Consider the following 115,343-nt stretch of genomic DNA (forward strand, 5'->3'; position numbering starts at 1 on the left):
TAAAATCAGAGAAACAGGAATTAATAATATTAATGTCATTCGTGGTTACAAAAAAAACGTTTTCCCAGAGCTTGGAGTTCAATATCTTGATAATGACCTCTTTGATTCAACAGGGGAGCTTTCATCATTGAACGTTGCTCTTGATAAGATCAATGGAGAATGTCTCATTAGTTACGGTGATATTGTTTATAAAAAATATATTCTAAATCTTTTAAAAGATTCTAATGCAGATATTTCAATAATTGTTGATTCCAAGCTCGGTAATCGTTCAAAAGATTATGCCGGTGATTTTGTAGAGTGTTCTGAAGAAGATGGACATGTTTTTTCTCAGGGAACAACAACTTTGTTGCGTACCTCTTTGGCAAAGATGAATGACTGCTCTTTGAAAATAATGGGAGAATGGATAGGTCTTCTTCGTGCAAATGAAGCAGGATCAATGGCCATCCAAAAAGCAATGAAAGATCTTTCACAAAAAGAAAATTTTCATGCAATGAAAATGGGTGATCTTCTCAATCATCTAATTGCTAATGGAATTAAAATTGGCGTCAACTACATTCAAGGACATTGGATGGATATTGATAATTTTAAAGATTTTGAAAAGGTACAGGTATTCTAATGATACAGGCAAATGAGTTTTTAGATGAGTGTAAAAAAATAGGTCTTAACCTTTTCACTGGAACACCTTGTTCTTATTTAAAACCTTTCATCAATTATGTTATCGATGACAAGGATTTGAATTTTGTTCCTATGACAAATGAAGGGGATGCTGTGGCCTTTGCTTCAGGGGCCCATTTGGCCGGTAAAAAGGCCGTTGTCATGTTTCAAAACTCAGGACTTGGCAATGCTGTGAATCCTCTAACATCACTCAATGCCATTTTTAATATTCCTGTGCTTGGAATTGTGACTTTACGTGGAGAACCCGGAGGTCCACATGATGAACCTCAGCATGCCTTAATGGGAAAAATTACGACATCTTTATTAGATGAGATGGAAATTCCTTGGAAATACTTTCCAACACAAAAAGAAGATGTCCTCGGACTTTTGGAGCATGCTAAGGATGTGATGAATACGACTTCGAGACCTTTTTTCTTTGTCATGAAAAAAGACAGTGTCATGGCCCATGAATTGAAAAATCTCCATCCGATAGTTTTTCCCCAGATAAAAGAGGCCTATTTTTCTACTGATATGGCACCAACTCATGAAGTCACGAGAACAGATGCACTTTGTAAAATTAGATCTCTTTTTGGCCCAAAGGCCGCACTTGTGGCCACAACAGGAAAGACAGGAAGAGAGCTTTATGAAATAGAAGATACTGAAAACCAAATTTATATGGTCGGTTCAATGGGATGTGCCGTATCTTTTGGTCTAGGAATTAATTACGTGAGAAAGAATGAGAAAACTGTCGTTATTGATGGCGATGGTGCTCTTATGATGAGAATGGGAAATCTTACAAGTGCTGGCCTTTTGCAAAATGAGAATTTTATCCATATTCTATTAGATAATGGTGTTCACGACTCAACTGGTGGTCAAAAATCTTACTCTGAATCTGTGGATTTTTCGACTCTTGCAAAAGGTTGCGGCTATCGCAATATCTTAAAAACAAATTCTTTGGAGAGTTTGGAGAGCTTTTTAAAAGAGCATTCTGAGGGTCCAGTATTTGTTCACTTTAAGATCAAAAAAGGTTCTCCTTCAGATCTTGGACGTCCAAAAGTTACTCCAGCTGAAGTGGCCATAAGATTTAAAAATTTTTTAAAGGATTAAAATGAAAGAACAGATTATTAGTAAAACAATTACTCGCAATATTCTCCTAAATCCAGGTCCAGCAACTACTTCAACTCGTGTTAAAAGTGCCATGGTTGTTAGTGACATCTGTCCTCGTGAAGAAGAATTTGGGGATTTATTCTTAAATCTCTCTGGCCGTCTTCTCGATGTTGTTAATGCGCGTAATTCACATGAGGCCATTCTTATTGGTTCATCTGGAACTGGGGCCGTTGAAGCTGTTCTTAGTTCATGTAATTCAGGTAATAAGTCTATTCTTATTATTGATAATGGGGCCTATGGGGATAGAATGGCCAAAATTTGTGAAGTTTATGGTGTTGCTTATGAGACGTTAAAATTTCCATGGGGAGATATCGTTGATATTTCACGAGTTGAAGAATTTTTGGTCAGGAATGCGCATAATTTTGAATCAATGGCCTTTGTTCACCATGAAACGACTTCTGGAATTCTTAATCCCATGAATGAGATGTGTGAGCTTGCGAAAAAGTATAATCTCGTCACAATCGTCGATGCCATGTCATCTTATGCTGGTATTGAAATTGACTTGAATAAAACACAAGTAGATTACCTTATCAGTTCCTCAAATAAATGTATTCAGGCAATGGCAGGAATAGGAATTGTAATCGCCAAGAAAGAAGAGCTTCAACGCATTTCCAAATTTAAGGCCAAAACTCACTACTTTGATCTCTATAAAAACTTTGAAAATCAAAAACAGAAGAAGCAATTTCTTTTTACTCCTCCAGTGCAAACCGTTTATGCTCTAAAAGAAGCTGTTGAAGAGTATTTCTCAGAAGGTCAAAATGGTCGCATCAATCGTTACGCTTCTCTTTATGAGTTAATGGTTAAAGGTATGACTGAACTAGGGTTTCGCCTACTTGCTCCAATAGAACAGCATTCTAAGATCCTAACTGCTTTTATAGAGCCTAATCATTTGAATTACTCCTTTGATAGCATGCATTCTTACCTATATGAAAGAGGGATTACGATCTATCCTGGTAAAGGAGCGAAACAAGATTCTTTTAGAATTTCAAATATAGGTGATCTTAATAAAGATGATATGACTTACTTCTTAACTCAAATATCTCAATATCTGAAAGATTCAAAAATAGACCCTCTTTATAGATAAACATGAGAAAGTTTGTTTTTAGTTTTTGTCTTCTATTTTTGGCCATGGCCCAGACGATGGCCCTTGAACTGATGAGTTTCGATCATCCGGTGAAAGGGCGACGTTTCATCGTTGAGAAAAAAGGTGATGAGTGTGCCTTTACTAAAAACTCTAACAATATAGAAATTAAAGTTGTCGACAATAGCGGTGATGTTCGAAATATTGATCTTTTTGAGAAGATCTACTTTAGCGTAAGTAGTAATATTTCTGAGGATAATTTTGCTGAGATTGTCTTTTCAGGCATGAAAGAAGCAAGTTTTTTTATAACCTTTGCTAAGCAAAAAGATGGTCATTGCCTTATTGAGAAACAAGTCTTTATTGATGGCAAGATGATCGATTTTGACAAAATTGATATCAATTATTTTTTCAATCTTTATTTTCCAACTCTTAGAAACATTTCTTTCATTAAAAATAAGAAAGTCGTGAAAACTTTTGAGTCTTTTGAAGTTCAAAGTTATTTTCCTTTCTATGAATTTAGTATTGGTCTTGGTGTAAATGTGCACACTAATATTAGACCAAAAGAAATGCGTCGTTTTAATAAAGCAAAAACTGTAGTGGAACCACTGCCTGTCTTTTTATTTCGTTATGGCCCTCTCTTTCTTAGTAAAGATGGTGCTGGCGTACTCTTGGTGCCATTTGAAAAGTTCGCTGTTTTGGCAACATTTCTCTTGGAGGGGGAGCCTTATAAATCAGATCTTACTTTTGAGAGAAAAAGAAGTATATACTTTGGTCCCCTGATCAAGTCAGGCCCTTTAGAAATTTTGTACTACAGAGATGTTCGTGATGTTTCTTATGGTGAAGTATTCAAAGTCACACTGGCCCCAGAGTTTCATATTCGAGGGGGTTATTCTTTATCTTTTCGCTTGTTTTATCAATATTGGGATCAAAAATATACAGACTATTATTTTGGCGTGCCAAAAGATAATGGTAATGGTCTATCCTTTTATAAACCAAATGAGGCCCATAATTATGGGCTATCTGTACGCACGGCCAAGAAGTTTAGAGACTACGAACTAGGCCTTGAATTGGGGCAAAAGTTCTACTCAAATGAAGTGTATGATTCCCCAATAGTTATCAAAAAGAGTGAATTTCGCTTTATGCTTGGGGTGATGTATCGATTGCTCTAGTGTCTAATTTTTAGACGATTTCACTAATGTAACATATTAAAATTAGGCAATTATTCTGGCCTGAGATTTGCTTTATTTATAGCATGAAGTTATTTTTCTTATGCCTACAAATGACATTAATCTCGATGGCCTATTCATATGAAATGAATTTGGATAAAGTTGATTACAACTTTTATCGTGATTTATCTCGTGCCCAGAGTTCACCACTGTCTGTAGTCATTGAAAAAGATCTCCTTAGTAGAGAGTTGTTGAATGAAAATTCAATAGCAATTGAAGTTTCTAATAATCCACAATTGCAGATATATATTGATGAAGTGTTTTTAGAAATGTTCTCAACTGAAATGGGACAATCGATCTGTTTGGCCATTGGAATTGATGCCACAAGTATAGAAGGATCACTTGGCGTTGGAAGAGAGACATCATTAAAAATAGCTAAAATATGTTCTCAGGCACTCCGTGAAATGAAGAGTGCGGCCCTCGAAAAGGGTGTTTCTAAGATCGCTGGTAAGAAGTATGTCTTTATTTTAAATTCTAATCAAAAACGCCCTTTTGAATCATGGACTTCAATGTTTAATGTGACATATATCTTTGTTGATAAAGTTATGACTCGTTTAAACTTTTTCAAAAGTATTATTCATGAATTTTATGTGAGCTATGATGCGAAATTTCTCTTTGGTAAGGCCACGGCAAATATGTATTTCGATGATACTTTTAAGCTCACGACAACAAGTCTATTCAATGCAGGTCTTGAGGATTCGTTGAACGAGCTTGCAGGAATTTATCCCTTTCCGATTTTAAAGAATTCATTTCTTGTTATACGTGCAACAATTTTTGAAACATGGGTTATTCATGAATTTCAAAAGCATCGCAACGAGCTTAAAGATGCGAAAATCTATGAGTACTTAGAGAAATTTGATACTCAATGTGAAGATATTCTTGAACAGACAATGGAAGAATTACTTGAGTATCAAGTTGATCTTCTACCATTTGAATATTCTATCTTAAGCGAGAAGGAAAAGCTTGAGCTCGCTACATATAACGGAATTATCGTTAATGATAATGGCCCAAAAATCTTTGCAGATTTTTTCAGAAAAACGAAGTTACGCGTAAAAGATAAATTAAAAAAACGTAAATTATCAATGTGCCAATTTTTGATTTTTCCACAAATAGGCAACCTCTCTACTTTTTACACAAGAGGACCACGACCACGTATTAAAACTGGTTGGAGTGGGTCTGGAGATAAAAGAATTGGAGAAATTGATTTGTCTGAAGTTTTTATTGATGAAAAATTTGAAGATACAGACTTAGAATTAGAAAAATTTATTAAGAGAAAAACGAATAATTCTAATATTTTTATTAAAGATAGTAAAAATTTTGAAAATCATATTGAAAGTATTTATAAGATGGATGAGGAGTAAGCATGTCTGCCCAGTTGTTAGAAGAAGGTCACGCACAATTGTTAGAAGTTCAAAATCTTATTCACGAGCTAGAATTAGATCGTGCTCAGGCGATGCTTGATAAGATTAAGAGAATCTCTGTTCCTGACAGAAGATTCAAAGAACACTTACGTTCAAAAATCCTTTTTTATCGTAATGATTACGATAAAACAATTAGTCATATTGAAAAAACAATCCATAAACATGGGCCGCACGTATCTCTACTTGCAGATAGGGCCTGTGCATTTTATTTGAAAAATGATTTTTTTAATTTTGAAGCAGCGGTTTCTAAACTGGAGCTTGAATACCAAGGGTGTCTTGAAGATCTCGATATTGATTCTCTGGTAAACACGGGTGTCTGTTTAGGTAAATTTCTAGAAGAGCTAGGTCATGTTGAAAAGGCCCTTCGTTTATATGAGTCTTTGATGCTTGAATGTGAGTTTTATACTCATAAGACACCTATTGTTCTTTCCCAACTGTTAAGACTTAAATCTCAATGGAAGATTCAAAAAGAAATTGAAATAGATTACAAAAGACTATTTACTCTCAATGCTGAGCTAAAGACGAAGAACTTTAATTTTGAACTCCAACATTCTCTTTTTCTTGCGGAGCTTGAACTTTTTGGTCCTAAAGTTGCTATTGAAAGATTTAATGAGATTAAAGATCAGTTGAGTGGTGAGGATTTAAATTTATTTGTTGGTGATTATATCGAAAGTGCCTTAAGAAATAAGTTCTCGATTGATGAGAATATTAGCTCTCTTTTAAGAGATGGTCTAAGTCCTTATGAAGATCAATTATTAAAAATTTTAAATCAAGAAAATATCATTTTTTCAAAAATGAGCACGACTATGCCTCTTGGTCATGTATTAAGACTCATGGGAATAGTTTTAACGAGCGACAGTTGTCCTGATGGATTAGAAGGACAATACACATTTTTATTGCAAACGGTATCTGGTAAAGATAAAGCGATTTGGCAAAATCTTATTAAAGATGCCCAAAAAACTGAGATGAAAGTAATTGATCTTGATCTTACACAGAAGAAAATGGCCTTTAATGGACATGTTTACGATTTTGCTCGTAAAGGTAATGCGCTTTCAATTTTACAGGCCCTTAGCGAAAATGAAAAACTCTCATTGGATAAGGCCGTCTCTTCAATCTATGGCGCAAGTCTTGATGAATCTTATTTTCATAGATTAAGAATGGCCATTAAGCGCCTCAATAGCGATGTGGCCAAAACGCTACATATTGATGGACTTGTTAAAATCACAAATGATTTCATTGAGATTAATTCGGGAATTGAGTTTAAAAAATAGATTAAAATGAAAAAACATCAGGGGCCTTCATATTGTACTTTTCTAAAAGTGCATTATAGAACGGCCCTTTTTTTATTTCCTTTAGTTTTTCATTTATTTGTTTTTGAATTAATCCTGATGGGACCTTTATTGAAGGTGATATACCAATCCACAATTCATCTCTTTTGATACACTTATCGATGACTAAATCCTGTCTTTTTTTCTGTTTTATATAACTCATAGTACCCAAAAAATGACCTAAAAATACTTGTGCAGAATGTTTTTTTAAAAGGCCGTAGGATCTTTGATAATAGTTTTCATCATATGAAATTTCAAAATGGCGGTCTGTTTTATATTTTTTGAAATATTCATTTAAAAGTTCTCTATAAGAATGATCGCGGTAGATGACAAATCTGATATGGTCGAGACTATTAATATCCTTGAAAGTCCATTTTTCTGTTTTAAGTTTCCAAAAGCATAATGTCTGAAAAGTTAAATAATCATCATGATAAATGAGACCTGGTGCTTCTTCTTTTGATGGGGATAGAAGGATCGCCGAGCGGCCTTGTTGAACATTATAAATGCCGCGACTCCACGGGACGATTTCATACTTCAATTCAAATTGACTATCCTTAAAAATTTCATTGGTGATTTCTACGATAAAACCGGGTTTTTCTTTATCTTTAGGGCAGATAAAAGGGCACCAATCAATGGCCGAAACAAGCAGAGTTTCTTTGGCATAATTGTTAATTGAAAGGAGAGTCAAAAGGGTAAAAATAAAGAGTTTCATTAAGAATTATTCTAATAGAAATCTTAGAAATAATTCTTAAGAAACTCTCAATTTTATTACATTTTTTGAGGGGCCGTAATCCCAAGTAAAGAAAGTCCAACTTTCATTGTCTTGGCCACAGATAATGAAAGCGCCAATCGGGCCTTTTTAAGCTCTTCATCACTTTCTTTGTTAATTGGGCACTCTGCATAGAAACTATTATAAAGTTTTCCTAATTCAAAGAGGTATCCCGTTAAAAGAATCGTTTTATTTTGTTCGTGTGCTCTTAGAACAACTTCATTAAAGGCCTGAAGCTTTAAGAGTAGCGCCTGTTCTTGTTCTTTTTCTAGCTTATTCCATTCAATATTAGCATCAAGCTCAATACCACTTTTAGCAATAAGAGACTGAATTCTTGCATGGACATATTGTAGGTAAGGTCCTGTATCACCATCTAGTTTTAGCCATTCATTCATATCGAAAATAATCTTTCTAATATTGTCGACACGAACCATTCCGTATTTTATAGCACCATTGGCAACAATTTTTGCTGTTTCTTCAATTTCAGCATCAGTCCAATCACCTCGATATTTTTCAAGATAGTTGTTCTTAATTGTTGCTTCCATTTTATGAATGAGCTCCATAAGAGGAACAATATTTCCTTTACGTGAACTCATTGGGCCATCTGGTAGCTCGACGACATCATACGGAAGATGATGGCAGTCTTTGGCCTGTGGAAAACCGATTTTTTCAAGGACTTTAAAAACTTGTTTAAAGTGAAAAGATTGTCTTTCATCGACAATATAAATATTTTTTTCAATTCCAAAATCTTTGAACTTTTTGATCGCAAGCTCTACATCTTTTGTCGCGTAGAGACCATTTCCATCTGATTTAATAAGAATACAAAAGCCAAGTTTGTCATCGGAAAGGTCCATACCGATGGCCCCTTGATCTTCAACAAGTAATCCTTTGTTATATAATTCTTTAACTGTCTTTAATGAAGGACGGTCAACTTCTGATTCAAAAAACCAACGATCAAACTGAACATTTGCCCAGTCATAGGCCTCATTCATAAGATCAATTGACCATTTTCTTGTTTCCACCCAAAGATCGTAGAACTCACCACTCTCGGCCTCAAGTTGACGAAGAATTTCAGTAAGTTCTTTTCTGTTTTGCTCTTCTTTTTCTGTTCCCAATTGATCTTCGAGAAGGAGGTTGGCCGTTGAATAAATACGTCCAAGCCATGCCCCTTTTTCTTCTGTGGGAATAGCATCCTTATTATGATTTTTTAAATACCAAAGACATTTGGCAACGTGAGTTCCACTGTCCCCAGGATAAGTCGTGGCCAGAACATCCTGGTTGCAATAGCGCTTTATGCGAACAAGAGCGTTACCAAGACATAAGTTTCTCATGTGACCAACGTGCATTTCTTTATGCGTATTGGGTTGAGAGTATTCGATCATTGTTTTTGGTTTTACATCTGTAATTTCTTGAGTAAAGAAATTTTCAGAAATAATTTCTTTTAAAATAAATTCACCAAAGGCCTTGCTTGAAATTTTAAAGTTTAAATAAGGTCCAGCAGGGTTTACTTCAGTGATGAATTCATTAGTGGCAATTTTTTCTTTTAATTGTGCACTAATCTGTGGTGGCCCTTTTTTAAGTTCTTTGGCCATCATGAAACATGGAAATGCGAATTGTCCTAGTTTTAAATTCGGAGGAGTCGTAATTTGCCCATAGATTTGTTGTTCACTAATTTCATAATCAGGAAAAGTTTCATTTAGTGCTGATTTGATTTTTGTGGCAACGAGCTTTAAAAGCGGGTTGTGCATAGTCGACATGGGAACCTCAAAAAGTTTCATAGGATAATTTTAAATCTGTTATACTATATAGAAAAAGTTCGCACTAGACTAGAGGGAGCGCAATGTTTACGAGGTTTTGGGTTATTTTTCTCGCACTATTTCACTGGGGCACACTGTCCTTTGCAGACGCCCAAGCCCCTGAGGAATTATCTGCTCAAAGCGCTCCTAAAGTCGAGGCCGCTGTTGATGTTGATGAATTTTTCAAATATATGAACGAACCGCGTATATCCCTTGAATATAACCGAGGCGAATATCTTATTTACGACTGCAAAAAACAAAGTTTCATTTGTGTGAGCAAAGAGAGTTTTGAAGCTTGTGGCGAAAATCGAGCGTTGGCCAAAGAAGAAAAGAAGCACAATCTGGCCTGTGCCCCTTTATTGACATTCAAAACACAAAAAGCTTGTTTTGAGAAACAAATTACAAATATCGAGCGCGCTCGAATTAAGACTTATTGCTACGATGAAATTAAAAAACTGAAATTATAGTTTTTTGAACATTAAAATATGGGGACCAATATCTGGTACATCGAAAACTTCGCCATGAGTTTCAAATCCCACTTTTTCATAAAAACCTTGGGCAGATACACGAGCGTTACACCACACGAGGTTGCAGAAATTTTGCTTAATTACAGGAAAGGCCACTTTCAAAAGCTCACTTGAATAGCCACGGCCTGTTGAGTCGGGAAGAGTTGCCATGCCTCGTAAGTGATATTGATTTTCTTCTTCAAATTTCGTATTGCGTCGATAAAAGAATGAAGCAATACTCACTAACTTACTGTCCACAAAAGCACCAAGGTGAAATGTTTGTTCGTCTGTGTCACCATCAAAATAGCATGTTTCAATGGGACGACCCGGGCGAAGAACTTGATGTCTTATTGGGTATGTATCGCGAGCACTAATTCGTAAAACTTTCAACGACTGTCCTTTTTTGAATTTAATCTAAATAACATATAAGGCATGGGGTGCCGTTTGTCATGACTTTAAATTTTTCTTGAGATTCGGAACAAGACTTCCATGCTTTTTTCGGCCAGAGTGCTGCTAAAGAGTTCAAATATAATATCGGGAATACCTGTATCAGGTCCTTGCCAGTATGCGTCGCTATAAAAGAGGCATCTGTTATTAGGACCATTGATGACATGAATTGTTCCCTTCAGTCCATCGAGAAAACCTTTATCAAATGAGAAAGGATAACTTCCAACCTTAGTGATACGAGGGATCTTAAAGTCTAGTGCCATGCGAAAGGGGAGGATGTCCGCATCCAATAATAAATAGATGCGCTGTGTTTTTTCGTTATAGGCACTGAGCTTCACAAAATCGATAAATTTATAAAATTCTTCATAGCGAGAAAGTTTTTGCAAAGCAATAGGGCAACTGTTTGGATGCAGTCCTGAAATGACAAAATCAAGTTTTTGCTGCTTGATGCCTGATTCATTTTTGACAGTATCTACTTCAGATTTTCGATAGATATCTCCCTTTAAAATCTTGCCTCGCACTGAGTCTTTAAGGGGCACTGGAAAGGGTGATTGAGCCCACGCGCTGTGCGTTAGCATGAGTGCAATAAAAAAGCTTGTGATTCTAGTTAGATAACGCATTGTCTCTTTTCACGTGTTAAAAGGCCTACTACCATGTTTAAAAGGATTTTAGCAAAAACTCGGCAAGAGGGGAATGCACGGATGGCCAAAATTGAATCGGTTAAAAGAAAAGGTAAAGCAAAAGAAGCTGAAATTGAGAGTAAAGATCAGCGTTGGCATTGCCGCAATCGTATTACTTTAGTTTTTGGAAGTAATGACGTTGAAGAACTCGATACATATGTTTACGACGATACAGGCGTAAACTTCAAAACAGTTAAATTTCATCAGGCGAAAAGTAAGGCCGTGGAAGAAATTTTAGATAACTGTATTGATGAATTTTATCGTGGTTACGTTACAGAAATTCACACAGATCTTTCGGAAGATGGGAAGACAATCACTATTGAAGATAATGGTATTGGTTTTCCTGTAGAGAAAGTTCCTCAAGTCTATACTGAGTTTAGAACAGGTTCAAAATTTAAAGATGAAGAAGTAGATGAGAAAGGCTTTTTGCACAGAACGCTTGGCCAAAATGGTCTAGGTGCTGCGGCGACATGTCTAACTTCAGATCTTTTTGAAGCACGCGTTCGCCACTACAATTCAAAGAAAGAACAAACATGGACATTTCTAGATGGTGCTCTTCAGACGAAGAAAACTAAGGCCAAAGAATTCTCTGGTCACTCAGGAGTTCGTGTTCAATTAACTTTATCTAAAGAAGTTTATAAAAATAATGAAGTTGATAAAGACCTTTTAAGAAAGCGTATTATTGACCTTGCCTATAATAATCCTGGTCTTACTTTTTACTTTAATAAAGAAAAGTATCACTTTAAAAAAGGATTACTAGAGCTTGCAGAAAGAGTTGATAAATCAACTGCACAGCACGTTGGTGATCATGAATATATCTATGAAACGACAAATCTTAAAGGGAAGAAAGTTAAAGGTAAAATCGATTTAACTCTTTCACTTTGTATTGATCCAAAAAATGAAGATCGTGAGCGTTTCATTTCATTTGTAAACTCTACACCAACTTATGATGGTGGTTTCCACCATGATCGCGTGAAGAGAATTTTTATCAATGCTATTAAAGCAAAGCTAGAAAGACAGCTAAAAAAAGAAAAAGTTCAAACTGTCGATAACGATATTCTTGCCGGATTAACTTTTGTTCTTGGGATCACAATGCCCAATCCACGCTTTGAATCTCAAACAAAGAGAAAGCTAGTTCGTGATGCCCACCTTGAAAAAGGAATTGAAATCTTCATGGACAAGAACTTAGATAAGTTCTTAAAGAAGAATAAAGATTATCTTGAGCAAGTTATGGAGCGTGCTAAGTCACGTCATAAATTTCAAGCTCTGAAAGAGGCCTCGAAAAAAGGTAAGAAACAGAAAAAGCAAAGAGTTGAAAAACTTCTTGATGCCAATGAGAGAAAAAACCGCGATCTATGTTCTCTATTCATTTGTGAAGGGGACTCAGCGATTGGTGGTCTTCGCTCTGCTCGTAATAAGCTCTACCAAGGGGGAATTGCCCTGAAAGGTAAGCCAATGAACGTGGCACAAGCTGGTATTAACGATATCATCAACAATCAAGAGTTCATGGATATCACGGCAAGTATTGGTCTTGTTATTGGTCAAGAAGCAGATGTGAAAGACATGAGATATTCAAAAATTGTTTTTCTTGCCGACTCTGATGTTGATGGTGGACACATCAATACACTGTTAACAAATTTCTTCTTTCAATTCTGGCCAGAACTTTTCAAAATGGGTGCGATTCAAATTGCAAAAGCCCCACTTTTCGAGGTTATCACAGACAATGGAACTTTATTTGTTGAAACCCCAGGACAACTTGAAGATTTAAAAAATTCAAACAAAGTAAAAATAAAAGAAATTCAAAGAAACAAGGGTCTAGGGGAGATGTCTCCTGAAGCGTGGAAGTACGTAATGGCCCGTGAAGATTATACTAAAATTACTGTAGAAGATATGAGTAAGGCCAAGCGTATGCTTAACGTTTGTTTCGGTAAGGATACAACGTTAAGAAAAGATCTTTTGATTGATAACGATGGTGGGGATGCCATGGTTTCTCGATCTCCAGATAGAGAAGAGGCCTTTAAGCAAAAGAAATCTGATGCTAAAAAGAAAGCTCAAAAAGTTTCTGCAAAAAAGGCCCCTGTAGCTGCTGAAAAAAAATCTAAAACTAAATCTGCAGATAAAACGCCAGGTAAGACGGCAAAGAAGACTGCGAAAAAGGTAGAGAAAAAAGGTTCAAAAAAAGCAGCAGGAAGCGCAGGTAAACGTATCCGTGATATGGTTGACTATATTTAAGAGGGATTCATGGAAGAGAGATATTTACACGCACTGGAGTCAGTGCCTTTAGATGAAATTGTAAAAGAAGAATATAGAACTTATCAAATCTATACATTGATGGATAGGGCAATTCCTTATCTGCAAGATGGTTTAAAGCCTGGTCAGAGAAGAATTCTGTTTACGCTATGGAAAAACCAATCAAAAGGTTTGATGAAAGTTTCATCGGCCACTGGTCTTGTTCTCACGCTACACCCACACGGTCCTGCTTCTGTTGAATCAGCGATTGTTAACATGGCACAAGATTATACTTTTTCGAACAATTATCCATTAATTGATAAGAAGGGATATTTCGGAGAGAGGATGGAAACGGCTCCGGCCGCTTCGAGGTATATTGAATGTAAACTTGGTGAAGTAGCGAAAATTTTATTATTCGATGATATGGGCCAAGTTGAAATGATTCCTAACTACGATGAAAAAGTTATGGAGCCATTAGGTCTACTACCAAAACTTCCTTTGATGCTTTTAAATGGGGCCGAAGGTATTGGAACAGGCTTTTCTTCTGTTATTCCGAGTTTTCACCATAAAGATATCATTAGTTCAATGATTCAAATGGTTGAGACTGGATCTCCTAAGAAACTTAAACCATATGTTGCTAATTATACTTTACCTATCGAAACAGATGGTAAGAATCGCTACCTTTTCAATATGGGATTTGAAAAAGTAGGCGACAGTATTTTTATCACAGAATTACCGAAAGGTTATGATGCTCAAAAAATCTATCGCTATTTAACGAAGTATATGGACGAAGACTACATTAAAGATTTCGTCGATTCTTCAGTAGATAACGACATTCGTATTGAGCTTATTTTCAAGCGTGGTCAAACTCCTTCACTTGAAGAAGTTAAGAAGACTTTGGGAGCATCATCTTCCCTTGTTCCAAACTATACACTTATCTCTGAGCGTGGTGTGAAAATTTTTGATCGCCCTGAAGAGATTATTTCTATTTTTACAAAGCAGCGACTTGAAGTTGTTAAGCGTCGCTATGAGCTTTGGTGCAAAGATCTTAACGATAAGATTACTCAGAATAATGAGATTATCAAATTCATTAAAAATAAAGAGTATGAAGTTGCAACAAAATCAAAAAATAGAAAATCATTCGTTGAGTACTTAGATAAGAAAAAATATGTCTATGCAGAGTACTTGGCCGATATGCCAATCTACCGTATGACAAAAGAAGAAGTTGAAAAGCGTCTACTTATGATTAAGGACGACACTAAGAAACTTTCTGAGTACGAAAAAATCGCGAAGTCACAAAAACTTGTTGAGAAAAAGCTTATTGAGGAGCTACAAGAAGTTGGAGAGAAGCTCTCAGACTGGCAAAAGAAGCGCGAGCGCGAAAGAAAAGAGTTAATGAAAAAAATGGAAAAAGGACAAAAGAAGAAAAAAAAGTCTAAGTCTTAATTCAAAATAGGTAACTAATAGCGGATGCGTTTAGTCCGCTATTGGCGGCAAAATGTTCTTTTTTGAGGGGTAAAAAAGTTTTTTATAGATATCCCTCAATAACTTTGCTAACCTAATGAATATATAGGGTTTTTAGACTATTTAGGATTCATGGAGGAAGATTATGAGTCTAACGAAGGCCGACATCGTTGAAAGAGTTTACAAAGAAGCAGGATTTTCTAAGAAAGAAGCTTCTGATCTTGTAGATTTAGTTTTTAAAATTATTAAGGACACTCTAGCTAGAGGTGAAAAAGTCAAGATTTCAGGCTTTGGTAACTTTTCTATTAGAGACAAGTCAACTCGTGTAGGAAGAAATCCACAGACAGGAAGCTCTATGGAAATTTCAGCGAGAAGAGTTCTTACTTTCAAACCTTCACAGGTTTTAAAAGAAGACGTTACCAACAGATACGCACACCGTATCGATGACAAAGGTAAAGAAAACACTTCGATTCCACCGAAAGATGGAGTACCAAGAGCGCTTAGTTCATTTATGAACAACACTGATGACTCTATCGAAGGTGATGACATCGACTAGCCATAATTTTGGAGGGGCCGTGCAGTCATCAATTGAGATTCCGAATAAGTCGTTATTTAAGATTAACGAGGTCTGTAATATTACAGGAATTAAACCTTATGTACTTCGTTATTGGGAAACTGAATTTGAACAAATAGGCCCTATTTTATCTAGCTCTGGCCAAAAGATGTACGAACAAAAGGACATCGAGGCCATAGCGATGATAAAAAAGCTGCTCTTTGATGATAAGTTATCAATAGAGCGTGCCAAAATGGAAATGGAAAAGATGTTTGGAGGTGTTGTACGCCAAAATTCATCTGAAGATCGTGTTGATGCTATTGATGAAAACTCGTCTGTTCGCAAAAGTGCGACAATGAGAACTCTGAGTGATTCTGATGTTCAGAAATTAGTTATGGCCAAGGCGAAATTAAATTCCCTTGTAATGCTGGCCTCTGAATTGAAGGAGAGACATAATTGGCAACAAGTCTAATTGGACATGTTTGCTTATTGTACCGTGATTTTCCTCCAACATATTTCGCATTTTACTGTAATACATCTCGAGAACAAGGCCAATGTTCTCGAGTTTGTATTCGTTAATGAGCTTGTCTGTTAGTTGAAGTCCTTTCACAAGTTTTTCTAGGCATTCATTTTTACTTTGTTCTTTGATCCATGGGTTCACGTCATTTTCATGCTCACTCAGTGTTTCATCAACAAGTTCTGTAAGATCGTCAAGAAGTTGAAAGTTAACACCAATGGCCTCACCGAGACGTGCTAGGTTTTTAGCATCTTTTAAAGTCGTTTTTTCTTCTTGTGCAAGAATATGCCCACCTAAAATGGCGGCCTGGATAAGTCTTGCTGTCTTTAAAGTATGCGTTTCTATAAGTTTTGAAAAACTTAAATTCATTTCATGGGAAAGATCTAGATATTGTCCATGAATTAGGCCTTTTGGACCTGTGAAATGAGAAAAGAGTGCTAGAATTTCACGCAACTTTGTTGTTTTCATTTTTGATAACAATGAAAAAGAAGCGATCAAAAGTCCATCTCCACCTAAGAGAGCTTGCCACTGGCCATATTGTTTATGAGTTGAAGGTTTTCCTCTTCTAATATCATCATTATCCATACAAGGAAGATCGTCATGAACAAGGGTATAGCTGTGGTGGATTTCAATAGCGCTTGCGTAGAGGGCCAAGTTTTCAGTAAGAAGCTGTGAATGCTCCTTATTCATATCTTTTGCTATGGCCTTAACAAGAAGAGGTCTAAAGGCCTTCCCTGGAGGCATAACAGCGTATTCATAGATTGTGTTAGATGAGTGATGAGGTGAAATCAGATTTAAAAAACGTAGAAGGTCATTTTCAATAATTTTTCTTTCTTGATTTAGATCCATAAGAACACTCATTAGCACCTGTTAAAATTTTTTCAAATCTATCAAAAGGTGCCAATGTCTGTCTACTTGAACTCAGGCTTTTTAGGGTTAGAAATCTGGCCTTGTAGCTTTACTTTATAGTAGCCAGTCTCATCTTGTTTTTCTTTAGGTAAAAATAGGTCAATGATAGACATTTCGGCCAAAAAGCTTGGTCCAAATCTAAATTGCCCATCAAGATCATATGTGCTGGCCTGAAAACTAATTGGGTTTGTACGAATTACACCCTTGAACTGAGCATTGATTGGGGCCTCGGGCGTATCTCTACCAATGATGAAGTTTTCAAGGTTGATGACTTTGTCGTTGATTTTTGCCTTAAGTAAAAAATTTCCAATATTCATTCCAGGGAGTTGAAAATTGGCAACAGTAGCGTTTTTTACGGCCAAATTATTTGATTTTAAAAGAATATTTCCATCAACCAATTTATTTTGCTCCATTTTCACCAGAGCATTACCTTCGAAGAAACCGTTAAGTATTTTTCCTTGTCCGATTATGGCATTGATAAGATCTGAATCGATTTTTGATTTATCTAAACGCACTAAAGTTGATGAGATTCCAGGAACGACATCCATTGATAGATTTGTACCAGCACTTTTAGCATTGATATTAATTGTTGGGCCAAATGGACTAAAGCTTGGAAGACCAAGGCCTGCCGTTAAATTTTTAAAAACGACTCCATCTTTTCCATTAAAACACTTTCCATCAATATTGATATTTGAAATGACGGCCTTAGGGGGGAACATTTTTAAGTTTAGTTCTTGGTACGTCATTGGGCATTTTCTATTTGTTAGTAGTGCCTCATCAACATATGAAGTGATTAATCTTTTGAAGGGGAAATTGAGAAAAAGAGCTGTGAAGAACACAATAAAGGCAAGTGAGTTTAACTTTACGACTTGAGAGAGTTTAAGCTTGTAAATGTTCTCTGGAAATGTCATTAGGTTGTTGTCTTTCATGGCCATATATTTCTCGTGTTTCTTTTTTTTTTAATTTTTCTTTTTCGAATACTGAACAACTTCAATTGTTCCTTCTACAGTTTCGCTTTTTTCATTTCTAGTAAGATTCAATGTTGAGATTTTCATCTTTTCATTTGCCAGTAAAGTTACAAGAAAATCGTTAAGATTAGAAAGTGAGAAGTCTTTTATCTTTAATTCAGCTGTATTTTTGATAATAGTGGCAGAAGCGTCCTCTGAAGTGAATTTTGTAACACTTACGCGCTCTTCTTTAATCACTTTCATTTTCATCACATTATCGATTCTTTTTTCAAAATCGGACTGAGTTGAAACAGTGAAAGGGCTTAATAGGCCTTGTCCGCTTTTATTGAATTCAATACTTGCTCTTTTGTAGCTTGAAATTGATTCAATGATTTTTTCTTTTACTTCGATTGTTGATTTTTGTGAGTAATTGATTGCAAACAAAACAATAATGGCGATAAAAGGGATGATGATTCCAACGATAGTTAGAGAGTAATTAACGGCCTTTTGTCCACTTTCTGATAGGAGTCTCATTTCATCACTGATTTTTTGATAAAGGGGAGAGTTTTTGAAAACTTCAACTTGCTTTATCAGTGCCTCATCAAGTGGTTTAAAAATTTTAGAGTTACTCATAGTAATCCTATTTATCGTAGCTAACTTCTAGTAGCATTGTTTCACGTTTAAGTTCTGTTTTTATATTTAACAATTCACTGCCATCAAGTGTCTTTTTTAAACCTTCGAGTTCTCTAATTTCTTCTGATTTAAAAACGGCCTTAGCGGCATAACTGTCACTGTTAAATTGAATAAGGCTAATTTTGTCATTTTTTGGAACAGATGCCGCAAGTTTTGTAAGGGGAGTCATACCGTCAACTAGACTGGCCGCTGTAATTGACTTCACTTCATTGGCGATATCTTTTTCTTTTCTCTTAAGTTCATTAAGAATTCTTTCCGGTGCCTTTCTGTATTGATTTATTGTCGACTTCTTTAATTCAAGAGAATCATCTTTTAATTCAGTAAGAATTGTCTTATCGAGAACCATCTCTTTTGCGTTTAGAAGAATATGCTTTTCTCCAATAAGTAGAAGAGCAAGAATAAGGCAAAACGTCCATGTTCTCGTTAGCACAAATGTTGAAGCTGTTAAGGGGATACCTGCGCTTGTGTTGCTGGCATAATTTTTAATGAGAAAGTTCACAGGAGTGAATTTTGCCTTTTGCGTTAGAGCAAAAATATATGAAAGACTAAAGCTGTGAGAATCTTTTTCTCCAACTTGTTTCATAAGATTGCGGTGAGGGAGGTGTTCAACTGGAACACCGAGTTCACTCATTAAAAAGTTTTCAATATTAGTAATATTTGTTGTCCCACCAGTAATAAAGACTTTTTCAATTGGCATACTTGTGGCCAATCTATGTCCAAGCATCCATCTGTTAATGTCGTGGATGAGAGGCATGAATGTTGTTCTCATCAGCTTAGCAAATTCGGCCTGATCACTTTCAACTTGAGCAATTTGATCTTCAGTAAGTAAGAAACAGTTCTCATGCTTATATAAAACTGCTTCATCAAGAGGGATTTGATAAGTCATAGAGATAACTTCATCTAAGTTCGCACCAGCAGTGAAACTTACGTGTGATGAATTTAAATCTTGATTCGAGAAAAAGTAGGCCTTAGATGTTTTATGTCCAATATCTAGAATACAGAAGTTTCCTTCAATTTTCTTTTGGTCGATATAACTTTGAATTGCTGAGTGTTCACAAGTTAACAGAGTTGGAATAATGTGATGGTTTTTTAGACCATTATAGAAGCTGTCGAAATATTCAGCTTCTGAAACATATACATTGGCCTTGAAGCCACCCTCGCGCTTTATTAATGTTTTAGCAAAGTGTGCTTTAGAAGTTGGGTAGGGGAGGTTTTCATCAAGTTGAAAAGGAACCATAAGATCCGCTTTTTTCTTACTTGTTACTGGAATATCTAGAAAACGAGTCGTCAACGCAGTTGACGGAAATTGCATTACAAGTCGCCCATCAAAATGAGATTGCTTTAAATATTGTTCCACAATAGTATGTTGAATTTCTTCCAATGTCGCATCTTCAGGAAACTGAGAAAGGACATCAGCTATAACAACTTCATGGTGGTCGAAAATATTTAATTTTTTTTGCTCGAACTTTCCGTGCAAGAATTTAACGGAATATTGTCCTGCATCTATTGTAATGATGTTCATAGAGAAATTGTACCAGAACACGCCGATAATACATAAGAAAAAAAGTTTTCCTACTAATTTACTTTGATCTCTACAACCCTAGGCTGCATAAGGATTGCGGGCTCTTCTTTGTCCTTATCATTGTCGTCTAGATTTGTCTGACTTGTGAAGTCGGGATTCTGATCTGGATCTTGTTCAGAGTTTTGTTTTTGATTATTTTGAGTGTTATTTTGCTGCCCTGAATTTTTCTTTTTGACCGGATTTGGTTTAACTGGCATATCGACTAGGGCCGTAATTGTGTAGGTTGCTTCATTAACTTTTCCAGTTGAAACAATTTCAAATAATTTTCCTGCAATCCCAAGCTTTAGGCCTGCATCGGTAAGTTCTTTTATTCTTTTATCAAAAGTGGACTGGTCAACTATTGCCAATTTATTAACAACGGCATCTTTAAATTCTTCAACGTTATTGAAGGGGCTCGCTTCAACCTCTTTTTCTTTATCTCCATCACGGTACTTGAAAAACTCTTTGACCTGTTCATCTGTGATGCCTGGAAAAATAATTTTTAAATCACCGGAAGTGATATTGTTAAGTTGAATGAAAGTCACTTGATGTACTGATAATCTAGGCTTGAGTAGCTCAATCAGCTCATCATCCCATCCCTGGAGTAAGTAGAGCTCATCTAGGTGGGCCATTGGGGCATGCTTGGCGCTAATGCCTTTACCTGTATACAAGGGCTCAATTTCACCAAGTTCAACATCTTTGAAATCGCTTTGAGCATTCACAAAGTACTTAAGTTCTTTAACGAGAAGATCGGCCTTGACGTTACCAAATTTCGTTGCAAACTTTTCGCTCTTCTCGCTCTCGGTTTCAATAATTTGCTCTATGGTCTCAACAAGCTTTTTCTCAATGAGAACTTGTGGAGATTCCTTTTCATTATTTTTATTTTCTTCAGAATTATTTGCTGATTCGTTTTCTTCATCCTCGCTATCTTTTTTGACTGCCCTCAAAAGATTTGGATTAAGAAAACCAGTAATTGATTTCATTGATACAAGAATAGAGCCATTTGCAGACAATAATGACTCTTTTTGAAATTTCTCAATGGCCTGTTTTTGAATAACATTTGCATCTTTAGGGGCCGGAATTGGATAGGCAAAGGGATAAGTTGCCATTTTCTCTGCTAGACCAGGGCTTACGACTTTTTTTATGTCCGGATTTTTTTCAAGAAGATTCCATGCTTCTTGATAGACGCGTAATCGTGCCAAAGACATATTAAGTCCAGCTTCAGCATTGAGTCTTGCTTGTGTTTTATCGATGATATTAAAACCCCGGTAGCTATTCCATTCATTCAATGTCATGAGCTCCATTGATATGAATGTCAGTGTCACAAGGCTTATAAGAACTATGACTAATGTAAATCCATCTTGATTTTTTCTCATTACTCCAATTCTCCAGATTCCTCTTCTTCATTATTCTGGAAGAAAGGGTTACCATTGTTCTGATCAGGATCATTGTTATTATTTTTTGAATCGAGACTCGCTTTAAGCGCCTTTTGATATTCTTTATAGTCTTTTACCGTATCAAATTTCGGCCAATTTACACGAAAAACACGGTTGAACTCTCTTTCTTCTGAACCAGGGTTTTTCCAAACGACAGTGACTTTGAAGAGTCTTGGCATACTCTTTTCATTGTTGAGAAGTTCAATGTTGTCGAGAAATTTCCCTTTAATACCAATACTACCTTCATCTTTTTTCCAAAAAGAAAATGTTAGTGATTTTACATTGGGTAAGATAGGAACTTCTTTAATATTATTCCAATCAAATTGTGGAGCGTAGATATTTTCTGAAATAACGGCCCTTGTAATGACATTGGGATATTCTTTTAGTCCTTCATCTTCAGGTAAATTGTCATTTGCTTTTATCGAGTATTTTACCCATGCAAAGTTCGCTTGCTTAGAGTTTTTGAGAACTCTTCTGTGATTGTTTACTAGAAAGATAAAAGTATTTTTTTCAGGATTTTGAATTACTGGAATAGGTTCGCTATTGTTTGCAACTTTAGGAAATGTTTCTGACTTATCGTAAACGTTTTCTTGTTCTCTCGAAGACTTGCTATCTTTTGATTTTTGTTCTTCAACAGTAAAGTATAAAGGCGTGTAAAGAGAATTTAAATCTTGCTGAATACGTTGAAAAAATGACTCAACTTGGTAGTAGGGCGGATCTTCACTTGATAAAGTATCTAAGCTTGTGCTGACAGTATCTATAGTTGAAACCATTCCAAGTGAAATGAATGTAATAAGAAATAGACCAACAAGGACTTCTAAGAGTGAGAAACCTTGTTGTGACTTATTACAGGGCCTCAATTTTAACCTCTGCTTTGTCATTATATAAAAGCGTAGAAAGAGTCGCCTTAGACTCGGGACTTTCTGGGTCCCAAACTTCTATTTGCACTTGCCAGATAAGTTCTTTCAGATTTTTTTGGATATTATCCATAATCTTTGCACTAAACTGGTCTTGATTATCTTCGCCTTCTTCTTTTCCTTGAATTTGGTCAAGTCCAGGAAGTTCAAATCTTTTATAGGTTGTCCTCAATTTATACGATTTATTATATTTGGGGTCACCATCATCTTCTTTATACTCTATGGTCTCTTCTTCTGCTGTTAGTGTCAGCCTCTCGCTATATGTTGGAGGATTCTCAATAAGAAGATTCATTCTCTCTTCAGCAATTGAACGAATGAGAAGCTCTTGTCTGAGGGCCGTTGATTTTGTCAGGTTGCTTGATGATGAAAAAATGAAGGTAATGGCAATCGTTGCTCCAAGGAGCAAGGCCATGAGGGATTCAATGATTAGATAACCAGATTGGTTTGGTTTTAGTTCTTTAACCATTCGTTATAAAGTCCTAGAGCAATTTCTCTAATTTCTTCTAGTGTTTTGTCTCTTATATCATAATAGCGTCTATCGGGTTCGCTCGCAAATGCGTTTATTTCAATGGAAACCAGTTCCGAGCTTGTTCCAAGAATGATGATGGCCGTATCTTTTTCACCACTGGGAAAAGTGTATAGGGCGACCTGTCCTTCAGTGATAAATGATTTTAGTAGAGTTGAACCAATACCAAAGAGGCGTACTTGTGAAGGGATTTCAACTTTTCCTTCTTCAATTTCAGGAAGCATTGAAAAGTTTTGTTCATATTTCTTTTTTTCTTTCTGCGCCTCTTCATCATCTTTTTCGATTCCAAATAATTCTGGATCGATTGTGAGATTTGAAGTTGTGCCATATTCTACAGTGAATTCTTGTTTTGAATTCATTGTGATGGGGTCTCCAGGATAAAGAAGTTCAGCATCACTTTTTAAATCAAAGCGAAGACGCGTGAAGGAGTTTCTAAAAATGGCCTCGTTTTCGGCCAAAGAAATGGCGCGTTCGATTGTTTTACTGGCCTTATCCAGTTCCGCTCTTTCTGTGTTGAAAAATCCAATGAGAAGTGTTGCCGCAAGGGCCAAGATGGCGAGGGCCACCAAAATTTCAATTAAGGTAAACCCTCGTGATTGTGAGAAACGCTTGTTATTCATCCGATTCAGCTGCTGATCCTGCGTTATTATCTCTTAAGTAAACATCAGCATCTTCACCTTCTCCGCCTTCAAGACCATCGTTTCCGTAAGAGAAGATATTATATGTTCTACCATCTGAAACGTATTGGTAGTCGTTATCCCAAGGATCTTGTGGAAGTTGACCATCTTCAATAAAGCCTGCAGCAGGGTAGTTCTTACATTCACGACCTGCAGATGGTTTAGAAACAAGAGCGTCTAGACCTTGTTCAGAAGTTGGGTAAATTCCACACTTTCTTTTATAGTCTTTTAGAAGACCAGAAAAATTGTTCATTTGAATTTTTGCAGCTTGAACACGTCCTTCATGAAGTTGTTGGAAAATTTGTCCAGCAACAAATGTACCAGCTAGTCCAAGTAGCGTTAGTGCGATGAGGATTTCAATGAGGGAGAATCCTGCTTGTGATGTCGTTTTAGTTGCGTCTGTAGCGAGCTTTGTTTGAAGCTTCATTATATCTCCTTCTTTTAATGAACTTGAGTTATTTAATCGAGTTAAGTTGCATCATCGGCATAATTACCGCAAAAACTACAATACCAACCCCTAAACCCATAACAATGATCATTATAGGTTCTAGAATAGAGGTTAGTCCAGAAAGTTTAGAATCTACCTGCTCTTGATAATTTTCGGCAACGATTTTAAGCATTGGTTCCAATTCACCAGATTTCTCTCCAAGAGAGATCATGTGAGTAACCATTGGTGGAAAATGCCCTGAAGAAACAAGTGGTCCAGCGAGATTAGATCCTTCTGCAACATTTATTCTTGAGAGCTCCACTGCTTTTTGCATATGAACATTACTGATTAGATTTTTTACAATATTAAGTGAAGTTAAGATGGGTACTCCAGAGGTCAACAATGTGGCCAATGTTGATGTAAAGCGCGCAATGTTAATCATGGCGACTATTTTTCCTGCTGTAGGTATTTTTAATACGATAGCATCCCATTTCGACTTACCTGAAGCAGTACTGATCCATTTTCTAAAAAGTAGAAATAGTACAAAAGGTGAGGCCACAACAATATACCAGTAATTGATAAGAAAATTTGAGATGGCAATACAAACTTCTGTCAAAAATGGCAGGGCCATTTTCTTTTTAGCAAACATTTTTGTAATTTTTGGAATAACGAAAATGAAAATAATCATAAAAAGAGTGAAGGCAATGGTCATCATGATCGTTGGATACATGAGGGCGCCTTTCACTTTTGTTTTGAGCTTAACTTGTGATTCAGTAAAGTCGGCAAGCCTTAAGAGAACAAGTTCAAGTGTCCCCGAACTTTCTCCGGCCTCAACCATGTTAACGTAAATATGATCGAAGATTTTTGGATAATCGGCCATGGCCCTTGCAAGAGAAGTACCTTCATTAACTTTTTGGCGAACTTCAGAAAGAGTGAGTTTTAATTTCTCATTTTCTGTTTGGTCTATAAGCGCCGTAAGCGCCTCAACGATTTGAATTTTTGCTTTCAAAAGTGTGGCAAGCTGACGAGTCATAAGAGCGAGATCGTCTACACTTACCCCTGAACCAAAAGAAAATGAAGCCCCTTTTTTGTTCTCGGCCTTACGCTCTTTGATTTCCATGAGCATAATACCTTGAGCACGAGCTTTTTGCTTAGCAGTGCTAAGAGAGTCACTTGTGATACTCCCTTTGATTTCATTTCCCTTTTTATCTAAACCTTTAAAAGCGTAAATCGCCATTACATATCCTTAATTAATCTTCTGTTGTCTCTTCAGCGTTAATGGCACGAACAATTTCATCGATTGATGTAATACCTGAGAACACTTTTACAAGGGCATCTTGACGCAAAGTTGTCATACCGTGTTTAACGGCAAGTTTCTTAATTGAACCAGCATCGGCCTTTTTAAGAACTAAACTTCTAATATGGTCATCGATCATAAGAAGCTCTGATACAACAGTCATTCCCTCGTAGCCCTTGTAGTCACATTTTGGACAGCCTTTCGCATTAAAAATTGTGGCATCAGGTGGAATGTTATTCACTCTCAAAAGTTCTTTATCAATATCAGTAGGTGAATGCGGCTCTTTACAATGAGAGCACAGGGTTCTAATCAAACGCTGAGCGAGTACGGCGGCCAATGAAGAGGCGATCAAGAAGGGTTGAACGCCCATGTCGATCAAACGTCCTGGTGCCGAAGCTGCATCGTTGGTGTGAATAGTGGAGAGTACAAAGTGACCTGTAAGAGATGCTTGGACCGCCATTTCTGCAGTTTCAAGGTCACGGGTTTCCCCAACCATGATGACATCAGGGTTTTGGCGAAGAATTGAACGTAAGGCGCGAGCAAAACTCAGGTCAATTTTTGAATTTACTTGAATTTGTGAAATACCATGAATTTCATACTCGACAGGATCTTCAACTGTGATGATCATTCTATCGGGTTGGTTGATTCTCTCAAGCATTGCAAATAGGGTGGTTGTCTTACCGTGACCAGTTGGACCAGAGACGTAAACTACACCGTGCTTTCTTTGTGTCAGTTCTTTAAGATCGTTAAGAATTTTTCCATGAAAACCAAGTGACTCAAGATTTAGAATTTTATTATCTTTTTCAAGAATCCTCATTACAATACGCTCTCCGTGCTGTACTGGTACAGTTGAAAGACGTATATCGATATCTTTACCGGCCATTTTGATTGGAATACGACCATCTTGAGGGAGCCTTTTCTCAGCAATATCAAGTTTTGCCATAACTTTAATACGAGAGGCCACTGCTGATTGAGTCTTAAGAGGCTGGCGTAGAATTTCAGTCATAACTCTGTTGATACGAAAGCGATAAACCGATTCCTTTTCATAGGGCTCGATGTGAATATCTGTGGCGCGCTCTTTTACTGCTCTAAAAATAATAGAGTTCACAAAACGAATAACTGGGGCCTCATCAGCTCCAGCATCAAGGATATCAATAGGTCCATCAAGATCGAAGTTTTCTTCAAACTCATCTTCTAAAGAGGCCACAAGGTTTTTATTGGCCTTCTCATAAACGCGGTTGATGGCATCGTTTACCTTCAAAGGAGAAGAAACGATAATTTTGATTTCTTTTTTAAAGATTTCTCTTAAATCATTAATCGCATCAAATTTAAAAGGATCAGTCATAACTACAGAAACACTTGTATTGGTTTCTAGTATAGGAATGATCTCATTTTGTTTTGCATAATTAATGGGGATTTTATTTGTAATCTCTGGATTGATATCATCAATCTTGATATCTGTTACATAGGGAATTTCAACTTGATGACAAATAACTTTGATAATGTCGTGAGGGTGAATGTAATTCTTTTTCAAAAGAATTTCACCCACCATCATGCCCGTTTCTTCTTGAAGTTCTAAGGCCTCATGTAATTGGTCTTCGGTTAGCGAAGTATGCTTAAGGAGAAGCTGTCCAATCTTCTCCTTATGAAATTCAACTTTTTCTAAGATATTTTCATGTATCTTCAATGGAACCTCTTATTACTTTTTAACAGCGGCCTGTTTTCTTGAAATCTCTTGCTCAATTGCCTTATAGTCTGGCACTTGATAACCATTTTCACCTAGATCGTTCATTTCATCAGAGCGGATACCATCGTTATCTTGGTTTTGATTTCTAAATTGTTCACCCTCTGTTTTGTCATATAGAGGACCTTCTTTTTGTTTTTTGGCCTTTTCATAAAGTCCTTTAACAGTTGTTCCAAATGGATCATCCTCACCATAGGCTTCTTTCATGTGGTGGTGACGACGATTAAGCACGTCTTGAACGTTATCAGCAGCACCGTAGTAACTTGAGACAATTCTTGGAGTTAAGAAGAAAGTCATATTAACTTTTTCTACACGCTTATCGTAGTTTCTAAATAGCCAACCAAGAACAGGAACATCACCTAATAGTGGAACTTTACTTTCTGTTTCGGTTTCTTTGTCACGCATTAAACCTGACATAGCAATTGTATCTCTATCTCTAACAACAACGCTTGTGACAGCTTTTCTTGTTGTTGTCGCCACACCTTCAGACTTTAAACCATCTGGTAGAGGACGATTAGAGAAGTCATCAATTTGTTGATCAATTTTCATTGTGATAACACGAGTCGCTTTATTGATCTGTGGCGTGATCTTAAGTGTTAGAGCAACTTTTTGTTGTTTAATTGAAACAGATGTAGATCCATTTGCAGCATTTGTTCTTTCTGGAGTAGGGATCGTTTCACCAACTTCGAAGACACCTTCTGTATTATCAAGAACCATTAGGGCAGGAGTTGCTAAGATATTGGCATTACCATTTGTGGCCACGGCACGAATAAGACCATTAATTGTGTCAATCTTAACATCTTGTCCATTAACTTGAGTCGTTACAGTACTTCCTAAACCACCACCAATAAATAGACCACCAAGGCTTGTGAATTGGTTTCCAATAAGGTTGATTAAGTCTTGTGAACCACCAAGGAATCCCGCTCTATCTGCGCCACCTTTACCGTAAGCTCCGAAGATATTAACTCCGTAACCTTTGTTTTTCGCAATATTTGTTTCCATGATCATCCCTTCAACAAATACCTGTTCACTAGGGATGTCGAGCTTCTTGATAACCTCTTTTATGATTAGGTAATCTGTTGGAGAGGCAGTTACAACAAGAGCGTTGTTATCTTTATCTGAAGTGATTTTAACATCATTAGAAAAGAGTGAAGAACCATCATTTCCAGCATTAGGCAGAGTGAAGCGAGATGTTTTCTTTTGATTAGATTGTACGTTTGATACTAAAGATGAAAGAGTTTTAGAGATGGCCTCTGAGCTCTTGTGGTTCAAGTAATAAACGTGAATTTGACCAGAGTTTGAAGAAATCGTCTTTTGGTCAAGTTTATCAATTAGTACTTTAAGTTGTTTTGCTTCATCTTCTGTCGCCATGGCGATAATTGAGTTCGTTCTTGTTTCAGCAGTTAACTTGATATCTGAAATTGATCTTGTGCCGGTAGAGCTTGATCTGATTCTTGTATTTTTTGCATTTCCACCACCCTTTAGAATAGAGTCGAGTAGTTTTGCAATCTCTTGAGCAGATGAGTTTTTAACTGGGATGATTTGAAGAGATTCATCGTGTCCTGGAACGTCAATAAATCTAATTAGTCTTACGAGACGATTAATATTTGTACCTGAATCTTGAATGATAATTGTGTTTGTTTGCTTGATTTCAATGATACGACCATAACGTGACATAAATGGTCTAAACGATCTTGACACCTCTGAAGCAGAAATATTTTTGATTGGGATGATTTTCATCGCAAAGTTTTCTGTGTCAGGAGTGTACTCACCAGTATAAATATTTGTTGGCGTGTAGCGAATTTCTCTTGTTTGTACGATCTTGTAAAAGGCACCAGATTTTACAAGAGTGTAACCTTTCATATTAAGAGCTGTAAGGTAGGCCTTCCAAGCATCTCCAACAGTAATAGGTTGTGGAGCACTGATTGAAACTTTTCCTTTCAGGTCCTTATCCATAATAAGGTTGATTCCTGTAAGCTTTTGCATGTGCTTTGTAAGATCTTCAAGTGAAGTATCATCAAATTCAAAAGTTGTAATAACTTCTGGACCAAATGCTGTTTCAGGATTGAGGTTAACGTATTTATTATCCTTCGCAGGAAGATTGCCCGTTAATTCAGCTTGATCGCGTCCAAAGGCATCATTCGATTCCTCTAGTTTGCCGGCCGGTTTACTTGCTTCAGCATTGTACTGAGTGGCCGACTTGTATTTGTCAAAATTCTGTCCGTGGGCATACGGTGCAGCAAGCGCCAAGGCCAGAGTTAGGGGAGTCGATAAAGTAATGAATGTCCTTTTCATGCAGTCACGATCCTTCGTATTTTATTATTCAAAATTATAGTTAAACGTTTGCTCTGCTCCATCTCTTTGAATTGAGATTTCGTATGAGTCATTATTTTTAAGTTGGCCAAACAGGGCCATAAGTTCATTGATATTATTGTATTTCTTACCGTTAATACTGTTGATAATATCTCCGTTTTGAACGTTAAACTGCGAAAAGAAGCTACCAGGTTGAACTTCAACCATTTTGAAGGATAGTGTTCCATCTGCATTTTTAATCGGAATCGCACGGGCCTGTGTCAGGATATCGCCAATATTCTGTAACATTTTGTCACGGAAGCTCTTTTTGATCTTAAAGTTATTTCCATCCTGCACAATATCTTTATTTTTCGTTTGTGGCAGAAGGGCCTTGCCTTTATTTTCACTAACCCACTTAATAGGGTTCTTTACAGGAACTTCTTTCTTTCCATCCATGTCAATGAATTCACATTCACCACTTTGTAAATTCTTTACAATGACTTGTCCACTTTTGATGCGGCCAACTTCAGCAAGTCCATTAACTTTTTCACCCTCACGCATATTGACAAGTTTTCCACGTGATTGAACAGCGGCAATTGATTTAACAGAATCTTGCAAAACAATTGTGTTTAGCAGCTTTATAGGAAGTGAACTCTTGTTATTTGATTGGTGACAGACAAGGTTCTTATCAATATTTTTTGGACCTTCACGCTTAGGAAGATTTTCTTCATTAAGCTTGATGTTAAAAGGGTTCGACTTTCTTATACTGGCCACTTCATTGCGCCAGTTTGGAAGGGCACTAGAATTTGCAGCTACTACAGACTTACTTTTTTTAGGAGTAAGTTTTTTCTCTAAGAATTGTGCACTCAAGCTACCACATACATATGAGGCTACAATTATACTAGAAGCAATAAAAGACTTGTGAATCAGTGGGCGAGCTTCACCAGAGAAGATATATCTCATAACATCTTCAGCGCTCATCTCTTTTAAAGAAAAAGTTTTTGTAGAAGTAGGTGCCTTTTCTTCAGAGGAATCTGTTGAATGATCTTTTTTTGCAAAGCGAGAGAAAAAACCACTCTTTTTTGGTTCTTCCTCTTCGACTGATGAGAGGACAAAACTGTCATCGGCTTCATCAGAAGATGTGTCGTCGTTTTCTCCATAGTTCACAGCCTCTTCTTCACGAGCTTTTGCTAAAACATCATTTATAGAGGGAATTTCTTCTTCTTCGTATTCTGGTGAGAACTCAGGAAGTTCTCCGTTGTCACCTTCGCGCAGTTGGGCAAGGGCACGATCAATATCTTCATCCGAGGGAGCATCTGCTAGGAGAGACTCATCAATTTCATCTTCGTCTAATACGTATTCCTCATCCTCATCATCTCTATCTTCTAGAGTGCGCACAGCGATTTCTGCAGTGCTATCTTCACTGGGTTCAAACTCTTCTTCTTGATCTTCAGACTCATCTTCTAATTCGTATTCAACATCTTCATCAGTCTCATCTTCTTCTGAATACTCTTCGAGGTCGTCAGTATATTCATCTGATTGATCTTTTTTTAATTTCTTTTTCAGCTTATCTAAAAACTTCAATCTTGACCCTTTCGTTTTTGAAGAAAAATACTTTGTTTATCTTTAAGACATATATTTTATTTTAAGCCACTTAGTGGCATTGCTTCAAGGGGAAATTGTCGGGGAAAATTTGACACTTTTATTACTGACTGCATTTGTCAGGAAATATTGTTTTTATTTGCAAGTGATAAGAGTGGGTTTATCATAGAATAAATTCAACTTAATTAAACTAAGGATAGATTATGTCTGACAAAAACAATCAAGCACTAGATTCTGTGGTTGGTTCACTTTTTTATGGGGAAGTCGATGAAAAGGCCATCTTCCCATTTCCTCATTTTACAGAGGACCAAGTTGAAATGGCCAAAGAGATGACTAATGCTGTGGCCAAGTTTGGTGAAGATAATATTGATGGCGAAAAATTTGATCACGAGGCCGAAATTCCAAAAGAAGTTATTCAAGGCCTAGCTGAATTGGGACTATGTGGTCTTGCCGTTTCTGAAGAGTACGGTGGTATGGCCCTTGATTACTCTTTATACTCACGCGTTTTTGCGGAAGTTGCGTCAATTGATGGCTCAACAGCAACAATGCTTGGTGCACACCAGTCAATTGGTTATAGAGCACTATTAAACGAAGGTAATGAAGAACAAAAAGCAAAATGGTTGCCTCTTTTAGCAAGCGGTGAAAAAATCGCTGCCTTTTGTTTAACTGAGCCAGGTTCAGGTTCTGATGCCTATTCAATTAAAACTAAGGCCGTAGACAATAAAGATGGGACTTTTACAATCACAGGTCAAAAACTGTGGATTACAAATGCTGGAACAGCAGAGTTCTATTCAGTTTTTTGTAAAACAGACCATGAAGTAAACGGCGAAATCAAAGAAAAGATTTCATGTTTTATCGTAGAAAAGAGTATGGAAGGTGTTTCTTTTGGTGAAAAAGAAAATAAAATGGGGATTCGCGCTTCTGAAACAAGAGCAGTTTACTTCGACAAAGTCGTTGTTCCTGCATCCAATATGCTAGGTGAGCCAGGAAAAGGCTTCAAGATTGCTATGAATGTTCTAAATAGTGGTCGTCTTTCACTCGGAGCTGGTTGTGTTGGTGGGATGAAAACAATTTTAAAATTGGCCACGGAGCACGCTAAAGGGCGTAAGCAATTTGGTAAATCAATTGCTGAGTTTGGTATCATTCAAGATAAGCTCGCTTTCATGGCGGCCCGTTGTTATGCGACTGAGTCAATTGTTTATATGACTACTGGTAATATGTGCAAAGGTCTTAATGACTATTTCTTAGAAACTGCCGTTTGTAAGATTTATGGATCGGAATCTCTATGGAGTGTAGTTGATACTGGGATGCAAATTGCAGCTGGTAACGGTTATATGAAAGAGTATCCTTATGAAAGAATTATGCGAGATTCAAGAATCAATCTTATTTTCGAAGGAACAAATGAGATCCTTAGATGTTTTATCGCACTTTCAGGTATGAAAGGACCTGCAGATGGATTGAAAGAGCTAGGAAAAGTTTCTGATGTATCTAAAGCAATGCAAGATCCAATCAAGTCTCTTGGTGTGTTAACTGACTTTGCTAAAAAAAGAGTTTCTAGAATCATGTCTAAGACTCTTACAAGAGTTCACCCTGAACTTGAATCATATGCATCACATTTCTCAGGAATGTTAGGTGGTTTTGCAAATCAAGTTGAAAACACTCTTATCAAGCACGGTAAGAAAATCGTTGATAGAGAACTTCCACAACAAAGAATTGCTGACATGGCCATCAATCTATATGTGATGATTGCTGTAATGTCTCGTACAACTGCAATTTTAGAAAAATCAGATGTTTCTCAAGATAAAAAAGATTACGTTCTTTCACTTGCTAAGATTTCACTTAATGAGTCTCGCAAGAACTTTGTTAAAAACTTGAAAGCAATGAATAGTAATACAGATAAAGACGTTGAACTTGTAAGCAAAAGTGTTTGTGAGTACGACGGTTATGGATTAGATATCATTGATTTCTAAAAATAAAGCATCCACATTTGTTCTTCTTATGTCTCTAGCGCTTGTGCAAAGTTCTTGCTCAAGTGCTAGAAACTTTTTTCGTAAGAAGAAGGAAAATAAAACAGTTGCGAAGAAGATCGTAAACTACGGTCCAAGTTCAACTAAAGACGCTGTTTTTGTGGATATGGCAAAAGAGCTGGGCCTAGGTTCTGTTAAGGCCTATCATATTTATGCCGTAGATTTTGATAGTGATGGCGCCACAGATCTCGTTGTACTTCCTGACTATTATTCGGTTCCAAGATTTTTTAAATTCGATAAAAAGCTTAAAAAATTCAGTGAAGTGACCTCTCCTTTACCTGAAGGGGTGAGAGCATCTTATTTGGCCTTTTTTGATTATAACAAAGATGGAGTGTACGACATTCTTATCGGCGTTCTTAATCAAAAAACAGAACTCACGCCTAGACCACTTCGTCTCTTTAGAGGCCAGCTAGGGTCTTTGGGAATAACATATTCCGAAGTCGTTAAACCCATTGACCGTTCAAAAGTTAATCCAACGGCATCGATTGCCTTATTGGATTATGATTTAGATGGCACACTTGACTTTTATGAAGGCAATTGGGTCAATTTAAGTGTGGACCCACCTGTTCTTGTCCCAGATCGATTATTCAAAGGTGACCAGAAAATTATTAAAGAGGTGAGTTATCTTTTAAAAGATGAACACGAATACTCACGTGACACTGAGACCTACCCAAAGGCGACACCAACTTTTGGTGTTGGAACTTGTGATATTGATGGCAACGGCTATCCCGATTTGATGGTTTCAAATTCAGGGGGCTATCCTAATAAGTTATGGCTTAATCTTTATGATCAAAAAAATAAAGATCGCATTTTCATCGACTACGCAAAAGAAAGTGGTTTTGCTCAAGATGGTATTGGTGATTTAAAGCTACTTGGCGCAGGGAATAGTTTCTTTGCCACATGCACGGACTATAATAATGACGGCATTATGGATGTGCTCACGGGTGAACTTACTTTAAATATTGATTCGGAAGAGCGTGACCGCTCAAGTATTCTCACGGGATCTACTTTTGATTTTCCTCCAAAATTTATTCGTAGTGAATATTATATGAGTGACGGAACTCTCAATTGGAATCAAGGCGACAAAAGGGCCGTCTGGACTGATTTTAATAACGATGGCCTCATTGATGTTGTTGTTGAAAATTCAGATTTTCCACCCCATTCAAGACTTATTCTTTTTGAACAAGAAAATGATCACGCCTTCACTGATATTGGAAAACGTAAAGGTATAGATATCGCGAACCCTTCTGGTGTTGTGGTGATGGATGTTAATCAAGATGGACTCATGGACATTATTGTTGGCCAATCGAGTATTAGAGCACCAGATCTCGAGCCTAAGCTCTATGTTTTCATAAATCATACAAAGACCACGGGCAAAGGTTTACGCTTTTATTTAAGAGGGAAAAAGGCCAATTTACATGGTCTCGGTGCAACGGTTGAAGTTATTTCACGCGATAAAAATCAAAAAAGATGGGTTGAATATCTCAACGGACCTCTCCCTTCCCAAAATGAAGAGGGGCTTCATTTTGGACTTTCACAAGACGATCAAATCCTCGAAGTGAAAGTGACATGGCCTTTTGCGATTAAAGGTAAACCTCTTGTTAAAACTTATAAGCTTCCAGGTAAACTTGGGAAATTTTCAGAGTTTACCCTTTACGATGATGGCAATGTCGTAAAGGGCAAAAAGATTAAATAGTCACACTCAATTTGTGCTCGATCATTTTATGTATTCTGTCAAAATCAACAGGCTTCTCGAAAAAATCAATGACATTATTCTTTTTCATTTGTTCCTGATAAGAAGATGCGTCATACGCGCTTGAAAGGTAGAGATCAATATAAGGGAAATCTTTACGGATTCTTTTAATCAATTCAATGCCGTTCATATTGGGCATATTGATATCAGAAACTAAAATGAGAATTTTAATTTCATCTTTCTTTTCTTGTAGAAAATCTAACAACTCATAACCTCCGGGGAAGTAATGGAGATGGGCCTTTTTATCTCGGATAAATTTTCTCAGCGCAAAAGCATAGATCGTTTCAGTTTCGGGTTCGTCATCAACCACTGCTATATTAATGGGCAACATCATACCTCCATTAAAATTCGATTGTTATTTCGGTATATTCATTCAATTTCGATTCTATACTTATAATAGCACTATGGGCCTTAATCACGTCGCTAACAAATGATAGACCTAATCCTGTTCCTTCTCCAACAGGTTTGGTGGTAAAAAAAGGTTCCTGAACTTTCATGAGATTTTCTCTACTTATACCTTCTCCATTGTCTCTGATCTTTAAGATGCGTTTAAAATCTTTACGATACAGTTTAACGTGAATGTAAGGAGCGTACTGCTTATTTTTGAGCTTCTGAGCGAGTGAGTAAAAGCTATTGTCAAAGATATTAATAAGGGCGCGTGAAAGATCAGTTCTTAAGCATTCGTAATCACCAACATCATCCATTTCATTGATGAACTCAACTTGTATAGGGCCTGTTGCCCTCATGGCATGAAAGGAGAGTGTATAATTTTCATAAACGATGTTGCGTAAATTATGAAGTTCAAAGTTTTTATCCTTACTGCCTCGTGCAAGTGCCAATATATTTTTTATGATGTCATTGGCACGAATGATATTGTTGTCTATGATCTCTGCTGATTTCATAAGCATGGGAGTCGCATCTTTAAAATATTCGGCCTTCTTAGTCTCATCTTTTTCTTCAGTGCATTCCTTGCAAAGCTCTGTAATGATTTTTGCTGAGTTTGTTATAAGGTTTAGAGGGTTTTTTATCTCATGGGCAATTCCAGCGGCGAGTCCTCCAAGACCGGCCAGTTTTTCTTGGGAAACAAGTTCGTCTTGTAGTCTATTTTTCTCTTCGATCTTGTTGTTTAATTCAATTAAAAGCTCATCTTTGTGAGCGTTATCTTGTTTCATCATATTAAAAATGTAGATTAAAATAATAACGAGAAGAAATCCTGCCACAAGACCAATAATCATGTAATTTACTAAAAAGGACTCTTGTCTCTCCGATATATTTGTTTTCATTTTTTCAATATTTTTGACATAAAAACTCATAAGAGAACTAAGTTGTTCGGCCTCATTACGATAGATCTGAATGAGGAGTTTGTTTTCTTCAATGAGCCTTTTTATTTCTAATAACGTAGAGAGATAAAGATTTACATTTTCTTTCGCCTTCTTTGTTAATGAGTCATCATTTAATAATTTGTGGCCAATTTTTTCGATTTCAAATGTATAGGAGAGATCCCGACGTAAAAAGTAATTCTTTTCAAGGCGTCTCATCAAAAGAATGGCAACAGTAGCACTACGATTATTTTGCACTTCTTTTTCTATGTGATGAGCGTAGTTGCGCATTTTTTCAATGAGTCCAGAGCCTTTGATTCCGACTGTTTTTAGGTTTCTCTGATAATGTTCAAAAATCTCTGTCGTTGTACGAAATCTTCGGTAAATCTCTTCATTTTCTTGTTTTAAATAATTGAGGACATGCTCTTTTAATAGCCAGCGGGCCTTTGAATAGCTTTCTATATCGACTTTTTTTTCAGAAATGATGTACTCATATTCTTTAATTTTTGCCATGTCTAAAAAGATATTGAGCCTCTCAATATCACGAGAGTAAGAAACTTCATTTTTTTTGATATCATTTTTTAGTGAGAGCGAAATATAGTTGTAGGGGACGATGATGGCCGCCGCAAAAATTATAAAAAGCAGAAGCAATAAGACTTTTGACTTTAAGGGAATTCTTGTGGCCATTGGTTATTCCTTGCAGATATAGAACATTATACGGGGCCAAAACTTAAAGTTTTAAATTAATTTAATGTGAATTTTTGAGGTGGATTCACTCTTTGAAATTATTCAATAAATAAGGAACTTTAACAGTCGTGGTTTTAGTTGCCCTGTACAATCTGAGTAAGTTCTTTAAGAGACTTAGGCATAGTCTTGTAGTTTAGAGTCGTCATGAAAATTTCAGACTTTGGCAGTCCTGGCATCGTTTGAACTGTAAGATTGTCACTCTTTTTAAGAACGTGATCAGGAACAACGGCAATACCAACATCATTTTTTACGAGGTTGATTATTGTTGAAATTGAATCAATAACAATGGTTTTTTCACTACGATTCTTACTCAGTCTGTAAAGGTTATCGCCCTCGCTGAAAACGATCCAGCGATAGTCTTCAAGCTTTTTTTTGTTAATTTCATTCTTAGAAATTAGGACAAAATTTTCATCAAAAAGTTTGAGTGAACTTACGAGTTCAGATTGAATATTTTCAGTTGCGAAAATAGCATCAAAGACCCCATCTTCAATTCCTTTAATAAGCTCAGGAGTATCGGCGATATGGATATTCATATTGCGCTCATATTTTTTATAGAACTTTACCAGCAAAGGATTGAACCATGTTTTAAGAAGTCCGTTAAGAATGCCAATTCGAAGGGGTTTTTTGTCTTCTTTTTCGAAAATATGTCCCGTTACTTGATCAAAAGTTTTTGAGGCCAAAAATAGCTCTTTGCCTTTTGCTGTCAGAAGTACTTTTTTTGAAGATCTAATAATGAGCTCTTCCCCAAGTGATTCTTCGAGAAGTTTGATTTGGCGGGATACCGCTGATTGGGCAATCTTTAACTCTTCAGCTGCTTTTGAAAAGCTGGCATGTTCTGCTGTTAGGATAAAGGCCTTTAAGTAGCGGTAATCCATTTTTTAGATTTCCTTTTTAAGAGGAGGGACTTTCGTTTCATCTGCACGCCAAAATTTACCTTTGAATAAATCTTGATTCTTATTTGTGATGACAAAACCTTCTAGGCCTTCTTCAAAATTTTGAACAAAATCCACTTGGGCGTTTGCTAAGTAGAATGCTGCAAATGGATCGATGATGACTTGAAGTTCATCGCTGCCATTCACATCGATGATAAAGTCTTCGTCTTCCATATCTGTGAAGCCGGCAGAGTAAGTGAAGCCTTCGCATTTCTTTCCAGAGATGAGGAGGCGAAAATATTTACCCTTTAGTGTGAAATCATTTTCTACAATAAGCGTTAATTCCTGCAGGGCCCTGTCGGTAAAAGAAACAGTTGGGGGCACTACAAGATCACGTTGAATTTTATTATGGGTTTGGGTCATTTTACACCTTTTAATTAGCGTGATTTTAATGCTTTATGAACGGCGCACAGCTTGTGAGAGTGCGATTTTTCGTCTATAGTTCATTTATTAGATGGGCCGTTGATATCCAATGCCTTGCTATTTTACAAGTAAAAAAACAAAGAAAAATTCACATAAGGAAAACTCTATGAAACTACACTATAAAATTAGTATTCCTAATCCAGATAGTCATTTGCTTCATGTTAATTTGAAAACTGTTAAAGATAAAAATGAAACGAAATTGAAATTCTTCTTGCCAAGCTGGTCGCCAGGTTCATACCTGATGAGAGAGTATGGAAAGAATGTTAAAAACTTCAAAGCACAAGTTGCAAACGGTGAAGAATTATTTTTTCAACAAGTTGATAAAGGTGTTTACGAAGTCGATTGGTCAAAGAGTGATTTAAAAAACTCTAGCGACGAAGTGACAATTTCTTACGATGTTTTTTGTCATGAATTAACTGTTCGTACAAGTCATATCGATCGTACTCATGCCTTCATCCATGGCCCTTCAACACTAATGGGTGTTCTCGATAAACAAATGCTTAATCCTGAAATTGAAATAAGTTTTCCTCCATTGTGGTCGAAAGTCACTACAGGTCTTAAAGATATATCTTCTAAACGCGAAGTTTTTCTCTATACTGCTGCAGATTACGATGAACTTATCGATGCACCAATTGAAATTGGTTGTCATGAAACAGATGGTTTTCAAGTTGCTGGAATTGACCATGAACTTGCTTTCTATGGTAAAACATTTCCTCACGAGTGGGATCTCAAGGCCGATATTAAAAAAATTGTTGAACACGTAACGGCAACAATGAGAGACATTCCCTACGAGAAATATACTTTTATTACTCATTTTGCTCCAGGGCTTTACGGCGGTCTAGAGCATTTGAATTCAACGGCCCTTCACTTTTGCTCACGGGCTATGACAGATCGTAAAAATTACGTGAAATGGTTAGAGCTTGTGGCCCATGAATTTTTTCATACATGGAACGTCAAGAGAATCCGTCCTCTTGAGTTGGGGCCATTTGATTATTTAACAGAGGCCAAAACGAGAATGCACTGGTTAACTGAAGGGTTAACAAGCTATATGGATCAGGCCTTTATTTTAAGAACTGAATATGTTGATTTGGATGGGTATCTTGAAATGATGAAAGAAAATCTAAATAGATATTTCTCGATTCCAGGTCGTAAGTTCCATTCGTTAGAAGATTCTTCTTTCAACTCTTGGATTAAATTATACCGTCCAGATGAAAACTCTGATAATTCATCTGTAAGTTATTACCTGAAGGGCGGACTTGTTTTTTTCGTACTAAACGTTCTTTTGGCCGAAAAGAATAAGTGTGTTATCGATCTTCTTGATCTTCTATGGGATCGCTATAAAGCGAATCCAGAGAAAGGATTAGTAAGAGAAGAAGTGATCTCAATGGTGGAAGCTGTTGGTGGTAAAGAGATTGCGGATCATTTTGATGAAATGCTCTCAACGACTAAAGATATTGATTTTGAAAAATACTTCAACCTTGCAGGTGTTGAAGTTGAGTGGAGTGGTGGCGATAAACCATGGTTTGGTTTTAGACCTAAGTATACTGGGGATCGTATGAGTGTTGCTTATGCAGAACTTGATGGTCCGGCCTTTAAAGGTGGTCTAAACGCAGAGGATGAAATCCTTGCCATTAACGGTATGCGCATGCTTAAAGATGGCTATGCTGATATGGAAAAATATATTCTTGCTGACAAGAAATATACATTCACAATTTCAAGACTTGGTTATATCCAAGAGGTCGAAGTTGTTGCAGGTGTCACACCTAAGAGAATTAAAGGTTTCAAAGTTGTCGATAAAGAAAAGGCCCTAAAAATCTTTAAAGGAAGAATGCCTTAATGATTAGAGATAAGTTTTGGGAAAAATTCAAATTAAATGAACTCAATGAAACAGAGTGGGAAGCTCTATGCGATGGCTGTGGCCGTTGTTGCCTTGTCAAATTACAAGATGAAGATACTAATGAAATCCTCTATACGAGTATTTCATGTAAACTTCTTGATCCTGAAACTTGTCGTTGTACAGATTATAAGAATCGTATGATGAAGGTTCCTAATTGCATGAAGCTCACACCAAATAGCATCACTGAGTTTGGGTATCTTCCAGAAACTTGTGGCTACAGAAAAGTTTATGAAGGAAGGCCACTTGAAGATTGGCACCCTTTAATTAGTGGTGACAAAAACTCTGTTCACAAAAGCGGAGTTTCAGTGGCCTATAAAGTCTATCCTGAACATAAGATTGAATATGATGATATTCAAGATTTCATAATTGAGTTTGATGATTAAATCACATTAATTAACTCATTTTCGTATAATACGAATTTGTTAGTTATTGCTTTCCTTTTTCATTTTATTTCCTCCATGATGTAAGGTCTTGGAGGAATATTATGTCAAATTCAGTTTCAGTTAAAGTTGTGGCCGCAGAGGGCATGCCAATTGAAAGAACATTAAAAAAATTCAAACGCATGTGTGAAAATTATGGAATTACAAAAGAGTATAGAAAAAGGAAGCATTACTCTAAGCCTTCAATCTTAAAGAAAGAAAAGTTGGAAAACGCACAGAAAAGAAGAATTAAGTTGCAGAAAAAAAGCTTCGGCCGCTATTCAAAGATCTAGTAAAAATCATTTCTAAGTTTTTGAAGTTCTCCTGAGTCTTTCATCTCGTGGAGAACTTCATCAATCGCCTTGATAACAGCTGGCGGTGTCTTTTTGCTGTAAATCATCCATTGAGGAACTGTTCTAAATCTAGGAGACATAACCTGTAGTGAGTATTTTGTATCGTGGACGTAATGATTTAGCCCCAAGTCATGATAATAAAAAAAGCGCAATCTTTTAGCATTAACTAAGAAAAGAGCATCTTCAATATTCGTAAAATGATCTTTGGCCAAATCGCCAATTTGTGAGCGCAGATACTTTGCAGAAGTCGTTCCAAAATAAGCGCCTACGGCCACCTTATTTTTTAGAAAGTAATCCATTTCAAATTTAGTGAGCATTTCATCTTTATGGCCAACGACAACATTACTTACTTCGTAAATGGCCGTCGGCGAATAGATATAAAGCTTCTCACGCTCAGGGTTTTTTCCGGCCCCGCAAAAGATATGCCCTTCACCCGTTTCCAGCATGCTTAAAATTCTTTTAATGGGAAGCATCGCGTGGTGATTTTGAAAGTTTAGGTTTTTATGGGAGAGGCGAAAGGCTATTTTCTCGTAAATATGATTGCAAAGGCCTTTTTTTCCAGAGTCCAAAGGAAAGAATTTCGGGGCCGAATTTTGATGCAAGAATACAATTGGCCCTAGGGCCATTGCGGTCATTGAGATTTTAAATAAAATTAATACTACCAGTAATCTTAGCATGTTGAAGATTTTATCAAAGTTGTTTAGTCCAGTGAACAATAATTTTTTTATATCACAGATTAGAAAAGCTTATTTTCATCAGTTAAATCCCTATCTCTTTGTAATGTCGAGTCTTTTGAACAGATTTTTTTTACGCGGCAGTTGTCAAAAACCACAGATTATGAAATAAGTTTGATGTATCAAACATAAATGAGACACTCTATTTCATGATTAGGCCAATGACAGCTGAAGATTATAAATTTTACGAAAAAAAGCTCATGCTTTTTTCGTTATCTTTTGTACTAATCTGCCACGCAGTTTTTCTTTTTTATAAAAAAATCATTGTTGAAAATAGTGAACTCTATGCCGAACTCTTTTCTGCCCATTCGCAAGTTCAAACTGTGGTAAAGATCGTCGTTCCGACTAAGGAACAAGTTGTACCACAGAAAGCCAAGCAAAAATTTGTGGCACCAAAAGTGACTGAGCCTAAAAAAGCTTTAAAAAAAGAAGTTCAAAAAGTCGCAAAAATTGCTAAGACTGAAAATGTGGCCCTCGGCCAACAAAATGAGATGACTCGCTACAAAGAAGATATCAGAGAGCTTGTCATGGCCAATCGCTATTACCCAAGAAGTGCTCAAAGACTTGGTCATACAGGTAGGGTTGTTGTAAGCATTTTAGTGTCTAAAGAGGGGCGTATACTGACAAAGAAAGTAGATCATCTTAGTCCCTATGACAGTCTTAATAGTGCTGCTTTGAAAACGATAGATAAAGTGGGTGTTTTTCCACCTATTCCAGAAATATTGAAAGTTTCACAATTAGATTTAGAAGTTCCCATAGTATTTGCCATTGATTAAAAAAGGTTTGTTCATGCTGAAGTCGTTAACGCTGTTTATGTTGTTCTCAGTGTCTGTTTCTGTTGTCGCTAAAGAGTCCATTGGGACAATTTATGTTCACAGTACAAAATCAAATAATTCTCTTCAAAACACTCCTGCGGCCGTAGGCGTGATTACTTCTGATGAGCTCGAAGAGCAAAGACCAAACTCTGTGGAAGAGCTTGTGCAAACACTGCCTGGTGTTCACGCTTCTTTCGGCCCTCGCGAGGGTGCTCAACAAATCAATATTCGTGGTATCGATAGTACAAAAATCTTCTTCACTATTGATGGTGCTAGACAAAATTTTAGAGGCTCTCACGATGCCGATTTTCTTCTCAATTTAAGTCTTTTAAAAAGTGTTGAAGTGATTAAAGGGCCGGCTTCCACTCTTTATGGATCTGGAGCTGTTGGTGGTGTTGTTTCTTTTGAAACCAAAAAAGCGCGCGATTTTCTTGCTAAAGATCAAACATTCGGGATGTCTTTTGAGACAATTTACGGGAGTGCCAATAATTTTCAAAAAGCAATCGTTACAACGTATGGTTTATTTGGAAATTGGGAAGGTCTTTTATCTTTAAGTGTGGATGAGAAAAATTCGCTACGTCTTGGAGATGATACGAAGCTTGCGTATTCAGAAAGTGAGGGCCGTGATTTTTTCATAAAGCTTAACTCTAATAAGGAGCAAAAGCATCAAGTTGAGGTCATTGCGCAGAAGATGATCACGAAGGCCCAAGAGCCTCAAAATGGTAGAACATCAGTGAGTTCTAGAAATCCATTAACGGATAGGGATTCTCAAAAGGATGCACTAACTCTTCGCTATAATCTTAAAAGTGACAATGGTTTAATTGATCCTTACGCAAATTTACAATACACGAAAACAAATATTGAAAAGTATGATTACTCCGTAAAAAAATTAGCTCGTACAACTGTTGAGACGAAGGGGCTTGATCTCTACAATATCTCTACTTTCTCTAAAGAATTAAATGTTACATATGGGCTTGAATATATTCGTGATGACAACGAAGGCAGAAATGGCAGCGATAAGTACGCACCTTTTCCAGATGGAAAAAGTGAATTCTATGGAACTTATCTTCAAGCTTCTTGGCACGCCTTTTCTAAGTTGCAAATTGTCTCGGGATTGCGCTTTGATAAATTTGAACTCAGTTCGAAAGATCAAAACCTAAAGAAAGAGGGAGACAAACTTACAAAGAAATTTGCGATTAACAGTGAATTAACATCAAATCTCTCGGCCTATGCAAATTATGGTGAGGGCTACAATGCTCCTCGCTTACAGGATCTTTTTGTTAATGGTCTGCACTTTCCTGGCAGTGGTGGTATTCCAAATAATTACTTTGTGGCCAACTCTAATCTTGTTCCTGAGCAAACGAAATCTTATGAGGTTGGTTTTAAGCTCGCTAAGGATGAGTTTGCTTTAAGTGAAGACAGTGCATTTATGGAAGTGACTTATTTCCAGACTGAGGCGAAAAACTTCATTGAACAAGTGGTAAATATTAGTGGGGGAACGACGACCTTTGAGAATAGGGCCAACGTTGATTTCGAAGGGATTGAACTCAAAGCTCAATATGATTTTTTCACCAGTTCTATGTCTTTGACATATGCTCAAACGCGTTCAAAGAACAAGAGCACGAAGGCCCCCTTAGATACGACTGCCGCAGATGAATGGAATTTCGTATTTTCTCATCTTTTTGAAGGTCTAGACCTAAAGTTGCGCTACCATGCTCTTTTGGCCGAAAAGCAAAAGAGAGTGGCCACGGCCTCTAAAGCAAGTGATGGCTATAATGTTCATAACTTAGGCGTCTCATGGCTTCCTTCACAAGCAATGTTGAAAAATTTCGAGGCCTCATTTACGGCCAACAATATTTTCGATAGAGATTACAGACCTCACACAGCACTTTTAAAGAGCAGTGGACGTGACTTTATTTTAGATTTGAGCTATCGATTCTAAAAAATTATTGGAGAGTTTATGAAAGTTGAATCTGTAGAAGAGTTTTTAAAAAGAGGCGGAAAAATTTCTAAATCTCGTGCCAAGGCGATTTCCATCGACCAACTTCTTTTCAATGAGGGTGTCTTTGATCGTGAAGATGCTAATAAAGTGAAAGAGGCCATGAATTCAATCCTTGAAAAAGGTCTTGAAGATATGGCCGTTGCAGATGCTGAAGAAAAAAAGAACTAATTAGATTTAAGGGTTTTGAACCACTCAAGGCCCTTGTCGCATTTTTTGATTTCGACTTTTTGATCCCCATCCCATTTAATTTCACAAGTAATCATACGAGATGCATAGCCAGCGTCAATGGCAAGGTCCACACTGTAGTTTTCATTTTCTAGTGTTTCTACCGATAGCACAGCTACGACAGATTCAAAGCGCAACATATCTTCGAGCTTGAATTCAAGTTTAGAGTGGTCAAGAGCAAAGGCACTTGAGCCAATAAGTGCTAGGGTCAAAATTAATTTTTTCATAACGCCTCATGAATAACTTTATTTTATGGCGTTATAGTAATCTTGAGGTTTTTAGTCAATTGATTTGCAAAGAAGTAAGGCAAAGCTGATGAGCAATAAATCATCATTTCTAAGCTCCATGGAATAATCGACAACACCTAGGTTGTGATTTCCATAGGATACTAGACCAAACTGGCCCTCATTAATCCAAATGTCTTTTAAGACGAGGACTTTTTCTTGAAAATTGTGGGCAAAAGGTGAGAGCGCTTTAAAGGCCGCCTCTTTTAAAGACCACAATAAAAGGGGATCGTTTTGTAATTCAAGAGCATCATGATCATTGTAATAAAATTTTTCGACGCCCTCTGTAAGCTTACGTTCTCTAAGCTCTAGGTCTACTCCAACACTGCAAACTCCGTCTTCTTGGCGCGTTGCAAGACCAATGGCATGTTCTTTTGTGTGGCTTAGTGAAACCAAAATTTCAGGGTGATTCTTGATATGAAGGTGTCCTTCAATCTCCACACTCTCTGGTGGCATCATGATTTCTAGGGTTTCCAGTGCTCCACACAGGGCCTTACGAGATAAGTAGTAATGCCAATCGTGACCTTCAGTGGCCTTTTTACCAATGAAGATTGTGGGTAGAACTGGGTTAAATTTTTTAGACTCTATACAATAAGCAATATCCATAATTTTATATTGCTAAAGTCTTTGTTCTTTGTCATAACAAATGTGAAAATTATTTAAATTTTTGGAGTTCTCATTATGATGCCCCACGAAGCACAAGCGCTTATTGCTAAAATCGCGTTCTTTCTTTTTGCAACAACGATGATTTGTATGGCAAAGGCCAATGCCTTTTTTGCCCTTCTTTAATTACCGAACGGTCAATTAAAACTCTTTAAGATTCTTCTAAAGATACCGAATTTCCCGTGGACGGCCATGGGCCTTTTCCCTTATCATTTATTTAGTTTGTCACGTTCTGTGATCTAATGTTTTAAGGAGAAAACATGTCTAGGGAGAGCATCCGTACAGTTTCAAAATTACAAGCTGCCAACCGCGAAGAGCGTATTTTCGAACGTCCCACTGACGGGCGCGGAAATTATCTTCCAGTAACTGAATATTTTGGAGAAAATATTTTTCATTTCTCTGAAAGTTCAAGCATTCCTACACAAATTAAAAATGAATTAGAAAGTGTTATTCAATCAGGTAAGGGCCTTAAAAAAGAGCACGCAGAAATCGTGGCCAAGGCCGTGACTGAATGGGCCATTGAAAAAGGGGCGACACATTTTTGTCATTGGTTTCAACCCTTAACTGGGGCGACTGCTGAGAAGCACGATGCCTTTCTAGATTTTGATAGAGCGGGTAAGCCTATTGAAAAATTATCGGCCTCACAGCTTGTTCAAGGTGAGCCCGATGCTTCATCTTTTCCTAACGGTGGCTCTAGAGCTACTTTTGAGGCCCGAGGTTATACGGCCTGGGACTTAACTTCTCCTATGTTTCTTATCGAAGGTGCTAGTGGCAAGACTCTTTGTATTCCTACTGCATTTGTTTCTTACCATGGTGAGGCCCTCGATGTTAAAACGCCACTTCTTAGATCAGTATCTAAGCTAAGCGAGCAGGCCACTAAATTTTTAAACCTATCAGGTTTTCCAAACACAAAATCTGTAAACGTCACTTGTGGTGCAGAACAAGAATATTTTCTTGTTGATAAGGCATTCTACTTCGCAAGACCTGATCTTGTGATGGCCGGAAGAGCTTTATTTGGTGCTCCAGCAGTTAAGAATCAACAATTGGAAGATCACTATTTTGGGGCGATTCCTGAGCGCGTTCTTTGTTTTATGGAAGAGCTTGATTATGAATTGCACAGGCTGGGCATCCCGGCCAAAACGCGACACAATGAAGTTGCTCCTGGCCAATTTGAAATTGCACAGATTTTTAGAGATGCCAATGTGGCCGCTGACCAAAACCAATTGGTGATGGCAACAATCAAGAACGTGGCCAATAGACATAATTTCGTTGCACTCTTGCACGAAAAACCATTCGCAGGTGTAAATGGCTCTGGGAAGCACTTGAATTGGTCAATGGCCAGTGATGAAGGTTTGAACCTACTTGAGCCAGGTGATGAGATTCACTCAAATATGCGCTTTCTTGCAGTGACTTCAATTATTGTTGAGGCCGTAAAAAGACATGCTAAAGTTTTAAGGGCCTCTATTGCCTCTGCTGGTAATGATCATAGACTTGGGGCAAATGAAGCTCCTCCAAGTATCATCTCTGTTTATCTTGGAGATGCTATTGGGAAAATTTTTGATGCCATTAAAGATGGCAAGGCCACAAGCTCAGAGAGCAAAGTGATGCTTGATCTTGGAGCACGCCAGCTTGCAATGTTGCCAAAAGACAATACTGATAGAAACAGAACTTCTCCCTTTGCCTTCACTGGAAATAAGTTTGAGTTTAGAGCGGTTGGTTCTGCTATGGCCATTGGTTTACCAATGAGTATTTTAAATGGTGCTGTATCTGATATTTTTGAAGAATCGAATAAGATTTTAGAGACTGAACTTGCTGCAGGAAAAACAATTGATGCTGCTCTAATGGAAATTTGTAAGAAATGGATTAGTTCAAGCCATCAAGTTATTTTCAATGGTGATGGTTATAGTGATGAATGGGTACAAGAAGCTAATAGAAGAGGATTGCCAAATCTAAAAACAACGGCCGACTGTCTTCATATCATCAACGATACTAAGGAAACGAATTTCTTAACACGTCAGGAAATTTTTAGAGCGTCTGAACTTGAAACTCGTTACCACGTTCTAACAGAACGCTACAATACAATTCGTCTGATTGAGCTTCATACATTCATCGATATGATTCATAAGTTCATAATTCCAAGTTGCTTGGAGTATAAAAAAGAATTGGGATCAGTGATTAAAGAACAAAAAAATCTTGGTTTCCAATCTAATGTAGAGACTGATCTTTACAAAGAAATCAATCTTTCACTAGAGTCTCTTTATGAAAATGCGCGCAATTTAAAAAATATGATCAATGAACTCCCTGAGGATATTGATGAGCGTGCTAAAAAAATAGCGCACGAATTAATGCCAGTTTGTTTTGCAATGGCCGAGTATTGTAATCAAATTGAATGTCTAATGCCTGAGGGGCTTTGGGAACTTCCAAGTTTCTTTGATATGTTATACCTACGCTAATTAGATTTTATAGAAGGTGGAGCAAAAAACTCCACCTTCAATTCCAGTCTCAAATTAATTCTATATTTTCCGATAACTTAGATGATGTTTACAAAACACTAGGATGTTTTATGAAAAAAGTTCTTCTAAGTACTCTGGCCCTTTTTACAATTGTTCAATCAAATGCAGAAGAGCTCTATGATAAGAAGTTCAGAGAAGTCGATAATAGATATTATTCCGTCGCCATGGATATGATGTCACAAGAATATGCCAACAGTTATGGAAGATATGCAAAAAATTATTATAAGCTTCACGAGATTTTGAAAACTATTCCAGATGAAAAAGAGCGCCAACATATCAAAGAGGTCTTTGATAAATATGGCCTAAAAAAATTACCAAGGCCTATCATATCAAAAGAGGGTGTATCTTTTGAAATTAATGGCCATAAACTTTTAGTGACGCCAGACGGTTTTCTCAAAGGCCATTTTAAACTTGATAATACTAAGGTTGCTCTTTATGACGAGAGTTTTAATCTTGAAAATTCTGTCAAAGTGATGGATCACTATTTAATTAAAAGAGATTTTACTTACAAAGATATTCTTAAAATTTTAGTTCCAAATGCCAATGCTGAAACTAAAATTGATGAACATAAAGTTGTTACGGCCCTTATTGTTGAGATTTTTTTGAAAGAATCTTTTGGCGATGTCTACAATAATGGAAAATTCATTGATGCTCTTAGAGTTGAAGGGGCAGACAAGGGTGAAGTTCAAAGAGAGATCGTTGATAAGTACCTGCGAATGGATGCTCACTGGCGACCAAGACTTGTTCACAATATCAATCAAGTTTATATGCAAGCAAAGTCAGCACTCGATTCATGTCGTGCTTTTCAAGATATGATTGAAAATGGTGTAAATGGCGCGAACTTTGATCAGTATGTTAAATCATTAAGTAAAGATGAAGTTCATGCGAGTGTGCATGCAACGAGTTTTTTAAATAAGACCCGTAAAACGGATCGCTTTCTCAATTTGTGGCTTTACACTTTTGATTGGGAAAAACGTGAACAAGATGATCCAAAAAACCAGCAAAATAAGGCCTTCGTTGATTCACTTATGAGAAAATATTTATTGCAAAATTTCGAGGGTGATAAAGAAAATCTGACATGTCGTGGAACATTGGCCAAGCATTCAAATCAAATTGTTCACGCTAATCTTGAAGTTCTTGCTACGGCCAATTCGGTTATTAATAAGCGTTATAAACTTCAAAAAGGTGACGAGGACAATGCTTGTCGCTATGTTGAAGAATTAACAAAGTGTCTGGTTGATGTAGATCAAAAAGATAAGAGAAAAGTGTTAGAAGAAATTTCGAGACGTGCAGGTAAGGATTTATATTTTTATCAAAATCTAGAAGAAAAAGATAAAACTCTTCCGGGTTGGAGTGAAACAAGAGACTAAGGCAATCTCTTGTTTGCATAGATACCAATATTTCTTGGAGAGATATCATCGCTGAAAAATTCTTTCATAACGACGTCGTGATCATTTTCTTCTAAGTAAAGACAGCGATCTAGAAGAATATAGAGCTCACAAATCCTACCTAATTGCCATCTGATGACGTTGGCCACAAAGATTTGATCGAGCTCTTTTTGCCTTTCACTATCACTGTAAAATGAATCGAGCTCTTCATCACTAAAAGCACTACTGTCAATTCCAAGATGATCCATTCTGCCTTTGGCATATTGTGAAAATGGATATCTATATTCCTTTGTAAGTACTTCTCCTACACTGAGAAACGTTTTCTCTGGAAAATATTTTTTCAAAAAGAAGTGAAGAGTGTAGCGATAGTTTTTTACTTGGCGCTTCAGTTTAAAATCTTGCATTGTCATGGAATTGTGTCCACGGCTTGCGAGGGCCAGAGTGTATTCGTTAAATTCAAGAGGATTCTCTTTGGCAAAATGAGATACATTTACATCGCGCGAAGCGCTCATTCTTGAGTAGCAGCAACCAAAGTTAATCAGTGATTTTGTTTGATATTTAAAGTTAGTACGAAAATGGGCCAGGGCCAATGGACCACAAGTATGAAGCCCTAGGCTTAGGGTCTTGTCGTCAAATAAAGGTCTAAGTTGGTTGTCATCTCCCTCAGGTCCAAAAAGAAGGTTGATGTACGATAGTGTCTTTGCCCCTTTAGGGGCAGGATATTTTTTTAGGCGTTCACGACCAATTTGTTGAAACTCTTCATTACAGTCAATAGAAGTCGTTTCAAGATTATAGTAGTGGGCCATAATTCTTGCGAGGTGACCAACACCTCCTCCTATATCGATAAGTTTTTGTGGGCGTCTTTGTTCGTCGAGGGCCTCAATGAAATCACCAATAATTTTGATTTCGTATTGTTTTTTTGCCTTCACTTTATGAAAAGCATAGGGCGGTAGTGCTTCTTTAGGAGAATGCGAACTTAGTTCAATGCGCTCAATTTGACATAGGGCCTTAATTTGGTTGAGCCACTGCCCCAATTCTGTCTTTGTGATGGATTCAAAATTGTCCTTGATATCCACTTGATAGAGCTCGTCTTCATTAAGGGCACAAAGAGTATCAATCCAGCTCTGTGGGTAATGTTGCAAAGAGTCTGGATAGGTATTAAGAATCTCGTCTTGCCACAGGGGGGCAAGCGGGCGCAGAAAATTGCTAATCTTAATAAACCTGTCTCTATAATTCATGTCGTGGCCTCTTTTTTATGGCCATGATATATCAGTAATAGGGAAAAATTTGAACTAAACAAGGTAAAAAATATGAATAAAGTGGCCGTTTTTGGTCTTGGTCGCTCAGGGATGTCGGCCATTAAATTTTTAAACCACCTAGGTGTTCAAACCTATGTTGTAAATATGGGGGAGCTCAGTTCATGGCCAGCTGGTGAAGAGCTCTTTAAGCTTGTGCCCAAAGACCAGTGCTTTTCTCAAGACGACTCTAAGACTAGCGATCTATTGGCCCAAATGGATGCCATTATTTTAAGTCCAGGAATAGCCAGAGAACATTCTATATTAGTAAAGGCCCTTGCTAACGGGGTTGAAGTTATCAATGAGATTGAACTGGCGCTAAGACATATTCAAATTCCCATCATTGGAATCACGGGGACTAATGGAAAAACCACAACAACGACCATTTGCGAAGAGATCTTCAAGGCCTCTGGTGTTAGCGCCTTTGTCGGGGGTAATATTGGTATTCCTTTTTGTGATTATGCTTTGACTCATCTTAGAGATGGGCAAAAATGTGAAGTGGCCGTTCTTGAACTTTCAAGTTTTCAGCTTGAGAGTACTCCTTCTCTCAAACCAAAGAAAGCGGCCATCTTAAATATCTATCCTAACCATGGTGAGCGCTATGAGAATGTTCGCGATTACGCTCGCGCTAAGGTGAATATTGCCAATAAGATGGACTCTTCTGATACGCTCTTTATTTGCGAAAATGAAGAGGGGCTGCACGGCCTTTTAAATCATATTCACTGTGAGCTTAAAGTACTTAAGGCCGAAACAGAACAGGCCATTCGAAGTGCCTTGTCCGATTATTCATTGTCTGAATTTAAACTTCTTGGAGTTCATAATTTATCAAATCTTCTTTTTGCGATTGAGCTCACTAAAGATATGGGCGCTACGAAAGAGGGGATTCAAAAGACTATCAATAGCTTTTGTGGAGTGGCGTTTAGGCTTCAATATGTGCCCACAAAATATAAGTTTGAGGCCTTTAATGATGCCAAAAGTACGAATTGGGATGCCACTTTAACGGCCCTTAATTCCTTCCTAGGTCGGAAGTCTCCCTTGTGGCTCATTATCGGTGGTCAGGAGCGCGGACGCGGGGACTCTATATTGCCCTACTTGAACGAGATACGTGAAAAGGCCGCAAAGATTATTTTTATAGGGCACGTTGGTCCACAACTTCTAAATGAAGTGGGCGACAAAGTTGACTCTCTTTATTTAGAATCTTTGGATAAGGTTAAAGACTATGTGGTTTCACAGGATTTTACAGGGGACCTTTTATTTTCTCCTGCATTTCCGTCTTTTGATCAATTTAAGGATTATACTCATAGAGGCAGAGTGTTCAATGAACTCTTTGGCAAATAGGGGTTTAGAAAGAAGTCTGAACCTGGATATTTTGTGAACTAGGATTTCTTTTAAAGTCTTTAGTTCTAATTGAGTCGGCAATCGCGATTTTAAAAGCGAAGACGGCAAGTATGATAAAAACAATTTTAGCGTATGCAACTTTCATTTTTCCCTCTCTTTACGGGGTCTTATCGGAAGAGTGAAAAAAAACTATAGTGTGGTAATTTATGACAGCAAAATTTTTCCTTAATCGCGATGAAGTGAAGAGCAATGTGTCTCAGTTTTTAAACTTCATGAATAGCAACGGCCTAAGTGCTTTCTATGTTTCAAGCTTTGACCAATACATTAATGAGTATGTGCCAAGACCTGAGTGTTGGCGCTATTACGTCACAGGCTTTACTGGTTCAATGGCCGAAGTTTTAGTTATGCCTGACGGTAAGATTCACCTTTTTGTTGATGGTCGCTACCATGAGCAGGCCGACAACGAAGTTGATGCCAGTACATGTGTGGTTCACAAATGTGCATTCTATCCAGACATTTTACCGGCCATGCGTGCTCTTATTGAAGAGCATAAAGTCCAAAAAATTGGGGTGGCCAGCAAAAGAACACCAAACTCACTAGGACAATCTCTTTTTAATGGCCTTGATGTTGTGTCTTTTTCTGATGAAGACTTAAAGAAATTTGTTTCTTTCAATGAATATACATTTGCGAGTTCAGCATTTTTATTACCTGAAACTCTAAATTTTGAGAGCTTCTCTACAAAAGCGTCAAAGATTTTAAAAGAGGGGGAGGCCTTTTTTATTAGTGCCATGGATAGCGTTTCTTGGATTTCAAATATCAGGGCCTATCAATTTCCTTACCAGAGCTCTATCGCGGCCAAAGCTTTTTTTACAAATAAAGAGCTTCACCTCTTTGTTCCAAATACAGAACTCGTAAATGAAGACATTAAAAAAATCTATAGGGTTTACGACGATAGTTTGACAACGATGGCAAAGGTCTTCTCAACTCTCAAGGCCAATAAAGTTTACTTTGATAGCGATAAAACTTCTTATGCAGATAAAGCTCTTTTAGATACAGCTTTTGGTCATACATTAACTCATGCTCCTCTAGGGCTTGTTCGTTACCACTCTTTTAAAACTGAAAATGAGCTTAACGAATTTAGAAAATCATTCAATAGTGGGGATCAGGCCATTTTTAATACGCTTAAGGAAGTTAAAGAAAAGGCCAGTGCAGGAGAGTTTTTAAGTGAAACTGAAATGAGAGATCTTCTTGAGAGCAATTACAAAAATCAAGGGGCCTATGCTCAAAGTTTTAGCACGATCTCTGGCGTTGGCGCCAACGGTTCTATTATTCACTACTCAACGCCAAGTTCTAAGAAGGCCACTAAAGGAGATTTATATCTTCTCGATTCTGGTGGCTACTTTGAAAGTGGATTTGCTACAGATACAACGAGAACTGTGGCCATCGCTGATGAGCCTAATGAAGAGCAAAAAAGAATGTATACTTTAGTGCTTAAAGGTCTTTTACAAGTTCAAAATGCCATTTTCCCCGAAGGAACTTGGGGAGCACAATTGGATTCTCTCGCACGCTTTCAGATGAGAAGTTTAGGTTATGACTATGCCCATGGCACAGGTCATGGTGTGGGAATTAATGTACACGAAGGTAATTTCAGATTATCACCGACGTCTAATATTCCTCTAAAAGCAGGTCAAGTGGGATCAATCGAGCCAGGAATTTATATTCCTGGTCTCGGGGGTGTTCGTTTAGAGAATATTGCCATTGTCCAAAAGCACCCAACTCTTAAAGGCATGTTGTGTTTTGAAAATCTTGTCTATATTGGATTTGATCACTCATTGATTGAACAAGAGCTTCTAACCAAACAAGAAAAAGTTTGGCTAGAAGAATATGAAAGTGAATGTCACAAGCGTGGAAGAAGCTTTCTATAAGTAAAGAAAACCACGGCCCCTAACATAATCATAAGAACATAAGGGGCCTTGTTTTCATCACTGTGATCGTGGGCCGAATGGTCGTGATTGTGGTGGACATCTGTGTCGATATAATCGGGCCTAATCGTCGAGCAAAAGCCCCCAAAAGGCTGCTCTTTCGGATATAAAAAGCTTAGTCCCTCGATATCATCCCAACCTAATTTTGTTCTCGATTCCAAACTCTCTGCATACATGAGGGCCTCACGAAAACGTGAGTGACCTAGACCAAGGGCATGACCAATTTCATGTGCGACAACGCTGATTTTTTCATCGATAGACATGCTTTGAAATCTATTTGTTGCAGTGTCGTTAATAAGAACAATGGCCCCATTGATGGTTTTACCATTGGTATTATTTGGCAGGGCCTTGGCTAGAATGCGATCATCTGGAAAATTGATTGTCGCTTCTTCATTACAGCTAATAAGAATATTATCACTTACAACCAGATCGGGATTGATATCACAATCAGAAGAAGAGTTTGTGCAAAGGGAGTCTGTATAAAATGCCGTAGAAACAGATCTTGTGCCGGCCTCTGATAGAGTAAGGCGACTTGTTGGGGCCGTGTTCCAAAAGCGCAATGCAGTTTGTGAAATCAGGTAGAGCCACTCACTTGTGTCTATTCCTGAATTTACGCAATTGTCTGCAAAGTAGAGTTTTACCTCATCTTCTGTGAATGCGGCCCCAGCAGTGTTGTTAAGTGTGAATCCCCAAGACGAAGTCTGGAAAAATAATATAAGGGCAATTAAACTTGTTTTCATAAATCAAACTCTACTTTTCCGAAGTGATAGTTCACGCTAATGATATAGCTCCAAGCACGAGATTCACTGTCTTCAATGTTAAAGATATGGAAATCAGCACTTGCTCCCCAGTTGGGATCAAATTTTCCACTGGCACCCAACGTCAGGATAAGATTTTGAGAAACCGAACTTCCTTCCGGCATAGGAAATTCATCAACGCTATTTCCGTTTTGAAGTGTTTGTGTTCCGCCATCTAGACTTAGGCGAACCCACGAAAGTCCAAGACCTGCATTAAGGGCGAAACTCTCGTTAAACTCATAAGCAAATTTAGACACGAGATGAAAATTCCAACGGCCTGTATTTTCATCAGCGCCTTTATGGGGCAAGCTCATTCCAAATTCTGGAAGCCAGCTTAGGCTCTTGTCATAGAGATATGTTTTTAGACCTACGGTGAGATAGGGGGTGAAGCTGAAAGATTCAGTACCACCATTTTCGTCGACTTGAACATGACCGACAAATTCAGTTAAGCTTCCAACTCCAAAATAAAGATCATCAATATAAGGTTTTTTATGGTGATTAGTGCGTACAGCTTTTTTTACACTTCTTTTTGGTCGTGTTTTTTGACGTGAATTCGTCTGTGCTAATGTCCCAACGCTCAGTAAAATTACGAGGAGCGCCAAAAGTCCTTTTTTCATAAACATCCTTGTTCGTGCACTAGAATTGAAACAGTAAGGCCTTCATTTGACAACTTTTTTATTTCATAAGCTCGCACTTCGATTTAAAATTTACCAAAAAACAAAGGATTGTTATGTTCGAAAATTTCAATATTCCCGCTGAGCTAATACCAAGTGACCCACGATTTGGATGTGGTCCTTCTCTTATCCCGATGAGCTATGTCGAATCTTTACTTGCCACTGGCCCTCATTTACTTGGGACAAGTCATAGACAAGATGCCTTTAAAAAGATGTTTAAGGAAATCCAAGACGGATTGAAAAAGTATTTTGAAGTTCCTGCTGATTACGAAGTTGTTATTGGTAATGGGGGCGCAACATTCTTATTCGATATGATTGGTCTTGGTATAGTAAAAGAAAAAGCTGTTCACTATACATGTGGCGAGTTTTCAAATAAGTGGTTTAAATCATCTGACTCAATTCCGTGGATTTCTGCAGAGGAGAGGGCCTTTGATTATGGCCAAGGCGTGAGCTATTCAAATCATAAAGAGTTTGACCTCGTTGCAGTAACTTTAAATGAAACTTCAACTGGTGTTCAAATTGATGAACTACCTTCTGTAAATGATGATCAAATTCTTGCCATCGATGCGACTTCAGGAGCCGGACAAGTTCCATGTGATGTATCTAAAACAGATATCTTTTTCTTTTCTCCGCAAAAAGTTTTTGCAAGTGAAGGTGGTATATTTGTTGCCATCATGTCACCAAAAGCGATTAAAAGATCTGAAGAAGTGGCCAAGCTAGGACGCTACATTCCTGAGATTATGAGCTGGAAGCAGGCCATCGAAAATTGTCGTAAGAATTCAACTTATAACACTCCTTCAATTACATCATTGTTCTTTTTAAATGAACAAGTGAAGGAAATGAATAAACTTGGATACAAGAAGTGCCAAGAACTCGCTCAGAAAAAAGCTGATCTTCTCTATGGTTGGGCAAAAGAAAAGTCGTACTTAAGTGCTTACGTGACTGAAGATAAATTCAAATCAACGGCCGTGGCAACTATTGATATCGATGATAAATATTCGGCAGATGACCTTTGCAAAGTTTTACTTGATAAGAGAATTGCCTACGGGATTGATGCCTATAGAAAGCTTGGGCGTAATCAATTTAGAATTTCAATGTTCCACAATATTAAAATTGAAGACCTTGAGAAGCTGACGAAAATTATTTCTAAGGCCATTGAAGGGTAAAAAAAAAGACCAGCATTGCTGGTCTTTTTTATTTTTTATTCTCTGTCGTCTTTTTTGTAATTGGCCAAGAACTCTTCTTTAAATTCTTTGTAACGATCTTGTAGGATCGCTTCACGAGCACGCTCAGCTAGGCCTTTATAGAAGGCAATATTGTGAGTTGTCGTAAGAGTTGCACCAAGAATCTCATTGGAATCAAAAAGGTGCTTCACATAACTTCTTGTGAAGTTTTGGCAAGTATAACAAGTACAGTTAGGTTCAACTGGAAAAAAGTCACGTCGATAATTTCTGTGACGAATTCTGATCTTACCTCTGTTTGTAAATAGAGTTCCACCACGAGCGAATTTTGTAGGGATGATACAATCACTCATATCAATTCCGTGTTCCCAAATCATTAGAAGGTCTTCGGGATTACCTACACCCATAACGTAGCGTGGTTTATCAACTGGCATAAGTGGAGCAGTGAACTTAACAATCTTCTCCATCAACTCTGGGCCCTCTCCAACTGATACACCACCAATGGCGTATCCAGGAAGGTCTCTTTTTACAAGTTCATCAACACATTCTTTTCTGTATTCATCATAAGTAGAGCCTTGAATGATTCCAAAAAGGGCCTGCTTAGGATTTTTCCAAGCAGCAATACAGCGATCCAACCAACGGTGAGTTCTGTCGATTGAGTTCTTTGTATATTCTTTTGTTGCAGGATAAGGAATACACTCATCAAAGGCCATCATGATATCTGAACCTAGATTTTGTTGAATATCGATTGAAGTCTCAGGAGAGAGCATGATCTTCTTTCCGTCCTGATCTTTAAATTCGGCCCCTTCTTCTTTCAAACTCTTTTTTTGAAGTGAGAATACTTGGAATCCACCTGAGTCTGTTAGAATTGGTCTTGGCCATGCCATCCATTTATGAAGTCCACCGGCCTTTTTAATCAGGTCTGAACCTGGAGAAAGATGAAGGTGGTATGTATTAGATAGAATAATTTTTGTATCCATATCTTCTAGCACTTGTGGCTGAAGAGCTTTCATTGCTCCGTGAGTACCAACAGGCATGAAAACTGGAGTTGGAATATCTCCGTGTGGTGTTCTGATGATTCCCGCTCTGGCACCAGTGTGCTTATCAACGTGAACCACTTCAAATGTAAAATGTTCTTTAACTTGATCTTGGATTCTAGTCATTTGTTTCTCTTATAATTTCAATTGATTAGGATTGGGGCACCATAGCATGGACTGACCCCAGGGGCCAGACAAATGTCTGGAGTGGGGTCAAAATTGCTAGTTTTTCATTGAGGCGAGATCATTAAATTCTGGGAATGCTTGCCAATTACCTGTATTTGGTAGTCCTTGGAGGAGGTTGAGCATTTCTCCTAAATGACCTTTAATGATTTTCTCCTTTCTTTGTGCGTCCTCAGAAAGTGAGAGTTCAGAGAGTTTTTCTTTGTAGAATGTGACAAATTTTTGCAAATCACTGGCCGTCGGTAGGGCCCCATTAAATTTATAGTGGTGAAGGATATTGGCCAATTCAAAGGCCAAAAGTTTGGTATCAGAGAGCTTTAGTTTTTGAGGAAACTCTGCTTCCGGAAAGACTTTGGCCACAAGTTCAGTGAGTTGTTCTTGCGAGCGTGAGTAGTCTCCTTCAAAAACAATGAATTTAAGATCGTGAATGATAACTAAACTATAGAGTGAATCATCTGGGTGGAAAAATGAGAAAATATTAAAATTTTTCGCTTTAATAATTTCAAGTTGTGCATTTTCTTTAATACCAACAGCTGATTTAAAATTTTCTTTAAACTCATAGAGCTTTTTAAGCTCAGGCCCCTGTGAGATAAGGACAGCGGGTAGTGTTTCTGGTGTGATGTTAAATGATCTAATAAGAATTTCTTCCAGTTCTTTATCTGAACCTTGAATGGCCGTCTCATTTTCCAATGAATCATTGAGAGTAGGATTACATAATGAGAAAAAGAAGTTTCCTTGCTCAAATGTTTTGAGTATTTCAAGGGCATTGATTTCTTTTTCTTTTCTAATTCCGGCCCTTAACAATGAATTTTTCTTATAAAAATCTAGGCCAATAGGTGTTTGTTTTGAACGTCCAATACGTGGAAAGATTTCATATTCATCTAACTCGGCCAAAACCTGAAGTCCAAGAAAGGGAAGAGTGTAAACCTTAGCAATATCACCAGTCATTGAAATTGTTTTTTCAGGGTTTTTCTTGGCATTGATTCCATCATGTTGAATAAAAGGAATTTCTAACGGCAAGAGGATGATAAGCGTTACTGGAATGATCCCAATAAATTTAAGGGGCTTGAAAGAAAATTGAAGAGCATTTCCTGTTAGCATCTCTTTCAATGTTTTCTTTTTTATTAGTGCAGGGATGTCAAAAATTATAAATGGAAAAGTGATCATTCCAATTAGTACGCGTATAATCCCTTTGATTCTTTTGGCCACAGGTTTTCCTGTAGAACTAATTCCAAAGATTGCTTGAGGAATTGTCACTCCAAAAATAAGAGTAGAGATGAGTTCAATAGCAAAGTAGAGAATAAAAAATTGAATCGTACTCTCTCTTAAAATTGCCTTATTCACTACGCTTGCCATTTGAGCAGGCAAAAGATCGTTCATTGGAATTAAGGCAAGTGCTTCTCCAAGGATTGTCTTTAATGATGTTATTGTTTGTGCATCAACAGTGAATCCAAGTTCATTGATTAATAAATGAACCAAACTAAAACCGGCCAAAATAGAAAAGAGGCGAGGAAAAGTACCAACAATATCAATATCGATTTGTGGTCTTTTATCTTTTGGTATCGTTTTACCTTTAGCACTCTTGGCCGAGATTTTTGGAACGGCCTTACTTGTCTTTTTTAGAGAAGACTTGTCGACCGTACCTTTTCCTTTTAGCTTGAGCTTTTTATTCTTACTCGTTTCTTCTTTTGGAGATTCACTTTTCTTTTTCTTTTTTTCTTCTTTTTTAGCTTTAGAAATAATTCTAGTGATGGAATCAAAAAAAGAACTTGATTGAGAGACGCTACCATCATCTTCGGCCTCATCTCTTTTTGCATGTTCGATCACAAGGCTCTTTGTCGCAGTTTTTTCTCGAACTTTTCTCTCTGGAGACGTCTTTGAACGTGTCGTTTTAATGGCCCTAGGTGATGTCGCTTCATTTTGAACTTTAGGTTCATTTTCGTCTTCGTTATCTAAATTCTCGTCTTCAATATTAAAACTAGATTCTGTAACATCTTTTTCTGTAATTGAGGGTTGTGCGACATTTGTTTTCATATCGACATTAAAAGAAATACTATCTTCAATTTTTTCTGCACTACCTTCATTTGAATCAATTGATTTTAAAAGATCTGCAATACTTCCATGCTTTCCAGTTTCGGGATCAACTTCACCACTAGGAGAAAAGAGATTTCTTACCAGCGTACTATCGGGAAGTTCTTCTTCTTCATGAACGCGCACGATGAGATCGATATCTCCAATTTCTACTTTGTCTCCAATATCCAAAATATAATTCTTACTGTGTTCTAAAGGTTTACCGTCGAGGATAGTAGGGCGATCTCCTCCAGTATTTTGGAGGGCCAGAACACCATCTTTCACAGTGAAGATACAGTGAACAGGGGCAAGATCATAATCTGGGATATGAATTTTACAGCGAGGATCACTACCCATGGCCACTTTGCCATTGACGTCAAAGCGCTTAGGAGGTTGATCGGGAAATCTAATATCTAAAACAAATTGTGCATTACTCATGAGAGGAAAAAACCTTGGCCAAATTTATTATCTACTATAGATCAATTTTCTAAATTTTTAGCATAAAAATCAAGTAATCTGGCCAAGTTAAACTATTTTTCCCCGTAGTATTTATTGTTAACCATCGCAATAATAAACAAAAGTTTCAAAAATCTATAAGGGAGAGATTCATGGTAACGTGGAAGAATCTTGCGCTGACGGGATTAATTGGTCTAACGACACTTAATGCTGGCGCATATGACATTGTAAAAAGAGCTAAGCTTATTGATGACCGTTTCAAAACTCAAGAAATGTTAAGACCATTTGGTCACGATTTCATCATCGACATCAATGCGGCGATGACAACTGATGTTATGGATCTAAAAGATGATGCCGATAAAATTGGTGATATTGACTCTGGTAACGTCGATAATGATATTGAGCAAGTGAATCAAATTCTTGAAAAATATTATAATAAAGAACAAGTTCTTAGAGCGAAATTCGATTTTGGAATTCCTCTTTTTTCTTTCACGGCCTTTGATGTAAATTTCAAACCAAATTTCCGTTTTGGTGGTGGTGTTACTGCTGTACTAACACCAAAAAAGGTTCAAACTTCACTAACAACTATTATCGCAAATCTTGATCAGATTCCATCTCAGATTAGAGATAGTCTACTTGATTGTATTCAAGCACCATACAACACAGGTGCTCCAACAGACGGACAAGACTTACTTGTTTATTGTGTGTCTGAAGGATCTATTACTCAAGCGCAAGCTAATCAAATCAAAGATACTTACAACGTAGATAAGATTCCTTATTCAACGACTCTTGCTACTACAACTAAAGACACACCTGAGATTGATATTTACGCAAAAGTTGAAGCGAAAGCTGGTTTTTGGCTAGATTATACAAAAGGTGAGCACTTTTTTGGAACGTTTGGCCTTTATGGTCTAGGTCGTCTAGATATTAAAAAGTCTGCTGATGCACTTCTACTTTTAGGGGGCGGTGGTAACTTAGACGTTGCTGAGAATACACTTATTAATGCTGCAATTGATTATAGATTTGGATACAGAAACTCAAATTACCAAGCGTTTTTCGCTGTAGAAGAAATGAAAATTGCTGAAGTTTCTTCTGAAGACGATGGAAAGCCTGCTTTTGGTACAGATCCTCTTATTAGACTTCATGGACAAGCTGATTACCGTTTAAGTATTTTCAAACTGAGCCCATTTGCTGGTTTCCACGCAAGAAGTGGTTACGGAGTTGGTGATGGCCTTTATGTTGGTGCTGATTGGGGTATGTTTGTTTGGGGAGACAGAATTGGTCTAAACTTCAGAACTCAGGCCGATAAGGAGCATTTGACTCTAGGTGCCAGATCTAAACTATGGCTAATCCATCTTGATCTTGAAGGTAAGTTTGCTCTTACTGACAAGGTTGATGATATCGAAGTTTCAAACTATTACTCAGCAAACTTCAGATTTTTCTTCTAAGATAAATTTATTGATATCGGAAAAGGCCTCACATTGTGGGGCCTTTTTTTCGTACGGCCTTGACATTGCACAACATTTTTTGCTAGAAGTGCTAGAATTTTCAAAAACTTAAATGGGTACTATATGAAATCTTTCATGGATATTTTGCACGTAGATGAACTTTATAACTTCCTTGTGGAGCACGGTTTTGAAAAACCAACAGAAGTTCAAGAAAAAGTGATCCCACTTTTTTGTGAAGGTAAGTCAGTTACTGTGCTTGCACAAACAGGAACGGGGAAAACTCTTTCATACGCTCTACCACTAGTGCAAAGATTAAAACTTACAGAAAAAGACGTGCCAAGCAAAAGAGGTTGTCCTCGCGCCATCGTGCTTGTGCCAACAAAAGAGCTTGTGACTCAAGTTCATGAGATTTTCAAACAAATCTCTCACCACGCAAAACTAAGAGTGAGAACTCTAGTGGGAATGGATAAGTCTAAAAAAGCAACAAGTCTTAAGGAACAATTCGTTGACGTTATTATTGGTGGTCCCGGTAAAGTGGCCAAGGCCCTTAAAAGCGGCGAGATCAATGCGAGTCAGTGTCACTTTCTTGTTCTTGATGAGGCCGATCAATTATTAGAAATGGGTTTCAATAAAGATATCGAGAGTATTTATTCTCACTTTGAGTGGTCTGATACTCAAGTGGCGCTAGTGAGTGCGACAAGACCAAACGACTTTGAAGAATTTGTTTCTAAAACTTTTAAGAAAGTTGATTTCCTAGATGTATCTTTACAAGGTGCCGCTGGAATTAAGAAGACGATTAACAACTTCAATATCTATTTGAACTATAAAGAAAAAGAGGCCATGACAACGACCTTCCTTACTAAGGAGGCCAAGGGCAGTGGGATTATCTTTTTAAATAAGAAAGAAGAGGCTCAAGTCATCTATAAGAAACTTGTAGATGAGCTTCCAAAACTAACTTTTCACCTTCTGCATGGTGAGATGACGGCAAAAGAAAGAGAGGACTCACTTTCTAAATTTAGAAAGGTTGGGGGCGTTCTTGTTGCTACTGATATCGTCGCTCGCGGTGTTGATATTAAAGACCTTAATTGGGTACTAAACTACGATCTTCCTTTTGAGGCCGTGTACTATGTGCACAGAGCTGGTCGTGTCGGTAGAAGTGGGCGCATGGGTCACGTTTACAACTTTGTAACTTCAAAAGACTTTGAACTTATCAAAAGAATTAACGATGCCATTCGTGGACAGTCGTCACTTCCTTTATCTCCAATTAAAGAAGTAAAACAAAACCAGACAGCAAAAGGCCAAAAAGACGCGAAGAAAAAAGTTGTTAAGAAGGCCACTGCTACAGCTGCTGGCAAGAAGAAGACAATGAAGAAAAAAGACAACCGCTTTGAAGACAAAAAAGTCTCAAGGGTTAAAAAGTCTCCTCGCTACAAAAGAAAATAATTATGCTAAAATAAAAGGGATGAAGACTTTATTTTTTATCCCTTTTATTCTCTTACTCTCTCTATCTTGCTCCAAAGAAGAACCCCGCTATACACCCTTAGAACTCTACGATGTGGCCATAAAGTGCGACAAGAGTATCGAACAGCTTCGTCTCAACGATCTCAATAGACCTCTTTGCAAAAACTACCCTGAGGGCTGTGTGCAAGAGTACGTCTTTCGCTACAAGATCCGCTTAGTCGAGATGGCCGTTATCATGTATCAAACTCCAGAACTTGCCAAAAAGGCCGCCAAAGAATTGAATCAATACTACGTTCGCAACTGGGTCTTTGATGAAATCAAAGGGGAGCCTGTTCTTGAAGATTATGTGACGAAATGTTTTGGGGCGGTTAACCCTCAATAAGACTTAACCTTGATTACTTCGAACAATTTTCGAACGAAGAAAAATATCATTAAAGACATCTATACGTGACAACCACTCATCAAAAAGCTCATCAAAATCTGGCCGGTCTTTTCTTACTTGTGCAATGGTTTCTTTAAACAGAGTGACCCATCTTCCCACTTCTCCAACGCGAATATGCAAATACTCATGGGCCATAATGAGATTAAAAGGTTTCTCTAGGGGAGTGTCTGGTTTTCCTAGAAGTTGCATTTCCCAGAACTGATTAATACGTGGCAGATGGTGAGAAAAGGCCGCCATGGGTGGGGCAAGGACATTGTCACCTGTGAACTCTTGGATCTTTCTAAAGTGATGGCCTATGAGAAAATCGGCCGTGGCCTTCTCATAAAACTTGTAAACTGTTAATTTTATTAATTCTTTCTCATTCATAAATTAGTTTCGCATCTTAACATTAATGGACAAAATTTATTTTTGTCCACAGATTTTGTGAACGATGGGACTTTGTCCTAGAAAATTAGTTTGTTTTTTGCCTTTTCTTTTCACTTTGATTTGCGCCCTCTATAACCTGAGACATCAAAAACACTTTATTAAACAACCACCTTTTAATAGGAGAATTCAAATGAAAAAAATGATCGCTACTCTTGCTTCACTAGTTTCTGTTGCTTCTTTTGCTTACGGATACTCTTACACTGAAACTTCATCACCAACAGTTATTTTCCCACAAGGTGTTATCACTTATATGGAAAACGTATGTCTTAACGACGCTGGTGATCTTCAAACTAAGTTTGCTATTCAACTTTACAGAACAGTTTACGGTAAAGAAAGAAATACTAAAATCCCAACTGTTAAGAAAGTTCTTACAACTTCAGTTGATTACTCTATGAATGAGTGTGTTAAGTACAACAAAAATGGTTGTGTTAAAACTGTAGAAGTTAACAAGTCTTACCCACTAACTTTCAAACTTGAGACTTACAAAGTTACTCAAAAGAAAAATGGTGATGTTAAGAAACTTATCAAGTCTGAACTAGTAGACGTTCCAGCTTGTAAGTAATCAAAATTACTTTTAAAAAGAGAAGGGATCCTCAAGGGTCCCTTTTTTTTTGTTTATATTAATCCCGACTATTAAGCTTTGAAATCTATATCCGATAAATAAAGTACAGATAATTTTTGTCGGAGATTAGACCAGTGAAAAAGCTCTACATTGCCCTTGTGCTTTTTTCACTAAATACACTTGCTCTCGAAGTAACTTCTGTTGCTGGTGGTGCATGCTGGATTAGTGAAGAATCCCAATTAATTAAAATAGCTTCATTTAATGATCAAAAATCATTCATTATAGATGGCGGTGATCTTTCTCGTTTTCAAGAAAATTTAGACCGAAGTGGTGTTCAACTCATTCACGATGAAAGCAACTCTTATTATGTTCATTGTGGTAGCTTTGGCGCCCAATTTGTGGCCAATATTAAAACTCAAAATGGTCGCGCTTGTGTGTGGTCGCGATTTGCTGAAGGAAAATTTTCAAAATTCGAAGTTGGAGAGTTGCAAGAAGTGGAACTTGGAATTTGTGATGGCTATAGAGAAGGGCAATTACTAATTGGCCTTACTCCTGATGAGGCCCTAAGGGCCGAGGCCATTGATCAAATGCGAGAATATTTAGCTGGTAAAGGAGAGCTTATTAAAGTGAATGATAAACTCTACCAAGTTAAGTTCGAAGACACATCTGCATTTCAAGAAGCATTCTCTAAAAAAGAGGGTGTAAAGTATATTGAACGAATTATGATCAACCATCCTGTTGGAGTTTTTCACCAACTGGAATCTTTAAATAAGTAGAGGGGTATTGCATGAAAAAGCTCGTGCTATGTTTAGTTCTCTTGTCATCAGTTTCATTTGCAGATGACCACGACGAAAAAGATGGAAAGAAAAGTTTTGCAGAGAAAAAGGCCATGGCCTTATCGAAAATTGACGCTCGCATGGGCAAGCTTGGAGAGTTGAAGTCTTGTATTCAAAGTGCTGCTGATATGGAGGCCACGAAAGTTTGCCGCCAAAAGCATAAGGCCAGTATGGATGAGATGATGCCGAAAAGGCGTGGCAAAAAGAATAAAGATAAGTAGTAGATAATACTATGTAATTATAGGGCCGTGACTTAAGTTCACGGCCTTTTTTTGGCCATTTTTTGTGGGCCGATATAAGAGTTTTGGCATCGCCTTTGCTTTATTATCCCTAGGAGAGATGAAAACTAGGGATTTTGTATGAAAAACTGTTCTAAGTTTATACAGGTGTTTATTTTATCGGCCCTTGCCTTTGCAACGGGGTGCAAGAGCGTTCGAACGATTAAAAATGAACTTCTGCAAGATAGAGCTTTTTTATGTTCAGTTTTAAATCTTGATTCAAATGTTGTTCACTCTAAAAAAATCTCAGATAAGGAATTCTCATTTGAGCTCATTAAGCCCATCAAAATCGAAGGACATGATTTAAAAATTGCAGGCATCATTAATTACGAAAATTACACGGTAAGTCTCACAAGACCTTCAATAAATGTTTTTAATACCGCCAATTTCTCAAAACTTGAGCATCAATATTGTTACCGTATGTATCCCTATGCCGATGATGATCTTCTTAAAGAAGATTTTGGCTTTCCGGCCTTCGAACTTCCAAGTAAAGAGGTGATACTTGTTAATTCCGAGGATAAGAATTTACTAAAGGCCATGGATTGGGATGAACTTCTTTTATTGAATGAAAATGCAAAAGCTTTGTGGGATGAAAGTGTCTCTCACAAAGGAGCGGCCCAAACAAGAGCGATGTATTTTAAAAATAAACTTGATGGGGTAGATGATTTGAAAGAACAAATCAAAATCTTTATTTCATCAACTGATTTTAATAACACTCATGGAAATCTTCTCATTAAAAACATACACCCACTTTTTGTGCAAATTCTCTTAGAAATGCTCGGAGAAAATTTTATTACAATTGATTTGATACAGATTCAAGAGCTGGCAGAGAGAATGGAATCTATTCAAGTTGAGGGCTATCGTGCCATTGATCTCATTTATATGAATGGCCTTTATAATGACAAAAAAACAGCTAAAGGTTTGATGAATGCACCTGAATTTTATTATAAGAAAGCTGTATTGGTTTTAAATATCATAAATATCTTGCAAGGCCTTTCTGAGAATGAATGTGGACAATGGGGGCTAAGACCAGAACTTACGAGAATATACCTGCAGTCTACATTTAATAGTAGAGCACATGTTGGTCCGCTAAAGATGAAACTATTTAATTTTGATAATTTGCTAGTAGATAAAAATGCCAAGGCCTGTGGAGATCTTCGCAATATTCAATTTGTTGAACGGACAGATCTGAAGGCCTATGGGGATCTCTTTTCAACTCAATATCTTATTTTAAACCCCGAAACAGTAAAAGTTATTCGTAAGATCTTTAAGGTTTCGCAATTATAAAACCTCGGGACAGAAGTTTACTTCTTTTAGTTCATCAAATTGTTTTTGCTCTGTTTTAAGTAAGTTTTTTGGAAAGAGCATTTTTAAAATAATGGTCTTCGTCTTGGAACATTCACGCATTCTCGTAATTTCAATAAAATCATTATTTTGAAAATTAAACTCGGCCTCAATAAGTATTTCTCTATGTTGATCTATCTCGTCGGCCTTGACTGCTTTATTGCTTTTTGCACCAACTTCTTCAATCCATTTAATTTTCTCTTTAATGAACTCATCTTTAAATGTCGATACGTCTTGTGTGGGATACAAAACTTTTGCGAAATAAAGTGATGTGATCGGTCTTGGATTTTTTTCTTTAGGATTAAAAAAGACAAGAGAGCCTTTATTATCACTTTGCTTTGCAAGCCAAGATTTTTCTATAGGTAAATTAATAACATCACTTCCTAAAGTGAACTTTTCCGCAAGAGCGGGTTGAAATTGTATGATAAAAGAAAGTGCAATTAGAATTTTTTTCATTTTAATTTTCTCCACATTGATGATCTTACCACCTGAGATAAGTGCAAATCCACAGGCAAGTGTTATCACATATGATGTTAAAAGCACTGGGGACTTAGAGAATGTCCTTTATCAAAACTCGAGCTTTTATCAATGCTCGGTTCAAAAGTATTGTCAAAATGATGAGCAAAAGAGAATTGCGATCTTTTTAAAAGAGAAAAAATCAGGTCAAAAAGAAAGGCTAATTCCTACTTTTTTAGAATGTCATAATAAAGGACAGGGGATCGTTACTTTACCAGAAGGACTTGTTTCAAAACTTAATGAAAAGAGCGATGAGGCCGATTTGTGTGCCCCAATGAAAGAGGCCATGGCGCTGACCATGCCAAATAAAGACCAGGCCCCCTTTGTGGCCGATGCCATGAATGTTCTTTCAAAGTATGATGGGAAATGCCCTAAAAATGATAATAGTTGTTTCGATCAAATCATTGATTTAGTGGTTGAAGATTTAAAAAGTGCCGTGAACTTGCTCCCTTTTACCAGTAAAAAGGCAACCAACAAAATGGGGTGTATGGAAAATATGATTACAAATGTCGTGCATTCTTTGAAATCAACCATACTACTTTTTGTAAGAGATATCCCCAAGGCCGCTGCTCGCGCGGGTAGAAATCTTTGGAATTATTTTTTTAATGATGAAAAAGAAACATCGCGGGCCATGCTTTTAAGCTCTGTCATGCCTGAGAATATGGCAACGGCCCTGAGTGAATTGGATTTTTCAACTTTTTATGATCTTCTTAGAAAGAATTTTTTCAATTTTCTTGGAAATATTAGAACTTTTTATTCTGAACTTTTGGGTTGTATGGAATGGAGTGGTGCTGCGTATGAATCTGAGTGCTTGAAAAAGACTGATTGGTCGTGCCCAAGTTGCGGCACAGTAATGAATTTTACATGCGGCCTAGTGGGTCAGCTTGGAACAGGTTATTTGTTGGGTGGAATGCTTGGGAGCGCCAAGAGCTTACTGACAATGAATCAATTTAGAAAGGCCATCTCAAAAGATCCGAGAGCGTTTAAGTTTAATTTTTTTGAAAAAGAGCAATTAGAACTTAAAAAATTTGTCGGAGATACACTTAAAGAAAGTAAGCAAACTTATCGCATGGGCTCTCATCAATTTGCAATGAAGGCGCGCCCAGTTTCAAACTTCTTAACTGCGGTTGGTGACGAATTAAAGCTTCTCTCAGGGATGGGAAGTTCTTTCTTGGGACTTGTGCAAAAAAACCCTTTAACTCTTCCTTATCATTATTTTTATCAAAGAGGTAAGCAAGGGGTTTTCAAAAAACTAAATGATTCAAAGCTTGAAAAAGGTTTTAGTACAGGATCGGGCAGTAGCGTGAAGCTTGCCCGTCTCTATGCGGCCCCTTTACAAAATATAGATGATGCTCTCACAAATAATCTATCTTCATTTAAAAAAATTACGGGAAAGAAATTTCATCAAGGAATTTATGATGATTTGATGAAAAGACATTTTGATTCGGTATCAAAAGAGCTTAGTAAGGTTGGAGTTAAAGTCGAAAAGCTTCCAGATAATAAAGGCCTAAAACTATCAAAGGGTGGGGAGAATTATAATTATACGCCAAAATTTGACGATAAATTAAAGCTTGCTGATGGTCTCGATAATGATTCTCTTAAAAATTTATTAGTCATGGATGATGCGACTCTTGGAGGTATTAATGCGCTTAATTCCAAGGCGAGCCCTAACTTTTTAAAGGATATGCATACAAAGAGCAAACCAGCTAGAAATTTATATGCCATTAAGGCCGATTCTCTTGATGGATTTGTTTATTTAGGACATTTTGTTTCGCAGATTGATGATGTTCCAAAGACAAAGAGTTGCGTTCAGTACTTAACTGATTACGAACACTATATTACAGAAGAGATTACAGATGATAAAAAAGAACGAGCGACCCCATAGAGACCGCTCGTTCTTTTTTAGCGCTTACCAATTTCTTGAAGTGTTTTACCAAGCGACTTAGACTTTTTAAGGAAAAAGTTGCTTTTCTCCATTTGCTCAGACTCTTCTTTACATGAAATACAGAGCTCTGCTGTAGGTCGTGCCATTAGTCTTTCAAATGATATTTCGGCATCACATTCTTCGCAAAGGCCATACGTCCCTTTGTCGAGCTTGATAAGTGATTTATTGATTTTCTTTAAGTAGAAGTTTTCTCTGTTCTTGAAACGAATTTCATGGGCCGTTTGCACGTTGATACTCGCTTCATCCACTGGGTCAGAGAGTTCGTTTTTGTCCAGTTGATAAGTTTCCTTAACTGAGTTCATGTTGTTAAGGATTCTTTCCTTGTCACCTAGAAGCTTGTCCTTGAGTGTTGTTACCTGTTGTTCACTCAGATACTCATTTTCTCTAGTCATGAGCCTACTCCTGTCGTTGTTGTCGTGTGTGTGTAAGTTAAATTTATTCTCGATTATTCAATGCTAGTTCGTCCTAAACTATTTTTTTTGCATTAATCTAATCTAATTGATCGAATAAATGTTTTTAATAAAATACTGAATTTCACAGGTGTTAGTAAAAGGTATTAATCTTACAAAGATTTACATTTCATGTGATTTCAAGGGGCTTGGCAAAGGTGAGGGAAAGTGTGCTTCGCAGTATGGACAGAAAATCCAAAACTGTACATCTAGCGCTGTGTTGCATTTTTCGCAATGAATCCAATACTCTAAATCTTCAAAAACTTCTTCACCAGCAGCAAAGATATCTTTTCTCATAGCGCGAATTGTAGTGGGGTGTGCAATATAGCCGCCAGGAATTAGGGGGTCGTGTTTAAATTTGCCAAGGCCAACGTCCTTATTGGGACGAATTTTTACGTGATGAACTTCTTGGGCGTGATTATGAAAATGTTTTTGATCAACAGCATTTGTGGCCTGTTGCAGTTTTTGATAAAGATTTTCAGGGTTAAAATTTTTATTTTTCATCTTTAAAAACAATCCTTAAAAGTTCCATCTCTTTTCTAGCATCTCAATAATTTGCTTAGAAGCTTTCTTGTGCTTATTGAAGACGGCCAGCATATTGGGCTTAACTTCTTTCATTGTGGCCTTAAAATATATCCCCTGTGAACCCATTGCTTCCACTGTTCTAAGAGTCCATTCTAAAACTTCTGCATCTTCATGCCTTAGACCACGTTCTAGTATGTTTAAAAAGTCCATGGTCAATCTATTACCACGCATGGCCTTGTATTCAATGATATGTCTTTGCATACATCCAAGTAGGAGTACAAGAGTTTGGGCATCTTGAAATTTTTCAAAAGCACATAGAAACGCTTGATCTAAATCGGCAATAAAGGTTTGAGTATTATCTAGAATGCACAAAAGGGGGTAGAGCTCATCTTTGTTTTGATTATTGGCCGCACTTAGGAATTTTTCTCTCAGTTCATCACATTCTGAAGGGGAGAGTTTAACCAGAGGTCTTTTACCGGCCTTTAATTTTTCGATAATGTCATTGTAAATTTCTTGAGTTGTCATGAAGAAATTTTAACAACTAATCTTCAATTTCCCAAGTGTGGTCGTGTAAAAGTTTAACTTTTCCTACAAATTCTTTATAAGGCCCTTTGGGTCCCCATTCTTCGGGAGAAATCATTGACATGAAGGCCTTGCCCTCTTCTTTGCGATAAACGTAGTAGCAATGCCCAATGAGAGGCTCAAACGGTATATCGGCCTCATAGATAATCTCAGAGATATGAATGCGCTTTTTTAACTTATTAGCTTGGTCAATTAAAGGCTTCATCTGATTGATCAATTGTTCAAGCTCTCTATTTGTTTGCTCTTTCATGGCCGCCATGGCGCGACCTTTGATCTTTCCCTTGTCTTCTGGAGTGATAGTGACTCCACCTGAGTGGTGGGGATAGGGGATGAGACCAGGAATTTCGGTTGTGCGAGTTTTAAGTACATCGAGATCAATATGATCGATTTCTATTTCTCTTCCTGTTTTTTTCTTCTCATCCATATTTTCACCTAATTTAAAACTATAGGGTCGCCTTTTACATTCCATAAGTCGTAGTAGGCCCCTTTTCTTTCCATAAGATCACTGTGCGCACCAGATTCGATAATGATACCCTCTTTTAAAACGAAGATACGATCGGCGCCAAGTACAGTCGATAGTCTGTGGGCAATCATTATCGTTGTACGATTTTTAGTAATATCGGCCAGTGAACGTGCAATGGCCGCTTCGGTTTCATTATCAATGGCACTAGTGGCCTCATCAAAAATAAATATCGGCGCATCTTTTAATATTGCTCTTGCTAAGCTTATTCTCTGACGCTGACCACCTGAGAGCTTTTGTCCGCGCTCGCCCACCAGAGTGTCGTATCCTTTTGGCAAAGACACGATAAAATCGTGGATATAAGCATGCTTTGCGGCCTCGATCATCTCTTCTTCACTGGCACTTGGTTTACCGTAAAGAATATTTTCTCTTACTGTACCGTGAAAAAGATATGTGTCTTGACCAACATAGCTAAAGAGGTTTCTAAGAGAGCCAAGCTCCAGTGTCTTAATCTCCTCTCCACCTATAGTTATACTGCCTTTTTCTGGGTCGTAAAAGCGCAGTAGAAGTTTTGTCAAAGTACTTTTTCCTGAACCTGTTGCACCAACAAACGCCACTGTTTCTTTAGGATTGATTGTGAGGTCAAGGTTTTTGATGATTCTTGGACCTTCATTGTATGAAAAGCTCAGATCCTTTAATTCAATGATTGTTTCATCACTTCTTAGTGAAATGGATTTTTTTCCACTAACGACTCTAAGTGGCGTATCAATAAGCGAAAAAATCCTTCTAGTCGATGCCATTGATCTTTGAAATAGGTCGAATGTTTCGGCAAGACTTGTTAATGGCCACAAAAGTCTTTGAGTCATAAAGATAAGAACAGAATATGAACCAACTTCAAGAGTTCCTTTTTCAACAAGCCATCCTCCAAGTAATGTTGTGGCAATGAATCCGCAAAGGACAACCATACGAATAAGTGGAGAGTAGCTTGAAGACACTGTGATCGCTTTTGCATTTGCAACTGCATAGTTGTGACTTTGATCTCTTAGTCTTTCTATTTCAAATTTTTCGGCCACGTAACTTTTTACTGTCGCGATTCCCGATAAGTTATTTGTAAGAATACTTGAAAGGATTCCAACTTCTTTTCTTACGTCGCCATAAAGTGGTTCAATTTTCTTTTGAAAATAAAATGATCCCCACAAAATGAGTGGAATAGGAAGGAATGAAAATGTTGCTACCAGAGGTGAAATTGAAAAGAAAATTGCGCCAATAACAATAACTGTTGTCATAACTTGCAAAAGTGAATTTGCACCATTATTTAAAAAACGCTCTAGTTGATTGACGTCATCATTAATAATTGAAATTAAATTTCCCGTACTTTTATCTTCGAAGTATGCAAGCTCCAAGTTTTGCACATGAGAGAAGGCCTCCATGCGCAATAAGTGTTGAACTTTTTGTGCAAGATTTCTCCATCTGACTTTGAGTAGAAATTCAAAAAACGATTCCAAAACCCAAATGACAAGAGTGAGAATACTCACAAGCCAAAGTTGTTCCATAACCGTTTGGACAGGGAAATATTTCGTGAGGATTGAACTCTCTTTTTTGACGACAATATCGACCGAAAGACCGATGAGCAAAGGGGGAGCAAGATCGAAGATTTTATTTAAAATCGAGTAGGCCGTGGCCATGACGATGTCTTTGCGCTCACTTTTGAGGTGGACCCAAAGGCGCCCCAACCCGACTTTCTTTATATTTTGCACAGTTACACCTATAAAGTATTGATTATTCTGTTATCACCCTGTAAAAAGGACCACTTCTATGTATCACACAATTTTAAAATGTGTTATACATGGGTCGCTAATACTTATGAAAGATTATCTAATAAACTCTATTTATCGGGCCACAGAAGGAGAGGGAATCCACCTTGGAACACCTCAGGTATTCGTGCGCTTTCAAGGTTGTGCCATTGGCTGTATCAACTGTGATTCAGTGGATACATGGGACTTTGAAGGAAGTCGTTTTTCTCTCGATGAAATTCTCTTAGAAGTTTATAACGAATCATTTCAGGGTAAGATTAAACGTGTTTCAATCACAGGGGGAGATCCGCTTCATCCTAAGCACGTTCCTTATGTAATCGAGCTTTCAAAAAAATTGAAAGAGGCCGGATACTTCATCAATATTGAAGCTGCGGGAACGCGTATTGTTCCTGACATTTTTCAGATGGTGGATTTTATCAGCTTTGACTACAAAACTCCTTCAACAGGTGTTAGAACTAATCCTGAGCTTATCGCAAAACTTTGCAATGAGTATGAAGGGAAGTTTCAAATAAAGTCTGTTATTGAATCAAGAGCTGATTTTGATAGTACTCTTGAAGCGTATAATAAAGTTATTTCTCTTACGAATAAAATGAACTTCTCTTGGTGTATGACACCATCATATAATCTTTTAGAAAACTTTCCTGCCGAAAGATTCATTGACGTGATTGCATGGAATGAACAAATTGGTGGGATGTTTAGAGTTATAGGCCAACAACACAAATGGATATTTGGCCCTGATAAAAAACAGTGTTAAGCGGCCTCGGTCAATCTTGCTTTAGCATCGATCATTTCTAGACCATATTTTTCAAGCGTATTGTAATCAATAAGAGAGTAGCCCATAGTATCGGCCTCCATCTTTTCAGTCGCACCATATCGTGAACAGACAACGACAAGACGTGATCCTTTAGGAATTTTCTTAAGTGCGATTTTTACAATACCTTTAGTCTTAGCATATTGTGGGGCACAGTAGATCATATATTTCTTTTCGCTTTTTCGAGCGCTGAAGTGCCAAAGAGTCGTTCTGTTTTTTGAGAGATTCACATCGTATTGATAGGTTTTAAAGACAAGGCTGCACGAGTCGATAAAGTCTTTGATCGTCAGTTTTTTCTTTTGCATGCCGTCTCCCGATTTTCTATGAAAGAATATTAACATTTTATTATCGGAACAATTCTCGGTGCAATTTAAAAAAAGATTTACTCGTTATTTGGGCCAACTAACTAAAATTACTTAAGCCAAGATAAAAGGCCAGTGCCAGATTTTTGTTTTTTATCGATTCCTTGACGAAAACTTAGGTCACGACCCATATTTTTGCCAATTTTACGGCCCTCACTGCCTTTTGAAGAGCCTTTGGAGCTAGTGTAGCGTAGTGAGGAATAAACCACTTCTGATTTCTTTTCGAGGTCTTTTTTGAGTAAAACGAGGGCCTTTGAATCAATCTGTGTTTTTTGTTCACGCATCTTTTCTTTATACCCTTGGGCCATCCCTTCAAAGAAAGAATTTTTATTGGCAAGGCCTTTTAGGCCTTCGTTTTCTTTTTGGGCCATTTTCCAAAGATGCTCTAATTCTAAGTCTAAATAATTCGCGATATAGTCTGCGATTTCCACATTGACGCGATCGCCGAGAATTTCTAGATAAAAATGACCTCTACCATGATTGAAAACTGGCTGCACATGAAATGTTGTGAGGATTTCATAGATGGCCTGATGTTTAGATGTTTTACGAGATCCTTCTAATACTCTTTTAACAACAACATCTTCTTCTTCATTTTGAGAATTGATATGCTCAAGATTATGCTTCAAAAGCAATTGGTTGGCCTTTATTGTTGCAAGTTCGGCCTCATGCTTATTTTCTGAACTTGCAAGATTTAAGAGTTTTTTAATTCTCTCAATAATTTTCTCACTCTTAAGATCACCCTCAATTTTATCATTCTCATTTTCGACGTTCATATAGGCGCGATAGACAGACTCATCCCAACCGAAATTGCGACAAATCTCTCTAAACTCTACACCGTGATCATCAACTGTTCGTCCGTGGGTAAGAAAGCAAAAGAGGTGGGCCAGCTCGTGGCGAATAATATCTTTTAAGACTTTATCTTTGGCCGTGTACATGAGTTTTTTATTAAGGCCAATTTGATAAATATGAGAATTGAAATGTCCCAAGAAAGTCGGGTGTTCGAAAATGACAAAGCTCAGGGGAATAGAGAAATTTTTCCACTTAAATCTATTTCGTCCAAAAGAAATCCCCATTTCCTTGGCCATGATAAGGCGAGCGAAATTGAGACATCGATTCCTAAAGGCCAATGTGGTTTGATTATAGATAAGCATGAATGGGACAATACCACTTCGATCAGAATGCGTTAACAAAAAAAAGGGCCTGATTTCTCAGGCCCTCATTGGACATTATTTATTGGGATGATTTTTGTGTTGTGGCAATTTATCTAATTGAGAAGCGTAGTGGTTTACTAGTTCATCAGTGATAAGGCCTTGCACATACATCTGAAGAAGTTCAAGTGGCACGCTGTAAAGGGCAACAACTTCTTTTGAGGCATCTGCCGGTGGTGTGTTTGCTAGAGTTTCTTTAATAACTAGAATTTCTTGCATTCTCGCAGCACCAGTTTGGTATACAGCAAATAGTTTAGCTCCTAGCTCTTGACCAAATGTTCCCACAAACGCTTGAAGAGTTAGTGGAGCATTGTTTTGAGCGTAGTTGATTAAACTTTCTTGCCATTGAACATCAAGTTCAAAGTAAGCCACTTCTTCTGCTGATAGTTCAGCTGGAGCTTGTGGGTTTGATCTCGCTTCAATTACGGCCGAAACAACCATTGCACCAGCTGAATCAAGAAGATCTTTTGTGTTGATCGTCGAGATCATTGTGTAAGCTAGAGCGTTGTTTGTTCTTGCAGCGTAAATCATATCATCAGCATCAAAGTACACATAGTTCTTGCTTAGAAGATCAGTATCAGAAATTGAAGAGATTCTTGTCTTCGTCACAAAGTTTACTGTGTTGTATGCACTATCAGCATAGTCTTGACCGTAGTCTGTTCCAATTCTCGCAATTTGTTTTAATTGCGTAGTTAATAGATCTGAACGACCTTGAGCTGGTAGGCCAAGGAAATCAGTTACCCATGATAGAGCAGATTCCACTGGTTCAACTTTATAGTCACTTCCAATTACATAGGGAACCTGGAACTTACGTCCATCTTTCATTGTGAATGGTTGTGGCTCTGTAAGTGGTTGTCCAAGCACTAAGTGAGCAAGAACGTCCTGAGTTTTAGCTAAAATATTAGCATTATCAACTAGGGCCATGTTTTCTTCGTCAGTGCTGCCGTTTTTCCAAGTTCTTTGGTAAAGGTATTTCATCGCCATAACTTTATCCATCCAGATACCGCGAGTTGCTCTATCTGATGAATATTTGAAGTTAGGGTCATTGTCTTTGAAACCATTTAGAAATTTACCAACTTCACCAACAACAACTTTTCCTTCTTCAGCAAGTTTTGCTTCTACTGCTGGATCGAAACATGATGTTGTCACGTGAGAGATGTCGTATTTAACTTCGTCGTAAATTTCAGCAAGCTTCTTAAATTCAACAATCACAGTTGGCTCCTGAGCTGTTGTTACAGCACAGATATGATCTGGTGTTTTAAGAACATCAATGAAGAAGTTTCCAACGATATCTACGGCTTCTTTTCTTTCGTTAATCATCTTACATACTGGGTATTTCGCAGTATCTTCTGGTGAACAACCTTGTGACATAAGATCAGCACCAAAGATTGTTTGGAAGAATTCATACTCTTCAACGATGTCACGGATAGAAGCGAATTCCCAGTATCTTGCGATAAGGTATCCACCTAGATCGTAACTAGAGTAGTCAAGACGTCCATCTCTAAAGTTTCTGTACTTATAAAGATCGTAGTATCTTTTAATCTTGTGGTTAGCAACTTCTGGAAGAGTTGTCCCTTCGTCAAATCTATTACAGATTGAAGATAAACCAGCATTTTCATCTGTACAGAAAGCATAGGCCTTTCTGTCTTTGGCATTAAGAATCTTGTCAGTGTCATTGATTTGATTAACAAGGTTCTTAATATCAGCAGTAGATGAAGTTACATCGTTTTGTAGAAGTTCAAGTTTTGCTGTTAATTCATCTTTTTTGGCCTGAGCAGCTTTTTTAGCGTCTTCAAGGGCCTTTTTAAATTCTGAAACAGAACCTTTGATTTTTAATACAACACCAGTATCAGTTTCAACTTCTTGCGCATAAGCAAAACGAAGTGCAGCTAGGTCGTACTTTCCAAGGGCCATTAGTTCGTTAAAGTTACTGAAAGCATAATCCATGATCGATGAGTATGCTGGTGCAGCATCAAGACCAAGAGCTCTCGCTTCTTCATCACTATAGAAATTGTCTTTATCCCATGAACCCATGAAGTTGTGGCGTAGACCTAGGTTGTGTCCAAGCTCATGGATAAGAGTTGATGTATAAGAGTTCACTAGAATGATATTTTGACCTTGGGCCTTTTGCTCATCATTTAGTTCCGACCATCTCTTTAGAGTTCCATCTGCATTTAAAACGCCAGGGATATTCATAAGGTCAGGGTAAATAACTTTCACTGTACCTGCGATTGGGAACGCTTCTTCTGCAAAGGCGTTGTTTTCTGCCCAACGAGCGATACGAGCTTCTTCCTTAAGAGCATGTTTTTCAAATTCACTTAAGTTTTCACCTTTGATCTTAAGAACTTGCTCAAGTTTCATATCTCTTTTTTGGTGAATTCTTTTTTCAATTTTCTTTTCAACACTGTTTAGGCTCACTCTTTCAAGAGCGTGAGTTTTTTCAGTATGTACATGACCTGGTTTCTTGTCGTGAGCTCTTTCCATTAGATTTACAATTTTCTTAATCTTTTGAGATTGAGCATCGTCGCCAGCTGTTGCAGCAGGATCAAAACCTGAAGTTACAGCAGTCATTGTTGCAAGTGTATTTGGAAGATTTGTGTAGGCCGCTGGGTTAACAGTAATAACTCCTGCTAGCGTTTCTTCTTGTGCTTTTTCTTTTTTCTTATCAATTGTTAAATCAACAGCAGCTTCCCAAACATGGCGAGACATTGTTTTTAGAACACCACCGTACATATTTACGTGACCTTGAACAATTTCTCCCGTTTGTGGGTTAGAAACAGTCGGTCCATAACCAAGAAGACCGTTCGCTAGAGGATCGTCAATAAGAACGATCATATTGTTTCTAAGATCTCCTGGATTTTTTCCTTTTCCTTCTGCTTCAACTAGTTTGATTTTGAAAGGAATATTCACATCTTTCATACTGTTGTTCATTACTTCAATGGCCTTGAAAGTAGCATCTTTAAGAAGCTTATTTTCAGGTTTGTTGTATGAAGCACTTAGGTGGTAAACAAGTTCATTATTTTCACGAACTGGATTCCAACGATTAAGTAGAACTTTTCTGATTTTTCTTTCAGGATCAAAGTCATCTTTTAAAACAAGTTCTTCGTTTTTAAAGAAACCAAAATCATCATGGTCAGGAATAGGGTAGTGAATTGGCTCATATTTCTTACTCGCTACTTGGTCTAGACGAACAAGAGAGTAGAAAAATCTAACTTTGAATGAGTTGTATGAGAATTTATCGTTAACATAGTTAGACCAGATACATCCCCATGAGCTTGAAAGCTTATATGTCTTCTCTAGTTCTACGTTAATTACACCTGGAGATACTTCATAATCTACAAGCTTAGTTCCAGCGTGTTGTACACAGCTATCTGCTTCAACTGTAGAGACATCAAGCATATTAATCTCACGAACTTGTAGACCTTCAAAGTTCGGTGTGAACTTATCTTTTTGGAACCACTCAAGTTCATTATTCTCTTCTTCAGCGTTTGTACATTTTCCGTAGTTGTCTTCACGACATCTATAAGATGCATATGACCCTGGAATTGTAAGTACAGGAGTGTCGTTCAAATCATTTTCTGCGAAACGACGATCTTTTTCTATTTCTAGAACTTCTAGACCTTCCTCTGACCACTCTAGACGAACGATTTTTTCGTCACCTTGGTAGAATGGGTCAGCTTGAGTTACTTCTCTTGGTGTTCCAAGAGTCATTGGAACATAAAGGTACTTAACTGGTTGCCCATTTTCCTCAGTGATAAATTCATTTTTACTTGCTTCTTTTACTTCCTTGTACACTTCATCGTACGGAGTATCTTTAGCACAACCAACCATAATGATCGGTGCTAAAGCAAGTACTGTGAGAGTCTTTAAATTTTTCATTCCCTTTCTCCTGCTCTAATCCTACAGCGTGTAGATCAAGCTTGTATAAACACTAGATTTGCTTTTATCAAATAATGAGACATCAAATTGTCTTCCCGTATACCCATAAGTTTTCCCACCAAGTTCGTGTCCAACACTGATGGCGAAATTCTTGTCAAATGACCAATCAAAACTTTGCCCAAGAGCAAACGAGTCGGAACCGCGCTCATTTTCATAGTCCCATTTCGTTGTATTGCTAAAGTAGGCAGTAAGCCCACCCTTAGCGAATGGAGCATATGTCAGGGCCACAAGGTTAGTTATGTAATAGTTTGTGTTAGCACCGTTTGATGCAGTTCTTTTAAATTCGTGGAAGTTCTTAGCAAAAGCAGTACTGAGGCTTAAGCTTACATATTTAAGTCCAACTTTTCTAAGATCGATATTTGCGCTCAGTTTTCCAAGAGCGCGACCGTTGTAAGATGTATTTCTTCTTTGGTCGGCATTTACTGGAAAGTAGTAACCACCACTTGCAGCTGTCGAGATTGTAGTTCCAAAATCTTTAAGGGGTGCAGATACGCCTAGGTAGGCACTTGAAAATGATTGATCTCTTTCGCCTTTGAAGTTCTTATCAACAGAACCATTGGCCTTAAGTGAAATCTTATCTGTTAGTTTATAGCTAACTGCTAGTTGAGCAGATGACGTAACATAACTATCGTATGAATCTGTTTCAAGTACACTTGTTGAAGTTGTTAAACTTAAGCTTGCACCAAATTTTTTACCAAGATTCATTGTTGAAGAATCAAGATCTGTTGTAATGGAGTTGGCCGCTATTTCGCTTGTTGCTGCCGCTTGAGTTGATACTGTATCGACAACAGTGGCAGGTTTTGTTTCGGGTGTATTTTTAGTAACGGGCCTTGTTGCCTTAGTTACCTTAGTTGCCTTAACTACTTTTGCAGATTTTTTAGCTTTAGTTACGTTTTCTTTTTTTACTGGAACTACAGGGGCCTCAATGATGAGCTTTGGCGCTTCGACTTCAACGACTGCAGGTGCCGTCTGTTGAGTAGCGCTCTGTGGTTCAACATTATTGTCACTTACAGCAGCTTGCTCTGTCTCGATGACTTCTTTTACCTTCGCCACTTCTTTGTCGCTTACGAACATACAAGAAGACGTTACGATGGCCAAACTTGCGATAATGAATTTATTCCCCATAATTTTCCCCCGAAAATTTGTGGCATCTTAGAATAAAGAGGTAAGGGGGTCATTAAAGACTTTTAATATGATGAACTTTTAGCCCCAAATGTAAGAAAAAGTAAGAAGATGATGGCTAAATAGGGAGAAATAGTGACAAAGGTGGTGTGTTTTTGTCAAGAATTGGCGGTAAGTTTATATGCATAGGGCCAGATTGCACTGGCCCTATTCTGTAAAATTTATTGTTTTCTTTCAAATAGGGCCCTAACAACTGGACCTTCGCAGTATTCATTTTCTTCGCCGTCAATGATGTTGATGGCAAGGTAGCGGTGACCTCTTGGTGTAGCATCATAGCCTGGATTTTTAAGCTCTTCATCAAGCCATGTTTTTGTGGCCTCGCATAGTTCTGGCAGATTAACTTCTGTGTGTGCGAGCTCTAGCTTTTGTGTCGCTCTATTTCGCACATAAAGATTAGTCTGTTCACATGTAACTTCGTGCGCACCTTTGTAGCTAAGTTCAAGCATGAAGTTATTAAGTGGTTTATCTGCAGATAGCTTTTTGAATTTTACTTCTTTTTGAGTGTAAATTTCAGGTGCTGGTACAGGTAGGTCTTCGAAGCTTCCGCAGTCATAGCCTACACCTTGTGCCCAATAGGCCGTGTTGAATTCAGTGCTGTGGGAAGAGCTAGCAAAAGCAAGAGTCGTTAGAACAGTAATTAAATAGTATTTCATATAATCTCCTTAACTTGATTCGTTAGGGAGAATTTATATTGAAAAGTTTGATAGGTCAAACAAAAATATTAAAAATAAAACAAATCAAAAAATCCAAAAAAAAGGCCCCAAAAAGGGGCCTTCTATGGATTAAGCTTTTGGTTCAGCTTTACTTTTTACAGCAGCAGATAGGTAATCTCTGTTCATACGAGCGATGTTTGAAATAGAAATCCCTTTCGGACAAGAGGCCTCACATTCAGCTTCGTTAGTACAGTTACCAAATCCAAGTTCATCCATTTTCGCAACCATGTTTTGAACACGTTGATCAGCTTCTACTTGACCTTGTGGTAGTAGAGCAAGTTGAGAAACTTTTGCAGATACGAAAAGCATTGCAGAAGCATTTTTACAACTAGCTACACAAGCACCACAACCAATACAAGCAGCTGCATCCATTGCAAGTTCAGCATCTGATTGAGGAATAAGGATAGAGTTTGCATCAGGAGCGTTACCAGTGTTTACATTAGTGAAACCACCAGCAGCAATGATTTCATCAAAAGCGCCACGATCAACCATCAGGTCTTTCAGAACAGGAAATGCTCTCGCTCTAAAAGGCTCGATGACAACAGTATCGCCATCATTGAACTTTCTCATGTGAAGCTGACATGTTGTCGTTTCTCTTTCTGGACCGTGAGCTTGACCATTGATCATTAGTGAACACATACCGCAAATACCTTCGCGACAGTCGTGGTCAAAAGAAACTGGGTCAATACCTTCAGCGATTAGTTTTTCATTCAATTGATCAAGCATCTCTAGGAAAGATGAGTCTGGTGAAACACCTTCTAGTACGTAGTCTTGAATTTTTCCTGAGTCTTTAGAGTTTTGTTGTCTCCAAATTTTCAGGTTAAGTGTCATTAAGTTATCTGAACTCATTTATTGCTCCTATTACTTGTAAGATCTTTGAGTAAGTTTAACGTTGTCATACTTCAGCTCTTCAATGTTACGAGCGGGAGTTTGTTCGTCACCCTTATATTCCCAAGCCGCTACGTGAGTGTAGTTTTCATCGTCACGTTTCGCTTCGTTTTCTTCTGTCTGATATTCTTCTCTTAAGTGTCCACCGCAAGACTCATTTCTTGTTAGAGCGTCTCTTGCCATTAGTTCACCTAGTTCTAAGAAGTCAGCAACTCTGTTTGCTTTTTCAAGCTCAAGGTTGATACCTTCTGCAGTACCTGTAACCTTAACATCTTGCCAGAATTCTTTTCTTAGTTTTTGAATTTCAGAAATAGCAGTTTCTAGACCTTCCTTAGTTCTTGCCATACCAACGTGTTCCCACATGATATTTCCAAGTTCTCTGTGGAATGTATCTACAGATCTCTTACCGTTGATACTTAGAAGCTTTGAGAATCTGTCTTTAGATTCTTTCATTGCTTTATCAAATTCTGGGTGATCTGCACTTACTTTCTTATTGATTAGACCTTCACCAGCTAGGTAATTTCCTAGAGTGTATGGAATAACAAAGTAACCATCAGCTAGACCTTGCATTAGAGCAGAAGCTCCAAGGCGGTTGGCACCGTGGTCAGAGAAGTTTGCTTCACCAAGAGCGAAACAACCAGGAATAGTTGTTTGTAGGTTGTAATCTACCCATAGACCACCCATTGTATAGTGAACAGCTGGGTAAATTCTCATTGGAACTTCGTATGGGTTCTCGTCAGTAATTCTCTCGTACATATCGAAAAGGTTACCGTACTTAGCTTTGATTGTTTCTAGACCGTCACGCTTAATAGCATCAGCAAAGTCTAGATATACAGCTACACCAGTTGATCCAACACCTTGACCAGCATCAACAGCTAGTTTTGCGTTTCTTGCAGCAACGTCTCTTGGAACAAGGTTACCAAAAGAAGGGTATTTTCTCTCTAGGTAGTAATCTCTCTCGCTTTCAGGAATTTCATTTGGCTTACGCTTGTCACCTGGAGCTTTTGGAACCCAAACACGGCCATCGTTTCTTAGTGACTCTGACATAAGAGTAAGTTTCGACTGGTTTGTTCCGTGAACAGGGATACATGTTGGGTGAATTTGCGTGAAACAAGGGTTCGCAAACATTGCCCCTTTCTTATAAGCTTTCCAAGCCGCTGAACCGTTAGAGGCCATTGCGTTTGAAGAAAGGAAGTAAGCGTTACCGTAACCACCAGTACAAAGAAGAACAGCATCAGCAGCGAATTTTTCGAATTCACCAGTGATAAGGTTTCTTGTAATAATACCGCGGGCCATACCGTCAACGATAACAAGTTCAACCATTTCTCTTCTTGTATAAACTTGAACTTTACCTTTACCAACTTCTTTCATCATTGATTGGTAAGCTCCAAGAAGAAGCTGTTGACCTGTTTGTCCTCTCGCATAGAAAGTACGTGAAACTTGCGCTCCACCGAATGATCTGTTTGAAAGAGTTCCACCGTACTCACGAGCAAAAGGAACACCTTGAGCAGCACACTGATCGATGATGCTATTTGCAACTTCAGCAAGACGGTAAACGTTTGCTTCTCTTGCACGGTAGTCTCCACCTTTTACTGTATCGTAGAAAAGTCTCCATACTGAGTCACCATCGTTTGGATAGTTTTTCGCAGCATTGATACCACCTTGGGCAGCAATTGAGTGAGCTCTTCTTCCTGAATCTTGAATACAGAAAGTTTTAACATTGTAACCAAGCTCTGCAAGAGTTGCAGAAGCAGAAGCTCCAGCAAGACCTGTACCGACTACGATAACGTTGTACTTACGCTTGTTCGCAGGGTTTACAAGTTTCATATTGAATTTATGGTTCGTCCATTTTTCTCTTAGTGGACCTTCAGGAACTTTACCATCAAGTTTCTTAATATCAGTCATTATTTACCCCCTAGAAGGTAGCAGTAGATTGGAAGAGCAATGTATCCAAGAGCGATCACTACTGCGAATAGTTTTGAAATAAGTTTTAAACCACAGTTGTATTTTGGATGGCTGAAACCAAGTGATTGGAATGCTGACCAGAAACCATGACTTACGTGAATACCTAGGGCAATCATCGCAATTACGTACCAAAGAACGTTAAGCGGTGATTGGAAATAAAGAACTACAGTTTTGTGTAGATCTCTTACTTCGATACCGTCAATTTGAGTCATGTAAACAGGACCAAATTTAAAGTTGATTAAGTGGATGATAAGGAAAACTAGGATTAGCATCCCTGTATAAGGCATTGTTGAAGAAGCGAAAGTTGCTCCTCTGCCTGTCTTTTGCTTCATGTAGTACTGAACTGGACGAGCTTTCTTATTTTCTACCGTCAACTTGATCGCAAGACCAATATGCGTGAAGAAAATCGCAGCAAGAATTGCCTCAGCAACATAAATAAGTTTGTTACTCGTTAGCGCATGAGCGTAAGTGTTAAACGCGTCTGAACCAACATAAATTAGACAGTTCCCAATTAAGTGAGAGACGAGAAACCCACAAAGCAGGAGTCCTGTCACGGCCATCACCTGTTTTTTTACAACAGATGCTTTTAAATACGTGCACAGTTTTGATGCCATAGGAAATTTACCCCTTTTAGACAGTATGTAGTTTAAAAAAATGTGATTTGAAATCACCTGTAGTTTAACTCATTGAAAAGGAATAGTTAACCGTTTTTCTTTGAGACATAAAAAACTTTTTTGAAGTGGTGCGCAATGTTTACGATCAAGAAAATTCATTGCTGCGTTAGATGATTTCTATCATGGGAATTCGTGGCCTAAACGCGTTAATCTTGATAAGAGCTGTTAGTCATTTCACGAGAATTAAACATGAGTTCATTTTACGAGTTAAGCTATAACGAGCTTAAAGACATTATTACTGCCAATGGCCTATCCGCTCGCGGGGCCAATGTTCTTTATAATTGGCATTATAAAAAGAAAAACTTTGAACCTTGTGTTGAAGATTTGTCTAAAGGGACAAAAGAGCTTGTTTATGGCGCAATGTCATTTGGCCTACCTCGAATTTCGCATATTCAAAAGGCATCAGATTTAACAGTAAAGTTTTTATTTGAACTGGAAGATGGCAGTAAAGTCGAGACTGTTCTTATTCCTTTTAACCGAAAATACAGCGTGTGCCTTTCCACTCAAGTGGGATGTGCTATGAAGTGTTCGTTTTGTTTCACTGGCATGCAAGGCCTTAAGAGAAATTTAAAAGTTCACGAAATTATTGGTCAGCTGATGATGGTCCATAAGTGGTTAGGTGAGAATAGACCTGGACCCGATGCCCGAATTCTAAATGTTGTTTTTATGGGACAAGGTGAACCACTTCATAATTTTGATGCTGTTAAAAAGGCCTGTGATATTCTCATCGCTCAAGAGGGCGCCTCAATGGCCGCGCAAAGAATAACTGTATCAACTTCAGGCTATTTGCCAGGACTTATGCGCTGGAAAGATGAGATGCCAGGTGTGAATCTTGCTCTATCGCTTCATTCGCCATTTGATGAAATTAGAAATGAACTCATTCCTATTAATCAGCGCTATCCTCTAAAAGAAGTACTCAAATTTATCGATGATATTCCTCTTCATCGCAAACAATTTGTTACTTACGAGTATTTATTAATTAAAAATTTAAATGACTCCGAAGAAGACGCCAAAGCTCTTGCAGAGCTTTTAAAAGATAAAAGGGCCATTATCAATTTGATTCCTTTTAATCCCGTTCCAGGGAGCCATTATCAAAGACCTGAACTCTCTACTGTTAGGGCCTTTGAAGAAGTTTTAGTGAGTTATAAGATTCCTACGATGGTTCGCGTGACAAAGGGTGATGATATCTTGGCCGCCTGTGGCCAGCTGAACACAAATAGCTAGACCCTCACACTTTCATATAAAAATTGTATAGATAGTATTGTTTTTCTAAGCTTTACCGCATAGATCTATTTACATATAAAGCCCACACGAACTGATTAAAAAAGGGATCTAATATGAAATCAATTATTCTACTTATGGCACTGACTTTAAATACTTCAATCTTTGCTGCCGATTTTTTAACTCGCGCTCAAAATAATAAAATCCTGCTAGAAATCGATAATATCTGTGGTGATACATGGTGCGAAGGGGATTTTAACTTTAACTTCCCTGAACTTACTTGTGATGATGTCACGGCAACTTGTACTCTTTCAGTTTATTTGTTTGACGGTTATAATGACACTGATGGTGATCCAGAATACTTTATGGGTAAATGTGAGTTCACTGGAATAACAAGTTATGAGCAGATGATTGAACAAGGGCCGAGATGGTCTCACTTGAATCAAGAATTTTATGAAAATATCACAGACTGTATTACTGAACTTGAAGATGAAGCACGACCTGTGATTTTTCCAAACGAATAAATAGGATAAATATGGCAAAGACGATAATCGTATATTTCGATGGAGATTGCGCTCTTTGCCACTTCTTTGTAGGCTTTGTTCTAAAGCGTGATCGTAAAAGATTGTTCAGATATACTTCTTTGCAGGGCAATTATGCTAAAGATCATTTAGTAAGTGCCCTGAGAGAAAGTTTTGATAGTGTCGTTGTAACTGTTGATGACACTTTCTATATAAAGTCCAAGGCCGTTTTCTTTATTTTCTCTCTTCTTTCTTTTCCATGGCCTGTTCTTTCACTGTGCCGTTTTCTTCCACGCTTTATTACAGATTGGTGTTACGATCTTGTGGCAGTGAATAGAAAGAAATTCTTTCCTGGTAAGAGTGTTTGTCCCATGCCAAAACCTTCTGAACGTCAGCTTTTCTTGGATTGAATTCACTTACAAGTTTGTCTTTATTTTTGTAGAGGATGAAAAATCCCATAATAATAAGAAAGACAGCGAAAACTTTTTTCAATTTAGCACTTGATATGTAAGAGCTTAAATGGCCGCCAATTAGCGATCCTATAACGGTAACTGTTGTGAAGATAGACAGGAACATCCATGGAATTTCAATGGTGCCAATATAGCCAACAAAGCCGCTAAATGAGTTAAAGGCAATAATGAGTAGACTCGTTCCCACGGCCACTTTCATGGAGACTCCCGTTAGTAGTACCAGGGCAGGAACAATGAGAAAACCTCCACCAACGCCAACTATACCAGTGATAATTCCTACGATAAAGGCCTGGATAAGAATGAGGGTTTTTTTAATTTCTTTTGTTTCATTTTCATCTTCTTTCTCATTTGTCTTTTGACCTTTAAACATAAAAATTGCGGCCAATAGCATAATGATGGCAAAGAGAATAAGCTGAGTGCTGCCATCCATTAGTTTTGAGAGTCTTGCCCCTAAAAAGGCCCCGAGCATGGCCATGGGAGCAAAGATAAAAGCTATTTTGAAATTTACATTTTTTTTACGAGCATGTCCAAGGGCCGAGATTAGTGCAGTCACCCCAACTATAACTAAGCTTAGAGCAATTGAGGATTTTGCTGGCATCTCTAGAACATAGACGAGGATAGGCACTGTGAGGATTGAGCCTCCGCCACCTAGAAGTCCAAGACTGATACCGATAAATAATGCTAAAAAATATCCAATAGTCATAATAATCTCCCCGTCATTCTAACTATAATGACATAGAGAAAGTTGTGAGTGTTATGATCTTAATCAAACTTAATCGTTAAAGGCCTCAGATTCCAATAAGGCAACGGGGTCTTTAATATGGATGGCCCTACCTTCTTTATAGATATGGCCCTCTTGTTCGAGCTGGCCAAGCACACGCGAAACTGTCTCGGTCTTAGCTCCAGAGAACTCACCAATTTCTCTGCGCGTCCATTGATAGTCTGGGTAGCGATTCTTTAGAAAAATAAGGGCCTCTATAATGCGGCCATAGACTTTTTTTCCACTCATATCTTTTAGACGTAGCTCTGATCGTCTAAGTTCTTTTGCTAAAATTTTTGCAATTAACACTGCGGCCTTGGGGTGAGTGTTGATTGTAAGATAGAAAATTTCTTTGGGCACCATCAGCACTTTTGTTTTACAAAGAGTGTGGGCGCTGGCGTGATAATGCTCTTCACTGATGAGAGATCTATGACCAAAGATAAAGCCTTTACCAAAGACCCTAAGGAGGGCCTCTTGGCCGTTAATACTTAGACTTGTCAAAGAAACGAGTCCTTCATCTATAAAAAAAAGATGGTGGGGAGTATCTCCCTCATCGTAAATTTTCTCTGCGCTATTAAATTCCTTGTGAGAAATTTCTTGCGGGTACTCTTTTTTAATAATAGAGATCAGGTCTTCGCCATAATTATGTAATTTCATACTATTATTGTGCCCTTTTCGATTCTTTAATTCAACAAGAATGAAAGGCAACTTTGACGAAGATCATTTTACGTTTTGATTTTTTTTGTCATAATCAATCTCAACTATGGAGGATTGTATGAAAATTGAAGCCCTGTTTGATGAAAGTACATATACGATGACATATATCGTTTTTGATGAGGCCACAAAAGATGCTGTGGTTATTGATCCTGTTCTTGATTACGATTCTTTTTCGGGAAAATTAAATCATAACAGTTACCACAAGGTGCTAGAGTATATTAACGCTCATAAGTTAAATGTTCACTTCGTTCTTGAAACTCATGCGCACGCTGACCACTTGAGTTCTTCACAATTATTTAAGAAGGACTTTCCTGGTGTAAAAATTGGAATCGGGAAGAATATTACTCAAGTTCAAGAAACCTTTAAAGAGATTTTTAACCTTGAAGATTTAAAGGTTGATGGTTCTCAATTTGACTCTCTATTTGCCGATGGTGAAGAGTTTAATGCTGGAGTCTTGAAATTTAAGGTTTTCAATACACCTGGTCACACTCCTGCATGCGTGAGCTATTACATCAATGATTCTCTTTTTGTTGGTGACGCTATTTTCATGCCTGATTATGGAACAGGTCGTTGTGACTTTCCAAAAGGTGATGCAAAAGCTCTCTATAACTCTGTTCATAATATTATTTATTCTCTTCCTAAAGAGACTAAGATTTATGTTGGTCATGATTATATGCCAGGTGGCCGTCCTCTTGAATATAAGACAACGGTACAAGCTTCAATGGATGCCAATATTCAATTAAAGGGTGGTACTTCAGAGGCAGACTTTATTAAGTTCAGAACAACTCGTGATGCGACATTACAAGCTCCTCGATTGTTGTTGCCTAGTATTCAAGTCAATATCAATGCAGGTGAGTTACCTGAAAAAGAGAATAATGGTATTCGCTATCTCAAGTTACCAATAGTTGAGTAAATATTCTAAAAAGAGCGTTGGCCAACTTTAGGGTCAACGCTATTACCTATATCTTAAAGTTCCTTTGAATTTCAAATTCTAAATACCTGATTGTTTCGTGTCGTTTGGCCTAAGTATTTCTTATTTTGTTTTTTATCCATGAAGTGAGTAAATTTAAAGGATAACATTATGATGAGAAATATTATTCACTTTCTATCCATTGTCCTTTTTTATTTTACCCTAGGAAGACTTGGGCACGTTTTTATTTTGAGTGAATATAAGCTCTCTTTGTTACTACCAGCGATGGCCTTTGCTATTGTCATTGGTAAAGAAAGAAGGGTTTCTGACTTTGTCGCTATTTTCACCGGTGGGGTGGCGTTAGAAATTTATAACTTTCATGACTTTGGTCGTGGCCTTGCCAATCCTTTGATCATTCTTGTCTGTGCTTTGGCGCGCATGCTACCACCACTAGCGATCAGCTATATTTTCGACAATAGAAATAAGGCGTATTTTTATAATTCCTGGGAGAAGTTTTGCTCATTTTTTTGTGTCTCTCTTATCTCCAGTGCTGTGACATCTTTTCTTATCTTCTTTAGTTATGATCATTTCATAGGGGGTGGGGAGTTTTATATTGGAACTTCTCTTAGCTTTTTTTGTGCGACATTTTTGAGTGTTGTTCATTTGGCCCCCTTATTTCTTTATATTTGGCATAAGAAAAATCACTTTTATTCAAAACAACACTTTGGACCACTTGAATTGGTATTTATATCAATGCTATTCATCCTCTCCTTTATATTTACGGGAGGTCATAGTATTTTTGCCATTCATGGCGATCTATTCTTTCTCGTTTGTATACAGGCCTTCTTTTTTCTTTTTACATTTGTTTCAAGTTATTTCTTTTTCCGCTTTCTTTTATCTTTTGATCTTAAAAGTAAGGACTATCGTCACTTGGCCATAAATATTCTCTCTCAAATGTTACTCACTTCCTTCTATGTGAGTTTCTATTTGTTTGACTTCAAGACGGGGACCACGGTTCACAACGAAAAGATCTCATTGATTTCAATTTTTCTTCTTTTTATGGGGCTGAGTGCCGCAACATGTGTAAGCTTTTTATTTTATATTTATGAAAACGCCAGATTATCATTATTAGATTTTGATAAGATTAAAAAGAATACCAATGATCTTCTTATTTCAAAGAGTGTATTCCTCTCAAATATGGGTTTAGAAATACGAAATCCTATGAATGGAATTCTTGGTATGATTGAAGTTTTGGAAGAGGGAAGTTTAAATAATGATCAAAAAAGTATCGTCTCTGCCATTAAAACATCATCTCTATCTTTACTGTCTACAGTAAATGATATCTTAGATTTTTCTCGTGTTGAGACTGATAGTTTTAAAATTGAACACAAAAATTTTATCATGAAAAATATTTTAGGAGCGCTCCTTACATATTTTAATGATCACACTCAAGATAAGAATCTCACGCTTAAAATCGAACTGGATGAAAGATTACCGCGTGTTCTTAAAGGTGACGGAGATAAAATTAGACAAATCTTGAAGAACCTTCTCGATAATTCAATAAAGTTTTCCAACTTTGGCGATGTTTTCATGGGGATTACACTGAAGGATGTCGATCTTTCAAATAATGCTTATCTTTTAGAATTTAAAATTTCTGATCAAGGTATAGGAATTCCTAAAAGTAGGCTGCAAAATATTTTTAAACCTTTCAATGCCCAACAATTTGATAATATGAAATCCCATCACAATCATGGTGCTGGACTTGGCCTTGTTGTCTGTCAGAAAATTGTTAAATATATGGGAGGGGATATTTCTGTTGAGAGTGAAATTGGTCGAGGTACAACATTTAAAGTTACTCTTGAATTAGAAAAAGGAGATTTGGATTTAGAGCAAACCCATAATCAAGATTTTGATATTAGTGAGTTTTCAGAAAATTACCCGGCCGACATTCTAGTCGTTGAGGATAATCCTATAAATAGGGATGTGATTGTTCGCTTCCTTGAGCGCCTAGGTTATGAACCTGAGGTTGCACAAAATGGTAAAGAGGCCTGTGAGGCCTTTCGCTACAAAAGCTATGATCTAGTATTAATGGATCTTCAAATGCCCATTTTGGACGGTATGGAGGCCTCGAAAATCATATTAAAAGAGAGTAAAGGTAGTAAAAAACCTATAATAATTGCTCTCACTGCAAACGTTTATCAAAAAGATAAAGAGAGTTGCTTTGCTATTGGAATGTCTGATTTTCTTCTAAAGCCAGTTGATCGAATAAGTCTACAAAAGACATTGGAAAAGCATTTGATAATCAGGCAAATGGAAAAAGGTAATTTTAAATGAGATTGTTATTTGTTGATGAACTGAAAGTTTTGTCTGATGTGGATGTCCTTCTTATTGAAGGGGTAATGGATGCTGATATTTCCTATGAGAATTTAAATCAACTCGTAGATAATTTCAATCCAAGCAAAGATGAATTGGCCGTTATTGTTAGTTCTTCGGATCCAGAGCCAAATAAAATTATCAAACAAATTGAAAATGAAAAAATTCCCTTTGTGAATTTGAATCTCATTAAGAATATAGATGTGGATAGTGTTTCCGTGGCCATACAGGAAAGATTGGGGCTCAATGCGATTAATCATCCCTATCCAAAACTAAATTATGAGTCCACTCTTCTCACAAACGGACGTTTTGATATCTACCTTAGACTCTCAGAAAGTAAGTATGTCAAAATTTATGAGGCCAACAGTATTGGCCTTGAGCAAATTATTGAACAATACACAATTAAAGGTGTGCGTAATTTCTATCTAAATGAGGATGATTTCTTTTTCTACCTTGATTCGTTAAAAGTACGTTTTTTAAATAAGTCAGAAGACCCCCATGAAAACCAATCGCTTCAAATTTCTTTAGTCGAGGCCATTCAAGAAAAAGTAAAGGCCCTTGGTGTTAGTCAAGATATCGTGTCCGAAGTTAATTTGGTAACGAATAGGCTTTTTGATGAAATAGAAAATAGTGGTCGCATCGTTTATGAAAAGATCCAACATCTAAAGGAATCTCGACATTTCTATGAACACTGTCTTTTGATTACTTATCTTGCTCCAGCAATTGCCAGAGAGCTTGGCTTTTTCTCTCGTGGCATTGTTGAAAAAATTGTTTATGCTGCAATTTTTCATGATATTGCTTTTAATGAGGATGATCATCATCTTGCTAAGTATTTCGATGAAAAAGAGATTACTACTTTACGTTGGCAAGACATAAAAAAAATAAAGAATCATCCTTTCGAAGCACAGGGGATTGTATCTAGTCTAAAGTTTACTCCTCCTGATGTTGAAATGATTATTCTTGGCCACCACGAAAGACCAGATGGCACAGGTTTTCCTAAAGGACTTAGAGGAGATCAAGTTCCGCTTATTGCTTGTTTATTTATCGTAGTAGAGGATTTTGTTTCAAAGTATTACACATCAAATAAAGGTGAATTTGCACTTGAACAATGTCTAGAAATGATTAGACCAGTTTATAATGTCGGAAATTTTAAAAAGATATTCTCTGGATTAGAGTCTTTGTTGAAATAAAAAGGGTCATTTCTGACCCTCTTTTTTTAGTTACATTTTACGCTTTCAGTATTTGCAACAAGCTGAATGTTTACATCATTCCATGTTTTACCTTCATGTAGTGCAAAACAAGCTTTGTTAAGTTTTTTCAATTGATCGTTAAGAGCAAAATCGAATACATCGATAGTTCCGTTAGCAACAATCTTGTTGTCTTCAAGAGCGTATTTCATTGGAACTTCAATTGTTTTACCATTTAAAGTAATAGCAACATTAACTTTCTTGTCAGTTACCTTTAAAACCTTTCCTGTGATTTTTCCTGGGTTTTTGAAAAGTGAGAAAAAGTTTTTATTGATATTTGCATCTCTAGCAGCATCTTTTGTTGAAGAAGTATTTGTATCAATAGTGAAAGTTGCAGTGCTCATCAGGTCTTGAGCATTTTTTGCTGTTGTGGCCACGATCGAAGTATTTGTAAATGTACCATTTACTCCTGCCTTAGCTGGTGTTTTAAAAGCTGTCCAAGTTACTTGGGGAACATCTTTAGTTAGAGCAACACAGTCTGCCGCCATCGAAGATAGAGATAGTGTTGTTAGGGCAATAGCTGCCATCATTTTTTTCATAAATTCTCCTATTTTTTTACTATTGGTAATAAGTGACGAATTGTTCCATCATTTTGTTCTTTTACTTCTATATCTAAGATTTGTGCCATAAAATTGTAAATGCTAGTATTGTCAATTGTTGGTAAAGTCTTAGGCACTATATTTGGACCTTTTGCGTAAAAAATGCCGTGCATATCTTTTTTATTATTGTCGTAACCATGATTTCCTTCACTTATACTATTAGACTTTTGACCAATAAATTTTCCAAGTTCTGTCATAATTAAAACATCACCAATGCGTGGATTCTTGTTTAATTTGAATTGTGACGGAATATCTTCTCTTGAAAAGGCCCTGGCCTTAATTCGTTTACTGTTAAGAATGTGAACTAGTTTTGAGATAAGTTTTTTCTTATTTTTTTCATCGCCTTTGAAATAGCTGTGGATAATTGGTCCCATGCCAATAAAAGTAAAATTCTCTTTAAGTTCAGGATAGTCTTCAGCGTATATGTCTTCAAGGTAATAGGGAGAATGTTTGTCTACCGCTGTCATTCCATGATCAGAGACGATGATAATATTTAATGGCAGATCCATTTTCTCAAGTTCGGTAAAAAGCTTGCCCAAACTATTATCGACTTTTTGAACGGCCTGTCGTGTTTCGGGTGATACTGGGCCATACTTATGTCCTGCAGAATCTACATCGTGAAAGTAGAGAGTGAGAAAATGGGGGCGTTTGTTTTCTGGTAATTTAAGCCAATTGATAATTCCTTCAATCTTTTCTGTATGAGTGGTCTCCATACTAAAAGTTTTCCAAAAAGTTGGGTACATATCATTAATTTTTGCTTCCGAGCCAGGCCAAAAAAAGCTCGCACTATTCATACCGTTTTGCTGTGTTAAATTCCAAAAAGGAGTACCACCATAGAATTTGGGATTTTTAACCATTTCTCTATTTGAGAGTTTGTATTCCATTTTCATTTCTGGTTCATAGAAATGATTTGCCACGATTCCGTGGTTGTCTGGCACAAGACCAGTGACAATCGAGTAGTGATTAGGAAATGTTTTTGAAGGAAAACTCGGTTTAAGAGACTTGGCCTTTGCGGCACCAATAAGAAATTTTTTTAAATTTTCAGCATCGTACATATCTGTGTAATCGTGGCGGTATCCATCGATGGAGATAAGAAGAATATAGGGTGATTTTAGTCTGGTTTGATCATTTTCCCTGTTCGATTCTTGTTCGTTTTGAGTGTGAGAACATGACAATAAAAAGATAAGGCCAATAAGCAGTATTGATTTCATTAAAACATCCTTGTCGCAATACGAACATTATAGGTCAAAAGTGTCGCATTTCAACTTATGAATTTATAAGGCCTAGCACTCTAAGTTATTTCGATATGATGCTTTTTTCTAACATTAGAAAAATTGCGTATAATTTGAGTTTGTCTTCATATTCTCTCTATTAAAATACTGTAAAAGGATATGTATGTTCAAATCTTCTACGATCTCAGGTCGACTCTTTCTTCTTAGTGCGCTCCCGGCCTTAGGGGGCATTTTAATTGTTATGATGGTGCTTATACTTAGTGAGGGATGGTCTTTGCGAGAAGGAGCTGTTGTCGCGCAATCACGTTCCTTAGAGGAGGCCTTCCAGCGCACTCGCATCGCTTTTTCCCGACTAGCTAATGGTCTTAATAGTGATATGGGATTATTTCTTGGTCAAAAGTCTTTGAACTATGAAAATTATTCTAAAAGTCGAACAGACTTTTCTTTGCAATTGAATAGTTTCAATAAAGAGAGGAATAAGGAGTACTTCGAAAGAATAAATGATCATAACAAAAAGTATGAGCAACATATTGATGATTTTATACTTATTCAAATGAGTTTAGGTCGTATGGATCGAGGCCTTTCTGGCAGAGTTAATAATTTGATCAATGGGATGGAAGAAAATCAAAATATCGTGCAGTATCGATTCGATTTGGTGATGTTACGTGATCATTTTGACATGCTGATTCAAGGGGATCGTAAAGGAAGTTTACTCATTAATAATTATCTAAAAAAAATAGAGGGAACAAAAAGTATCTACTTGGACGAGGTGATAAGTAAAATTGAAACACTTCAAAATGAAATTCTCTCCCAAGTCGATAAACTCGAATTAATAAAAAAAGAAATTAGTCAGAATGAAATAAACCTTCAAATTACTATTGAGCAGTTGTATGACTTTATTGAAGGCAATTATACTAAAAATATTTTTTTCATGAAGCTATTGATAGGCAGCAGTTTACTGCTCGCGTTTTTTGTCTCTGTTGTATTTGGTCAGTTCATAGCACGCTCAATTTTAAAACCAATTGATATTGTTGTAGATCATCTTGAATCGCCAGAAAGGGTTTCAATTAAAGATCATGACTTCTCGGCCTATGAAGAAATTGAGAAGTTGGCCCTAGGAATTAATCGTTATGAAGAAAAAATAGCATATCAACAAAGAAAGATTGAAATGGAGTCTCGTTTTTTAACCCTTGGACAAATTTCATCTGGTCTATCGCATGAACTTAAAAACCCTCTTGCGATTATTAGAGGAAGAGCACAATATTTAGAAAAATATAAACTTCAATTAGACAGTAAAGCTGTCGGTGAATCAATTACCTCCATTTATGAACAAGTTGATCGCATCAACTCAACTCTTATGGGTATTAAGAATATTATCCTAGGCCATAAGATAGAGCAGTATCAGGATTTTAACTTTAATAGTATTTTTACCCATATCCGTTTACTCTTAACTAAAAAACTTGAAGAAGATGGAATTGAGCTTAATGTTTCAACTGATTCACATCAAATAGACTTTTATGGCCATGAGATCCTCCTTTCTGAGGCCATTTACAGTCTCATTAATCAATCGCGCAAAGAAACACGTGGTCTAGAACATTCAAAGATTATTGATGTGAAAATTAAAACCAATTATAAAAAAATCTATGTTGTTATTGATGATTCGGCCAATAATGCGAATAGAAATCCTGTGAGTACATTTCAAAAAGGTGGTTTGCCATTAGAGGTTTGTAAGAAAGTTATTCGAGAGCATGGGGGATTGTTGTGGATGAAGCAGGATAAAAAATATGGTCGATTTACGTTACAATTTCCAAAAAAAATTCCCGCTGCCCTTTAGGCCCGCGGGAATTTCATCATTACTTAGATAATTCTAAAGTATAGGCGATAGCAAGTTTTGCAAATTTCTCTGCGTGTGCTGCTGTTCCACCCATAGTTTCAAGAGTGTCTTTATTTGTATGAATTCTGTGGTTCATATCATTTTTCTTAGCTTCAAATGGGATTGAAGCAGGGAAGCCTTGAAGGTGCCATGAAGCGTGATCTGAACACCCGTATCCACACTTATCGTATCCCCATTTAAGGCCTGGAAGGTAAGTATCAATTAACGAGCCAACGAAAGCATTTTGCTCATTATTTGTATAATCTTGCATTAGTGCGATATCCCAGTCACTTCCTTTGAAGTTTGTCATATCAAGTTGCAGAACTCCGGCCACGGTGATGCCGTCATCTTTATACTTTTTAGCAATTTCTTTAGAACCAAGAAGACCAACTTCTTCTGCTGCATAGGCCATAAATGCTAACGTTTTCTTAGGTCTGTAGTTAGATTCCATAAGAACACGGATTACTTCAGTGATTGTAGCAATACCAGAGGCATTATCGTCAGCACCTGGAGCATGGGCCCCGCCACGATTCCAAAAACCCGCGATACTATCAGCGTGTCCACCGATAATAATTGTTTCAGGTGATTCGCCTTCAATTTTTAGGATAACAGATGGTTGAGGCCAGCTCGTGTGATTAAAAAGAGAAACCTTGGCATCACTTCTGTGCGCCACTAATTTCTTCCACTCATCTGCAATCCAGTTACTTGATTCAACACCAGTTGTACTTTTGTAGTAACGATTGTGGTAAGAAGAAAGTTTAATAATTGTTGAGCGGATATTGATTTCACTCGTTTGGGCCATGGCCTTCTTTACAGAATCTTCCTCAGTAAGGGAGTAGTCTTGAAAAGAGAGCATACTTTTTTCATTATCGTTGTGAAGATCGAAATCTCCGAGGGCCTCTGTTAAAGTTTCATAGCTAAAGAAACCACCACAACGGTGAAATTTCTCATGGGCCATGACTGAGGCCTGAATTTTATCTGACTTTTCAACTTCTAGTAATGAGAAGTTCTTTGATTCTTTAATGATTTTTGCTTCAGGGTTTGCCTTGATAAGTTCACTTGCGAGGTCGTTTCCTACAGTGATGTAATGAGGCGCTGCATTTGCGATAGCTAACGTTAGCGGTGCAAGAGCAAGAGATAGACTGACGTTTTTTAAAATGTTCATACAAACCTTCCATGGTTGTTTTTAGAGCGCTTAAGATATTCTCTATTGTGGCATGCACGATTGTGAACTGAAATCTAAAAAAACAAAAATGTTCTTACTTTTCAAATGTTAGAAATAGGAAATTTCAAGACTGTGACAAATGTATTTGCTAAAGTGCTTTCCAGCGTTTGAAACGCGAAGAGTCCCATCATTACTGATTAGGCCTTCTGCGACAAAGCTCGAAAGGGCCTGTGAGAAGGTCTTGTCGAGGGTGTCAGTATTAAAAAAAATCTGTAATAAAGACTCAAATTGCTGCTCTCTTTCGCTTTGACGATGAGTGGCAATTAGGGCGTTATTTCCCATTTCCATTTTGGCCTGGAAGCGCTCGAATAGGGGATCGTTTTGAAAGAGGACGCCATTTACTTTCGAAATTGACGATGGGCCAAGCCCTAGAAGGGCAGAGGCCTTGTAAGGCATTGTTCCCATCATTGTTCTTGAAAGCTCACCTTCATTTCTTTTTGCCATGTAATAAGAATTGTCTCTTGTGAAAAGGCCAAAGTGAATATTGGTGAAGTTGTGTTCTTCTAAATATTGACTGGCATGGGCCAAAACATCGTTAAGCTCTTTAGGGCCAAGAGGCTCATAGGGACCAAATGATTTTTGCACACTTTCATTCCATGGCACGGGGGCCAATGGGTAGAGTTGAACACTTGATAAAAGATCGCTGGTATAAATTTCAAGTGCGTGTTTCAACGATTCAACACTCTGAAAAGGCAAACCATAGATAAACTCACCCGTAATATCTTTGGGATTAAGTTCTTTTAAGGCCTTTATATTTGTTATAATTCTCTTCTTATCGCCTGTACGATTTACCACACTTAATACTTTCTCATCAATTTCTTGAATTCCAATGATGAAGCGCTCGCATTGGTAGTTCTTTAAAAATTGAATTAAAGACTCCGTAATTGATCTTGGGTCTAGTTCAATAGAAAGGGGGTTGTTTTGTCTTATATGAAGCTCTGAAAATATTTTTTCCAGTTCGCTGACAGGTAGGTAGTTTGGCGTACCACCACCGAGGTAAACTCTATTTACCTTTAGTTCTGGATTGATATTTTTGTAATACTTCCATTGGGAGACAATGGCCTTTGTGTAATTTTCAAAGTCGTTGGGGTTTGTTGTGATTTTTATATTACAACCACAAAATGTGCACAGTTCTTTGCAAAAAGGCATATGGAGATAAATATCAACAGAGCTTAGTCGTTTTATTTCCTTTTCAATATCATCTATGCTGGCATTATTAAGCCAAGAGCTGCGGCGCGGGTAGTATGTGTACCTTCCGCCCGGAGCATGAAATTGTAAAAGTTTGTCACTAAGCTCTTGTGGTGTCATATTTACTAATAAACAAAATTATTATGAATATAGGCCACTGATTGTTGAACATTTTCCTTCGGAGTGTGTTGAAGAACACCGTGCCCAAGTCCTGCGATCCATTTATTAGGTCTATTAGAAGCTTCAATCTTTTGCCATAGCTCTTGCCACTTTGTTTCAAGAAGATTCCATGGCAAGTGAAGGTGACTTGGGTCTAAATTTCCTTGAATATAGTAATCATTTCCAAGAACTTCTAATGCTTTTGTAATATCCATTCTCCAGTCAACGCCAAGAACATCGATATTATCGTCTTCAATATCTGTTAGATATTCAATATGAGTTAGTTTTGAGTAGTACACAACCTTTTTATCTGGGTGCATTTTTTTAAATTCAGCAGTAACTTGTTTAAGAACAGGGATCAAATATTTTTTAAAATCATCTCGAGTTAGTTCTCCTGCGGCCGTGTCGAAAAGACAAATTGCATCGGCCCCACCTTGCGCTTGAACAGACATTTCTGTTAAAAGTTCAGGAAGTAGAATTTCTAAGAAGCCTTGGAATCTACCATCGTAAATACCATTTTTTGAATTCGTTAAACTTCCCGCATGTGAACCTTCTACTGCATAAGTATAAAGAGTCCATGGAGCACCAACAAAACCTAGCAGTGTTTTAGTTTGGGGCATACTTGCTCTGAGAAGAGCACAGGCCTCTTTTTGAAAGTTATAAAATTCAGCTGCAGGCGCAACTGGTTTTAGTGTTTTAAGAACTTCCATTGATTCTAGTTTTGTCCCTAGGATTGGACCTGGGTTGTAAACAAGGTTCATCCCCATATGTTCAAGGGGAAAAAGAAGATCACTAAAAAGAATAGCAGCATCGAAATCAAATTCATCAAGTGGACCATGAGTTACTTCCCAAGCAAGCTTTGGGTTTTTACACATTGTCATAAAATCGCTGTTCTTCTTAATATTTTGATAGTGGTCATGATAGCGACCTGCTTGTCTCATAAACCAAACTGGAACTTGTGTCTTTCCACTCGCATTAACAATTCTATCTGCAAATAAACCCATTTTTATATCCTTTTTAGCGTTTAGTTATTTTTAATTAATTTGTAGCCGATACCGCGCACTGATTGAATATCAACGCTCTTTTGCGGGTCTGTTTCCATCCACTTTCTCAAGCGTACAATGTAGTTATCCACTGTGCGATTGCTCGGAAATTTATCGAGCCCCCAAATTTGATCGATGATTTCATTTCTATCAATGGCCTCACCCATTCTTGTGTAGAGCAGCTCTAATATGGCACATTCTTTTTGCGGCAAAGAAATAATGTGACCATCACCATCGCTTACTTCAAATCTTCTGAACCAGACTTTTAAACCACCCAATTGAACTTCTTCTGGAAGAGTTTGTTTGAGGGCCTGTGAGCTTTGAATTCTTTTCAGACGCAGGACAAGCTCTTTTAGGGCGAAGGGTTTTGTAATATAGTCTTCTGCACCTATTTCTAGTCCTTCAACTCTAGTGTTGGGATCATTTTGCGCGCTTAAAAAAAGCAGAACAAAGTCTTTTCTTTTTTGTCTAAACTCGCGAGCAAGATCTAATCCACTGGCATCGGGAAGGCCAATGTCCATCAGAATAATGTCGGGACTATGCTTTTCAAAGAGTTCTCTGGCCGTTTTTCCATTCTCAGCTCTGAGACAGTGGTGACCAAGACCATTGAGGTATTCACTTAGAGTAATTCCTAAATTATCTTCATCTTCAACAATGAGAATCATGGACTTTGCATCATTCATACAACCTCCAAGGATTTCTTAAAGCATAGGACAAATTTTAAATTCTCTTCACCTTCTATAATAAAACGGCCACCCATCCTATCCATGAGCTTTTGCACAAGGTACAGACCAATTCCAGAGCCTTTGGCAGAGTTGTGTTTATAGAAAAGTTTTCCAAGTTTTTGTCTCTCTCCATGAAATATTCCACCATCGTCATAGATAAGACGTATATGGTGTTCTTTTTCATCAATCGTGAGCGTAGCACTTAGGTTTTCCGTATGAGATTTTGTATTTTCAAAAAGATTTTTTAAAATAAGCTCAAGGGCAAAGAGGTCGGCCTCAATAATTGGGTCAATGACTTGTGATTGTAGGTTCATCGCAAGATTCTTCGCTCTTTTTGCGTGAGTTGTTTTAATAACAGAAATTAAATCAACAGGGGCCGGGTTTAAGTTTCCTCCGCGCTCAATTCTTGAGAGTTGAAGAATCTTATCCATTTGTGTTTCAAGATTTCCTGTATCTTCAATAAGGCGCTCAGTTAATTTCTCTAGAAGAGTGTCGCTCTTGTAATTTTCTTCAATTGTGTCATGAATAACTTCTGATTGCAGACGAATGCTTGCTAAGGGTGTTTTCAGTTCGTGGGTAAGGCCTGCAAAGAATGCTTGCAAGGCCTTCGTTTTCTTTTGATCTTTATAGTAAAGAATGAAAAGAGAGATCGATAAAAAACAAATCAGAAGAATAAGAGTGGATCCTTCCCACTTGAGCATACGAATTACATTAGGTTTAATTCCAAGCTCAGGAAGAGATAATCCCATATGCGTTACTTTATCCTCAAAAACTAGGATAAGATAAAGCCACCAGCCTCCAAGGGCCAGTGATGTTGTCACCCACAAGGTGGCGAGAATGGGAAATACCTTACGACCAGTCAACACTTAGCTCCAAAGTCTTTTCTTTAGATCTTCTAGAACAAAGTCATTGTGCGCTTGACTTAGGAAACCAACTTCATACGCATTTGGCGATAGGTAGATTCCTTTTTCTAAAAGAAGAGGGAATAGTTTGTTAAAACGCCCCGCTAGATTCAGAGGTATTTCTCCAACTCTATGAATATCTTTTCCGCCTGGAAGAATCCAAAAAAGTGACCCATATCTAGTCATGTGATAATCTTTAAATTCACCATCGTTGTAGCCAACAAACCACTCATTAAAAATTTCTTCTAATTTTTGTCCGGCCTTTTCAAGATTATGATAAGTTTCTTCGTTAAGTTTTTTCAATGTCGAAAGTCCACCAACCATGGCCAGTGGGTTAGCACTTAGAGTTCCCGCTTGGTAGACATTACCGAGTGGCGCCAAGTTTTTCATGATATCATTTGTTGAAGCGATGGCCCCTACAGGTAGACCGCCACCAATGATTTTTCCGTAAGTTGTGATATCAGGTACAATTCCTGTGACTTCACACATTCCACCGAAGGCCACTCTAAATCCAGAGATAACTTCGTCAAAAATAAGAAGTGATCCATGCTCAGCAGTGATCTCTCTTAGGAAAGTTAAAAATTCGATTGTTTGAACAAGAAGACCATTATTGGCCGGAAGCGGTTCAATAATGATGGCCGCAATTTCACCCGGATGATCCTTAAAGCATTGGATAACACCCTCTTTATCTCCAAGATCAAGGATAAGCGTATCTTTGGCAACACCTTCCGGAACACCGGCAGAAGAGGCCTCTGCTTCACCAGCAAGTCCAGAGCCTGCTTTGATGAGCATACTGTCTACGTGTCCGTGGTAGCAACCATCAAATTTAATGATTTTATTTCTTCCCGTAGCACCACGAGCAAGCCTTAAGGCCGTCATGACCGCTTCAGTTCCAGAGTTCACGAAACGAAGTTGTTCAACATGAGATAGGTTTTCAATAAGAAACTCTGCAAGCTCTAGAGAATAAGGTTCACAAGCTCCATAGCTCCAACCACGACCTAGCGCTTCAATCAAATCTTTTTCAACTTCTGTATTTTTATGACCTAGAATAAGGGGGCCAAAACTCATACAGAAATCGATATAATCTTTACCCTCTACATCTTGAAAGTATGCTCCACTGGCCTCTTTAACAAAGCGCGGAGTGATAGGAAGTCCTTTAAAACTTCTAACTGGGGAGTGAACTCCTCCTGGAACCAGTTGTTTTGAACGCTCAAATAGTTCAGTTTGCTTACTCATATTTTTTCCTTTTAATTAATTTTTTTGTGTCATCCAAGAATTGAATTCATCAAGTCCACTAAAGGCCCTAACTTGTACACCCATTTCTTTTAGTTTAAGTTGAGTCTTACCTAGACCGCAGCAATGGAAGGCCTCTTTGATTTCAGGACAAAAAGATGTGTATGTTTTGTACTGATGGGCGCTCATCCAATAGAAGACTTTTGTATTTTTTAGTTTTTCTAAATACTCTTCGCTAGGAGATTCAATGAATCTTTCATAGACTTGAAGAACTTCACCTTCGTTGATTGTTCCATCATCATTCGATAGAGCAAGAAGTTTTCTGTTATCTCCAAGAAACATTCCAAGAAGTTTAGAACCTCTGAGCTCTTGCAGGTACTCTTCGCTTAGACCATCTGAAGAAGCATGTACCCAATGTCCTTTTTTCGCAAGGAATTGATGCGTTTTCGCTCCAGCTGCGAAGAGAGCTTTATATGAGGTCTTTTCCATCACGCTGTAGCAGTGTGATGACGTAAAATATAAATCGTCAGTTGTGAATGTCTCATTAAACTCTAGGGGTCTTTTTTCAATAATTTTATCACTAAGATAATTTGTCCCTAAAAGTTTTTGTTCAGAAAGACCTACAAAAGCACTGGATTTATCATGGCAAGTAGGGAAGGCCCCTTCAGTTTGAACAACATCGATTACCTTATCATCAACTGTTCCTCTATGAGTGTGCACGTAGTAGTCACCAACTTTTTTAACGTGAATACCTACGGCCAAGTGACAGCCACCGCCGTAAGAAGCAAAGGCCTGTCTCTCTCTTTGAACTTCGCTTATTGTTTGCTTGTCTTTCATAAGACTAAGCTTTTCTAATAGAGCGCCGTTATCATCTCTGTCTTTAAAGCACTCAATGGCCAGGGCCCCTTGAGAAGCGGCACTTGGTAAAATTGATTGCGGAAGAACCATAAAGTCTAAATCTTTGATAAGAATTTCTAGCTCTTTTTTTGATTCTGGACTTAGGGCCAGTCTTTCGATTCCAGCAAAGGCCAAAACGATAGCGTCGTAGTCGCCATTATTTAATTTACTAATGCGGGTATTTACATTACCTCTAAGCATTTTTGTTTTTACACTCAACCCCTCTTTTGCAGGGAGAAGGCTTGCTAGAGTTTTTTCAATATTTACGATTCTTCTAGGAGAACTTGTTCCAACAATGAGAGTATTAAGATCGTGCAATTTCTTTTGCACGTCTTTTCTAATGAGAAGAATATCTTCTGAGTATTGTCTTTTGGTAATGGCCGCAAGTTCAATCCCTTCAGGTCTTTCGCTTCCTAAATCTTTATATGAGTGCACCACTAAATCAACGGCACCTGTTAAAAGAGCGTGATCAAGTTCTTTGGTGAAAAAGTCTTTCCCTTCAAGTTGCCACAGTGGTTTGTCAGTAATTAAATCACCCTGAGTTTTGATAACTTCTAGAACGAATTTATCACCTGTGAGTTTTTCTAATTGATCTTTGACTTGTGTACATTGAGTAAGGGCGAGGAGACTTCCTCTTGTTCCTATCTTATAGACTACCTTATTTGAATCAGACAAACTGTAAATCCTCCCAGCCAAATGGGACATTGAGACTAAACGTCGTCTTTCGCTTTTCAACTAAATAAGCGATATGATCCCTGGCCTTTTCAACTTTTTGTTCTTTTTCTTCTTCTAATACTTTTGCTTCTCTAAAGACTTGCTCCAAACGATAAATACCGTGCTTATCACTTAGATCTGTTCTTAAAACAGAGGGAGTTCCCAGGTCCACAAAGATTTCCCCTTGGGCCTGCTTCCAGTTCTTAAAAAAGTTTTGGTTAAAGAGAACGACGTCCTCGGCACCAATTGTATTTACGATGAGCTCAAAAGTCTCATAAGATGAGTAATCTTTCCAGCCCACTGTCTTAATATTTTTTTGCGGGTATTCTTTAAGAAGATCTTTGATCTTCTCTTCATTTCTCGCTGTGATAAAAATTTCGTAGTGCTTATCGAGAAGCTTTATTAAGTCACGCGTTAAGGCCCCCGAGCCAACGAGTAAAACTTTTCCGCACTTCTTTTTTTGTTGAAGAAAACGACGCGACATTCCAGCGTAGGATTGTTGGCCGACATTATGAAGATAGAGAGTTCTCACTTCTTTTGCGTCCTTAAAAAGTTTTTCAAGAACGTTCATAATGAGCGGTCCCTTAAAACTATGTTTAAGGTATTCAAGATAGGCGTCTTTGAATTGACCTGTGATTTCATTTTCGGCCACAAGCTTACTTTTTAGTCCACAAATTGTTTCGAGTAGAAAAAGGTAGGCCGACTCATCTTCGTAAAGGTCAAAATCATGGGCCTTATTGACGTATTCCAGTGGCGCGAGATTGTGGCCCACAAGAATCGTTCTTTGACACGTTTTTAGAATAAAAACATCACCACTGGTTTCTTTAACCAAGGGGCTGCCAGAAGGAAGGTTAATGAGCTTAAGTCCTTGAATCATGAAAAATTCACGCCTTTCTTTAATTAATAGGGGATGGCCAGAATATAAAGCACAACATGCATCTATTTGTCACAGAAATGTAACCTATTGAATGATTTAGATCATCTTTTACTTAACCCGAGTTTTGTTTACTTTTCAAAGATGGGGCCTTCTGCTAGTATCGGCCCATGGAACAAATGAATGATACAGCGCGCACTAAAGATAATGAATTGAACCCTGAAAATGACAGGCCATTTTGGCAGCGTTGGGGCGAGGTTTTCGCGCGTCTATTTCTCAAATATTGCCCACAAATCATCATCAATCAATTTATCAAATTTGATAAGAAGGTCGATGGGGCCATCTCTTTTTTCTTTCGCCATTACGGTAAAACACCTTTTATGATCTCGATGTCTAAGAAGGTTCAATACCTTGGTATTGAGAAATTATTCCTAAAAGGGCCCAAGGCCTTCGTTTACTTCTTTCTTTTCTACCTCGTTAGGGACACGATTTTGTACATCATAATCCCAATTTACTTTGCTAAGCTAACCACTGGTAATTAAAAATTTATCTTTCTTTATATTGTCCATTAGGTGCAAGCTGTGGATAATAGTCCCAATACATTAGTGCATCAAACTTTGGGAATAATATGAGCGCATTTACTATGGCCTACACTGTCTTAGGTGGACTTGGCCTTTTTTTCTATGGCATGAAATCCATGTCAGAGTCCTTGCAGTCTCTTGCTGGAGACACTATCAGACAAATTATTAGCGTACTTACATCAAATCGTTTCTTGGCCGTCATTGTCGGTTGTGCGGTTACGATGTTAGTGCAAAGCTCTTCCGTTTCTACGGTTATGGTAATAGGTCTTGTCAATGCGGGGCTTATGTCCCTTGTTCAGGCCATCGGAGTGATTTTTGGGGCCAATATTGGAACCACGATCACGGGTTGGATTATCTCAATTAAAGTTGGAAAGTATGGCCTTCTTCTTATAGGACTGGGGATCTTTCCGGCCCTGTTTGGACGCACGAATCGCCATAAAGAAATTGGTCGTATCTTCCTTGGTATGGGGATGATTTTCTTTGGCCTAGAAATTATGAGCAATGCCTTTAAACCTTTAAAAGATATGCCAGAATTTCTGGAAGTTTTGGGCTATTTTTCTGGGGCAGGTATCGGCTCTTTACTTGCGAGCGTTGTTGTCGGCTGTCTTCTTACTATTGTTATTCAATCTTCATCGGCCATGCTCGGAATCACAATGGCACTTGCGCAATCAGGAGTCATCGAACTCAACACGGCCATGGCCTTGGTGCTAGGTGAAAATGTGGGAACGACAATCACGGCCCAGTTGGCCACGGTTGGCGGCTCAGTTAATGCTAAAAGAGTCGCCCACGCACACTCTCTCTTTAATATACTCGGTGTTCTCGCTCTCATTTCTATTTTTCCTTATTACGCAAATTTTATTGAATGGCTTATTCCCGGCGAGGCCAATTTTGTGGATATGAGTGGGGCGCGCCCAAATATTTCAGTTCATATTGCGAGCTCACACACTATTTTTAATGTTGTGGCGACGCTACTTTTTATTCCCTTTATCAATCAGCTTGCGGCCTTTGTTTCTAAGCTTGTTCCAGATGAAAAAGTTAAAGAACAAACAAAGCTCCAAGTGCTTGGCGATCCCAGCGACATGATCGCGGCCACGGCCCTTGTTGTTGCCGATAAAGAGTTACAAAAATTTAAAGATATCGTTGATCGTATGTTTAATAGAGTTGATGAGTATCTCAACAACGGAGCGACTGATCCGCGTACTTTGGCCAAAATTAAAGATTATGAGCGCATCACTGATAATATTCAAAAAGAAATTACTTTTTTCATTTTAAAGCTCATGGAAAATCGTCTCAATGAAAGAGAGTCCCTGCGCGCTCAGGCGCTGGTTCGCAGTGCAGATGAGCTTGAAAGTATTGCTGATTATCTAGATAAATTGGCCACAAGTAAGACTCGTTTTTGTGAAAAGGGTGCTTTTGATGGTGATATCCGTGAAGAATTTATAGCTTTTTACAATTCAGTTAGAGCCTTCTACGATAAAATCGCTCAAGGGCTTATTACAGGGAATTTTCTCGATGAACTTCTTGTTAAAGAAGAGATGTTACAGCTTAAGCATACTTCTGATGAATTGCGTGAAAAATTTCTCAATAAATTAACTAGTGATGGCCTTTCTCCGTACTTGGCCCTGGCCTATTCGGATATGGTCACGGCCGCAAAAAAGGTGCGCAGTCACTCGATGACTCTGTTGCAAGTTAATTTACGCGTCTAGTGATTAAAAAAACGTAATTAATGCAAAGGGTCGTTGACCCTTTCCTTTTATTTCCGTGCTAAAAAAGTTATTCTTTCCCTACATTACAGACACAATTTCGGGAGGACGAACGCATGGATTTAATGTTTGGTGCAAATGGTATTTTGCAAAGAGGTCGCGGTTTAACATTTGATGATGTTTTACTCGTGCCAAGACATAGTGAGATTTCTTCGCGTCGCCATCCAGATCTAGGGACAAAGGCCACTAAAAACTATTCAATCGACATTCCGATCATTACGGCCAATATGGATACAGTGACAGGTAAAGAAATGGCCTGTGCCATTGCTAAACTTGGTGGACTCGGTATTCTACACCGTTTTATGTCTCCAGAAGAACAAGTTGAAGACGTAAAATTTATTCAAAAATTCTTAAAAGATAATAACCTAACAACTCCTATTGCTGCATCTATTGGTGTTAAAGAAGAAGGTCTTCACAGAGCTGAACTTCTGGTAAATGTCGGTGTCCAAATTTTAACTATTGATATTGCCCACGGTGATTCAGTGATGATGCACGATGTACTTAAAGAAGTTAAAAAGCGTTACCCACATATTGATGTCATTGCTGGTAACGTTGCAACAACTGATGGTGTGAAGCGCATGATTGAATCAGGTGCAGATGCTGTTAAAGTTGGTATTGGTCCAGGATCAATGTGTACGACAAGAATTATTACAGGTCACGGAGTTCCTCAACTTTCGGCCATTGCTATGAGTGTTCTAGAAGCGCAAAAGCATGGTGTTCCTGTTATTGCTGATGGTGGTTTGAAAAACTCAGGTGATATGGTTAAGGCCCTTTGTGCAGGAGCTGATTCATGTATGGTTGGGTCTCTTGTATCAGGAGCGCTTGAAACTCCAGGTGAAGTTGTGAGTGGTATGAAGCAATACCGTGGTATGGCCTCAAAATCTGCACAAGTTTCTTGGAGAGGAGAGTTGCCTAAAGGAATGGCCGCCGAAGGTGAGCATACAATGATTCCTTGTAAAGGCCCTGTTGAAAATATTATTGATGAACTTACAGGTGGTATCCGTTCAGGGATGACTTACCTTGGTGTTGAAAAAATTGTTGCGATGAGAGAGGCCGGGCTATTTATTGAAATGAGCTCATCTGGGATGGCCGAAAGTAAACCCCATGGAGTAAGAGGATAGGATCCATGTTAAATAGTCTACAGAAGAAATTTCTAAGCTATCCAAAGCTTAAAGAAAGAATCGAGTCGCGTGAAAATTCTCAAGCTGAAAGAGAAAAGGCCCTTAAAAATCTCGAAGAGATTAGGGCCGATTACTCAAAAACTTATATTAAGACTTTTGAGAAAATGCTCGATGCCACTCTTCCAAATCTTTATGACGGGATCAATTTCAATGAAAATGGTCTCGACTTCAAAGAATTGGTTAAAAATAATTGTGTGGTCTTAGTTCCTAATCACCAGTCTCATGCTGATTACCTGGCCATTAACTATATTGTATATAAAACGTTTGGATTCCCTCTCTATGTAGCAGGGGGGATTAACTTAAATATTTTTCCTATTGGAAAACTTTTTAGAAAATCGGGATGCTTCTTTATCAGAAGATCGTTTAACAATGATGTTCTTTATAAGCTCTCTTTGGAAGCATACTTATACTGTCTTCTTCTTGATAAAAAACCTATTGAGTTTTTCTTTGAAGGGGGAAGATCGCGTACTGGAAAATTACTACCTCCAAAATTTGGTCTTTATCAAATGCTTCTTGAGGCCCATTCTTACCTTCCACAAGAAAGCAAGGCCGATCTACTTTTTTGCCCAGTGAGTATAAATCACGAATATGTGCCTGAAACAAAGTCACTGGCCCGCGAATTAAAGGGTGGTAAAAAAGTTAAAGAAAGTACGGGGCAACTTTTTGGTCTCTTTAAATTTTTGTCTTATCAGTTTGGAAATGTTCATATCAATTTAGGAAGACCTGTAAAGGCCCATACTGATGGTGAGGATATTGATATTAGAGCTCATGCTTATGAGCTTGCCTTTGAATGTTTTAGAAATGTTGGTAAGAATATGGTGGTGACTCCGACATCACTACTCGCACTTATTTTGCTTGATGAGGTTCAAGGAGCGCTCCAGTGGAACGATATTTTTGCCAGAGCAAAATATATCGTGGAATTTTGTGCGAACTTCAATATTCCTTGTACGCCTTCATTAACAAGTGACAAACTTGAGAGCACACTTGGTCGTGCTCTAGATATTTTGATTGGAAACTCAAAGCTTGACCTTATTGGAAAAAATAATAGAGGTCATACTTTTTACGCCATTAAAGAAGAAGCTCGCCAAGAGATGCTTTATTTTAAAAATACAATCTTACACCACTTTCTTGTTCCATGGACAATCAACTTGGCCTGGATCAATATTTTCAGTGGTCGTATTAATAACGTAGATGATTTGAAAAAGTTTTTCTTAGAGCTTCGTAATCAGATGAAGCATGAGTTTTATCTTCCTACGATTAAAGAATTTTTTGTGCAAACTCTGACGATCGTTTCTAAATCAATCGGTCGCGAAGTTTCAACTTTAGATGATTTAATGAATCTTTCACACAAAGAACTTTACGCCATTGCAAGTTCATTAAGTGTTTTTTCTCGCTCTCTAAGCTATATCAACGAGGCCTATTATATTAGTGCTCTTACTGCTAAAGAGTTGGGTGAGAAGAAGCCTTCTGGCTTTAAGTGGGATGAGTTCTTTAATTTATTTAAAGCAAATTTTAACAATGAAAAAGACCTTGGAAAGCTTATTCGTTTTCAAGAAAGTTTTTCTCTGCCACTTATGAGAAATGCGATGAAGTATTTCACTCAAGAAAAGATTGTATCTCTTTCAGCTGGGGAATACGTTGTTGATAATCCTGAGGTACTTGCTGGTTTAGTAGAGAAGTTTGAAAATGATCTAAAAGAACAAATGAAATTTAATCTACGCGTGGAGAGTGTGTGACTTTAAGTGAAAGACGCAAAGGCATAAGCCGCGTTCTGTGGATTACTTTTTATCTTAATATTGCAGTGGCCCTCATCAAAATTGTGGTGGGCCATATGTTTGCCTATCTTTCTTTGACTTCTTCGGGTTTAGAGTCAATGGTTGATAGTTCCACAAATATTCTTGCGCTCATTACAATCTACTATGCTTCAAAGCCAGCAGATAGTGATCATAATTATGGACATCATAAGGCCGAAACTCTTGGGAGTATGGTTGTGGCGTTCTTGCTTCTATTCTCTGCTTATCAAGTGGCCGGAGAGATAAATATTAAATCTATTCTCGAAGGGGATTTTTCTTCTCGTGCTCAGTTTGGCCCATGGCCTGTGATCAGTATTATCGTTTCAATGATGATCTCTCTCTTTGTTTCTACGTATGAAAGAAAGTGGGGAGAGCGTTATAATTCTTCACTTTTAATTGCAGATGCTTCACATACTTTTGGTGATTTCATTATTAGTGGGGCAGTTCTCATTTCAATTATTGCCAGCTACTTCGGTCACTTTTGGCTTGATACGGTTGTTGGACTTGTTGTTATTTGTTACCTCGTTTATTTGGCCTTAAAGATTGTTCGCATAAATTTAAATGATCTGCTTGATGGAGCTCCTCCGTTGGATGAAGGCTTTTTAAAGGAAATTGAGAAATTTGATCACGTCAAAGATATTCATAATTTTCGTATCCGAGGTAATGAGCATTGGCTGCACGCCGATTTTCACGTCCATCTAGATCCAAACCTTACATTAGTTGAGGCCCATGCTGTCGGCCAGCAAGTTGAAAATGCTGTTGTGGTGGAATTAAAGAAAATTGCAGGCCATGTGGATGTTCTCATTCATATTGAGCCTTGGGAGGAAAAAGACGGTGAGTAATCATTGGAATGAAGTTACTCTGACTAATAGTCGCCTTTTATATATTGAGGATGATTACTTATCAGGACATTGGCAAAAGTGTGATGAAAAGCTTTTTCACTTCATAGAGACAAATCCAAAACTCAGACTTTATGGAGATCGTACAATCCTTTACTTCTTCGCTGATACCAGCACTATTTGGGTTGGCCGTGAGGTTATTGGTCACGTGGGCAATCTTCCTTCAGGTCTTGAGTTTTATGATGTAAGCAAGGGCATGGCCCTTGAAGTGCCTCTACAAAAAATGTGGTTTGATCTAAATTTGGGTGAAGTGCATCATGAAGGTCTTAAGAACCTACAAGAGATTTCTAAACAGACCCAAAAATTAGCAACCACTTGGCGTTTGGTCTTTGATTGGAGTAGCGATGTACCAAAAATTGCCTTTAACTACTTTTTTTTGATATAATTATTTAAAATATACTTTGAATATTTTTTAACCTCATGATAATTCATAGAGGCTTTTTATTAACATTCCTGGAGGTGACTTATTAAGGAAAAAAACAGTGGTGGACAGGGTAAATTCCAAAGAAAGGATACTGGCCCTAGAGTAAACGAACAAATCAGAATTCCCGAGTGTAGACTAATTGGCGACGATGGTACGGCCTATGGTGTAGTGTCTATGGATGAGGCGCGTCGTATTGCTGATGAGAGTGGAGTTGATTTGATTGAAGTTTCACCAACTGCGAAGCCTCCTGTAGTAAAGGTCATGGATTTCGGAAAGTATAAGTACGAAATTCAAAAGAAGGCCCAAGAGGCGAAGAAAAAGCAGACTCAAGCTCAACTAAAAGAAATCCAGTTCAAGCCAAATATTGAGGCACATGATCTTATGACTAAACTTAAACATTGTGAGCGCTTCCTTGCTCAAGGTGATAAAGTTAAAATGGTTATGCAATTTCGTGGGCGTGAAATGGCCTATAAAGATGCTGGGATGGAAAAGTTTAAGTCTATTCTTGAAACAGTTACGGCCATGGGCTCAACTGTTGAGGCCGAGCCAAAGTTCATGGGAAATAGAATCATCACGATCGTTTCACCAGACAAGGCCCTTCCTAAAAAGAAATAGTATTTATTCGTAAATATCTGAAATAAGGAGACTTGCCGTCTCCTTTTTTTATTGAGTAGGATGAAAAGTTAGAACTTCGCGTAAATAATATGCAAAGGCCTTACTTTTCCTTTTACATTTCGCCCACTTATTGGTATTTAAATGTGCTTCATACATTATTTTTTGGTCTTAAATATAGAATGGTAGGAGTTAACAATGCCTAAAATGAAGACGAGAAGAGCTGTTGCAAAGAGATTTACAGCAGTTGGAAATGGTAAGCTTAAAAGAGCAAAAGCGAACCTAAGACACATTCTTGAAAAAAGAAGTCAAAAGCGTAAGAACAAAGCTGGTAAAACTGCTTACGTTCACGAAGCTGACTACAATAAAGTAAAGAGATGTCTCCCATACGTTTAATCGATTGATTAACGTATTTTTTAGTAACTGACTGAGGCTTGGGAAAAATTTTATTAAAAGAGCCATTGGCCCCCAAAGCATCGTTTTAAAGGAGAGTTAAAATGTCTAGAGTTAGAAGAGGTTTTAAAGCTAGAAGAAGAAGAAACAAAGTTCTTAAACTTGCCAAAGGTTTTCACTTTGACAGAAGAACTAAGTACAAGCACACTGCTGAAACTGTTAAGCGTGCGCTTCACTATACATACATCGGTAGAAGACTACTTAAGAGAGATATGCGTAAACTTTGGATTACAAGAATCTCTGCAGCGTCAAAGCTTGTAGGTACTTCTTACTCGAAGTTCATGGGTACTCTTAAGAACAAAGGTTGTACTCTTAACAGAAAAATGCTTTCTGAGATTGCTGCTAGAGACTTCGACGGTTTCAAGGCAATTTTCGAAGCAACTAAGTAATCGTCAATTAATAATTTCAAGACCAAAAATAGTGATTTATTGATGATATAAAGGAAGGCCCAAGCAATTGGGCCTTTTTTTTGTCTATTTTTTAGACGACATTGTAATTGCTTCTCTTCATATGGAGAGAGCTCATAGTTCTCGTTAAAATATCACCATCTTCCATCGGTGGTATTTATGAAATTATCTCTATCATTTCTTTTGCTCATTTCATCTCTTGCAAACGCAGAGCTTTTAAATTCCGGCTATGCCGTCGAGAAAAGTTCAACATGTGCAGGTTTTCCACGCGTTTCAATTTCTTCTCCACAAGGGAGCTGTGTCGGCCTCGTTGTTGATAAAGGAGAAGGGTTAAAGATGCCTAGAAGGATTGTAGAGTATCGTGAAAACGAGTTTTACATTACAGATATGGGAAGTTGGGCAAAAAATAATGGAACTCTTTGGAAGCTTGTTATCGAAGAAAATGGTTATAAGAATTTAACAAAAGTTCTAACAAAACTTGATCGCCCGCATGGCCTGCAGATTGGACCCGATGGCAGAATTTATATTGGAGAAGCTGGTCGCATTAGTTCTATCGATCCTACTGCCAATGAAAATATTGAAAGAAAAGATTTTATCGTGAATCTTCCTGTTGAGGGATCTCATCCATTAACTCATTTTATTTTTACTTCACAAAATAGTGTGCTCGTTAATATTGGCGCCCCAACTGATCAGTGTCTAACTGAATCTGGAAAACCGATTTATCCTTGTGAGCAATATAAAAATGAGGCCCAAGTTCGCGAGTATCTTCTCGATGATAAGGGAAATGTTACGGGTGAATTTGTTGTACAAGGAAGAGGACTTAGAAATTCAATGGCCCTTGCTGAAAATCTTTTTGGAGATTTTTTTCAAGGTGAAAATAGTATGGACTTCAAAGAACTTCATGAACCAAAAGAAGAAATTAATCTTCTTGGAAATGGAAAACATTTTGGTTGGCCATATTGTTATGAAAAAGATTCTTTAAATCCTAAATTTAAAAAATCACTTTTTAATCGCAAAATGCCAAAAATAGATTGTTCTGATTACGAAGCACCTGTTGCTTTTTTACCTTCGCACAGTGCACCCCTTGATATGTTTTTTTATCGTGGAGAGGCGCTCTCTTTTTTCAAAAATAAACTTGTCGTAT

General features: G+C 37.6%; 106 protein-coding genes and 1 pseudogene (1 of these 107 running past the window's edge). 50 read left to right on the plus strand and 57 right to left on the minus strand.

Features of this window, described 5'->3' with window-relative positions; genetic code table 11:
• The 6 genes and pseudogenes from M899_RS18560 to M899_RS09605 all read left to right on the plus strand — a co-directional run.
• Positions 1-616 (plus strand): annotated as a pseudogene (locus tag M899_RS18560) (hypothetical protein); the annotation flags it as partial.
• Entirely contained in the window at positions 616-1,761 is a 1,146-nt protein-coding gene (aepY, locus tag M899_RS09585) for a phosphonopyruvate decarboxylase (RefSeq protein ID WP_021271292.1), read from the plus strand. The pseudogene M899_RS18560 and the gene aepY, both read left to right, overlap by 1 nt.
• A gap of 1 nt (position 1,762) precedes the next feature.
• Positions 1,763-2,905 (plus strand): 2-aminoethylphosphonate aminotransferase, encoded by a 1,143-nt coding sequence (locus M899_RS09590; RefSeq protein ID WP_021271265.1) that lies wholly within the window; start codon positions 1,763-1,765, stop codon positions 2,903-2,905.
• A 2-nt stretch (positions 2,906-2,907) separates the two neighbouring features.
• On the plus strand, positions 2,908-4,071 hold the full coding sequence (locus tag M899_RS09595; protein WP_021271313.1) for a MipA/OmpV family protein: 1,164 nt from the start codon (positions 2,908-2,910) through the stop codon (positions 4,069-4,071).
• Positions 4,072-4,154: 83 nt separating this feature from the next.
• A complete protein-coding gene (locus M899_RS09600) occupies positions 4,155-5,489 on the plus strand; it encodes a hypothetical protein (RefSeq protein ID WP_155897175.1) in 1,335 nt (444 codons plus the stop codon).
• Between the two features lie 2 nt (positions 5,490-5,491).
• Positions 5,492-6,820, plus strand: coding sequence for a hypothetical protein (locus M899_RS09605; RefSeq protein ID WP_021271297.1), 1,329 nt, complete (start codon positions 5,492-5,494; stop codon positions 6,818-6,820).
• A gap of 1 nt (position 6,821) precedes the next feature.
• On the opposite strand, the gene M899_RS09610 is transcribed toward M899_RS09605, so the two are convergent.
• Positions 6,822-7,589, minus strand: coding sequence for a substrate-binding periplasmic protein (locus tag M899_RS09610; protein WP_021271280.1), 768 nt, complete (start codon positions 7,587-7,589; stop codon positions 6,822-6,824).
• A 56-nt stretch (positions 7,590-7,645) separates the two neighbouring features.
• Entirely contained in the window at positions 7,646-9,424 is a 1,779-nt protein-coding gene (argS, locus tag M899_RS09615; RefSeq protein WP_231370268.1) for an arginine--tRNA ligase, read from the minus strand.
• Between the two features lie 62 nt (positions 9,425-9,486).
• On the opposite strand from argS, the gene M899_RS09620 reads away from it, so the two are divergent.
• A complete protein-coding gene (locus M899_RS09620) occupies positions 9,487-9,909 on the plus strand; it encodes a hypothetical protein (RefSeq protein WP_021271316.1) in 423 nt (140 codons plus the stop codon).
• Here the strand turns inward: M899_RS09620 and M899_RS09625 are convergent.
• Together M899_RS09625 and M899_RS09630 are read right to left on the minus strand one after the other, a co-directional pair.
• On the minus strand, positions 9,904-10,338 hold the full coding sequence (locus M899_RS09625) for a GNAT family N-acetyltransferase (protein WP_021271242.1): 435 nt from the start codon (positions 10,336-10,338) through the stop codon (positions 9,904-9,906). The two genes, M899_RS09620 and M899_RS09625, sit on opposite strands and share 6 nt — an antisense overlap.
• Before the next feature lie 65 nt (positions 10,339-10,403).
• The gene (locus M899_RS09630) at positions 10,404-11,015 is read right to left on the minus strand and encodes a hypothetical protein (protein ID WP_021271318.1); all 612 of its coding nucleotides are present in this window, start codon (positions 11,013-11,015) and stop codon (positions 10,404-10,406) included.
• Between the two features lie 81 nt (positions 11,016-11,096).
• On the opposite strand from M899_RS09630, the gene M899_RS09635 reads away from it, so the two are divergent.
• From M899_RS09635 to M899_RS17735, 4 genes are all read left to right on the plus strand, one after another.
• Positions 11,097-13,307, plus strand: coding sequence for a toprim domain-containing protein (locus M899_RS09635; protein ID WP_021271273.1), 2,211 nt, complete (start codon positions 11,097-11,099; stop codon positions 13,305-13,307).
• Between the two features lie 9 nt (positions 13,308-13,316).
• Positions 13,317-14,750, plus strand: a complete 1,434-nt coding sequence (locus tag M899_RS09640; RefSeq protein ID WP_021271269.1) for a DNA gyrase subunit A — start codon at positions 13,317-13,319, stop codon at positions 14,748-14,750.
• Positions 14,751-14,913: 163 nt separating this feature from the next.
• Positions 14,914-15,324: an integration host factor subunit alpha gene (locus M899_RS18730; protein ID WP_021271260.1), complete on the plus strand. Its 411-nt coding sequence runs from the start codon at positions 14,914-14,916 to the stop codon at positions 15,322-15,324.
• Positions 15,325-15,343: 19 nt separating this feature from the next.
• Entirely contained in the window at positions 15,344-15,793 is a 450-nt protein-coding gene (locus M899_RS17735) for a MerR family transcriptional regulator (protein WP_196801753.1), read from the plus strand.
• Here M899_RS17735 and M899_RS09655 read toward each other — a convergent pair.
• The 13 genes from M899_RS09655 to M899_RS09715 form a co-directional block, all read right to left on the minus strand.
• Positions 15,731-16,687 carry a polyprenyl synthetase family protein gene (locus M899_RS09655; protein WP_034728741.1) on the minus strand — a complete coding sequence of 319 codons (957 nt, stop codon included), beginning with the start codon at positions 16,685-16,687 and terminating at the stop codon, positions 15,731-15,733. The two genes, M899_RS17735 and M899_RS09655, sit on opposite strands and share 63 nt — an antisense overlap.
• Positions 16,688-16,749: 62 nt before the next feature.
• Positions 16,750-17,682: a type II secretion system protein GspN gene (gene gspN / locus M899_RS09660; RefSeq protein ID WP_021271330.1), complete on the minus strand. Its 933-nt coding sequence runs from the start codon at positions 17,680-17,682 to the stop codon at positions 16,750-16,752.
• A 24-nt stretch (positions 17,683-17,706) separates the two neighbouring features.
• On the minus strand, positions 17,707-18,327 hold the full coding sequence (locus M899_RS09665) for a hypothetical protein (RefSeq protein ID WP_021271310.1): 621 nt from the start codon (positions 18,325-18,327) through the stop codon (positions 17,707-17,709).
• 7 nt (positions 18,328-18,334) lie between these two features.
• Positions 18,335-19,909, minus strand: coding sequence for a hypothetical protein (locus M899_RS09670; protein WP_021271296.1), 1,575 nt, complete (start codon positions 19,907-19,909; stop codon positions 18,335-18,337).
• A 53-nt stretch (positions 19,910-19,962) separates the two neighbouring features.
• Complete coding sequence (locus tag M899_RS09675; RefSeq protein ID WP_021271334.1) at positions 19,963-21,324, minus strand: type II secretion system protein GspK; 1,362 nt, start codon at positions 21,322-21,324, stop codon at positions 19,963-19,965.
• A complete protein-coding gene (locus M899_RS09680; RefSeq protein ID WP_021271344.1) occupies positions 21,324-22,244 on the minus strand; it encodes a PulJ/GspJ family protein in 921 nt (306 codons plus the stop codon). The genes M899_RS09675 and M899_RS09680 overlap by 1 nt, the downstream gene beginning before the upstream one ends.
• Positions 22,231-22,767, minus strand: coding sequence for a hypothetical protein (locus tag M899_RS09685; protein WP_021271343.1), 537 nt, complete (start codon positions 22,765-22,767; stop codon positions 22,231-22,233). The genes M899_RS09680 and M899_RS09685 overlap by 14 nt, the downstream gene beginning before the upstream one ends.
• Entirely contained in the window at positions 22,752-23,447 is a 696-nt protein-coding gene (locus M899_RS09690; RefSeq protein ID WP_021271340.1) for a prepilin-type N-terminal cleavage/methylation domain-containing protein, read from the minus strand. Before M899_RS09690 ends, M899_RS09685 begins: the two co-directional genes overlap by 16 nt.
• On the minus strand, positions 23,440-23,931 hold the full coding sequence (gene gspG / locus M899_RS09695) for a type II secretion system major pseudopilin GspG (protein WP_021271304.1): 492 nt from the start codon (positions 23,929-23,931) through the stop codon (positions 23,440-23,442). The genes M899_RS09690 and gspG overlap by 8 nt, the downstream gene beginning before the upstream one ends.
• Positions 23,932-23,959: 28 nt before the next feature.
• Complete coding sequence (gene gspF / locus M899_RS09700; RefSeq protein ID WP_021271244.1) at positions 23,960-25,168, minus strand: type II secretion system inner membrane protein GspF; 1,209 nt, start codon at positions 25,166-25,168, stop codon at positions 23,960-23,962.
• Between the two features lie 13 nt (positions 25,169-25,181).
• Positions 25,182-26,915, minus strand: coding sequence for a type II secretion system ATPase GspE (gspE, locus tag M899_RS09705; protein ID WP_021271285.1), 1,734 nt, complete (start codon positions 26,913-26,915; stop codon positions 25,182-25,184).
• 12 nt (positions 26,916-26,927) lie between these two features.
• Complete coding sequence (gspD, locus tag M899_RS09710) at positions 26,928-29,267, minus strand: type II secretion system secretin GspD (RefSeq protein ID WP_021271274.1); 2,340 nt, start codon at positions 29,265-29,267, stop codon at positions 26,928-26,930.
• 24 nt (positions 29,268-29,291) lie between these two features.
• Positions 29,292-30,848: a PDZ domain-containing protein gene (locus M899_RS09715; RefSeq protein WP_021271263.1), complete on the minus strand. Its 1,557-nt coding sequence runs from the start codon at positions 30,846-30,848 to the stop codon at positions 29,292-29,294.
• Between the two features lie 221 nt (positions 30,849-31,069).
• Here M899_RS09715 and M899_RS09720 point away from each other — a divergent pair, with 221 nt between their 5' ends.
• Both M899_RS09720 and M899_RS09725 read left to right on the plus strand, forming a co-directional pair.
• Entirely contained in the window at positions 31,070-32,836 is a 1,767-nt protein-coding gene (locus M899_RS09720; protein WP_021271281.1) for an acyl-CoA dehydrogenase family protein, read from the plus strand.
• The gene (locus M899_RS09725; RefSeq protein ID WP_021271286.1) at positions 32,826-34,589 is read left to right on the plus strand and encodes a CRTAC1 family protein; all 1,764 of its coding nucleotides are present in this window, start codon (positions 32,826-32,828) and stop codon (positions 34,587-34,589) included. The genes M899_RS09720 and M899_RS09725 overlap by 11 nt, the downstream gene beginning before the upstream one ends.
• Here M899_RS09725 and M899_RS09730 read toward each other — a convergent pair.
• From M899_RS09730 to M899_RS09745, 4 genes are all read right to left on the minus strand, one after another.
• Positions 34,582-34,977, minus strand: a complete 396-nt coding sequence (locus tag M899_RS09730) for a response regulator (RefSeq protein WP_021271309.1) — start codon at positions 34,975-34,977, stop codon at positions 34,582-34,584. The genes M899_RS09725 and M899_RS09730 overlap by 8 nt on opposite strands.
• 10 nt (positions 34,978-34,987) lie before the next feature.
• Entirely contained in the window at positions 34,988-36,652 is a 1,665-nt protein-coding gene (locus M899_RS09735) for a sensor histidine kinase (RefSeq protein WP_021271305.1), read from the minus strand.
• 134 nt (positions 36,653-36,786) lie between these two features.
• Entirely contained in the window at positions 36,787-37,587 is an 801-nt protein-coding gene (locus tag M899_RS09740) for a LysR family transcriptional regulator (RefSeq protein ID WP_021271325.1), read from the minus strand.
• Between the two features lie 3 nt (positions 37,588-37,590).
• Positions 37,591-38,007 (minus strand): HesB/IscA family protein, encoded by a 417-nt coding sequence (locus M899_RS09745; RefSeq protein WP_021271257.1) that lies wholly within the window; start codon positions 38,005-38,007, stop codon positions 37,591-37,593.
• 166 nt (positions 38,008-38,173) lie between these two features.
• On the opposite strand from M899_RS09745, the gene M899_RS09750 reads away from it, so the two are divergent.
• The 3 genes from M899_RS09750 (at position 38,174) to rpsU (ending at position 40,676) form a co-directional block, all read left to right on the plus strand.
• The gene (locus tag M899_RS09750) at positions 38,174-39,904 is read left to right on the plus strand and encodes a M61 family metallopeptidase (RefSeq protein WP_021271320.1); all 1,731 of its coding nucleotides are present in this window, start codon (positions 38,174-38,176) and stop codon (positions 39,902-39,904) included.
• Positions 39,904-40,347 (plus strand): YcgN family cysteine cluster protein, encoded by a 444-nt coding sequence (locus tag M899_RS09755; protein ID WP_021271317.1) that lies wholly within the window; start codon positions 39,904-39,906, stop codon positions 40,345-40,347. The genes M899_RS09750 and M899_RS09755 overlap by 1 nt, the downstream gene beginning before the upstream one ends.
• Positions 40,348-40,448: 101 nt before the next feature.
• Positions 40,449-40,676 (plus strand): 30S ribosomal protein S21, encoded by a 228-nt coding sequence (rpsU, locus tag M899_RS09760; protein WP_021271293.1) that lies wholly within the window; start codon positions 40,449-40,451, stop codon positions 40,674-40,676.
• Here rpsU and M899_RS09765 read toward each other — a convergent pair.
• Positions 40,673-41,413, minus strand: a complete 741-nt coding sequence (locus M899_RS09765) for a substrate-binding periplasmic protein (protein WP_081653788.1) — start codon at positions 41,411-41,413, stop codon at positions 40,673-40,675. The genes rpsU and M899_RS09765 overlap by 4 nt on opposite strands.
• A 206-nt stretch (positions 41,414-41,619) precedes the next feature.
• On the opposite strand from M899_RS09765, the gene M899_RS09770 reads away from it, so the two are divergent.
• The 3 genes from M899_RS09770 to M899_RS09780 are packed head-to-tail and all read left to right on the plus strand — an operon-like array spanning position 41,620 to position 44,455.
• Positions 41,620-42,246 carry an energy transducer TonB family protein gene (locus M899_RS09770; RefSeq protein WP_021271252.1) on the plus strand — a complete coding sequence of 209 codons (627 nt, stop codon included), beginning with the start codon at positions 41,620-41,622 and terminating at the stop codon, positions 42,244-42,246.
• A gap of 13 nt (positions 42,247-42,259) precedes the next feature.
• Complete coding sequence (locus tag M899_RS09775; protein ID WP_021271345.1) at positions 42,260-44,227, plus strand: TonB-dependent hemoglobin/transferrin/lactoferrin family receptor; 1,968 nt, start codon at positions 42,260-42,262, stop codon at positions 44,225-44,227.
• 18 nt (positions 44,228-44,245) lie between these two features.
• Positions 44,246-44,455: a hypothetical protein gene (locus M899_RS09780; RefSeq protein ID WP_021271352.1), complete on the plus strand. Its 210-nt coding sequence runs from the start codon at positions 44,246-44,248 to the stop codon at positions 44,453-44,455.
• Here the strand turns inward: M899_RS09780 and M899_RS09785 are convergent.
• Positions 44,452-44,739 (minus strand): hypothetical protein, encoded by a 288-nt coding sequence (locus M899_RS09785; RefSeq protein WP_021271327.1) that lies wholly within the window; start codon positions 44,737-44,739, stop codon positions 44,452-44,454. The genes M899_RS09780 and M899_RS09785 overlap by 4 nt on opposite strands.
• A gap of 51 nt (positions 44,740-44,790) precedes the next feature.
• Positions 44,791-45,402, minus strand: coding sequence for a 4'-phosphopantetheinyl transferase superfamily protein (locus M899_RS09790; protein WP_021271245.1), 612 nt, complete (start codon positions 45,400-45,402; stop codon positions 44,791-44,793).
• Between the two features lie 317 nt (positions 45,403-45,719).
• Here M899_RS09790 and M899_RS09795 point away from each other — a divergent pair, with 317 nt between their 5' ends.
• Together M899_RS09795 and M899_RS09800 are read left to right on the plus strand one after the other, a co-directional pair.
• Positions 45,720-47,912: a glutamine synthetase III family protein gene (locus M899_RS09795; protein ID WP_021271298.1), complete on the plus strand. Its 2,193-nt coding sequence runs from the start codon at positions 45,720-45,722 to the stop codon at positions 47,910-47,912.
• Positions 47,913-48,022: 110 nt separating this feature from the next.
• Positions 48,023-49,342, plus strand: a complete 1,320-nt coding sequence (locus M899_RS09800) for a hypothetical protein (protein WP_021271247.1) — start codon at positions 48,023-48,025, stop codon at positions 49,340-49,342.
• Here M899_RS09800 and M899_RS09805 read toward each other — a convergent pair.
• Positions 49,339-50,598, minus strand: coding sequence for a methyltransferase (locus M899_RS09805; RefSeq protein WP_021271341.1), 1,260 nt, complete (start codon positions 50,596-50,598; stop codon positions 49,339-49,341). The two genes, M899_RS09800 and M899_RS09805, sit on opposite strands and share 4 nt — an antisense overlap.
• Before the next feature lie 72 nt (positions 50,599-50,670).
• Here M899_RS09805 and murD point away from each other — a divergent pair, with 72 nt between their 5' ends.
• Positions 50,671-51,993, plus strand: coding sequence for a UDP-N-acetylmuramoyl-L-alanine--D-glutamate ligase (murD, locus tag M899_RS09810; protein WP_021271271.1), 1,323 nt, complete (start codon positions 50,671-50,673; stop codon positions 51,991-51,993).
• Between the two features lie 4 nt (positions 51,994-51,997).
• Here the strand turns inward: murD and M899_RS18395 are convergent, their stop codons facing one another.
• On the minus strand, positions 51,998-52,138 hold the full coding sequence (locus M899_RS18395; RefSeq protein WP_021271276.1) for a hypothetical protein: 141 nt from the start codon (positions 52,136-52,138) through the stop codon (positions 51,998-52,000).
• 61 nt (positions 52,139-52,199) lie between these two features.
• Between M899_RS18395 and M899_RS09815 the strand changes: the two genes are divergently transcribed.
• Positions 52,200-53,918: a M24 family metallopeptidase gene (locus tag M899_RS09815; protein WP_021271270.1), complete on the plus strand. Its 1,719-nt coding sequence runs from the start codon at positions 52,200-52,202 to the stop codon at positions 53,916-53,918.
• Here the strand turns inward: M899_RS09815 and M899_RS17740 are convergent.
• Entirely contained in the window at positions 53,891-54,715 is an 825-nt protein-coding gene (locus M899_RS17740) for a matrixin family metalloprotease (protein ID WP_021271333.1), read from the minus strand. The genes M899_RS09815 and M899_RS17740 overlap by 28 nt on opposite strands.
• Positions 54,712-55,389 carry a hypothetical protein gene (locus tag M899_RS09825; protein WP_021271268.1) on the minus strand — a complete coding sequence of 226 codons (678 nt, stop codon included), beginning with the start codon at positions 55,387-55,389 and terminating at the stop codon, positions 54,712-54,714. The genes M899_RS17740 and M899_RS09825 overlap by 4 nt, the downstream gene beginning before the upstream one ends.
• A gap of 113 nt (positions 55,390-55,502) precedes the next feature.
• Here M899_RS09825 and M899_RS09830 point away from each other — a divergent pair, with 113 nt between their 5' ends.
• Positions 55,503-56,612 (plus strand): aminotransferase class V-fold PLP-dependent enzyme, encoded by a 1,110-nt coding sequence (locus M899_RS09830; protein WP_021271249.1) that lies wholly within the window; start codon positions 55,503-55,505, stop codon positions 56,610-56,612.
• Positions 56,613-56,647: 35 nt separating this feature from the next.
• Here M899_RS09830 and tgt read toward each other — a convergent pair whose 3' ends face one another.
• On the minus strand, positions 56,648-57,790 hold the full coding sequence (gene tgt, locus M899_RS09835) for a tRNA guanosine(34) transglycosylase Tgt (protein ID WP_021271283.1): 1,143 nt from the start codon (positions 57,788-57,790) through the stop codon (positions 56,648-56,650).
• A 96-nt stretch (positions 57,791-57,886) separates the two neighbouring features.
• Positions 57,887-60,355, minus strand: coding sequence for an FHA domain-containing protein (locus tag M899_RS09840; RefSeq protein ID WP_021271314.1), 2,469 nt, complete (start codon positions 60,353-60,355; stop codon positions 57,887-57,889).
• A 170-nt stretch (positions 60,356-60,525) separates the two neighbouring features.
• Here M899_RS09840 and M899_RS09845 point away from each other — a divergent pair, with 170 nt between their 5' ends.
• The 3 genes from M899_RS09845 (at position 60,526) to M899_RS09855 (ending at position 63,664) form a co-directional block, all read left to right on the plus strand.
• Positions 60,526-61,821 carry a hypothetical protein gene (locus tag M899_RS09845; protein ID WP_021271299.1) on the plus strand — a complete coding sequence of 432 codons (1,296 nt, stop codon included), beginning with the start codon at positions 60,526-60,528 and terminating at the stop codon, positions 61,819-61,821.
• 123 nt (positions 61,822-61,944) lie between these two features.
• Positions 61,945-63,264 carry a DEAD/DEAH box helicase gene (locus tag M899_RS09850; protein WP_021271258.1) on the plus strand — a complete coding sequence of 440 codons (1,320 nt, stop codon included), beginning with the start codon at positions 61,945-61,947 and terminating at the stop codon, positions 63,262-63,264.
• 19 nt (positions 63,265-63,283) lie between these two features.
• Positions 63,284-63,664, plus strand: coding sequence for a hypothetical protein (locus M899_RS09855; RefSeq protein ID WP_021271331.1), 381 nt, complete (start codon positions 63,284-63,286; stop codon positions 63,662-63,664).
• Positions 63,665-63,667: 3 nt separating this feature from the next.
• Here the strand turns inward: M899_RS09855 and M899_RS09860 are convergent, their stop codons facing one another.
• Complete coding sequence (locus M899_RS09860) at positions 63,668-64,090, minus strand: hypothetical protein (RefSeq protein ID WP_021271288.1); 423 nt, start codon at positions 64,088-64,090, stop codon at positions 63,668-63,670.
• Positions 64,091-64,280: 190 nt separating this feature from the next.
• Between M899_RS09860 and M899_RS09865 the strand changes: the two genes are divergently transcribed.
• From M899_RS09865 to M899_RS09880, 4 genes are all read left to right on the plus strand, one after another.
• Positions 64,281-64,712 (plus strand): hypothetical protein, encoded by a 432-nt coding sequence (locus M899_RS09865; protein ID WP_021271272.1) that lies wholly within the window; start codon positions 64,281-64,283, stop codon positions 64,710-64,712.
• Between the two features lie 134 nt (positions 64,713-64,846).
• Positions 64,847-65,488, plus strand: a complete 642-nt coding sequence (locus tag M899_RS09870; RefSeq protein ID WP_021271315.1) for a hypothetical protein — start codon at positions 64,847-64,849, stop codon at positions 65,486-65,488.
• Positions 65,489-65,499: 11 nt separating this feature from the next.
• Entirely contained in the window at positions 65,500-65,769 is a 270-nt protein-coding gene (locus tag M899_RS09875) for a hypothetical protein (protein ID WP_021271351.1), read from the plus strand.
• A 138-nt stretch (positions 65,770-65,907) separates the two neighbouring features.
• Complete coding sequence (locus M899_RS09880) at positions 65,908-67,113, plus strand: hypothetical protein (protein ID WP_021271250.1); 1,206 nt, start codon at positions 65,908-65,910, stop codon at positions 67,111-67,113.
• Here the strand turns inward: M899_RS09880 and M899_RS09885 are convergent.
• On the minus strand, positions 67,108-67,626 hold the full coding sequence (locus tag M899_RS09885) for a hypothetical protein (RefSeq protein ID WP_021271323.1): 519 nt from the start codon (positions 67,624-67,626) through the stop codon (positions 67,108-67,110). The genes M899_RS09880 and M899_RS09885 overlap by 6 nt on opposite strands.
• 16 nt (positions 67,627-67,642) lie before the next feature.
• Here M899_RS09885 and M899_RS09890 point away from each other — a divergent pair, with 16 nt between their 5' ends.
• Positions 67,643-69,571, plus strand: coding sequence for a hypothetical protein (locus tag M899_RS09890; protein ID WP_155897176.1), 1,929 nt, complete (start codon positions 67,643-67,645; stop codon positions 69,569-69,571).
• A gap of 17 nt (positions 69,572-69,588) precedes the next feature.
• Here M899_RS09890 and M899_RS09895 read toward each other — a convergent pair whose 3' ends face one another.
• The 5 genes from M899_RS09895 to M899_RS09915 form a co-directional block, all read right to left on the minus strand.
• Entirely contained in the window at positions 69,589-70,023 is a 435-nt protein-coding gene (locus M899_RS09895; RefSeq protein WP_021271261.1) for a TraR/DksA family transcriptional regulator, read from the minus strand.
• A 180-nt stretch (positions 70,024-70,203) separates the two neighbouring features.
• Complete coding sequence (locus M899_RS09900; protein WP_021271303.1) at positions 70,204-70,584, minus strand: hypothetical protein; 381 nt, start codon at positions 70,582-70,584, stop codon at positions 70,204-70,206.
• 15 nt (positions 70,585-70,599) lie between these two features.
• Positions 70,600-71,130 carry a hypothetical protein gene (locus tag M899_RS09905; RefSeq protein WP_021271253.1) on the minus strand — a complete coding sequence of 177 codons (531 nt, stop codon included), beginning with the start codon at positions 71,128-71,130 and terminating at the stop codon, positions 70,600-70,602.
• A 16-nt stretch (positions 71,131-71,146) separates the two neighbouring features.
• Positions 71,147-71,611 (minus strand): DUF2452 domain-containing protein, encoded by a 465-nt coding sequence (locus tag M899_RS09910; protein ID WP_021271300.1) that lies wholly within the window; start codon positions 71,609-71,611, stop codon positions 71,147-71,149.
• An 8-nt stretch (positions 71,612-71,619) separates the two neighbouring features.
• Complete coding sequence (locus M899_RS09915; RefSeq protein ID WP_021271266.1) at positions 71,620-73,404, minus strand: ABC transporter ATP-binding protein; 1,785 nt, start codon at positions 73,402-73,404, stop codon at positions 71,620-71,622.
• Between the two features lie 106 nt (positions 73,405-73,510).
• Here M899_RS09915 and M899_RS09920 point away from each other — a divergent pair, with 106 nt between their 5' ends.
• Positions 73,511-74,215 (plus strand): 7-carboxy-7-deazaguanine synthase QueE, encoded by a 705-nt coding sequence (locus M899_RS09920; RefSeq protein WP_021271279.1) that lies wholly within the window; start codon positions 73,511-73,513, stop codon positions 74,213-74,215.
• Here the strand turns inward: M899_RS09920 and M899_RS09925 are convergent.
• The 8 genes from M899_RS09925 to M899_RS09960 form a co-directional block, all read right to left on the minus strand.
• Positions 74,212-74,577: a hypothetical protein gene (locus M899_RS09925; RefSeq protein ID WP_021271337.1), complete on the minus strand. Its 366-nt coding sequence runs from the start codon at positions 74,575-74,577 to the stop codon at positions 74,212-74,214. The genes M899_RS09920 and M899_RS09925 overlap by 4 nt on opposite strands.
• A 107-nt stretch (positions 74,578-74,684) precedes the next feature.
• Positions 74,685-75,785: a DUF2786 domain-containing protein gene (locus M899_RS09930; protein ID WP_155897177.1), complete on the minus strand. Its 1,101-nt coding sequence runs from the start codon at positions 75,783-75,785 to the stop codon at positions 74,685-74,687.
• Between the two features lie 75 nt (positions 75,786-75,860).
• Positions 75,861-79,721: a zinc-dependent metalloprotease gene (locus M899_RS09935; protein ID WP_021271248.1), complete on the minus strand. Its 3,861-nt coding sequence runs from the start codon at positions 79,719-79,721 to the stop codon at positions 75,861-75,863.
• Positions 79,722-79,742: 21 nt separating this feature from the next.
• Positions 79,743-80,906: a hypothetical protein gene (locus M899_RS09940; protein WP_021271326.1), complete on the minus strand. Its 1,164-nt coding sequence runs from the start codon at positions 80,904-80,906 to the stop codon at positions 79,743-79,745.
• A 218-nt stretch (positions 80,907-81,124) separates the two neighbouring features.
• On the minus strand, positions 81,125-81,616 hold the full coding sequence (locus M899_RS09945) for a hypothetical protein (RefSeq protein ID WP_021271289.1): 492 nt from the start codon (positions 81,614-81,616) through the stop codon (positions 81,125-81,127).
• A gap of 129 nt (positions 81,617-81,745) precedes the next feature.
• Complete coding sequence (locus M899_RS09950; RefSeq protein WP_081653796.1) at positions 81,746-82,507, minus strand: succinate dehydrogenase/fumarate reductase iron-sulfur subunit; 762 nt, start codon at positions 82,505-82,507, stop codon at positions 81,746-81,748.
• A 30-nt stretch (positions 82,508-82,537) separates the two neighbouring features.
• Complete coding sequence (locus tag M899_RS09955; RefSeq protein WP_021271301.1) at positions 82,538-84,469, minus strand: fumarate reductase/succinate dehydrogenase flavoprotein subunit; 1,932 nt, start codon at positions 84,467-84,469, stop codon at positions 82,538-82,540.
• Positions 84,469-85,143 carry a succinate dehydrogenase cytochrome b subunit gene (locus M899_RS09960; protein ID WP_021271324.1) on the minus strand — a complete coding sequence of 225 codons (675 nt, stop codon included), beginning with the start codon at positions 85,141-85,143 and terminating at the stop codon, positions 84,469-84,471. The genes M899_RS09955 and M899_RS09960 overlap by 1 nt, the downstream gene beginning before the upstream one ends.
• A 249-nt stretch (positions 85,144-85,392) precedes the next feature.
• Here M899_RS09960 and rlmN point away from each other — a divergent pair, with 249 nt between their 5' ends.
• The 3 genes from rlmN (at position 85,393) to M899_RS18220 (ending at position 87,355) form a co-directional block, all read left to right on the plus strand.
• Positions 85,393-86,427: a 23S rRNA (adenine(2503)-C(2))-methyltransferase RlmN gene (rlmN, locus tag M899_RS09965; RefSeq protein WP_021271294.1), complete on the plus strand. Its 1,035-nt coding sequence runs from the start codon at positions 85,393-85,395 to the stop codon at positions 86,425-86,427.
• 113 nt (positions 86,428-86,540) lie between these two features.
• Positions 86,541-86,948, plus strand: a complete 408-nt coding sequence (locus M899_RS09970; RefSeq protein ID WP_021271251.1) for a hypothetical protein — start codon at positions 86,541-86,543, stop codon at positions 86,946-86,948.
• An 11-nt stretch (positions 86,949-86,959) separates the two neighbouring features.
• Entirely contained in the window at positions 86,960-87,355 is a 396-nt protein-coding gene (locus M899_RS18220; protein ID WP_081653790.1) for a thiol-disulfide oxidoreductase DCC family protein, read from the plus strand.
• On the opposite strand, the gene M899_RS09975 is transcribed toward M899_RS18220, so the two are convergent.
• Together M899_RS09975 and M899_RS09980 are read right to left on the minus strand one after the other, a co-directional pair.
• Positions 87,246-88,118, minus strand: coding sequence for a sulfite exporter TauE/SafE family protein (locus tag M899_RS09975; RefSeq protein WP_021271291.1), 873 nt, complete (start codon positions 88,116-88,118; stop codon positions 87,246-87,248). The genes M899_RS18220 and M899_RS09975 overlap by 110 nt on opposite strands.
• 69 nt (positions 88,119-88,187) lie before the next feature.
• On the minus strand, positions 88,188-88,832 hold the full coding sequence (locus M899_RS09980; protein WP_021271290.1) for a Crp/Fnr family transcriptional regulator: 645 nt from the start codon (positions 88,830-88,832) through the stop codon (positions 88,188-88,190).
• A gap of 118 nt (positions 88,833-88,950) precedes the next feature.
• Between M899_RS09980 and M899_RS09985 the strand changes: the two genes are divergently transcribed.
• The 3 genes from M899_RS09985 (at position 88,951) to M899_RS09995 (ending at position 93,365) form a co-directional block, all read left to right on the plus strand.
• Positions 88,951-89,805, plus strand: a complete 855-nt coding sequence (locus tag M899_RS09985; RefSeq protein WP_021271350.1) for an MBL fold metallo-hydrolase — start codon at positions 88,951-88,953, stop codon at positions 89,803-89,805.
• Between the two features lie 168 nt (positions 89,806-89,973).
• The gene (locus M899_RS09990; RefSeq protein ID WP_021271342.1) at positions 89,974-92,136 is read left to right on the plus strand and encodes an ATP-binding protein; all 2,163 of its coding nucleotides are present in this window, start codon (positions 89,974-89,976) and stop codon (positions 92,134-92,136) included.
• The gene (locus M899_RS09995) at positions 92,133-93,365 is read left to right on the plus strand and encodes an HD-GYP domain-containing protein (RefSeq protein ID WP_021271267.1); all 1,233 of its coding nucleotides are present in this window, start codon (positions 92,133-92,135) and stop codon (positions 93,363-93,365) included. Before M899_RS09990 ends, M899_RS09995 begins: the two co-directional genes overlap by 4 nt.
• Before the next feature lie 26 nt (positions 93,366-93,391).
• On the opposite strand, the gene M899_RS10000 is transcribed toward M899_RS09995, so the two are convergent.
• Both M899_RS10000 and M899_RS10005 read right to left on the minus strand, forming a co-directional pair.
• The gene (locus tag M899_RS10000) at positions 93,392-93,961 is read right to left on the minus strand and encodes a YceI family protein (protein ID WP_021271338.1); all 570 of its coding nucleotides are present in this window, start codon (positions 93,959-93,961) and stop codon (positions 93,392-93,394) included.
• A gap of 8 nt (positions 93,962-93,969) precedes the next feature.
• A complete protein-coding gene (locus tag M899_RS10005) occupies positions 93,970-95,232 on the minus strand; it encodes an alkaline phosphatase family protein (RefSeq protein WP_021271354.1) in 1,263 nt (420 codons plus the stop codon).
• A gap of 262 nt (positions 95,233-95,494) precedes the next feature.
• Between M899_RS10005 and M899_RS10010 the strand changes: the two genes are divergently transcribed.
• Positions 95,495-97,087 (plus strand): sensor histidine kinase, encoded by a 1,593-nt coding sequence (locus M899_RS10010; protein ID WP_231370270.1) that lies wholly within the window; start codon positions 95,495-95,497, stop codon positions 97,085-97,087.
• A gap of 19 nt (positions 97,088-97,106) precedes the next feature.
• On the opposite strand, the gene M899_RS10015 is transcribed toward M899_RS10010, so the two are convergent.
• The 8 genes from M899_RS10015 to M899_RS10050 all read right to left on the minus strand — a co-directional run bounded on the left by M899_RS10015 (position 97,107) and on the right by M899_RS10050 (position 106,089).
• The gene (locus M899_RS10015; protein WP_021271275.1) at positions 97,107-98,291 is read right to left on the minus strand and encodes a M20/M25/M40 family metallo-hydrolase; all 1,185 of its coding nucleotides are present in this window, start codon (positions 98,289-98,291) and stop codon (positions 97,107-97,109) included.
• 108 nt (positions 98,292-98,399) lie between these two features.
• Complete coding sequence (locus tag M899_RS10020; RefSeq protein ID WP_021271264.1) at positions 98,400-99,659, minus strand: radical SAM protein; 1,260 nt, start codon at positions 99,657-99,659, stop codon at positions 98,400-98,402.
• 5 nt (positions 99,660-99,664) lie between these two features.
• A complete protein-coding gene (locus M899_RS10025; RefSeq protein WP_021271339.1) occupies positions 99,665-100,702 on the minus strand; it encodes a uroporphyrinogen decarboxylase family protein in 1,038 nt (345 codons plus the stop codon).
• 20 nt (positions 100,703-100,722) lie between these two features.
• Positions 100,723-101,424 (minus strand): response regulator transcription factor, encoded by a 702-nt coding sequence (locus tag M899_RS10030; RefSeq protein ID WP_021271277.1) that lies wholly within the window; start codon positions 101,422-101,424, stop codon positions 100,723-100,725.
• Positions 101,421-102,329: a sensor histidine kinase gene (locus M899_RS10035; protein ID WP_021271246.1), complete on the minus strand. Its 909-nt coding sequence runs from the start codon at positions 102,327-102,329 to the stop codon at positions 101,421-101,423. Before M899_RS10035 ends, M899_RS10030 begins: the two co-directional genes overlap by 4 nt.
• Positions 102,330-102,332: 3 nt before the next feature.
• A complete protein-coding gene (locus M899_RS10040; RefSeq protein WP_021271353.1) occupies positions 102,333-103,604 on the minus strand; it encodes a glutamate-1-semialdehyde 2,1-aminomutase in 1,272 nt (423 codons plus the stop codon).
• A gap of 15 nt (positions 103,605-103,619) precedes the next feature.
• Entirely contained in the window at positions 103,620-105,173 is a 1,554-nt protein-coding gene (hemC, locus tag M899_RS17745) for a hydroxymethylbilane synthase (protein ID WP_021271307.1), read from the minus strand.
• Positions 105,166-106,089, minus strand: a complete 924-nt coding sequence (locus M899_RS10050; RefSeq protein ID WP_021271335.1) for a glutamyl-tRNAGlu reductase — start codon at positions 106,087-106,089, stop codon at positions 105,166-105,168. Before M899_RS10050 ends, hemC begins: the two co-directional genes overlap by 8 nt.
• 167 nt (positions 106,090-106,256) lie before the next feature.
• On the opposite strand from M899_RS10050, the gene M899_RS10055 reads away from it, so the two are divergent.
• The 10 genes from M899_RS10055 to M899_RS10100 all read left to right on the plus strand — a co-directional run.
• Positions 106,257-106,628, plus strand: coding sequence for a hypothetical protein (locus M899_RS10055; RefSeq protein WP_034728758.1), 372 nt, complete (start codon positions 106,257-106,259; stop codon positions 106,626-106,628).
• 86 nt (positions 106,629-106,714) lie between these two features.
• Positions 106,715-108,373 carry a Na/Pi cotransporter family protein gene (locus M899_RS10060; protein ID WP_021271306.1) on the plus strand — a complete coding sequence of 553 codons (1,659 nt, stop codon included), beginning with the start codon at positions 106,715-106,717 and terminating at the stop codon, positions 108,371-108,373.
• Positions 108,374-108,486: 113 nt separating this feature from the next.
• On the plus strand, positions 108,487-109,551 hold the full coding sequence (locus tag M899_RS10065) for an IMP dehydrogenase (protein WP_021271302.1): 1,065 nt from the start codon (positions 108,487-108,489) through the stop codon (positions 109,549-109,551).
• 5 nt (positions 109,552-109,556) lie between these two features.
• Positions 109,557-111,347 (plus strand): 1-acyl-sn-glycerol-3-phosphate acyltransferase, encoded by a 1,791-nt coding sequence (locus M899_RS10070; protein WP_021271295.1) that lies wholly within the window; start codon positions 109,557-109,559, stop codon positions 111,345-111,347.
• A complete protein-coding gene (locus M899_RS10075) occupies positions 111,344-112,246 on the plus strand; it encodes a cation diffusion facilitator family transporter (protein WP_021271284.1) in 903 nt (300 codons plus the stop codon). Before M899_RS10070 ends, M899_RS10075 begins: the two co-directional genes overlap by 4 nt.
• A complete protein-coding gene (locus M899_RS10080; RefSeq protein WP_034728760.1) occupies positions 112,239-112,688 on the plus strand; it encodes a hypothetical protein in 450 nt (149 codons plus the stop codon). The genes M899_RS10075 and M899_RS10080 overlap by 8 nt, the downstream gene beginning before the upstream one ends.
• A gap of 81 nt (positions 112,689-112,769) precedes the next feature.
• Positions 112,770-113,342: a translation initiation factor IF-3 gene (gene infC / locus M899_RS10085; protein WP_034728762.1), complete on the plus strand. Its 573-nt coding sequence runs from the start codon at positions 112,770-112,772 to the stop codon at positions 113,340-113,342.
• A gap of 195 nt (positions 113,343-113,537) precedes the next feature.
• Positions 113,538-113,735: a 50S ribosomal protein L35 gene (gene rpmI, locus M899_RS10090; RefSeq protein WP_021271321.1), complete on the plus strand. Its 198-nt coding sequence runs from the start codon at positions 113,538-113,540 to the stop codon at positions 113,733-113,735.
• A gap of 101 nt (positions 113,736-113,836) precedes the next feature.
• Positions 113,837-114,181, plus strand: coding sequence for a 50S ribosomal protein L20 (gene rplT, locus M899_RS10095; protein WP_021271278.1), 345 nt, complete (start codon positions 113,837-113,839; stop codon positions 114,179-114,181).
• Between the two features lie 177 nt (positions 114,182-114,358).
• Positions 114,359-115,343 carry the 5' portion of a PQQ-dependent sugar dehydrogenase gene (locus M899_RS10100; RefSeq protein WP_021271329.1) on the plus strand. 542 nt of this gene lie beyond the right edge of the window, so only the first 985 of its 1,527 coding nucleotides appear in the window; it begins with the start codon at positions 114,359-114,361; its stop codon lies beyond the right edge, outside the window.

The organism is Bacteriovorax sp. BSW11_IV (assembly GCF_000447755.1).
GTDB lineage: Bacteria > Bdellovibrionota > Bacteriovoracia > Bacteriovoracales > Bacteriovoracaceae > BSW11-IV.

What these genes read in the sequence shown, in the direction of transcription:
- M899_RS09825 (WP_021271268.1), bottom strand. Translation starts at nt 55,389, where the DNA reads ATGAAAAAAGGACTTTTGGCGCTCCTCGTAATTTTACTGAGCGTTGGG.
- M899_RS09765 (WP_081653788.1), bottom strand. Translation starts at nt 41,413, where the DNA reads ATGCTAAGATTACTGGTAGTATTAATTTTATTTAAAATCTCAATGACC.
- M899_RS09775 (WP_021271345.1), top strand. Translation starts at nt 42,260, where the DNA reads ATGCTGAAGTCGTTAACGCTGTTTATGTTGTTCTCAGTGTCTGTTTCT.
- rlmN (WP_021271294.1), top strand. Translation starts at nt 85,393, where the DNA reads ATGAGTTCATTTTACGAGTTAAGCTATAACGAGCTTAAAGACATTATT.
- rplT (WP_021271278.1), top strand. Translation starts at nt 113,837, where the DNA reads ATGTCTAGAGTTAGAAGAGGTTTTAAAGCTAGAAGAAGAAGAAACAAA.
- M899_RS10010 (WP_231370270.1), top strand. Translation starts at nt 95,495, where the DNA reads ATGATGGTGCTTATACTTAGTGAGGGATGGTCTTTGCGAGAAGGAGCT.
- M899_RS18395 (WP_021271276.1), bottom strand. Translation starts at nt 52,138, where the DNA reads ATGAAAGTTGCATACGCTAAAATTGTTTTTATCATACTTGCCGTCTTC.
- M899_RS09900 (WP_021271303.1), bottom strand. Translation starts at nt 70,584, where the DNA reads ATGAAAAATAAAAATTTTAACCCTGAAAATCTTTATCAAAAACTGCAA.
- M899_RS09920 (WP_021271279.1), top strand. Translation starts at nt 73,511, where the DNA reads ATGAAAGATTATCTAATAAACTCTATTTATCGGGCCACAGAAGGAGAG.
- M899_RS09735 (WP_021271305.1), bottom strand. Translation starts at nt 36,652, where the DNA reads ATGGCCACAAGAATTCCCTTAAAGTCAAAAGTCTTATTGCTTCTGCTT.
- M899_RS10040 (WP_021271353.1), bottom strand. Translation starts at nt 103,604, where the DNA reads ATGAGTAAGCAAACTGAACTATTTGAGCGTTCAAAACAACTGGTTCCA.
- M899_RS10060 (WP_021271306.1), top strand. Translation starts at nt 106,715, where the DNA reads ATGAGCGCATTTACTATGGCCTACACTGTCTTAGGTGGACTTGGCCTT.
- M899_RS09975 (WP_021271291.1), bottom strand. Translation starts at nt 88,118, where the DNA reads ATGACTATTGGATATTTTTTAGCATTATTTATCGGTATCAGTCTTGGA.
- M899_RS09960 (WP_021271324.1), bottom strand. Translation starts at nt 85,143, where the DNA reads ATGGCATCAAAACTGTGCACGTATTTAAAAGCATCTGTTGTAAAAAAA.
- M899_RS09785 (WP_021271327.1), bottom strand. Translation starts at nt 44,739, where the DNA reads ATGAAAAAATTAATTTTGACCCTAGCACTTATTGGCTCAAGTGCCTTT.
- M899_RS09750 (WP_021271320.1), top strand. Translation starts at nt 38,174, where the DNA reads ATGAAACTACACTATAAAATTAGTATTCCTAATCCAGATAGTCATTTG.
- M899_RS09720 (WP_021271281.1), top strand. Translation starts at nt 31,070, where the DNA reads ATGTCTGACAAAAACAATCAAGCACTAGATTCTGTGGTTGGTTCACTT.
- M899_RS09740 (WP_021271325.1), bottom strand. Translation starts at nt 37,587, where the DNA reads ATGGATTACCGCTACTTAAAGGCCTTTATCCTAACAGCAGAACATGCC.
- M899_RS09930 (WP_155897177.1), bottom strand. Translation starts at nt 75,785, where the DNA reads ATGCTTATCTATAATCAAACCACATTGGCCTTTAGGAATCGATGTCTC.
- M899_RS10065 (WP_021271302.1), top strand. Translation starts at nt 108,487, where the DNA reads ATGGATTTAATGTTTGGTGCAAATGGTATTTTGCAAAGAGGTCGCGGT.
- M899_RS09935 (WP_021271248.1), bottom strand. Translation starts at nt 79,721, where the DNA reads ATGAAAAATTTAAAGACTCTCACAGTACTTGCTTTAGCACCGATCATT.
- M899_RS09945 (WP_021271289.1), bottom strand. Translation starts at nt 81,616, where the DNA reads ATGAAATACTATTTAATTACTGTTCTAACGACTCTTGCTTTTGCTAGC.
- M899_RS09860 (WP_021271288.1), bottom strand. Translation starts at nt 64,090, where the DNA reads ATGAATGAGAAAGAATTAATAAAATTAACAGTTTACAAGTTTTATGAG.
- gspG (WP_021271304.1), bottom strand. Translation starts at nt 23,931, where the DNA reads ATGAAGCTTCAAACAAAGCTCGCTACAGACGCAACTAAAACGACATCA.
- M899_RS09665 (WP_021271310.1), bottom strand. Translation starts at nt 18,327, where the DNA reads ATGAGTAACTCTAAAATTTTTAAACCACTTGATGAGGCACTGATAAAG.
- M899_RS10055 (WP_034728758.1), top strand. Translation starts at nt 106,257, where the DNA reads ATGGAACAAATGAATGATACAGCGCGCACTAAAGATAATGAATTGAAC.
- M899_RS18220 (WP_081653790.1), top strand. Translation starts at nt 86,960, where the DNA reads ATGGCAAAGACGATAATCGTATATTTCGATGGAGATTGCGCTCTTTGC.
- M899_RS09770 (WP_021271252.1), top strand. Translation starts at nt 41,620, where the DNA reads ATGATTAGGCCAATGACAGCTGAAGATTATAAATTTTACGAAAAAAAG.
- M899_RS09815 (WP_021271270.1), top strand. Translation starts at nt 52,200, where the DNA reads ATGACAGCAAAATTTTTCCTTAATCGCGATGAAGTGAAGAGCAATGTG.
- M899_RS10050 (WP_021271335.1), bottom strand. Translation starts at nt 106,089, where the DNA reads ATGATTCAAGGACTTAAGCTCATTAACCTTCCTTCTGGCAGCCCCTTG.
- M899_RS09905 (WP_021271253.1), bottom strand. Translation starts at nt 71,130, where the DNA reads ATGACAACTCAAGAAATTTACAATGACATTATCGAAAAATTAAAGGCC.
- M899_RS09755 (WP_021271317.1), top strand. Translation starts at nt 39,904, where the DNA reads ATGATTAGAGATAAGTTTTGGGAAAAATTCAAATTAAATGAACTCAAT.
- M899_RS09600 (WP_155897175.1), top strand. Translation starts at nt 4,155, where the DNA reads ATGAAGTTATTTTTCTTATGCCTACAAATGACATTAATCTCGATGGCC.
- M899_RS09685 (WP_021271343.1), bottom strand. Translation starts at nt 22,767, where the DNA reads ATGGTTAAAGAACTAAAACCAAACCAATCTGGTTATCTAATCATTGAA.
- murD (WP_021271271.1), top strand. Translation starts at nt 50,671, where the DNA reads ATGAATAAAGTGGCCGTTTTTGGTCTTGGTCGCTCAGGGATGTCGGCC.
- M899_RS09745 (WP_021271257.1), bottom strand. Translation starts at nt 38,007, where the DNA reads ATGACCCAAACCCATAATAAAATTCAACGTGATCTTGTAGTGCCCCCA.
- M899_RS09690 (WP_021271340.1), bottom strand. Translation starts at nt 23,447, where the DNA reads ATGAATAACAAGCGTTTCTCACAATCACGAGGGTTTACCTTAATTGAA.
- M899_RS09995 (WP_021271267.1), top strand. Translation starts at nt 92,133, where the DNA reads ATGAGATTGTTATTTGTTGATGAACTGAAAGTTTTGTCTGATGTGGAT.
- M899_RS10020 (WP_021271264.1), bottom strand. Translation starts at nt 99,659, where the DNA reads ATGACACCACAAGAGCTTAGTGACAAACTTTTACAATTTCATGCTCCG.
- aepY (WP_021271292.1), top strand. Translation starts at nt 616, where the DNA reads ATGATACAGGCAAATGAGTTTTTAGATGAGTGTAAAAAAATAGGTCTT.
- argS (WP_231370268.1), bottom strand. Translation starts at nt 9,424, where the DNA reads ATGAAACTTTTTGAGGTTCCCATGTCGACTATGCACAACCCGCTTTTA.
- M899_RS09865 (WP_021271272.1), top strand. Translation starts at nt 64,281, where the DNA reads ATGAAAAAAATGATCGCTACTCTTGCTTCACTAGTTTCTGTTGCTTCT.
- M899_RS09795 (WP_021271298.1), top strand. Translation starts at nt 45,720, where the DNA reads ATGTCTAGGGAGAGCATCCGTACAGTTTCAAAATTACAAGCTGCCAAC.
- M899_RS09610 (WP_021271280.1), bottom strand. Translation starts at nt 7,589, where the DNA reads ATGAAACTCTTTATTTTTACCCTTTTGACTCTCCTTTCAATTAACAAT.
- M899_RS10070 (WP_021271295.1), top strand. Translation starts at nt 109,557, where the DNA reads ATGTTAAATAGTCTACAGAAGAAATTTCTAAGCTATCCAAAGCTTAAA.
- M899_RS09885 (WP_021271323.1), bottom strand. Translation starts at nt 67,626, where the DNA reads ATGAAAAAAATTCTAATTGCACTTTCTTTTATCATACAATTTCAACCC.
- M899_RS09605 (WP_021271297.1), top strand. Translation starts at nt 5,492, where the DNA reads ATGTCTGCCCAGTTGTTAGAAGAAGGTCACGCACAATTGTTAGAAGTT.
- M899_RS09940 (WP_021271326.1), bottom strand. Translation starts at nt 80,906, where the DNA reads ATGGGGAATAAATTCATTATCGCAAGTTTGGCCATCGTAACGTCTTCT.
- M899_RS09875 (WP_021271351.1), top strand. Translation starts at nt 65,500, where the DNA reads ATGAAAAAGCTCGTGCTATGTTTAGTTCTCTTGTCATCAGTTTCATTT.
- M899_RS09780 (WP_021271352.1), top strand. Translation starts at nt 44,246, where the DNA reads ATGAAAGTTGAATCTGTAGAAGAGTTTTTAAAAAGAGGCGGAAAAATT.
- M899_RS09630 (WP_021271318.1), bottom strand. Translation starts at nt 11,015, where the DNA reads ATGCGTTATCTAACTAGAATCACAAGCTTTTTTATTGCACTCATGCTA.
- M899_RS09730 (WP_021271309.1), bottom strand. Translation starts at nt 34,977, where the DNA reads ATGTTGCCCATTAATATAGCAGTGGTTGATGACGAACCCGAAACTGAA.
- gspD (WP_021271274.1), bottom strand. Translation starts at nt 29,267, where the DNA reads ATGAAAAGGACATTCATTACTTTATCGACTCCCCTAACTCTGGCCTTG.
- M899_RS09840 (WP_021271314.1), bottom strand. Translation starts at nt 60,355, where the DNA reads ATGAGTAATGCACAATTTGTTTTAGATATTAGATTTCCCGATCAACCT.
- M899_RS09850 (WP_021271258.1), top strand. Translation starts at nt 61,945, where the DNA reads ATGAAATCTTTCATGGATATTTTGCACGTAGATGAACTTTATAACTTC.
- M899_RS09925 (WP_021271337.1), bottom strand. Translation starts at nt 74,577, where the DNA reads ATGCAAAAGAAAAAACTGACGATCAAAGACTTTATCGACTCGTGCAGC.
- M899_RS18730 (WP_021271260.1), top strand. Translation starts at nt 14,914, where the DNA reads ATGAGTCTAACGAAGGCCGACATCGTTGAAAGAGTTTACAAAGAAGCA.
- M899_RS09590 (WP_021271265.1), top strand. Translation starts at nt 1,763, where the DNA reads ATGAAAGAACAGATTATTAGTAAAACAATTACTCGCAATATTCTCCTA.
- M899_RS10005 (WP_021271354.1), bottom strand. Translation starts at nt 95,232, where the DNA reads ATGAAATCAATACTGCTTATTGGCCTTATCTTTTTATTGTCATGTTCT.
- M899_RS09970 (WP_021271251.1), top strand. Translation starts at nt 86,541, where the DNA reads ATGAAATCAATTATTCTACTTATGGCACTGACTTTAAATACTTCAATC.
- M899_RS09855 (WP_021271331.1), top strand. Translation starts at nt 63,284, where the DNA reads ATGAAGACTTTATTTTTTATCCCTTTTATTCTCTTACTCTCTCTATCT.
- M899_RS09955 (WP_021271301.1), bottom strand. Translation starts at nt 84,469, where the DNA reads ATGACTGATATTAAGAAACTTGATGGTAAAGTTCCTGAAGGTCCACTA.
- tgt (WP_021271283.1), bottom strand. Translation starts at nt 57,790, where the DNA reads ATGACTAGAATCCAAGATCAAGTTAAAGAACATTTTACATTTGAAGTG.
- rpmI (WP_021271321.1), top strand. Translation starts at nt 113,538, where the DNA reads ATGCCTAAAATGAAGACGAGAAGAGCTGTTGCAAAGAGATTTACAGCA.
- M899_RS10000 (WP_021271338.1), bottom strand. Translation starts at nt 93,961, where the DNA reads ATGAAAAAAATGATGGCAGCTATTGCCCTAACAACACTATCTCTATCT.
- M899_RS09640 (WP_021271269.1), top strand. Translation starts at nt 13,317, where the DNA reads ATGGAAGAGAGATATTTACACGCACTGGAGTCAGTGCCTTTAGATGAA.
- M899_RS09655 (WP_034728741.1), bottom strand. Translation starts at nt 16,687, where the DNA reads ATGGATCTAAATCAAGAAAGAAAAATTATTGAAAATGACCTTCTACGT.
- M899_RS09595 (WP_021271313.1), top strand. Translation starts at nt 2,908, where the DNA reads ATGAGAAAGTTTGTTTTTAGTTTTTGTCTTCTATTTTTGGCCATGGCC.
- M899_RS09830 (WP_021271249.1), top strand. Translation starts at nt 55,503, where the DNA reads ATGTTCGAAAATTTCAATATTCCCGCTGAGCTAATACCAAGTGACCCA.
- M899_RS10030 (WP_021271277.1), bottom strand. Translation starts at nt 101,424, where the DNA reads ATGAATGATGCAAAGTCCATGATTCTCATTGTTGAAGATGAAGATAAT.
- M899_RS09800 (WP_021271247.1), top strand. Translation starts at nt 48,023, where the DNA reads ATGAAAAAAGTTCTTCTAAGTACTCTGGCCCTTTTTACAATTGTTCAA.
- M899_RS09990 (WP_021271342.1), top strand. Translation starts at nt 89,974, where the DNA reads ATGATGAGAAATATTATTCACTTTCTATCCATTGTCCTTTTTTATTTT.
- M899_RS09880 (WP_021271250.1), top strand. Translation starts at nt 65,908, where the DNA reads ATGAAAAACTGTTCTAAGTTTATACAGGTGTTTATTTTATCGGCCCTT.
- M899_RS17740 (WP_021271333.1), bottom strand. Translation starts at nt 54,715, where the DNA reads ATGAAAACAAGTTTAATTGCCCTTATATTATTTTTCCAGACTTCGTCT.
- rpsU (WP_021271293.1), top strand. Translation starts at nt 40,449, where the DNA reads ATGTCAAATTCAGTTTCAGTTAAAGTTGTGGCCGCAGAGGGCATGCCA.
- M899_RS09985 (WP_021271350.1), top strand. Translation starts at nt 88,951, where the DNA reads ATGAAAATTGAAGCCCTGTTTGATGAAAGTACATATACGATGACATAT.
- M899_RS09845 (WP_021271299.1), top strand. Translation starts at nt 60,526, where the DNA reads ATGGTAACGTGGAAGAATCTTGCGCTGACGGGATTAATTGGTCTAACG.
- M899_RS09895 (WP_021271261.1), bottom strand. Translation starts at nt 70,023, where the DNA reads ATGACTAGAGAAAATGAGTATCTGAGTGAACAACAGGTAACAACACTC.
- M899_RS10015 (WP_021271275.1), bottom strand. Translation starts at nt 98,291, where the DNA reads ATGAACATTTTAAAAAACGTCAGTCTATCTCTTGCTCTTGCACCGCTA.
- M899_RS09950 (WP_081653796.1), bottom strand. Translation starts at nt 82,507, where the DNA reads ATGACACTTAACCTGAAAATTTGGAGACAACAAAACTCTAAAGACTCA.
- M899_RS09805 (WP_021271341.1), bottom strand. Translation starts at nt 50,598, where the DNA reads ATGAATTATAGAGACAGGTTTATTAAGATTAGCAATTTTCTGCGCCCG.
- M899_RS09980 (WP_021271290.1), bottom strand. Translation starts at nt 88,832, where the DNA reads ATGAAATTACATAATTATGGCGAAGACCTGATCTCTATTATTAAAAAA.
- M899_RS09910 (WP_021271300.1), bottom strand. Translation starts at nt 71,611, where the DNA reads ATGGATGAGAAGAAAAAAACAGGAAGAGAAATAGAAATCGATCATATT.
- M899_RS09675 (WP_021271334.1), bottom strand. Translation starts at nt 21,324, where the DNA reads ATGAGAAAAAATCAAGATGGATTTACATTAGTCATAGTTCTTATAAGC.
- M899_RS10025 (WP_021271339.1), bottom strand. Translation starts at nt 100,702, where the DNA reads ATGGGTTTATTTGCAGATAGAATTGTTAATGCGAGTGGAAAGACACAA.
- M899_RS09620 (WP_021271316.1), top strand. Translation starts at nt 9,487, where the DNA reads ATGTTTACGAGGTTTTGGGTTATTTTTCTCGCACTATTTCACTGGGGC.
- M899_RS09790 (WP_021271245.1), bottom strand. Translation starts at nt 45,402, where the DNA reads ATGGATATTGCTTATTGTATAGAGTCTAAAAAATTTAACCCAGTTCTA.
- gspF (WP_021271244.1), bottom strand. Translation starts at nt 25,168, where the DNA reads ATGGCGATTTACGCTTTTAAAGGTTTAGATAAAAAGGGAAATGAAATC.
- M899_RS09670 (WP_021271296.1), bottom strand. Translation starts at nt 19,909, where the DNA reads ATGAACATCATTACAATAGATGCAGGACAATATTCCGTTAAATTCTTG.
- gspN (WP_021271330.1), bottom strand. Translation starts at nt 17,682, where the DNA reads ATGGCCATGAAAGACAACAACCTAATGACATTTCCAGAGAACATTTAC.
- M899_RS09635 (WP_021271273.1), top strand. Translation starts at nt 11,097, where the DNA reads ATGGCCAAAATTGAATCGGTTAAAAGAAAAGGTAAAGCAAAAGAAGCT.